Source organism: Enterococcus sp. AZ088 (genome assembly GCF_051714845.1).
GTDB classification, from domain to species: Bacteria; Bacillota; Bacilli; order Lactobacillales; family Enterococcaceae; genus Enterococcus; species Enterococcus faecalis.
The window spans coordinates 2,025,546-2,140,888 of the sequence record NZ_JBIOSQ010000001.1; the positions used below are offsets into that span (position 1 = coordinate 2,025,546).

Consider the following 115,343-nt stretch of genomic DNA (forward strand, 5'->3'; position numbering starts at 1 on the left):
TGTCCTGGCAAGATGTTACCAGAGTCTTTCACGCCATAATGACGTTTGATAGAAGATTCAACCAAATCACCGAATTGACCTACTATAGAAAATAGAACCGTCAATACAAGCATCACCGGCATCGGATAAGGAAATAGCCCTTTATTAGCTGTGAAAACTAAAAACAACGCTGCTACAACGACGGCTGATAAAATACCACCAAGTGCACCTTCTATTGTCTTGTTGGGTGAAACATCTGGCATCAATTTATGACGACCAAATCGGCGTCCAAATAGATATGCACCAATATCCGTTGCCCAGACAATGAATAAAGCAAATAACAAGACTTCAAAACCTGCGGAACGGGCACTAATAAAGTTCTGGAACCCCATCCCTACATATAAACTGACAATAACTGGAAAGCCAGCTTCTTCAATCGTATATGTATTTTTAGAAATTACCGAAGCACCTAACAACAACATTACAGTGACATAAAATAAAATGAAATTTGTTTGCATTTCCGGCAAAAAGTTTAACCATTTAATTGTTGGGATAACTAAAAAAACGGCCCCTAATGCTGATAAAATACCTTCAAAACTTAATAACGTTAATCCTTTCATACGGAATAACTCGTACACGCCGACTACTGCCAAAGCAACAGCGGCAATCTCAATTGCAAAACCACCATACCAGATAATTGGAATAAAGATGATTAATGCGACGATAGCTGTGATGACACGTTGTCTCACTGCGGATCGCTCCCTTCTGTTTCTGTAGTTTCTTTTAGACCTCCAAAACGACGATTACGATTTTGGAAAGAAGCAATCGCGGTTTCTAAAGTGTCTCCTGAAAAATCAGGCCATAATGCTTTTGTAAAAAGCAACTCGCTATAAGCAATTTGCCATAGCAAGAAATTACTAATTCTCTCTTCCCCACTTGTTCGAATCAACAATTCTGGATCGCGAAGTTCCGTGGGTAAAAAGCCAGTCATTAAGTGATCTGCGATCGTTTCTTCTGTAATCTCATCTGCCGTATATGCTTTTTCTGAAACCTCTGTAGCAATCTGTTTCATGGCAGTTAGTAGCTCCGCACGCGCCCCATAATTTAAAGCAAAGTTCAAAACCATGCCCGTATTGTCTTTGGTTTGCTCAATGGCCCGCTTAACAGCATCTTGCGTATGGCTTGGTAGAAACTCTTGGTAGCCCATTACATTGACTTTAACATTTTCCTTAATTAATTCAGGCACGAATGTATCAAAAAAATCAACAGGCAATTGCATTAAGAAATTGACTTCATCTGTTGGTCTCTTCCAATTTTCCGTTGAAAATGCATAAAGTGTTAAAACTTTAACGCCTAAATGACTAGCATGCTTCGTTATTTTTTTGACCGTATCCATGCCTTCTTTATGTCCAGCAATTCTCGGCAGTCTTCGATTCTGTGCCCACCGGCCATTTCCGTCCATAATAATGGCAATGTGCTGCGGAATTTGGCCTTCTTTATCAAAGGCGTACTGGCTTGCTTCTTCTACATATTTATTTTTTTGCGGAAAAAAACGTAACATCTTTTTCCCTCCATTCCAAAAAATCTATCTTAATTATTATAACAATAACTAATGCAAATGCCTATGCATAGTCCCTGAATTTTCCTGATAATTAAGAAATTCCTTGTAACTTTATCATTTATGGTCCTTTTTTAAAAGAAAAAAACTTAGACTTGGCAGGTAAATCAACATGATGTATCTGCCTAGCCCTAAAATTTTAAATAAACAACGGGACAGGAGCAGCTTCTTCGGAAATAAGCTGAACGTCCTTGAGAGACAAAAAGCATCTTTCAGAACTTTCTTCTTATTTCTTGAAGCTTAACACGCCTGTCCCGACCTCAAGTTTTTATTCTATTGTCTTTTTCTTTTTATTCATTGACTGGAACAATGGCACCGTTCCATTTTTTCGTAATCCAATCTTGGACTTCTTTGCTACGTAACACTTTGACTAATTTTTTTACATTTTCGTTGTTTTCGTCTTCTTTACGAACCGCAATAATATTGGCATAAGGTGAACTTTCTTTTTCTAAAGCAATCGCATCTTTTTTCGGATTTAATCCTTGATCCACGGCAAAGTTTGAGTTAATTAAAACCGCAGCCCCTTCTTCATTGTCATAAAGAGTGGTCATGATTGCTGGATCACTTTCATGATTGAATTTCAACTTTTTAGTATTTTTATCAATATCATCGAAAGTAGCAGTTGTCCGGTCTACCCCTTCTTTCAGCGTGATTAAACCAGCATCTTCTAAAATCGTTAAAACACGTGGCCAATCTGAAACGGAAGAGCTAACGTAAATCGTTGAACCATCAGGAATTTCTTGTAACGATTTGTATTTTTTCGAGTAAAGCCCAACTGGTTCTAAATGAATCGCACCTGCATTCACAAAGTCATAATCATTTTCTTTAACCGCTTCATTAAAGAACGGCACATGTTGGAAATAGTTGGCATCGATATCGCCACTTTCCAACGCCTTGTTAGGTAGCACGTAATCTGTATAAGTCGTCACTTCTAATTTTACGCCTTCTTTTTCTAATAAAGGTTTTACATGTTCTAAAATCTCTGCATGTGGAACTGGTGAAGCTCCAACTTTCAAGACCGAGTCATCACTCTTTTTATTGCCGCAAGCCCCTAAAACTAAGACAGCTACTGCTACAGTAATTACTGACCATAATGTACGTTTTTTCATCTTATTCCCTCCATTTATCGTTTATCTATTTTTTTAGCGACTGTATCCCCAATCCATTGAATCGCAAAGACAATAATTAAGATACAAATCGTTGCTACTAAGGTAACTGTATTTTGACCACGTTGGAAGCCATCTTGATACGCCAAACTTCCTAAACCGCCCGCTCCAATAGCAGCTGCCATTGCAGTGTAGCCCACTAAGGAAATGGTTGTAACGGTTAAGCCAGAAACAAGTGCTGGCAGACTTTCTGGTAATAGAACTTTCCAAATTATTTGGAAACGATTGGCCCCCATTGCTTTGGCTGCTTCAATCACGCCTTTATCGACTTCACGAAAAGCAATTTCGACCATGCGAGCATAAAAAGGTGCTGCGGAAATAATCAATGCTGGTAAGGAGCCTTTGACACCAGACATACTCCCTAAAATAATTTTTGTAAAAGGAATTAACAGAACGATTAAGATAATAAACGGAATCGAACGGAAAATATTTACAAAAATGGCCACTAGCCAATACAGTAATCGGCTCAAAATCCCTTTTCTGCCTGACGTTTCAAAAAGTAGTAGTCCTAAAATCAGCCCTAAAATGGCGACCACTATGATTGAAATCCCTGTCATATAGAGTGTTTCAATCGTTTTTTCTTGTAGTTTACTTATATCAATTTGGGAAAAATCAAAGAAACTTGCTAAGCCACGATTATTCATTTCCAATCACCTCTGTTTCTACACGAAGTTTACGTAATCCTTCAATGGCTGCTAGAATATTTTGCTCTTCGCCTAATAATTGAATATAAAGAGAACCCACTGCACCCTGCTTTGTTTGCTGAATGTTCCCTTGAATAATACTGACTTCTACTTGATATTCTTGGACAATATGCGAGATAATTGGCAATTTCGCTTGTTCGCCGTGGAAAAGTAGGCGAACAATTTTTCCATTCGGATATTGTTCCAACATTTCTTCAACAACCAGTTCCGTTTCTTCAATGTTTTTATCCGCTTCTTGTTGGATAAAGCGTTTCGCAATTTCTGTTTGAGGCTTTTTGAAAATATCGATTACTTTACCTTCTTCAACAATTTCACCATATTCCATCACGGCTACGCGATTACAAATTTTACGAATCACGTGCATTTCGTGGGTAATTAATACAACCGTTAAATTTAATTCTTGGTTGATTTTTAGTAGTAATTCTAGCACTTCATCGGTTGTCTGCGGATCCAAAGCACTTGTTGCTTCATCACAAAGCAAAATGTCAGGATTGTTAGCTAAGGCACGGGCAATCCCCACTCGTTGCTTTTGCCCACCAGAGAGTTGACTTGGGTAGGCATTTTCCCGTCCTTCTAAACCAACCAACTTGATTAACTCTTCTGCGCGGCTTTTCCGATTTTGTTTTGGAACGCCAGCAATTTCCAATGGGAGCATGATATTTTCTAGGACCGTCCGTGACCATAATAAATTAAAATGTTGAAAGATCATCCCAATTTTTTTACGGAAGTTTCGTAGTTCTTTATTTGGCAACAATGCAATATCTTGTCCTTGAATTTCTACTTCACCTTCTGTAGGTGTTTCAAGTCCATTCAATAGGCGAACCAACGTACTTTTTCCTGCACCTGAATAGCCAATAATGCCATAAATATCTCCTGATTCAACCGTTAAATCAATATCTTTTAAAGCCGTGACTTTACCCGCTTTACCGGAAAACTCTTTTTTTACATGACGTAATTCAATTAATGCCATTTTGTTCTCCTCTTCTTTCTGTTCTACTTTCTTATTTTGAAGGTTTCGCACTTTTTATGAAACGAATTTGCTTAATAAAAACAAAAAAACTTCCATCCTTTTGCTATTACAGCAAAAAGGACGAAAGTTTGTCATTTCGTGATACCACCTTAATTCGCTATTATTTCTCAATAATAACCTCATACGGTACTTGATTCTTCGCATACCGTTGGCTGTAACGGGCGCCCCGTAGTAAGTTCACTGCTTCGCTCACTTACTCTGCTCAAAGACCATCTTCCATCTTAAATCTGTTACCCATTCTCAGCAAACAGGGCTCTCTTCAAACGTCCTTAACATGTACTCTTCTTTTCAAAGCTTTCTTTTGATTAGATTGAGAAAATTATAGCAATAAACATTGACCTTGTCAACGTAAGACTAAAGATTTTCAAATTCTGTTGGTTCAACATCTGCTAAAACAGCAATCCAGGCATTTTCTTCATCTAATGCACTTGGCTCTTGATCAGCCGCTTCATTAATCGCAACTACCTTACCAGATAATGGACTACTGAATTCACTGACTGCTTTTTCTGCTTCTAATTCAATTAAAGAATCACCTTTAGCTAATGTTTGTCCGACTTTTGGAAATGTTGCAAAAGTAATCTTCCCTAAATCCTCTTGGGCTTCGGCAGTTAAACCAATTTTATAACCTGCTTCTGTTGGTAAAATCCATAATTGATCGATTTGTTTCATTTCACTCATTTTCCAAGCACTCCTTCGTAATCTGCTTCTTTAAAACCATTCGTTAGAAATGTATTGTCTTTTAAGAGAATTGGACGCTTAATCAACATGCCATCCGCAGCTAAACGCTGACTTGCTTCTTCAATAGAAAAACTGTCAACCAGATCTTTTAAGCCTTGTTCTCTATATAAAACCCCGCTTGTGTTAAAAAAACGACGAACAGGCAAGCCGGTCTCTTTCATCCATTTTGCTAATTGTTCACTACTAGGCGGTGTTGCTTTAATATCAATTGCTTGGTATTTAACGCCTTGTTGGTCTAACCACGCTTTCGCTTTTTTACAAGTTGAGCATTTAGGATATTCATAAAGTGTGTACATTTCTACCCCTTCTTTCTTCTTTCTTTAACGGCCACTTCTGGTACGAACCGTTTCTTGTTGGTAACGCATGGACATAATTAAGCCCACCCCAATCATGTTACCTAAAATGGAAGAACCACCTTGACTAATAAACGGTAATGGAATCCCAGTTAATGGTAGTAAACCAATATTTGCTCCAATGTTTTCAAAAACATGGAACAAAATCATCATGATAATTCCTGTGGCAATGTAGGCATAGAATTCATTATTTGTATCAAAACAAACGCGAATCATGCGGTAGATTAAAATAAAATACAACAAAATAATGAAACAGCCACCAATAAAGCCAAAGTTTTCACCAACAACTGTAAAAATCATATCTGACTCACGAACAGGGACATACACATCACTCACGTTAAAGCCTTTTCCGAAAAGGCCCCCAGAACCAATTGCTGTTAATGCTAGCGCTGGTTGGAATGAGCGATCTGGATCTGTATGGAAAGGATTTAGCCATAAATCAATCCGATCAAATTGATAAGCTTTAATGCCAATTTTAGACAATAAGTCTCTTCCTGTTTCTGTTGTTACCAAGTAGATGGTTCCAGCTCCGACTAGAGCAGCTATGATAAAGGCGGGCACAATAATTTTCCAAGTAATGCCAGACATTAAGAAAACTCCCCCAAAAATGGCTAAGAAAACTAACATCGTCCCGAAGTCTTTTTGTAAAAGTACTAAAACAATTACCGGAATCGCCACTAATAGCATTTTAGCGATTAGCCAAAAGTCGCTTTTGAGTGTTCGGTCCACATATTTAACATTATGCATGGTCACTATATAGGCCAACATCAAAATAAACGCAATCTTCATCAATTCCGATGGTTGGAATGTGGTGCCACCAAAGCGAATCCAGTTTTTAGAACCTGTTTGCTCTGCTAGCACGGGATCATAGAATTTCAGTAGTAATCCCATTAATACTAATCCAAGTGCATAAAAAACGGGCGTTAACCGCCAGAGTAATTTTGAGCTAAAATGCATAATAATGACAATACTTAATCCTCCGACTAAATACCACAGTCCTTGTTTCATTAACAAGCTACCAATTTTAGGTTTGCTTGGATCATTGTAAAGCGCTACGTAAAGCGATAGCATACCAATTAGTGATAAAAGAAACACTGGTAATATCACGCCGTAATCAATTCGACTATCTAAATTTGTTTTCTCTTTTCTATTCATTCGTCATCCCTTTTCCTTTGTTCATACGTTTTTTATTATATCTTTCTCACAGAAGAAAAGAAAGGAATTCTACTATATTTGAGAAAAACTTTAGAGAATTGGTCCTTCACTAGCAATTTTTTCTTTTTCTTCAATCCTATTTTGCTTTTATTTAAAATTTTTTACATCAGTGATAATGAGAAAGTTTACTATAAACAGTCAGTAACAAAAAACAGTCGCAACTAAAACACGTTGCGACTGTTTTTATTCGCTTTTTCTTTGTTTCGTTTGTTGTAGCTCTTTATTAATTCGGACAATTTCGTTGCCAAAATTTTGCCAGTCACTGGCTCGCGGGGGCGCTAGCCAAATTAAACATTTTACTGAAAATAACGTTTTTGGTAAATAATCCGAAACTACTAAATCCGTATCTGGTCGAATCGCTGAATGAAAGTGAATGCTGAAAGATTCGAATATTTTGATTTGTTCTTTGATAAACTGAGTATATTTTTCTCCTTGCGTAAAATTCACATAAAGATTGATCGTGCTTTTTTCATTCCTTTGGTCATAAAGACGGGATAACACTAATAGCAAATCAAAAAATAAAGAAAGCTTACTAAACTCAAACGCCGAGCAATCCAACGCAAATAAAAACTGACGACAGCTATTAAAAACAATTGGGTAGCGTTCCTGAAAAAATTCTAAATCCATAATTCGTAAGGTGATATCGATGAACGGCGTAATAAAACGATGTTGATAAATAATCGGAACAATTTCTTGATAAAATTCTTCGTCCGAAATTGTAAACGGCATATAAGAAAAGAATAATGTTTTCGTAGCCGTAATTGCCTCATTGTGAGAACTCAGCAAATGTTCCGAAATAAGTTCACTTTGATAGACCGATAAATTGCCGATAATTCCTTGAATTTCTGCGTTTTTCTCTGCATGAGTCGCCTTCATCACTTCGTTGATCCAACTTTGAATTTCTTGATAAATCGAACTTTCTTCATCAAAAGCGAATGGATTTTCTTCTTGGGATAAAAAATAATTAGCTTTTCTCTGCGTTCGTTCTAACGCCACCAATACATAATGTTTAAATAAATGAAAATTAGTGATATTTTCATAAGAGCCTTTCAATTGAGCCAATAATTGGTTAACTGCGCGAAGATCTGTTTGATTATATAATTCTTCAGAATCTTTGTAAATTCGGTAATAAAGCATAGTAAAATATTGTCTAATCGCCATTTCATTGCCGCTAAGTTGTAAATTTTTGGATAACTTGATACCGTATTGACCTAATTCTTTCCGGATATGGTCAACAATTTTGTACACAACCGTTCGACTCATCCCGTGCTTTTCACCGTATTTTTTGATTGAGGTAAACTGATGAAAGAAAATCGTTTTTAATAGATTAAATTCTAACGAGTCTTTTAAATAATATTCTTCAATAATACTTGAAGAAATACGAAGGCTTTGAGATAACAAAATTTCATTATTTTTTTCACTGATTTCCATCTCATTAATCAGACCAAAGCGTTGCAAATCTGCATTGATTTCTGTTATGTTCCGTTCTAGCAAATAAGGAGAAATAGCTAATTGCTTACATAAACGATCTTTTCGTTCAGAAAATGAATATTGTTGCTCTAACTTTCTAATAATCGCTAATTTTAAATTTTCCCGATCATCTAATAACAAGAATTCCATTTAAACTCTCCTTGTTCCATACAAAAGTGAGCCTGACAGGAAGCTTAAAGTGGTGCCAAATTGAGAGGACCCACTTGCCGCTCCTCCAGTAATTTCCACTGGGGCTATCGTATCTATTTTTTTCAACAACTCATCATTTAACAGCACCTTTTTATTTACTCGTTCCTGTTCAATTTTATTTTTCTTTTTCTCCTGTTTTGTTTGTTGCTCCTTGTCCTGTCTCGAGGCAATAATTGGTCTTTCTGGGCCAATCATTGCTTGACTATAAGGAAGCTCTGCAAGCATATTCCCCTCTGCAGCAAAATTAGTAGGGTTGACATACACCTTCGCAATAGAAAGGTATGACTCGTAACGGAAGGTTACAAAATAAAGGCCTACTTTTTGAGTATTTACATTATTTTCTATAATTACATTTTCTAAATTTAAAGGGCGACCCTCTTTATCTTTTAGAAAAACGACATTGTCTAAGGGTGACCATGCTTGATTAACTCCTAAAAACGTGTCTTTTAATTTAAGTTCCGTTTGATTTTCTTTGACCGTAATGGTTGCTGTTTCAATTTTGCCATCCACTTCATAAGTCACGGTATATTTGCCTGGTGTTGTCGCTTCGTTTGCATAGCTATTCACTGAAGCAATCAACATTCCTGAAGAAAGAAATAAGGCTGTGCCGATACTACCATAATAAATAGTTCGCTGGTTCATCTCGTTTATTATTCCTCCAAACTATTTCATAAAAATAACTATCTTAACAGAAAAACCTGCTAATAGGTGTTCTTAAAATAAAAGTCACTTGTAAAACTTCCTATTTTCCAAGGAAACAGCTACCCTCATTCATGCACTTATTCATCTTTTAAGCGTGGAACAAAAGTTACTTTAAACTTTTGCCCCACGCTCATTTAATTATTTTCGTTTCTTCTTGATGACTATACCACTAATAATCACAATAAGTAACACAACAAGTCCTAGCACACGATATAGACCATTAGTTTGTTCTCCCGTTTTTGGATAACGTCCTTGCTTGTCAGGTTTCACAATATGTGTGACATACTGACTACTTTTTATCGTGGTTTGATTCGTTGAGGAACTAGTCTGGTTGTTCTCATTTTTATCTGGTAGTGGTGTAGGATTACGATCAATCACATGAACAGTTGCTACTGTCGTCAATTGACGAGGTGTCTCGTTTGAAAACATTGAGAAAAGTCGTGACTGCACAGCTGGTTTGGTTTCATTAACTGGCTCAGTGGTATAGGAAATCTGGTACTCTCCTGTTTTCTTTGTATCAACTTTCCCTTTCACTTGAACTTTATCAAAGGATATAGCATGACCGTCACGATCTGTCGCTGAAACGAAATTATCTTCTGGTTTCCACGAATCACCAACATAAATCGTTGTATCTTTAACCTCTAACTTAGATTGGTCGGGTTTGACGGTCACATGGGCTGTTTCTTCTTTACCTTCGTAACTGTATACGATTGGATAAACGCCTGCTTTGCTAGTATCAACTTGACCTGAAACAGTGATTTTTTCGAATGGGACATCTTGACCTGTTTTATCTGTTGCTGAAACAAAGTTCTCTTCTGGTTTCCATGAATCGCCGACATAAATCGTTGTATCCTTGACTTGTAAACGACTATCATCACGGACATGAACGATTGCTTTCGCTTCTTTTGTGCCATTTTTATAGACAATTTCATAATCGCCTATTTTATCAACATTCACTGTTCCCTGAACATCAATTTTTTCAAACGGAACGTCTTGACCTGTTTTATCTGTTGCTGAAACGAAATTATCTTCTGGTTTCCACGAATCACCAACATAAATCGTTGTATCTTTAACCTCTAACTTAGATTGGTCGAGTTTGACGGTCACATTAGCTGTTTCTTCTTTACCTTCGTAACTGTAAACGATTGGATAAACGCCTGCTTTGCTAGTATCAACTTGACCTGAAACAGTGATTTTTTCGAAGGGGACATCTTGGCCTGTTTTATCTGTTGCTGAGATAAAGTTCTCTTCTGGTTCCCATGAATCGCCGACATAAATCGTTGAATCTTTGACTTGTAAGCGACTGTGATCAATTGTTTTAGTTAATGGAATTTTTAGTTGATTGTCTCCTTTGACCAGCTTAATGGCTTTTCCTGTCAAATACTCTTCATCCACGGAATATTCCTGCGGTACATTCGTTACTCGCAAAGTATAATCACCTGTCATGATGGCATCAAAGGAGTATTGACCTTTTTCATCTGTTGTAAATTCGGTTGCTGTATGCGTGACATTATCAATTAGTTCAAAAGAAACCTTCGCAATTGCTTGGTTTTCATCCTCTATGTTATGCGTATAGAATGTGGCAGTTGCTAAATAAACAATGCCTTCCGCATCACCTTCTGAGAATTTCAATGTGATTGGCGCAGTGGTGACTTTTTTCTTGCTAGCAGACATCTGGTTCAATGTTTCAGAGTCGATTGTTGTTTCTGTATAGATTTGGCCAGCGTTTGCAGAGACAGTATTGTATTCAATCGTAATGTTTTCTGTCAATGTATAGTCTTTAAAAATGACTTTCGCACCGTTTGTAGTCTTCTCTAATGAATAAGCATCTTCTGGCACGCCTTTCACGGTAATAGAATTCAAATCGATTTGAGCATTGGTTGTGCCTTTTGGTGTTAATTCAATCGTTGGATTTTTCACACGATGTGTTTTATTATCAATATTTTTTGTTGTTACTGTCGTTTTTGTTACATTTTTTAATGTTGGATTCGCCGCTTGTGTTGCACTCAAAATGTCTAACGCTTCATTTTGAACAGAAACCGTAGCAGACCCTTCATTATTATTCGATTGTGGTTCTTTAGCTGTCCCTGTTATATAAAGAGTTGGCACGTCGATCCAGCCATTGGCATTTTTATACTCAATAATGTAACGTTTGTTGGTTTTTCCAAAATCAAACGTGTAACTATTGGTATTTTCGTCAAAAGTAATCGTTGGGTATCCAGGACTGTCTGGTGACATTGGTTTATCAAAATAATAGCCACGATCCCAGTATTGTGGATAAATTGAATCTACCTGATCGTTTGAAACATCATAAATGTCAAAAAGAACATCGGCGCCAGCTGGAATTTTTGTACGGACGCTTAGTGAGTCAAAAGAATCATTTCGTGCATTGACAAGGAATTGATTTTTACTACTTTGAAGTGTTCGTTCAGAACCAATGTGTCGATTGGTATTTACTTCTGTTTCTATAGGGGAAATGCCATCAGCACTCATTGTCACAGGAATTTTATCAAAAGGAATACTTTTATCTTTTGGTAAACTATCTGGCACGTAATTAAAGCCAATTGGAATTTCAAGTTCATTTGTAATTGGCGTAGTGAACTTAATGATCGAACCATCTGAGGTTGGTGTGACTGTATAATCTTTCCCTAAAACATAATATGAAAAATAAATATCTTTTGTGGCTCTAACAGATAGATATTGCGGATGCTTTATTTTAATCTCTAAATTTTCAATGGGGTTGGCCTTACTACCTGCTACAGCTATTTCGGTATCACTCATATAAGCACCGTTTCGATCATAATTTCCCCATGTCGCTTCCGCATTCGTAGGATTTAACATAGCGATTGGTTCAATATATTGATCGGATACTAATTGAATGGCTTTATTGGGACCAATTACAGGGGTACTTAATGATAGATTAATGTCCTTCTTGTCAAAATCCATTGTTAAATCAGAAATATTTATTCTTAAATAGCTATCTTTTGTGGCCGTTAAGATAAGCTTGCCCCCTTCAGTTTTAATATCAAAATAGTCTTCCAATTTTACATATTCATATAAAGGACCATACGCCATAAATTTAGGATTCTTAATTTCTTGACCGTTTGTACTTTCTAATACGATTTGTTGACCCATTTTTGTTTCTGTTAACGTGCCATAAATTGTTACATAATATTTCCCTTTGCTTCGAAAACTGATATAGGATATACTACGCATTTCACGGTCAGCAATTACTTTACTTGTTTGACTCGTCTTAGCAGTAAAATCGGTTGTTTTATTCGTTCCTGTCGTATTTTTTAACGAAAGAGAACCTAACTTGGTTGTTGGATATTGCTGATCAAATGAATAACTGTAGTCCGAAACACTCTCTAAATAAATTGTCCGATTAATCGATAAGGAATAGGCTTTTTGTTGATTCATGTTTGGAACAGTTACAGCAATCCGCCCGAGTGAATTATCGCTTAATATATAATCTTTGCCAGGTGTTAACAAGGTTTGCGTTTCTGGTAAAATTTGACCATTAATGTCGACATCGTAACTGAAAACTTGAGGTTCCAAGTTATCTTGTTTTCCAAAGACAGCGCCTGGCGTCTCTGTTGTTAATAATTCTAATGTTTGATTGCCAGTTAACGTCCGGTCTAAATTATAAAAAATTTCGCCATCTAACCCTGTCGTTCTGGTTCGTTCGTTATATTGAATTGGTTCCACTTGTTCATATAAATCAAACGAGTAGGTTTTTTTATTTTTTCCTGGAGTTTCAATTTTGATTAATGGTTCCGCCTCTGTTGTTAGATAACTTTTTAGTTCTACTTTAAAGGAAGTATCTGAAACTCGTTGATTAAACGTAATACTTAATGTTTTGGTTGCCGCATCGACTGCCCAAGTTGCGCCAATGCCTGTCACTTCTCCGCTAACAGTTGAATAACCTAAATGTTCTGGTAATTGAACTGTATAAACTGATCCAGGTGCATAACCTGTGTTTCCAACAGCAAATTGGAACGTAGCGGTTACCGGTGTTGTATTTAATTCGCGGTGAACCTCTGTTTGGCTGTATTCTGTTCCACCAATCGGCGCAAGACTCATACTGTCAAGTAGTTCATCTGTAATTGGCGCTTGAACATCTGGTAGGGCTTTTTCATTAAGTGAGGTGTCCTTGTCCTCCGTTGTTTGTTGTTCAGATGGTGTAGCACCACTGGAAGCTGTTGTGCTCGCCTCTGTGGTTTGCGATTCAGTTGTTGCAGTTGGTTGATTCATTTCTGAAGTATTCGTTGTTTCTAAAGGTAAAGATGGTGTTGAGTTCGATAACTCTGCCTCTTTTTTTGCTGTATCAGTGGTCTCTGTTTGTGCTTCTGTCGTTGTTACAGCATAGGCATTTACGGCAAAACCGAAATTTTGTGCGAGAAGTATACTTAACATCACAAAAGAAAAAGTTTTTTTCTTCATACTAATCCCCTTTCAATAAAATTCATATAACCTAATAATAGCTTGTTAAAAATGAAACAATTGATTAATTTTTTTTGAATCTTCGAAAAAAAAAAACAGCTTTTCCTAAAAAAATACTTGGAAAATCAGCCACAATCACTGTTTTTCCAAGTATTTTTTTATGAATATTTGTAAATTATCGTTTCTTTTGACGAAAAACGACCACGAAATAAACTGCAATAAATAATAACACTAAGAGCGAGTTACTATTTTTAATGAAAGTTAAAAATTGACTTGTTTGCGTTGAAATACCTTTGCCGCCAGTCAATTCTAATAAAAATTGTGTCGTGCCACCTTTGCCTACTACAGTGACTAACATAAGCGCCATCAAAATAAATTGATGGCATAAACTCCCTTTTGTTTGTGTTGTATATTTGATAAGGATGCGGCTATCTTTTGGCAAATCTGTCTCTTGATAATATCGCCTAGCTAAAAAGCTGTTCAATGTGCTTTTGAAAAAACTCAAGAGAAACAGGCCTAAAATAGTCCACGAGGTAAGAAGTAATATTCCCAAACTTCCCGCCAGACCAATCATTGGTATGTTGTTTGACCATTGTTTCGTTTTACTAGCTACAATCATTGCAAAAATCATCCCTAAAACATAAGGTAAATAGAGATAGATACCCATATGAGCTCTGCCATAAACCCCTGCAACATAAATGGAACCAAATAAAAATAAATAGTTCCCGACAATCCCGTTAATCAAGGTCGCAAGATTCATTTCTAATGATACTTTATACGCACCGCGTTTGCCATAATGACTAACGAAAAGGACAGCCACCACAAAGAAACAGCAGGCGCCAACAATCGCATAATCAAATTCCACCGCATTCGTTAATAAGCGACCACTTCTTAATAAAAGTAATAACACAAAAAAGATAACAAACAGAATTAATTCTTTTCGTGAAACTTCTGCTGATTCTTCTTCTAGCTCGTTTAATGAAACAGGATAGCTCTTGATTGCTACTAAAGCAACCAGAAAATAGAGCGCGTACACCAATAACGCCAGTCCAATCTCAGTCGCTTTAAAAAATAAAGCGCCAAATAAAACAGCGGTCAATAAGACTGTCGTTAAAAGATTGCTGTGACTAATTTTTTGACCTTCTTCTTTCAAGAAAAAGCGAATTGATTGATTACTTGGTGGCAACAACGCCCCACTAAGTCCTAACAACATTCCTGAAATACTATAAAGCGGGAAAGAATAAGCGCCGGCAATCCCAATTAAGGAGCCTGCCAAGCCTAACAATAGAGAAATCTTTAGTAGACCTAGACTAGTTAAAGACAAATTAATTCCTCGAACCAGAAAAATGCCTGTCATACGCAATGTATAAAATAAGACAAATGGTAAAATTGTTAGAAGGTTGTGTCCATCACTCAATTGAATGTAAAGTAAATAAGGCACAACAATAATCGTATTACTTAGTAAACTTAATGCTGTATTACCAAGACTTTCAATTTTTTTATTCATTTTGACCTCTTCTTTTATCTTTCATTTTCTATTATTTTTAGGGTAGCATTGTTTACTTTTTTTGTCCATAAAATAACAGATGTAGCAATTTCCTAATGTCTATTTTCCACTGTTATGTATAATAGTTAATGACGACAGCTTGGACTTTCTCTGTTCCGTCATTTATATACGTGTGTACTTGATTAGCATCAAAATACATAGCGGCGTCTTTTGGAAGAAGGTATCTCTGACCGCCCACTTCAAGAGCTAATGCTCCTTGAATAACCATGACATATTCTGTCGAACGTTTTGAATGCCCAACAGCTTGATACTTTTTCCCTGGATCTAATTCAAACTGAAAGAGTTCAAAGTTTCTTTCCTGGTTGTCTGAGTAGTAATTAAAGACTCGATAGGAGTGATCTTCAGAATGTTGTGTTACCGTCTCAGTTTTTTTAACCACGGGATTTTCTTTAACATAGTCATCTTCTAATAAATACGTATATGGAACATTGAGTCCATTACTTATTTTCCAAATTGTATTTATGGTAGGATTGGTGGTTCCTTTTTCAATCTGCGAAAGCATCCCTTTACTCACTCCGGTTATCCCAGCTAGTTCATCTAACGTAAGTTTTTTTTCTTGTCTAATTTTTTTTAAATTATTGCCAATAATTGTATTAATCTCCAAAATAGTTGCTCCTTCTGTTTCTTTTTATTATCCAAAAGTTTAATATATTGAACAAAAGTATTCTTTATTGTATTATACAATATATATCTTAGTTGTTCAAAAGGAGTGGTTAATAATGAAAACGCTCATTCGCTCGTTGTGTCTTATTATCGAAGGTCTAGATTTTCATACACACGTGTTTAAATTTTATACAGAAAGAAGGAAAAAAAGAGAATGAACCACCAATTAGATGCACGCACTGGCATTCGTGAAGCCTTGCCAACGGTTTTTGGCTATATTGGTATTGGCATTGCTTTTGGTATCGTAGGACAAGCAGCAGGTTTTTCCCCTCTTATTGTTAGTGCGATGTCGTTTTTTATTTTTGCAGGATCTGCTCAGTTTGTAACAGTTAGTATGTTGACTGGTGGCAGCCCTATTTTATCCATTGTGTTAGCGACTTTCTTAGTAAATGCGCGTATGATTCTTATGGGAATGACCATTGCGCCTTACTTTAAAGCCGAATCTCTCGGTAAAAATCTCTGGTTGGGAACCTTACTGACGGATGAAAGTTTTGCACTAGGAATGAATAAATTAAACCACACCAAAGGACGTTTAAGTTTTGAGTGGTTTAATGCTGCCAATTTGATTTCCTATGCGACTTGGTTTTTTTCGACGATCATCGGTGCCTATCTAGGGCGCTTTATTGCAAACCCTCAAGCATTAGGTCTTGAGTTTGCGGTCGTGGCTATGTTCATTGGTTTACTCTATCTGCAGATAATTAGTGATCGTTCCATGAAAATCGCTTTACAACTCATCATGGTCCTGATTACTTTTGGTTTGATGTCTATTGGTCTAATTTTTATTCCCAGTAATTTAATTGTCTTAGTTGTCACGTTAATCGGGTGTGGAATAGGAGTGATGATAAAACATGCCTTCTTCTGAGTATCTCTTTTTAACAATTTTAGGCTGTACCGTTGCAACCTGGCTTTCAAGAATACTGCCATTTTTACTTTTAAAAAAAATCAGTCTGCCACAGAAATTATTAGAATATCTAAGTTTTGTTCCCATTGTGATTATGTCAGCCTTATGGTTTAGTAGCTTATTTGAACAAAGAATTGGGCATTTACCAAGCCTCAATCTTCCTTATTTATTCGCTTCATTTCCTACCATTTTAGCCGCAATACTTACTAAAAACTTATTGCTTATTGTACTGGTAGGCATTGCTTCATTTGCACTAATCCAAAATTTTATCTAAAAAAACAGACAGGCACTACCAGATGGTAGTGCCTGTCTGTTTTTTTAGATGCCAGCTGCAGGGATCGAACCTGTGACCTACGCGTTACGAGTGCGTTGCTCTACCAACTGAGCTAAGCTGGCCTGAAACAAATCTATTATAGGACTTTCTACTTTATTTGTAAAGTCTGTTTGTTATTTATTTATGCAAAATCTCTTTAAAATAAGCCAAATAGCGACTTTACAAACTTTTTTCTGAAAATGTGGTATAATAGAGATATCAAGAAAGGATGGTTTTTTGTATGTCAAATTTTAATGGTATGGTTACTCCTGTTGTTCCATCGGATGCTGGTAAGGATTTCGCCGTTGACACCCATGTTACTTTTCTTGTTCACGGACAGCCACAAACAGGCGTTGTTACGAAACAATTAAAAAATGCCGCTGTCGTCGAAATTGACGAAACGCAAAAAAACAATCACTTAATGGTGCACAGCAATGGTGTGATTGTTATTAATTACAAACAATTGAAAAAGATTTAATTCTTCAAGCGTGGGAAATTTCCCCCGCTCTTTTTTATGTACAGAATTGGAATACTTTCCAATTCGTCGGAAGCTATAATGCTGTAATAAACGCAAAAAAACCAAAAATAATTCCGGGCACATTAGCAAAAATAATGGACTTATCTCGTGTCTCTCCATCGTCTCCATATAACCCATGAATCGTCCAAAAAATACAATTAATCATTGCCACTAATGGTTGCGTCGGATTGCCTTTTTCCCCATGTAAATTTCCATAAATTTGTGGAATATATGAAACATACATCAAAACTGACATCACACTAGCAATCACAGCGATAGCGTGTAAGACTTTTTTATTCTTTTTCATAGCTACTCCTTTGTTTTTTTATTTTTTATTATACACCTAGAAAAGTTCTTTAAGCAAAAGAAAACCGTTAGTAACCATAATCGGTTATCTAACGGTTTTTTGTTATTATTTTGTTCCGAATAAACGGTCACCAGCATCCCCTAAACCAGGAACGATATAGCCGTCTTCGTTTAAGCGCTCATCTAAAGCTGCTGTATAAATATCTACATCTGGGTGCGCTTCTTGTAAAGCTTTCACACCTTCTGGAACGGCCACTAGACATACAAATTTAATGTTGCTAGCACCACGTTCTTTTAAGGAATCGATGGCCATAATTGCGGAACCACCTGTTGCTAGCATTGGGTCAACAACAAATAATTGACGACTTGCAATGTCTTCAGGTAATTTCACGAAGTATTCATGTGGTTGCAATGTTTCTTCATCACGGTAAAGTCCAACGTGTCCAACTTTCGCTGCTGGAATTAATTCTAAAATCCCATCAACCATGCCAATTCCGGCACGTAAAATAGGAATGATTGCTACTTTTTTCCCTGAAAGTGTTTTTTGTGTTGATTTACCCATCGGTGTTTCGATGACAACATCCTCTAAAGGCATATCCCGTGATACTTCATAAGCCATTAACATAGCAATTTCGTTGACAACTTCGCGGAAAACCTTTGTCCCACAGTTCTTTTCGCGAATCATTGTTAGTTTGTGTTGAATTAGCGGATGATCAATTACTTGAAATTTTCCCATATCTATTCTCCTTCATTATTTTATTCTTTCTTATTGTAAAACAAAAGAGCCTAGGACACAAGTTGAATTCCTTAAATCCTAAGCTCCGACTCTTATTTGTACAGAGAATCGCGCTTCAGCTATCCCTGATGTTAGTTATATAATGGATATTTTTTAGTTAGCGCTGCTACAGCTGCTTTGACTTCATCATGAACTCCTGTATTTTCTGGATCTTTTAAAACTTGAACGATTAATTTAGCAACTTCTACCGCATCTTCTTCTTTAAAACCACGTGAAGTAATCGCAGGCGTTCCAATACGGATACCACTTGTTTTAAATGGACTTAATTGTTCAAACGGAATTGAATTTTTATTGACAGTAATATTTACACTATCTAAAATAGCTTCTGCTTCTTTTCCATTTAAACCAAAACCTGTCACTTCGATCAGTAATAAGTGGTTGTCTGTTGCCCCACTAATTAAACGAGCTTCTGGCGCTTGATTGAAAACTTTCGTCATCGCTTGTGCATTTGCAATCACTTGCTGACTATATTCAGCAAAACTTGGATCCAAAGCTTCTTTAAAAGCTGCGGCTTTTCCGGCAATCACATGTTCCAATGGACCACCTTGAATGCCTGGGAAAATACTACTATTTACTTTTTTCGCCAATTCTTCGCTATTTGTCAAAATTAAACCGCCACGAGGACCACGCAATGTTTTATGGGTCGTACTTGTTACGATATCAGCATACGGAACTGGATTTGGGTGCAACCCTGAAGCTACCAAGCCTGCAATATGCGCCATATCAACCATTAACTTGGCATCTACTTCATCAGCGATTTCACGGAAACGTTTGAAGTCAATCGTTCGTGAATACGCACTTGCGCCAGCAACAATTAATTTTGGACGATGTTCTCTTGCTAAAATTCGCACAACATCGTAATCGATTACTTCTGTTGAAGGATCCACTCCATAACTGACAAAATTATAGGTTTTGCCACTAAAGTTAACGGGCGAACCATGTGTTAAGTGACCACCAGCTGATAAATCCATCCCCAAAATGGTATCACCTGGTTCAACCAATGAAAGGTATGCCGCTGTATTGGCTTGAGAACCTGAATGGGCTTGTACATTCGCAAATTTTGCACCAAATAATTCTTTGGCACGATCGATAGCTAAATTTTCTACGATATCGATAAATTCACAACCACCATAGTACCGTTTGCCAGGGTAACCTTCTGCGTATTTATTCGTTAAAATACTTCCTTGGGCAGCCATAACTGCTTTTGACACGACATTCTCAGATGCGATTAGTTCCAAGTTATTTTCTTGGCGCTCTTCTTCTCTTGCAATTGCATTCCATAAATCTGGGTCATACGTTTTGTAATCCATTCAAACAACACTCCATTTTGTTTTCTTTTGTCTGATTGTATCATACTTCTGTGTCAGCTTCGTTACAAATACCTCTTATTTTTCAAAAAATTTTTGATTAGCTGATTTTTTCAAGCGATTCATGTAAGCAGTGCCTAAACCAGTTTCTGCAAATCCTTGCGCAAAAATCGTGGTAGCTCCTTGCTCATCTAACGCTCTTAACCCTGCAAATAGTTCTTTTGTGGCATTTTCAACCGTTTCTGCACCATAAGAATAAACAAACGCATTTTCTGTATCTAGTTGTGCTGCCTGTTCATCACTTAAAAATAAGCCGATTTTTTCCTGTTGTTCTGTTGCTTGCTGAATCGCCGCTTGCCATTCTGCTGTTTGACCGCTTATAATCCAAACTTCCGCATCAGGAGAATAGTGTTTGTATTTCATCCCTGGCGCTTTGGGTGCTGCATTTTCGCTAATTAAATGTGTATCGATTTTCACTTGGGAAATAATGCTTTCCAACTGCTCTTTGGTAATTGCTCCTGGTCGTAAAATAACTGGCACACCATCTTCCGCCGTTAAATCTAAGACCGTGGACTCCACCCCAATCTGCGTTGGGCCATCATCTAATATGGCAGCAATTTTCCCCTGCAAATCATGATAAACATGCTCTGCAGATGTTGGACTAGGCTTGCCAGAAGTGTTCGCACTTGGTCCAACCAACGGAACATTGGCTTGTTCAATCAAAGCTAAGGTCGCTTGGTTATCTGGCATACGAAAAGCGACTGTCTCTAAACCACCTGTTACTGTTTTAGAAAATGTATCGCTAGGCACATTAAAAATTAAAGTTAATGGTCCCGGCCAAAAGGCAGACACCAATTTTGTAGCGACTTCTGGTAAGGTCGCTACGTATTTTTTGACCATCTCAACGTTGTTCACATGAACAATCAATGGATTATCACTGGGTCGGCCTTTTACTTGGTAAACTTTTTTTACTGCCGCTTCATTTAAGGCATCGGCACCTAAGCCATAAACAGTTTCTGTTGGAAAAGCCACTAGCTCGCCTGCTTGAATGGCTGCTGCTGCTTGGGCTATTTCTTGTTTGGTTAATTTTTTTGTTTCCATTGCAAATCGCTCCTTCTAGAAAAGTGGCGACGAAGAACCTTAGTTACTCGGCTATCGCGAGGCGATCGTTGCCAGATAAATCTTTTTCAATTTTAATTGTTTTTTGTGGATAGGCGGCGCTCAATAATTCTTGGAGGGCCGCGCCTTGTTGAAACCCTATTTCAAAATAAATTTTACCGTCTGCTTTAAGCATCGTTTGACTTTCATGAATTAATTGTTGGTATAAAGCCAAACCGTTATTTTCAGCGAATAAAGCGGTTTTAGGTTCATACGTTCGGACACTTGCATCCATTAAATGCCATTCTTGTTCACTAATATAGGGCGGATTAGAAATAAGCAGATCGATTTTTTCAGAAGCAACTGGCTGTAAGCCATTCCCATGATAAAATTCGATGTCAGCACCTAATGCTTGCGCGTTTTGTTTAGCGACAGTCAACGCTTCCTCTGAAAGATCAATGGCAATAACTCGCCAGTTGGGCCGTGCCAGTTTCAAGCTAATCGCGATGGCACCTGTCCCTGTTCCGACATCCACGACCGTCAAAGGAGTATCTGGATTGGCTTTTAAGCAACGCTCGACTAATTCTTCTGTTTCTGGCCTAGGAATCAAAGTATGTTCATTAACAATAAAGGAATGTCCATAAAATTCAGCTTGTCCTAGTAAATATTGTGCTGGGTAATCTGTCAATAATTGGGCTAAATCCGTTTTTAATTGTTTCTCTTCTTCTTTGGGCATTTCTTCTTGCATATGCAGGAGCCACTGCGTTTTATCCCAACCTTTACGTTCTAAAAAAACATAGCGAATAGCATAGCCTTCTTTGCCTTGCGCCTCTAAAAAAGAAGAAGCCCAGTTAAGGACTTCAAAGTAACGTTTAGCCATTTTGCATCTCTTCTAATTTCGATGTTTGATCATATAAGACTAATGCATCAATGATTTCATCTAATTTGCCAGCAAGAATCTGGTCTAGTTTTTGGATGGTTAAACCAATACGATGATCCGTTACTCGATTTTGTGGGAAGTTATACGTTCTGATTCGTTCTGAACGATCTCCAGTCCCCACCGCCGATTTACGGTTAGCATCATATTCACTTTGTGCTTCTTGTTGAATTTGGTCATACACACGAGCACGCAAAACTTTCATTGCTTTTTCACGGTTTTTTAGCTGTGAACGTTCATCTTGCATTGCGACCACGATTCCTGTTGGTAAATGGGTTAATCGAACAGCCGAAGCGGTTTTATTGACGTGCTGTCCACCAGCGCCACTTGCATGATAAATATCGACACGGATATCTTTATCAGCTAATTCGATTTCGACTTCTTCCGCTTCCGGCATAACTACAACGGTTGCTGTCGATGTATGAATCCGTCCTTGTGATTCTGTTGAAGGAACTCGTTGCACGCGGTGAGCGCCACTTTCGTATTTTAATTTTGAAAAGACGTTATCTCCTGAAATCATCATAATTACTTCTTTATATCCACCGATTCCAGTGACGTTCGCTTCTAAAACTTCCGCTTTCCACCCTTGTGCTTCTGCATATTTTTGGTACATATTAAATAAGTCGCCAGCAAAAAGTGCGGCTTCATCGCCACCGGCTGCACCACGGATTTCCATGATGATATTTTTATCATCATTTGGGTCTTTTGGTAATAATAAAATTTTAATGCGGTCTTCTAACACTTCTTTTTCTTTTTTCAAATCAGAAAGTTCTTCTTTCGCCATTTCGGCCATTTCCGCATCTAAGTTTTCACTTAAAAGTTCTTCGGCATCGCTAATCCCTTCAACAACTTGTTTATATCGGCGATAAACCTCAACCGTCTCACGTGTATTAGCTTCTTCCTTCGATAATTCCATGAAACGTTTTGTATCGCTAATGACTGCTGGGTCACTTAATAATTCGCCCAATTCCTCATAGCGATCTTCAATAGATTGTAATTGATCGTACATAGTGTCTCTCCTTACTGTTCTTCATTCACTGTTTTTGGATGAAAATAATGTTTGCGACAAACAGGATAGTAGGCTTCATTCCCACCAATTTGGACTTGATCCCCTTCATAAACGGGTTTGCCATCAATATAGTGCAAGTTCATAGTTGCTTTTTTATGACAGAACCAGCAAATCGTTTTTAATTCTTCTAATTTGTCTGCATATAAAAGTAAATACTTTGAGCCTTCAAATAATTCATTTCTAAAATCATTCTTTAGCCCAAATGCCATTACTGGAATATCTAATTCGTCAACAATTCGTGCAAATTCAATGACATGATGCTTGTTTAAAAATTGACATTCATCGACTAATACGCAAAAAGGTTTGTAAGACAAATCATTAATCAAGTCAAAGACATTGGTTTCTTCAAAAATTGGAATAGCATCTCTGCGTAATCCGATGCGACTGGATACTTTCCCGACACCATCACGTGTATCTAGTCCACTGGTCATCAAAACAACTGGTTTGTCTTGTTCTTCGTAATTGTGTGCTACTTTTAAGATTTCAATGGTTTTACCACTATTCATTGCGCCATACTTGAAAAATAATTGAGCCATGTTCACTACACCTTTCCGTTAGTTCCTTACGTATTTTACTATATTTTCAGCAAAAAAGCAGTATTTTTAGCTAAAATGGTCGTGCATTTTTCTGAAAAAAACAGAATCTACGCCAAAGTCATTTTAGCAGGGCTATTTATACTCCAACTAATGATCCTGCTAGTATGCAATAAAAAAGCCCGAAATTGTAGTTATTTGACTACAATTTCAGACTTTTTAATGCTAGTTATTTTTGAGCAGAGGCAAATTCTGCTGATTGCGTACCTGCTTGACGACCATAAATGATAATATCGGCGATGGCATTGCCTCCGATACGGTTTTGACCATGTAAGCCACCTGTTAATTCACCAGCAGCATATAGACCTTTAATTGGTGTGCCATCTTCACGTAAAACTTCTGTTTTCGTGTTGATTTTCACGCCACCCATTGTGTGGTGAATCCCTGGTGCAATTTTAATTGCGTAGTAAGGCGCTGTGCTTAGGTCAGCTTCCATGCCAGTTGTCCGGCCAAATTGTTTGTCATCTTTGGCATTAACATCTTGGTTCCAAGTATCAATCGTTGCTTTCAATGTATCGGCAGGCATGCCAATTTTTTCAGCTAATTCTTCAATCGTTTCACCTTTTTCCACGAAACCTTTTTGATCATAGAAATCAATGGCTTTTGCACGGTCGCGAACGCCTTGGTCAAAGACTAAATAAGCTGATTTTTCTGGTAAGGCATTGATTGCTGCAGAAACTTTGTCACGTGTATCTAACTCATTAACAAAACGTTCTCCTTTTTGAGAAGCCAAGATTGCGCCTTCTCCACGAACTGCTTCACCAATTAAGAAAGCATCGCTTTGTTGAACAGTTGGGTGAATTTGAATTTCTTTCATATCCACTAACGCACCGCCAACTTTTTGAATCATTTGGATACCGTCACCTGTTGTTCCTTCTTGGTTCGTTGTAACATAGTTTTTCAATTCTGGTTTGTATTGTGTAATTAATTTTTCGTTGGCACCGAAACCACCTGTTGTGACAACGACTGCTTTTGCTTTAACTGTTTTTTCTTTATCATCTTTCATTTTCACTTTTACGCCATCAATTTGACCGTTTTCTTCAACTAAGTCTGTCACGTCAGCATCAACAAACAATGGAATTTTTTCTTCGCGAACGTTACGTACTAAACCGTCAACTAGATAGCCCCCAATTGCTGATCCGTCAGCAGGTCGGTGTGTGCGTTTTTCGCTCATTCCACCTGTAATCGTTAAATTGCTCAATGTAATTCCTTTTGTATCTAACCAATCAATTGCTTCAGCTGAATGATCAACAAAATAACGTAGTAATTCTTGATCGTTGGTTCCTTTACCGCCTTTTAGTGTTTCTTCAAAGAATTTATCGTTGCTATCTTTAATGCCTTCTTTTTCTTGGAATTTTGTTTGTGAAGCATTCATTCCTGAAGACGATTTAATTGTATTCCCACCTGCAACAGGCATTTTTTCTAAAATAACTGGATTCATGCCAGCTTCTTTGGCTTGTAATGCAGCGGTCATCCCCGCACCACCTGAACCAACAATAACAACATCATAACTGTCTTTTAGTTCGCTTGGATCTGTATAACCATTAGCAGAGGCACCAGATGTTGCTTCTGTTTTTTCAGAAGATGCTTTTGTTTTACCAGCGGCTTTTTCTTGATCGCTTGTACAACCTGTTGCTGCACCTAATAATAACCCTAGGGAAAGAACTCCCATTAACACTTTTTTCATTGTTTTCCCACCTTATAAACTATTGATTTCTACCAACACAATTTCTTATTTTTCATTTGAATAAAAATAACAGTTTGTTACATAAAGTGAACACATTCACATATCAACCGAAATAAAAAAGCTACCACTACTTTTTAAAGTTGTATCGTTAGACAAACTGACCAATTAGCAATAAGTTGTTTGGGGAACAACCTATTTTTCTATTCTTTCATAAAATATCATGTTCTCGCTTGTTTGTGGATGTTTTCCAATTATTTCTAACGAATTTCTTATTTTTATTTGTCATTTCAAGGATTTTCTGGCAGAATTATTCGTTTGAGGCGAAAAGTTTTGGTATACTTAGTTTAATTAGAATTGGGAGGTTATCTAGTGAACCATACACGTTTGCTGTGGCTGGCACAGCGAAAAAGCGATCGATTTATTCGCAAAAATTTTTCATCTATTCAAATCATCGTCGCTTATTACATATTAATGACGGTTATTTCTTATTTATTGTTTTGCCTCCCTATTTTCAGAGAACCTGACTCGCATGTTCCTTTTATTGATTTATTTTTCTTAGCAATCAGTACAGTCAGTGTTACTGGACTCACCACAGTCGATATTAATTCGGTTTTTAATGATCGTGGGATTGTCTTATTGGAGGTTCTTTTCCAAGTTGGTGGCTTAGGGATTATGATGATTTCAACGGTCTTTTTTATTTTATCAAAACGGCGAATCACCTTAAAGCAACGTCAGTTAATTATGACTGACATGAATCAGCCGCGACTGAGCGGAATTGTTCGACTGATCCGCACCACTTTTTTGATTTTAATTTGGTTCCAAGTAATCTTCGGCTCGCTCTTTTCACTTTATTTTTATATAAGTGGTTATTATACGAACTGGCGAGATGCGATATTTTATGGCTTTTATCAAGCTATTTCTGCAGTGACTAATTCAGGCTTTGATATTTCAGGTGATTCAATTATCCCTTTTGCTCATGATTATCTCTTTTTACTGGCAATTATGTTCTTAATTTTTATCGGCGGAATTGGATTTCCCGTTTTACTGGAAATTCATGAGTGGTTACATTTTAAGAAAAAGAACTTTCGCAAGAAGAAACGAGGCTTGCCTTTCCGCTTTTCATTGTTTAGTAAAATTGCTTTGCTAGCGTTTATTGTTCTGTTCATTGGTGGGACTATTTTGATTTACTTATTAGAAAAAGATCACCTATTTTTGACAATGAATGAAAGTGGCCGTTGGGTAAGTTCGATGTTTTATTCGATGACTACACGAAACGCTGGCCTCCAAATTAATGATTTAGGGGACTTCCAAATCACAACATTGATTATTTTTTCTGTGTTAATGTTTATTGGTTGTAGTCCTAGCTCTGTTGGTGGTGGTGTTCGAACAACGACTGTTGCGATTATTGGTTTGTATTTGTTAGCCTTTTTAAAAAGTGAAGATGATATTAGCGTCTTTAGCCGTAAAATAGATGACGATGATGTCAAAAAATCGATTGTCGTCTTCATGTTGTCTTTGATTATGTGCTTTTTCGCTGTCGTCTTTTTGTCAGCCACTGAAAATCTGCCCTTGATTTCAATCATTGTGGAAGTCGCTTCTGCCTTTGGGACAACCGGTCTTTCTTTGGGCATTACAGACGATTTAACAACAGTAGGTAAATTAATGATTGCCTTATTAATGTTTATTGGACGTATTGGTATGCTTTATACCTTAATGATTTTTGTACCAAAAGAAACACGTGACTTAGGCTACGAATACCCTTCAGAAAAAATTATTATTGGATAAAAAACAAAGCCTCTCAAGTAAGAGGCTTTGTTTTTTATTTTTTCATATGTGTGGCTAGTTTGTTATAACTTTCAGAGCGTTCAATTGCATCTTCTTTAGTTTTATCAAGTAAATGTTCGACTACTTCTTGATTCTCTTTAATTGTATGCAACGCAGAGTAACGTGTTTGTTTTTCAAGAAAATCACGCATTTTGTCAAAATCTGTTTTCTTGTAGTCAATGACCATCGGATCTTTGCCTTTCTTAACTAACTCTGGATTATAGCGATAAAGTGGCCAATAGCCAGATTCAACGGCTTCTTTGGCTTGATCTAACGTCCGAACCATTCCACCTTTGACCCCGTGATTAATACATGGGGTATAACCAATGATAATTGATGGGCCTGGGTACCGCTCCGCTTCGTCAATTGCTTTAATCGTTTGCATTGAGTTTGCGCCTAAAGCCACTTGTGCAACATAGACATTCCCATAAGTGATTGCCATCATCCCTAAATCTTTTTTAGAGGTATGTTTCCCACCCGCTGAGAATTTGGCAATGGCTGAAGCTGGTGTAGCTTTAGATGTTTGTCCGCCTGTATTGGCATATACTTCGTTATCCATAACAAAAATATTAACATCTTCCCCACTGGCAAGAACATGATCAATGCCGCTAAACCCGATATCATAGGCCCAACCATCGCCGCCGACAATCCATTGACTCGTTTTCACTAGTAAATCTTTTTGTTCGTAAATTTTTGTTAAAAGTGGATCTTCATCGGCTTCTTCACTTAATGCCGCCGCTAGTTTGGTTGCTCGCTGTTGTGTTCCTTCCCCTTCAGCCATGTGTTCCAACCAATCATTTAACAAGGCTTGAAGTGAATCTGATCCGACGTTTTTAGCAAGACTTTCTTCAACCAGACTAGCTAAATGTTGCCGTTTCGTTCGATTGGCAATATACATACCATAACCATATTCCGCATTATCTTCAAACAGCGAATTACTCCAAGCTGGTCCTTGGCCACATTCGTTCGTTGTATAAGGCGTCACCGGTGACGAACCACCCCAAATTGATGAACAGCCTGTTGCGTTAGCAATCATCATTCGATCACCAAATAGTTGCGTCAACAACTTAATATAAGGTGTTTCGCCACAGCCTTCACAAGCACCTGAAAATTCCATCAATGGCTGGTTAAATTGGGAACCTTTAACAGAAAGTTTTTTGACTGGGTTGGCTTTTTGTTTAAGAGTCATCGCAAAGGCCCAATTCATTGCTTGCTCTTTCTGAGTTTCATAAGGTTTCATTAAAATCGCCTTGTCTTTCACAGGGCAAGCCTGAACACAAAGACCACAACCTGTACAGTCTTCTAAAGAAACTTGGATACGATACATCAATCCATCAGTGCCACGCATTTCGCGCATGGCAAAACCTGCAGGTGCTTCTTTCAGTTCTTCTTCATCCGCTAAAAATGGTCGAATAGCCGCATGTGGACAAACAAAGGCACATTCATTACACATCGTACACTTATCCATTTGCCACTCAGGCACTTCTAACGCAATGCCACGTTTTTCATAAGCCGCAGTGCCCATTGGAATGGCACCGCCCTTCATTCCGTTTTCAATCAAATCTGAAACGGTCAGCTGATCCCCTTCTTGACGATTGATTGGTTCTAAAATATTTGTCACAAAAGCTGGAGCTTCCGACTCTTGATTTTCTGGTTCTAAAACAATGGTTGCCCAATCTTCTGGAACTACGATTTCTTGCAGCGATTCAAAGGTAGCATCAATCGCTTGGTAATTTTTTTCAACAATTTCCATTGATTTTTTTCCATAAGTCTTTTTCACTTCTTCTTTAAGTAACGGTAAATATTGCTCTTTCGTTAAAATATCTGTTACTTCAAAAAAGGCAGTAGACATCACTGTATTGATCCGACGGCCTAAGCCTACTTTGCGAGCTAACTCAACCGCATTGATAAAATAAAATTTGATTTGGTGCTCCCCAATATATTTTTTCAACTTAGCCGGTAATAAACGATGAACCTTTTCTTGATCCCAAATAGTATTCAGTAAAAACGTTCCGCCATCTTTTAAACCTTTTAACAGGTCGTATTTATGCAAATAGGAAGCATTATGACAAGCGATGAAATCTGCTTGTTCAATTAAATACGTGGAAGTAATTGGCTCTTTACCAAAACGCAGATGCGAAACGGTTAAACCGCCTGATTTTTTAGAATCATAACTAAAGTAAGCTTGTGCATAAAGGTCGGTATGATCTCCGATAATTTTAATCGCTTGCTTGTTTGCTCCCACAGTTCCGTCAGAACCAAAGCCCCAAAATTTTGCTTGGAAGGTAGTATCTGGCGTTAAATCTAAAGTAGGTTCTTCTGGCAATGATTGATAGGTTACATCATCAACGATCCCTACCGTAAAGCGTTGTTTTAATTCTTTAAATGGCAATAACAAATGGTCATAGATCGCTTTAATTTGATTAGGCGCTACGTCTTTAGAACCTAACCCATAACGTCCACCAATCACAATTGGACGATTTTCATGTTGATAGAGAGCGCTTTGAACATCTAGCAATAACGGTTCCCCTTCGGCTCCTGATTCTTTTGTTCGATCTAAAACCGCAACCTTTTCTACTGTAGCTGGTAATTTTTCAAGAAGGTTTTCGGTAGGAAATGGACGATATAAATGAATATTGATAAAACCAACTTTGCGTCCTTGTTGATTGAGATAGTCGACTGTTTGTTTGATTACTGGCGAAGCCGACCCCATTGAAATAATGACTTCTGTTGCATCTTCAACCCCGTAATAATCGGTTAAATCATACGTTGTTCCACGAAGATTGTTAATTTTTTTCATGTATTTTTGAACAATTTTTGGCATTTCTTCGTAATTTTTATTGACTGTTTCTCTTTGTTGAAAATGAATGTCAGGATTTTGAGCGGTCCCTGAAACAGTGGGATGATTAGGATTCATGCCTCCCATTCTAAAACGAGTTACAGCTTCCTGATTCACCATTTCTTTCAGGTCATCATAATCAATCACTTCGATTTTTTGTAGTTCATGGCTCGTTCTAAAACCATCAAAAAAGTTTACAAAAGGTAAACTACCTTCTAAGCTAGCTAAATGAGCAACTGCCGACAAATCCATTACTTCTTGGACACTCGATTCTGCTAACATACAAAAACCTGTTTGGCGGGTAGCCATCACATCGCCATGGTCACCAAAAATACTCAACGCACTTGTCGTTACTGCCCGAGCCGCCACGTGGAACACAGAAGGTAGCAATTCTCCTGCGATTTTATACATATTGGGAATCATCAACAGTAAACCTTGTGAAGCAGTATAAGTAGTGGTTAACGCACCTGTTTTTAACGAACCATGAACTACTCCCGCTGCCCCAGCTTCTGATTGCATTTCAATAACTTGAACTTTTTGACCATAAATATTTTTTAAACCACTTTCCGCCCATTCATCTACCAACTCAGCCATTGTTGAACTTGGTGTGATAGGATAAATAGCGGCAACTTCTGTAAACGCATATGAAATATAAGCCGCTGCGGTGTTTCCATCCATTGTTTTTTTCATTTTTTCACCTTTTATCTTTCCTAAACATTGCTTGTGACTGTTGTTTTTTGTGTTTTGACATACTGATCAATTGCATTAGCTGCGATTTTCCCAGCGCCCATCGCTAAAATAACGGTGGCAGCACCTGTGACTATATCGCCCCCAGCAAAAACGCCAGGTATTGAGGTTGCTCCTGTTTTAGGATCAGCTTGAATGTAACCCCATTGGTTTAGTTCTATTTCTGGATATGTTGATAACAAGACGCGATTTGCCCCTTGGCCAATTGCCTCGATTACTGCATCAGCAGGAATGGTAAACGTGCTGTCTGGAACCGGTTCTGGCCGTCGTCTTCCAGACGCATCTGGTTCACCTAAAACCATTTTGACACATTCAACACCGGCTAGATTTCCTTGTTGGTCATCTAAATAAGCAATTGGATTCGTTAACCAATAATAGTTAATTCCTTCTTCAAGGGAATGGTGGTATTCTTCAATTCTTGCTGGTAATTCTTCTAACGAACGACGATACACAATGTTCACATTTTCAGCGCCTAATCGTTTGGCTGAACGAGCGGCATCCATTGCAACATTCCCGCCGCCAATCACAACGACATTTTTAGCACGTTTAATCGGTGTATCATATTCTGGAAACTCATAGCTATGCATTAAATTGATTCGTGTTAAAAATTCACTAGAAGAATAAACCCCATTTAAACTAGTTCCTGGGATTCCCATAAAGTTTGGTGCCCCTGCACCAACCGATAAATAACAGGCATCAAACTCTGACATTATTTCTTCCATCGTAATCGTTTTACCTACTACCACATTGGTTTCTATTGTTACACCTAAGGCTTCAATACTCGCAATTTCCTGTTTAACAATTTTTTTCGGTAATCGAAATTCAGGTATACCATAGGTTAATACACCGCCAGCTTCATGAAGCGCTTCAAAAATAATTACTTCGTAACCGAGCTTTGCCAAATCCCCCGCAACTGTTAACCCAGAAGGACCAGAACCGACCACTGCGATTTTCCCTTTTGTTGGTTCCGCTGTTTTTTTAGGAAACATGTGATTTTCTAATGCCCAATCGGCAACTAAACGTTCTAATTTGCCAATTGCCACTGGTTCAAAGTTTTTGGCTTTCCCTAATTTACAAACTTGTTCACATTGTTTCTCTTGCGGACAAACGCGTCCACAAATAGCAGGTAAATTCGTATATTTACTTAAAATATCGGCTGCTTGTTCCATGTTTCCTTCACGAATAGCTAAAATAAATCCAGGAATATCAATCATCACGGGGCATTTAGCAATACAAGGTGCATTTTTACATTGTAAACAGCGAACCGCTTCTTCTTGCCCTTCTGCTAATGTATAGCCTAAGCAAACCTCTTCAAAATTACTCTTTCTGATAGTAGGTGCTTGTTCCGCAATCGGTGTTTTTATACGACTTTTTCTAGCCATTTTTCTCCACCTGCTCTTTCAAACGATCTGTAAAGCAAACTGCTTCTTCTTCCTGATATTGCTTCATTCGATTAATGAATTCATCCCAATTTACTTCATTGCCTTTAAACTCAGGTCCATCAACACAGGCAAATTTCATGGTGCCATCAACAGTGACCCGACAACCGCCACACATGCCTGTTCCGTCAATCATAATAGGATTCAAGGAAACATAAATTGGTAATTGATGTTTTTCAGCTGTCAAGGTACAAAATTTCATCATGATGCTGGGCCCAATCGCCCAACTGCACGCTACAGATTCACGTGCAATAACTTCTTCCATCGCTTCTGTTACTAAGCCCTTTTTACCTAATGAACCATCATCCGTTGTAATGATTAGTTCATCCGAATAACGACGGCATTCTTCTTGTAACAGAACTAACTCAGCTGTTCGTGCCCCCAAAATCGTAATCACTCGGTTGCCTGCTTCTTTTAAAGCCTTGATAATTGGATAAATAGCCGCGATGCCAACTCCACCACCGACAACCATCACCGTTCCATATTGCTTCACTTCTGTGGGCATACCTAAAGGTCCAGTGATATCTAACAAAGAGTCGGAAGTTTTAAGTTGGGAAAGTGCAGCTGTTGTCTTACCGATTACTTGGAAAATAATTCGAATACTGCCTGCTTGTGGATTTGTCTCCGCAATCGTTAAAGGGATCCGCTCTCCTTTTTCGTCAATTCTTAAAATAACAAACTGTCCAGCCTGGGCATGTGTCGCTATTCTTGGCGCTTCCAGCCAAAAATCAAATGTATTACTAGATAATTGAGTCGACTGAAGAATATTAAACATTGAAATACCTACCTTCATCATTCCTTTTCATTCTGACTCCTACTTTCTTAAATCCTTAGGCAACGCTATCAGATAAAGTTGTGGCGACACTTTTAACAAATGTTTTTAGCATTTCGATGTCTTCTTCTTCTGCATTGTTTTCAATTTCAACTGTTTCAGCTACTTTTTTAGCACCAGCTTTTTCAAAAGCTCCTACAAAATCATGCGCTGATTTACAGAAAAATTCACCATATTCACGATCACCGGAACCAACAACGCCAAATGGCTTACCTGCTAAATCCTTTTCAGTTAATTCATCAAAGAAATCTTCAAATTCAAAAGGCAGTTCCCCATCACCATAAGTATACGTTGCGATAATACAAGCATCTGCATCATCAAAGAAGTCTACATCAACTTCTGAACATTCTTCACGTTCTACTTCAACTCCAGCTTCTTGAAACTGTTCTTCCAAAATCTCGGAAATTTCTTCTGTGTTTCCAGTCATACTTGCATAAACAATTTTTACTAGTGCCATCTTCATTCATTTCCTTTCTGTTGTCCTAAATATTTCAATGCATTCAAATGCAATTGTAACCCCTTACATTAACTACTAAAAAATTTTTTTAACAAATGATTTTATTCACAAACTAATCTAACTAAGTATGTACTCTTCTCCTTTCGAGATAGAGTATTTTTTACTACGTCTTTACTATACCACACTCCAAACCTTTTTAACAATATTTTTAAGGTAAAAAAAATATTATTTAGGTTCTTTTTTATAAAACGTTTTTCCTTCTTCCAATCATAAAAATTGCTTCTAAAACCGCTCCCCCTAATGCACGAGCTTTGTCGGAGATCGTCAAGCAATCGACTTTCTCAACTGGTCGAGGATCTACATCTGCACACTTCAACCCTTGATAACAGGTTACCTTTTCTGAAATCAATCCTCTCAAAGTCCCTGTCAGAGGCGAATAAACTGGAACCTGATCGATAAAAAATAATGCTTCCCCTTTCAACACAAAATCCCCTATGTTTTTAAGATGGGTAACTTGTCCTGAAGCAGGAGCATGGACAACTCGTTCCGCACTTTTTCCGCCAATTTCACCTGGAATACCTGTATTAGGTAAAGCTGTTCCTTCAAAGTATAAACGTCCCAACCTATGTCCACGCATTGTCTCAATCACAACATCGACATCTTGCGGTGCTGAAAAGCCTGGTCCTAAAGCAATCATAATCGGTGCCATTCCTCGATGCGTACCTAAATTTTTCTTAGCCAAAATCGCATCGATAACAATCAGTGGTTTCAATTGTTGAATAGCACTTGCTGTTTGATCGACAAAAACAGGCAGCTTATTTTGCTGCCAACATTTCGCGCAATCCTTTAATGAAGTAATTCGAACAGCAACCAAATCTTCCACTCTTTGTTCTTTCTGGAAAATAGCATCACAAACTGAAACAGTCCGCCGAATGGCCAGAGGACATTCTGTTTCTAATACTAGTATTTTAAAGCCAACGTGCCATAATTTTTGGATAACACCTGTCGCTAGATCGCCCCCTCCGCGAACAATCACTAATTTTTCTTGGATGTTTTGACTGATTTCTCCCATAAAATAAGTCCTTTCTCTAATTCCATATTGCAAGCAATAATTTTGTCTAATTTTTCAAAACAGCTTTTGGGTAATTGAAGACAGACATTCATCGCTTGAACGAACTCTCTTCGCGTATGGGTTTGATTTAAACACAAAATTCGTTGGCCTTGGCTCTCTTTAAACAATCCTTTTGGATGAGCAATGAGTTGAGCTAACAATGTTTCTGTGATTGGTTCTTGTTGTTGCGCATCGGTTAATTCCAAAAAAAGCGGCAACCGATGAATGGTCGTTTCATCTATCTTTTGACCAATCACAGAAATCGGAAGCACACCAATTGTGGTGGTTGTTTCTTTTAATATCACGGGTTCATAAGAAGACCAGCCTTTCAAAGGTCGTTGTTTGGACCCATCCGCTTCTAAAAAAACTTTCGTGAAGTGCTGAAACAATGTTTGAAACGAGGTCATTGCAGGCATCGTTAGTTTTGTTTGGTTGTTGATAGCGGTTCCTGCTAAAGTGATTCCGCAGATATTCGGCGTTATTTTTTCAAAATGGTTTGTATAAAAATAATCATACAATTGACGTTGGGGAAACCCAATTTTTGTAGTTGTACTAACCAGAACAGCTTCCTTTCGATATGTTTTTGCTAGCGCCCACATTAAGCTTGTTTTCCCACCACTACCAACAATCGACACAATCTCCTTTCCTTGTAAATCAAAACACTTTTTTAAGGACTCCACAGTTGGTACCTCCTTTCCCCAAGGTCATTTTTCACAGAAAAAATAGAGGCTACGCGTACTTTTGCTTCTTCTAAAAAACATACACTGTGAGTTATTTCCGCTTCATTAATGAGTAAACCGATCCCACAACCATCCGTCAATGATGGTGGCAAAGTAAAGGCGCGAACAGCCACCTTTCTTGCCAACAGTACTTGTTCCGCCTGAACAGCATAATGTGTATTCGGAAAGGTTAGCAAATACTCCATCTTTTCACCTTCTTTTTTTGTTAAAGCGTAATTACTTTAGCCGCTTGATTCATTGTTTCAACAATTTCGTACATATTAGTAATAGAGCCGATAGCTAAGGTGTCTGTTAAATGATAAAAATCTAAACAGGCCCCACACGTTTGAATCGTGGTTCCCTTCTCCGCTAATTGTTGCAAATCAGCTAAGGTGTTCGCTGCTTGATTCGTTAAAAACGCCCCTCGATTAAAGAATAATAGCTGTGTAGGAACAGTTTCTGCTTCTGATAAAGATTGAAGATAACTTTTCATTAATAGTCGTCCTAGCTGCTCGTCTCCAGTACCTAATTCATCGGAGCCAATCGTAATTACTAAATCTGTTGCTGACTGACTTGTTTGTTGAGTCGCTTCTTCAGGTACCGTAATTTTGACAGAGAAAACCGTGGCTTCTATCTGCTTCGCAGTCAAAGTGGCCTGTTTTTTAGCAGCTAATTTTTTCAAATTTTCAACAGCTACTTCGTTATCGACTAAAACCTCGATAGTGCCTCCAGCTAAACCTAACTCCGCCAAAGCTTTTTTTGTTTCAATCACAGGTATTGGGCAAGGTTTCCCCAATGCATCTACTAATTTCATATTTGGCCCTTCTCTCTATAAAAGTACTACTGCTTGTTGTTCTTTTGGCAGAACCTCGCCAATAATTTTGGCAACAGGGTCCTCTTTTTGAATAGCTGCTAAACAGGCTGCCGCTTCATCAGCAGCGACACTAATTAACAGTCCGCCAGATGTTTGTGGATCAAACAAAAGTTCTTGCATTTCCATAGAAATTTTTGAATAATCGATTGTCGTTCCGATTGTTTGTCGGTTTCTTTGCCCAGCTGCAGTGACTAAACATTCTGCGGCGTAGGCCAACGCTCCTGTAATGGTTGGTAATGCTTCTGTATCAATCAGTAATGTTACCTGATTATCAGCCATTTCTTTCGCATGAATTAATAGACCAAACCCAGTCACGTCAGTACAAGCATGTACTGCGTAGGATCGAGCATTCGCAGCGGCATATTTATTTAAACGTTCCATCGAATCTTGTGCGATTTTTTGTTCCGTCTGCTTCGCCAATTGCCCCCGAACAGCCGCTTGAATAATTCCTACACCTAATGCTTTAGTTAAAATCAAGACATCCCCCACCTGTGGCGTATTATTATGCCACAAATTTTCTGGATGAACTTCTCCAGTTACCGCTAAGCCATACTTAGGTTCATGGTCATAAATCGAATGGCCTCCCGCCAGTAAAGCACCCGCTTCCTTTAATTTTAAACTGCCACCCAAGAGCATTTGTTCCAACCATTCTTTTGACATCTTTTGTGGAAAACAAACAAGATTTAGCGCATAAAGGACTGTACCGCCCATGGCATAGACATCACTTAAAGCATTAGCGACCGCAATTTTTCCAAATGATAACGGATCATTGACCATTGGTGAAAAAAAATCAACCGTTGAAATCAAAGCTTTTTCAGGCGTTATTTGGTAAACCGCGGCGTCGTCGGCATGTTCAAATCCGACGAGTAGCCGCCCATTTGCCGGTGTTTCGGGTAAGTGTTGCAACAATTGGTTCAGTACACGGGATTCAATTTTTGCCCCGCAGCCACCTGATGTACATTGTGATAAAAAATCCATGCTGTCCGCTCCTTCTCAAATTAGTAGTTCTTGTAAAGCGTGAATTGTCCAAGTAATTTCTTCAGGCGTTGTCTGCCAACCAAAGCTAAAACGTAAGGTGCCAGTTGCTAAAGTCCCAGCTGTTTCATGGGCTAATGGTGCACAATGCAAACCTGCGCGCGTCATAATGCCATATTGTTCTGCTAGTTGCTGTGCCACCACTGTTTCTTCCTGATTCCACAGTGTGATAGAAACAACAGGGACAGTTTGTGCCGCGTCCTTGGTTCCTAAAATTGTGACAGGTAACCCTGATAAACCATCTAAAAAATTCTGCATTAAGGTTCGTTCGTGCTTTTGAATCGCTGCTAAACCAATTTTATTCAACTCTTTAACAGAACTATTTAAGCTTAGAATACCTAAACTGTTTAACGTACCAGCTTCAAATTTATCTGGTAAAAAAGAGGGTTGATCAAAGGAATTAGAATGGCTACCAGTGCCGCCCGTTATCAGTGGTTTGACCGCTTCAGCCCCTCGCTCACTAAAAGCTAACCCACCAATACCTGCTAATCCATATAAGCTTTTATGTCCAGTAAAGGCTAACACATCAATGGCCATCTGGGTCATTTTTATTGGTAAAAATCCCGCCGTTTGAGCTGCATCCAAAACGGTTAATAATCCTTTCTGTTTGGCCCATTGAAAACATTCTTCAATGGGTAAAATGGTGCCTAAGACATTGGATGCGTGTGTCATCACCAAGGCTTTTGTATTCGTTCGCCAGGCTCGCTGAATATCTTCTACATCTAACAGACCCGTTTTTTGACAAGCAACATACGTCACTGAAATGCCTCGTTCTTTCTCAAGTAAGTGAAGCGGTCTAGCTACTGCATGATGTTCTAACATGGTCGTAATCACATGATCGCCAGGTTGTAAAATCCCCGCTAATGCAAGATTTAAGGAAGTTGTTGCGTTATTCGTAAACGTAATCTGAGCCGCACTGGGTGCCTGAAAAAAGTCTGCTAACAATTGACGTGTCTCTAAAAGAGGAAGCCCCTCTCTCAGCAAAGGGGCATTTCTTCCGTAATTCATGAACTGATTTTCTGCTAAATAGGCAGTCAAAGCCTCAATGGTTGCTGGAAATTTTTTATAGGAAGTCGCTGCATAATTTAAATAAACCAAATCCTTCATACGATTTTCCTCTCTAACTATTGGTTTCTTGAATTAATTTTCTGTACTCTTCTGGCGTATCGATATCTTTCAAACGGCCAGGAGTCGCTATTCTCAGCATCTGAACTGCTTCTGGAAAGCGTTCATAAATCATGCGTCCGCCTTTTTCACCAGTCAATGTTAATAGTTCTTGTCGAAATTGATTACCGAATAATACTGGACTACTAGGACAGCCATCTTTTTGTAATGGCACTACAATTTTATTTCTCTGACATTTATCTAACACGGGTTGTAGCATTTTAGGTGTTAACAATGGTTGATCACTAGGTAAGTATAAATAGCCAGCTCCCCGAGCTTGTTCGGTTCCTAAACGAATACTGCTACTTTGCCCTTCTTGCCATTGATGATTGAGAATCACCTGAATGTTCTTAGGTAAAGGAAACGCTGGCTGATTCTCAGGCGAAACAACTAAAATCCGTTCTAATACGTCTAATTGATTCACTAAGGTTAACGTGTGCTCTAAAAATGTTTTTCCTTGATATTTTAAGAACAATTTATTTTGGCCCATCCGTTGTGAATTGCCCGATGCTAGAATAATGACACTAACGAGTGACATGAGTTGTCTCCTTTTATCTTTTTTTCTTTTGATAAGGGGTATTTTCTAAAGGCAGACTTGGTCGTAGCTGACCATCCAAGGCAAAATATGCGCCTGCTAAAGCTGGTGCGGTAGGGATCGTTGCTAACTCACCTACGCCTTTAATTCCATAGGCTAAACCTTCGTGAAGATTGTCAGCATGAACCAAAATTGTTTCGATTAGTGGTACTTGAGTGGCGTTCACTAATCCTAGCGTTGCATATTTTGCTTTAACATAGCCTTCTTCTAAGGCAAATTTTTCAGTTAAAGCATACCCCATGCCCATCGCAATCCCACCTTCAATTTGACCTTCAGCAGCTCGTGGATTCACCACTTGCCCCATATCATACGCAGCCACAAATTTAGCTACTTTTCCTTTGTCATCTAGAATAGCTACTTCAGCAGCATAACCATAACCAGCATGACTAACTGGACTTTTTTTATCATTAATTAATGGATCCGTTTTCGCTGAATATTCCCCATAAAATTCTTCGCCTTCCAAATCACTTAAAGCACGTCCCATATCAAGCTCATACCGTAATTGCATTGCCGCTCTTCTAGTTGCTTCTCCTGTGAAGAGTGACTGCCTCGAAGCCGTTGTCGTTCCTGAATTCGGCGTTCTTCTCGTATCAGGTGCTTCCGCAACAATCATTTCTGGTGGTAAATTTAATGTTTCACAGGCAATTTGCGTCGTAACGGTTGCCATCCCTTGACCGATACAAGCAGCACTTGTGCGGACATGTATTTTTCCTTCTTCAACAGAAATAATACAACGCCCTGTATCAGGTAGCCCCACACCCACGCCACTATTTTTAAAGAAACTAGAAATTCCAGCAACTTCCGCTTGTTCATAGACGTCTTTAACTGCTAACAAGGCTTCTTTTAACGCCGCATTTTTCGAGACCAATTGTCCATTCGGTAAAGTATCTCCTGGGGCGACGGCATTTTTAAAGCGTATTTCCCATGGTGATAGTCCGACTTTTTCTGCTAACAAGTTTAAATTACTTTCAATTGCAAAAGCCGTTTGGCAAACACCAAATCCACGAAATGCACCTGCTGGCGGATTATTAGTATATACAGCAAACCCTTCCACATCAATCGTTTGATACTTGTAGGGACCTGCCGCATGTGTACAAGCCCGTTGCAATACTGGTCCTCCTAAAGAAGCATAGGCCCCAGTATCCGCATAAATCACTGCTTTCATTGCAGTTAAATTGCCTTCTTCATCACAGCCGGTCGTAAAGTCCATTTCCATGCCATGGCGTTTAGGATGAACCATCAAACTTTCTTCACGGCTTAGCAGTACTTTTACTGGTTTCTTCAATAACCAAGCGGCTAAGGATGCATGATGCTGAACACTCATGTCTTCTTTTCCACCAAAACCACCACCAACAAGTTTTGATTGAACATGAATTTTTTCCTTGTCCAGTCCTAACATCCGAGCCACTTCCCGTTGTTCATCATAGATACTTTGACCCGCACTAAAGAGCAAAATGCCCTCACCTTCAGGCTGTGCAATCGCACACTCGGGTTCCATAAAGGCATGTTCGTTAATTGGTACGGAATAATGTTCTGTCACTATAAACGCAGAATTTGCTAATACTTCCTCTGCATTGCCACGTACCAAGTGTTCATGAGACAAGATATTGCCCTTTTCATGAATAGCTGGTGCACCTTCTGCTAAAGCAGCTTCACAAGAAGTAAGCGGTATCATTTCTTCGTAATCAACTTCCACTAAATTTTTTATCTCTGGTAAGGTTTCTTTTCTTTTTGAAACAACGAGTGCCACTGCATCCCCAACGTACCGTGTTATTTCTCCTTCTGGAATCATTACATCCCAATCGGAAATAAATTCTAAATGACCAATTTTATTATTTCCTGGAACGTCTTTAGCTGTGAACACAGCCACACAGTCAGGATGCGCCAACGCTTGGGTACTATCGATTGATAGAACTTTTGCACGAGGATAGGCACTCCGCAAAGCAGATGCATGAAGCATTCCTTCTATGTCAATGTCATCTACATAAATCCCTGTGCCTAATGTTTTCTCTACTGCATCGACCCGTTGGAAGTCTTCCCCTAATTTACCATTTGAATGTTCTTTCGGAATGCTCGTTTCTTCACAAAACATTTTAGCAGCTAACTGAATGGCTTCTATTATTTTCACATATCCTGTACAACGACAAATGTTTCCTCGTATAGCTTTTTGAATGTCTTCTTTTGTGGGTTCGGGTTTCTTGTTCAATAATCCTTGTGCCGAAATAACCATCCCAGGGATGCAATACCCGCACTGAACTGCACCCGTTTTTGCAAACGCATAGGCATAGACATCTTTTTGCCGTTGGCTTAAACCTTCGATTGTCGTGACTTCTTTGCCAGCTAATTTTTCTAGAGTAAACAAACATGCTTTGGAAGCCTTTCCATTTACTAACACCGTACATGCACCGCAAGAGCCTTGGTTACAGCCATCTTTTGTTCCAGTTAGGCCCAGATCCTCCCGCAAAAAGTCCATTAATTTTTTGTTTGTTTCACAGGTTTCACTTTGACCATTTACAATAATTGAATACATTTCTTGCACCTCGATTTCTGATATAGTTTAGTGTTCAATCACCTAGATTATACCACAAATCTCCGTTCTAAAAATTATTTTTTAGCAAAAAAAGTTTTTTATTTAACTTAAAGGTCCTCATTATTGATAGCGCTGTTGAATTAATTCTCCCGCGATGCTAATCGCTAACTCTTCTGGTGTTTCGGCTGCAATGTCTAAGCCAATTGGCATGAAAATTCTTTCAATTTCAGTCATTGTATAACCGACCTCTTTTAACCGTCGAACTTGTGAAGCAATTTTGTGTTTGCTCCCCATCACACCAATATATTTGGCTGGTGTTTCCAATAACTGTTTGGCAACGATGAAATCAAAATTGTGTCCTCTGGTAATTACTATACCATAATCGTCCGCCGTTATTTCAATAAACGCAGCTAAATTTTCTAAAGGAATAACCCGTAGTTCCTCAGCTTGTGGAAAAGCTTGTGCCGTTAAAAATTCTGGACGATCGTCCACTACAACGCAATAAAACGATAAATAGTTTAAAATAGGTACCAATGCGCGTGCGACATGTCCACTTCCAAAAATATACACTTTCCCTACTTGGAGGATCGCTTCTGTTAAAAAAGTGATTTCCTCTTTTTGCTCACAATGGATACCTTTAGGTAGCAAACTTAATTCCCCCTCCCAAGAAGTGGAACCAATCAATTCGCCTGTTTCACTATAAAAGGATACTTTTCCTAAATTGTTTTGATCTAGTTCAGTCATTAACCAACCTTGTTGGTTATTTTGAAAATGCGTTTCTATGGACTCACACAACTCTTTTAAAAATGGCGTTTCCCATGAAAGATAATGGAAAAAAATCGTGACATTCCCGCCACAGACCATACCTAAATCAGCAATATTATTCGGGGCTAAAATAAATTGACGTTGCGCATTTTCTTTCTCAAGAAGTAGCTTTTTTGCCACTTGTTCAGCCTGAAATTCAACCGCCCCACCACCAACAGTTCCGGCTATTCTACCTTCGGCGGAAACCAGCATTCTAGCCCCTTGACTTCGTGGTGTAGATCCTGAACTTGTACCAATCGTTAATAACATCGTGTCTTGCTTTTCCAATATTGCCTGTTTCAAACGCTGAAATACTTCTCTCATTTCAGTTCCTCCGATACTACATCCTGTTCTTTAAAGATTTCTTCAAAACATGCCTCTACCTGTTGATACACTTTTTTCTCAAATAAAAGATATTGATCAATCAACTCTTTTCCTTGGTCCGTAACAATTGACCCGCCACCATTACAACCACCAACACTTTTGATAATTAATGGAAAAGATAGCTCTTCTTCAGCTACCCGCACAATCCGCCATGCCTTATTATAAGACATTTTCATCTCTTTTGCCGCTAAGTTTAGTGACCCAGTTTGCTGAATTTTTTGTAAAACTTCGACAACGCCAGGACCAAAAAAGTTCCGATCTGTTTTTAATTTTAAGTTTAGGGAATACGTAAACATCTTCTCCTCCTTTATTCGTTCATTTTTTTATAGATAACGTAAGGGAAAAAGGATACGAAAGCTTACTCACTTTCGTATCAAAAAAAGCAATCTTCACTCAAGTGCTACGCGCTTTTTTGGTTTTAAAATGACATTTAAAAGGACTGCTACCAAAGTGGTTAAGATAACTTCCGAATTACCGAAAATCGTTGTTACCCAAGTTGGAAAACCAGCTAAGCTTCCAGTAGACAATGTGACACCAATTCCAAATGCTAGAGCTGTTCCGACAACCCCAGTATTTCGAGGAGTCATTTCCTGCGAAGCAATCATCCGAATACCTGTCATAGAAATAGAAGCAAAAACTGAAATCGTTGCACCACCAATTACCGCGTAAGGAATCGTAGTTAATAACGCAGCTACTTTCGGAACAAAACCAGCAATTAATAATATAACTGAAGCGAAAACCAGAACATACTTATTAATCACTTTTGTTACCGTAACCAGACCAACATTTTGTCCAAAAGTTGCCACTGGGATTGATCCAAATAAACTGCCAATAAAGTTAGTGAAACCACTCCCCATAATTCCGCCAGATAATTCTTCGTCCGTTGCATCCCGATCCATTGCCCCAACCGTTGTTGCTGTAAATTGACCGATGGCTTGAACAGCATCAACAATAAACATCACCACAAGCGTAAAGATTGGTACCAATTGAAAATCCAGTCCAAAGTGAAACGGGGTAATTACCTGAACGATTTTAGCATTTTGAACTGGCTCAAAACTAACCATCCCTAAAGCTAAAGAAATCAAATAACCAATAACCATTCCGTTTAAAATTGCTGATAACTTCAAAAATCCTTTTGCAAAATAATTGAAGTAAAAGACAATCGCAAAGGTTAATAATGCAACTAACCAATTCCGGGCTGAACCAAAATCAGCACTACCAGCTCCTCCTGCCATATACTTAATCGCAACAGGAAACAGGGATAGGCCAATACTTAAAATAACCGTTCCTGTTACTAAAGGCGGAAACAACACACGGATTTTTTTAATGAACAAACCAACAATAATAACAAGAATACTGCCAACTAATTGGGAACCAAAAATTGCTGCAATCCCAAAATCAGCTCCGATGGCCATCAAAATCGGTACATACGCAAAACTTGCACCCATCATAACTGGTAACCGTGAACCCACTTTTCCAAAAATAGGGAAAAGTTGAATTAACGTGGCAACTGCTGAAAAAATCAATGATGTTTGAATCAAAATAGTTGTATCACTAGGACTTAATTGGCAAACTTTGGCAATCATGATTCCCGGTGTGACAATCCCTACTACTGCTGCGACAACGTGTTGCAATCCCATCGGAATTGCTTCAGAAATTGATAGTTTCGCATCATATTCAAATAATGCTTGCTCTTTTTTTTCATTCATAGGATCGTTTCCTTCTTCTTTTTATTCTAAAAGGATTGTTTCCCTTAATCAGTAAAGAATGCAATCCTTTTTCCCTCAGAAACATCTTAAAAATTATCCTTTGACAGCAACTGCTTCAATTTCAAATAAACCATCTTTTGGCAACTTGGCTACTTCTACACAAGAACGTGCAGGCAAAACTTCTGAAAAGTAATTCCCATAGATTTCGTTAATTTTGCTAAAATCAGACATATGTTGTAAAAACACCGTTGTTTTCACAACATTATCATAGGTCATCTCGACCTCTTTTAAAATCGAACCTAAATTGATAAAAGCTTGTTTTGCTTGTTCTTCCACTGTAGTCTTCATTTCGCCCGATTGAGGATCTAATCCTAGTTGTCCAGAAATGTACAACGTATTTCCCGCTAAGACAGAATGTGAATAAGGTCCTACAGCTGCTGGTGCCTGTGCAGAATTAATCATTTTGTTTGTCATCGTTTTCCTCCATTCTATGATTCTTTATTTTCAATTAAAGTCCCTGTTTTTCCAGATAATCCTTCTTTGGCTTTTTCTAATAACGTAATCAATGTTTTTCGACCTGGCTTAGATTCAGCAAACTTAATCGCTGCTTCAACTTTTGGTAACATTGAACCTGGAGCAAACTGACCTTCTTGCGCATATTGTTTCATTTTTTCTGTTGAAATATTCCCTAAGGCTTCTTGATTTTCTTTACCAAAATTAATACAAACTTTTTCAACTGCTGTTAAAATCACGAGCAGATCAGCATCTACTTGTTCAGCTAGTCGTTCACTACAAAAATCTTTGTCGATGACTGCATTTACCCCTTTCAGTCGGTTCCCTTCTTGAATGACTGGGATGCCACCACCGCCGCCAGCAATGACTGTTTGGCCAGCGTCAACCAATGTTTGAATCGTGAGAAGTTCGACAATATTTTTGGGTTTAGGGGAAGCGACGACTTGGCGGTAACCACGGCCAGCATCTTCCATCACTTGTATATTTTTTTCTTTGACTAATTGTTCTGCTTCTTCTTTTGTCATGAAGCGGCCAATTGGTTTCGTTGGTTTTTTGAACGCCGGATCATTTTCATCCACGACCACTTGAGTGACTATGGTGGTGACGGCTTTACTTATATTTCGCTGACGCAACTCTTCTTGTAGCGCATTCTCTAAATCATAGCCAATGTAACTTTGACTCATGGCTACGCACATGGATAACGGAACAACTGGATATTGTGGATTATTAAAGGAAAATTCTTCCATAGCTAATTGAATCATCCCCACTTGAGGACCATTGCCATGAGATAAAATAACTTCATATCCTGCTTCAATCAAATCTGCAATCGCTTTGGAGGTCTGTTTTACGGCAGTCATCTGCTCCGTCAAATTATTTCCTAAAGCATTGCCACCTAAAGCTACTACGACGCGTTTGCCCATTGCTTCACCTCATTTTCTGTTTTATAAAAAGGACGATGCTTTTTCTTTTTCACAACGAGTTTTCGTATTAACTGTCTGTTGTCGTTGCATGAAGTCAACGCACATGACTAAGCGTTCTTGACTCGAGACAATCACACATTCATGAATAGACTTGGGAAGGTCTTATTTGTTCATGTTGAAGAGGCAACTTCTAATGATTCATTGTGTAAAGAAAAAGCATCTGTCTTCATGCCAAATTCATTATTTTACTTCTCTTGGTGTCGCTTTATCCGCTAAGTCTGTTAAGGTTTTTTGCGGATTTTTTACTTTACTTAAGAAAATCATAGCCGCAATAACATACGGTTTGTAGCTAGCTTCTTTGTAAAGTTCGACCCGATAACGATCGAAAACAGAAGCTTCCACTTCGCCTTCTTCACAACTAACGCCAGTAATATCAGCTGGTAGACAATGCATATACAAAGCTTTGCCGTCTTTTGTTGTTTTCATCAATTCTTCTGTACATTCCCAATCTTTGTGCTTTTTATTTTGAGAAAGTAATTCTTGTTCTAATTGATCAATTCCTGCTTGGTCACCATTGCCATATAATTCAGTTCGCTTTTCCATTGCCGCAAAAGGTGCCCAGCTTTTCGGATAAACAACATCCGCATCTTTGAATGCTTCTGCCATACTATTCGTTTTAGTAAAGTTTCCACCAAATTCTGCTGCATTTTTCTTCGCAACTTCTTCTACTTCTGGCATAATTTCATAACCTTCTGGATGTGCTAAGACGACATCCATTCCTAAACGGGTCATTAGACCAACAATTCCTTGAGGAACAGATAATGGTTTTCCATAAGATGGTGAATACGCCCAAGTCATGGCAACTTTTTTCCCTTTCAGGTTTTCAATGCCACCAAATTCATGAATTAAATGCAACGCATCCGCCATTGCTTGCGTCGGATGGTCAATATCACATTGTAAATTCACTAACGTTGGGCGTTGTTCTAATACCCCATCTTTATATCCTTCTTGGACAGATTCTGATACTTCGTGCATGTAAGCATTGCCTTTACCAATGTACATGTCATCACGAATACCAATGATATCAGCCATAAAAGAAATCATGTTTGCTGTCTCACGAACAGTTTCTCCGTGAGAAATTTGACTTTTTCCTTCGTCTAAATCTTGAACTTCTAAGCCCAAAAGATTACACGCTGAAGCGAAACTAAAACGTGTTCTTGTAGAGTTGTCGCGGAATAAAGAAATCCCCAAGCCACTATCAAAGATTTTAGTTGAAATATTATTTTCTCTTAAATAACGTAATGTATCGGCAACTGTGAAAACAGCTTCTAATTCATCTCTTGTTTTTTCCCAAGTTAGGAAAAAGTCATTTTCGTACATTTTTTCAAATTCTAATTTATCTAATTTCTCAATATATTCTTTAAACGTTTCCATTCCATCTGCTCCTTTTTTCTTGTCTAATAATCCTTTACTTAACCACAATAGACCGTTGGTAATGCCGCATAAACGGCTGCACAACGAACCAAATCATCTTTCCAAGTTTTTTCATTTGGTGCATGTGCTTGTGCTTCCGCCCCTGGCCCGAAACCAATACAAGGAATGCCATTACGTCCCATAATTGAAACGCCATTTGTTGAGAAGGTCCACTTATCTAGCAATGGGCGTTCTTCACGCATTTCCACTGTTTCTACAGAGCCTTTCCGTGTTTCCCCATAGAGATTTTTGTGCGTTTCCATCAAGGCTTTTGTTACATCATGATTTTCTGGAATTACCCATGTTGGGAAATAACATTCAATTTCATAAGTTAAATCAGTATAAGAAGGACGATCATAGTTGTACATTGAAACCGTCACATCATCTCCATATTTTTTAACAGCTGGTAAATTACGAATTTCTTCTAAACAACTTTCCCAAGTTTCTCCAGCTGTCATTCGACGGTCTAGTGAAACGGTACAGCCATCCGCAACAGCACACCGACTTGGTGAAGAATGGAAAATTTGCGAAACAGTCACCGTACCACGACCTAAGAAACGGGCTTCTTGCCACTCTGGATTGTACTTAGGATCTAACATACGAACTAAACCACGAATCGCTGTGCTTTCTGTATCTCCATTGTTGTTTAAGGCACGAACATCTTGTAAGATATCCGCCATTTTGTAAATGGCATTATCTCCACGTTCTGGTGCTGAGCCATGACACGAAACGCCTTTGACATCAACTTTAATTTCCATTCGGCCTCGTTGACCACGATAAATCCCACCATCTGTTGGCTCTGTTGAAACAACAAATTCTGGACGGATACCGTCTTCTTTGATAATGTACTGCCAGCATAAGCCGTCACAGTCTTCTTCTTGGACAGTAACTGTTACTAAAGCAGTGTATTTTTCTGATAATAGACCTAAATCTTTCATGATTTTAGCGCCATAAATAGCCGAAACAATCCCGCCTTCTTGGTCAGACGTACCGCGACCACCGATCTCAGTTTCTGTTTCATAGCCATCGTAAGGATCAAATTTCCAGTTACTCATTTCACCAATTCCGACAGTATCCATGTGCCCATCAAAAGCAATTAATTTTTCACCAGACCCCATATAACCAAGTAAATTTCCTTGAGGATCAATGTCAATTTTATCGAAACCTAATTTTTCCATTTCGGCTTTTGCTCGCGCAATTTTGTTGCCTTCTTCTGCACTTTCTCCTGGAATTTTGACAAGGTCTCTTAAAAATTTGACCATATCTTCTCTGTAACCTTCTGCTGCTGCATTTACTGCATTAAAATCCATTCCTTTTACCTCCATAAAATTTTTTTATAATTGTCTGGATCAGTGTCCCCTTCGGTAGAAAACATTAAAACGTTTGACGTCTCATCCAGTTGCAATGCCTCACGTAATTCTTGATAGTCGGGATCTTGCATCACTGTAGCTACTAAGCCCATTGCTACTGCCCCAGATTCGCCTGATACAACTTGCGGATCCCCTTTTAATGGCGCGCCCAACATACGCATTCCTTTTTCAGAAACCCAATCTGGTGCTGAAACAAAGAAGGATGTATGATTTTTTAGAATATCAAAAGAAATCGTATTAGGTTCTCCACATGCTAGGCCAGCCATAATTGTCTGTAAATCACCATCGACAAAGCGAATTTCTCCGTCTTTTTTAATTGCTGATTGATATAAACAGTCAGCCGCCTGTGCCTCAACTACGACCATAATCGGTGGGTTTTCTGGAAAAGCATTAGCAAAATAACCAATCACCGCCCCAGCTAAACTGCCGACACCAGCTTGAACAAAAACATGACTAGGTCGTTCAGAGCCAAATTTTCTTAATTGTTGAGAGGCTTCTAACGCCATCGTTCCATATCCTTGCATAATCCAAGTTGGAATTTTTTCATATCCGTCCCAAGCGGTGTCTTGAACCATGACACCGTTTTCAGTTTCTTCGGCCATTTTATTAGCCATTCGCACACATTCATCGTAATTAACTTCTTCGATTGTGACGGTTGCGCCTTCTTTTTCAATATTTTCTTTTCTCGTCTGTGTTGAACCCTTTGGCATGAGTACAACTGATTTTTGACCTAATTTATTCGCAGCCCAAGCGACTCCTCGTCCATGGTTGCCATCAGTTGCTGTAAAAAACGTAGCTTGTCCAAAAGCTGATCGTAATTGATCAGAAGTTAATTCATCATATGTTAGTTCCGAAACATCTTTCTTTAATTTTTCGGCAATATAGTTAGCCATGGCAAACGAACCACCTAAGACTTTAAAAGCATTTAAACCAAAGCGATAAGATTCATCTTTAACAAAGAAATCATTTAACCCCAGATACGCGGCCATATGATTCAATTCTGCTAATGGTGTTTCTGAATACTGTGGAAAACTTTTGTGAAAAGCCAAAGCTTTCTCAATTTTTTCTTTAGACATCAGTGGTAAGTACTTATCCTCCGTCTTCGGCATTTCATTTGCTGTCCATTTAATTTTTTCCAAAAATACTTCTCCTCCTTCTATTTTTAAGTTGCTTTACGAAAAACAAATTTTCCTTGATTTGCCAAGATGACTTGCCCAGCTTCAGCAACTTTTTGACCTCTTAAATAAACCATTCGAGCCTGTCCTTGTGTTTCAAATCTTTCATACGGCGTATAATCGACATTTTGTAACTGCGTTCTCGCAGCAATCACGCCGGTTGTTCTAGGATCCCAAACAACTAAATCGGCATCACTGCCTTCTTGCACCACACCTTTTTGTGGATACATCGAGAATTGTTTAGCAATATTTTCAGAAAGCAGAGCAACCATTTTTTCCAAGGTGATTCGGCCCTTCGCCACACCTTCCGTGTAAATTAATTCTGGTCTCGTTTCAACACCTGGCATCCCATTGGGAATTTTACTAAAATCATCTTCGCCAACTGTTTTTTGTCCGTGAAAATTAAAACTGCAGTGATCTGTCGATATTGTATTGATTGCCCCCTCTTTAATCCCTTGCCACAAAGCCTGTTGATCCTCTCGTTTGCGTAGTGGCGGTGAGCAGACATATTTTGCTGCTTCAAAATTAGGCGCATCATACAAGTGATCATCTAGTAAAAGATATTGAGGGCAAGTTTCTACATAGACTGATTGTCCTCTTTGACGAGCCCGTTCCACCGCTTCTAATGATCGTTTTGTGCTTAAATGCACAATGTTAACCGGCAAATCAGCCATTTCCGCTATCATCAAATATCTTGCTACCGCTTCTGCTTCAACAGCCGCCGGTCTTGATAACGGATGATAGTGCGGGGTTAGCTTTCCTTGAGAAACATATGATTGGATTAATTCATCTACTAAATCACCATTTTCACAATGAACGCCTAACATTCCATTAACTTTTTTTATTTCTTTCATCGCTTCAAAAATTTCCGCATCTGTGGTCCGCAAGTTATCATAAGCCATATACATTTTGAAGGAAGTAATACCTGCAGCAATCATTTCCTGAATTTCAGCAGCTATCGTTGGGTTCCATTCGATCATGGACATATGGTAAGTATAATCACATGAACTCTTGCCTTCAGCCAATTGATTCCAAGTAGCTAAACAGTCTTTCAATGAGCCACCTTTATTAGGTGTAGCCATATCAATAACCGTAGTCGTACCTTTGGCCACCGCCGCTTGGCTGCCAGTAGTAAAGTTATCCGCCGTACTTAACGAACCTTTGCCATTATTTAATTCCAGATGCGTGTGCGCATCAATAAAGCCTGGTAATACATAACACCCCGTAACATCCTCAATCTGAGAATTTTCTACTGGTAAATTTGCCCCCATCTCTACAATTTGCTCGCCGTCAATTCGAATATCCAATTGACGACGATTATATGCAGATACGACGGTTCCACCTTTGAGCAGAATAGACATTTATTTATCCCCCAGTCGTAAATTTCCTTTTATGCTTGCATACAATAAGCATATTCTTCAATCATAGTTACCATTAATGCAATTAAATCTTCTGGTACATCTAATCCTTGATCTGTTAATTGAATTGTTGACACCGTTCCCCATAGACGCAGTAAACAAATTTTATCCACAGGATTTTGAACATAGAAACCTGAATTAGTACTGTCATAAAAATCAGCTTCACTGTTAAATAAGGTAAATTTGTCTTTGTAAGGGGCACTTGCATAAGGGCAAAATGTTTCACAGTTACCACATTCGTTACACATCCGATCAACATGGACAATTTGTGGTTTTCCTTCGACATACACAACAATATTTGCTCGGTTTGGACAGACATCCATACAAGATTCACAAATTGTGGAGCATTCTAAGCAACGACTAGCTTGACTACAAGACATCTCGTCTGTCACAAGGATACCCCGTTTGTTTCTAACAAATGCGACATCACTATTTAAATTATCTTTTTCATAGTGATGATTGTGGACAAGACAAATATTATTGGCCGCTTTGGTTGCATCAGCGATTGCTTCAACAATTGTAGCTGGTCCTAAATTAGCATCACCAATGACATAGACGCCTGGTATATTTGTTTCCAATGTTTCTTGATTTGAAACGACTTTCCCATAGTTGTCTGTGTGAATGCCTAATGCTTGGTAAAATTCTGTATCTACTTTTTCACCAACAGCGGCAATCACTGTATCAGCAGGAATATCAATCATTTCTCCTGTACCAATCGGACGACGGCGTCCAGAAGCATCTCGTTCACCTAGGACCATTTTTTCACAAGTTAATTGTTGATTTTCATGTTTAATTGGCGAAAGTAATTCTAAAAAGTCAACGCCATCTTCTAAGGCTAAATAAAGTTCTTCTTCATCTGCTGGCATATTGCGTTTATTCCGACGATAAACCACTGAGACTTTTTTAACACCAGGTAATGTTGTGGCTGCACGAGCACAGTCCATAGCTGTATTTCCGCCACCAACGACGACAATCTGTTCTCCGTAAGGATTAATCGTTGGATTTTCTCGATTTGCTTTTAAAAATTCTAACGAGTTCAATGCTCGACCAGATTCTAAACGAAGGACCCCATGTTTCCATGCACCAATGGCATAAATAACATTCGTATAGCCTTGGTTTTTCAATTCTGCCAATGATGGCGCCTCTTGTCCTGTACAGAATTCAGCTCCCATAAATTCCGCTAACTGAACGTCTTTTTGAACAGATTCCATAGAAATTCGAAATTCTGGTACAATCTGGCTACAAACGCCCCCAATTGTCTCGGATTTTTCAAACACAGTAACAGGCATGCCTTCACGTGCTAATAAATACCCAGCAGAGATCCCTGCAGGACCTCCACCCACAACAGCTGTTTTAGGTGCATTTTCTTTTGGCTGTGGCTTTTCTAGTGTCGTCAATAATTCATCATAGGCATGTTCAGCTGCTTCTAACTTCACTTCCCGAATATGAATAGATTCTTCATAAAATTGACGTGTACATTTAGTCATACAAGGATGTGCACAAATGGTTCCAGTAATAAAAGGCAATGGATTTTTATCGACAATTACTTGCAAGGCCTTTAAATAATTACCTTCACTTACATAACGAAGGTAAGCAGGAATATCCTGATTGATTGGACAACCACCGTCACTTCGACAAGGAGCGATATAACAATCTGTTAGTGGAACTGTTTTTCTTAGTTTGGTACTTTCTGGTAATTTAATTGATTTTTGGTAACGCGCTTGTGTTTTAGCTTTCTCAACAACTTGGGCTAATTTGTCCAAGCTGACATGAACCATCTGAGGATATTCTGCTGCGCCCAATACATTAGCAACTTGATTCATTCGTTGATAGCCACCGGGTTTCAACAGAGTCGTTGCCATAGTGATTGGCCAAATCCCAGCATCAAATATTTCTTTACTATTGAAAATATCTGCACCGCCAGAATAAGAAATTTGTAGTTTCCCATCAAATGCTTCTGATAATTTTTGTGCCAATGAAATACTAAGAGGAAATAGCGAACGTCCTGACATGTACATTTCATCACCAGGTAATTCATTTGCTGCAATCGTTACTGGGAAAGTGTTCGTAATTTTAACTCCGAAGCTTAGATTTTTACTATTGGCTAATAATTGCAGACGTTGTAACATCGGTACTGCTTCTTCAAATTGTAAATCTTCTTTAAAATGGTGATCGTCAAAAACCATATAATCAAACCCTAGCTCATCCATCGTTTGACGCGCATATTCATAACCTAACATGGTTGGATTACATTTAATAAAGGAATGGAGCCCTTTTTCACTTAATAAATAGGCCGCAATTCGTTCAATTTCGTCTGATGGACAACCGTGTAAAGTCGACAGCGTAATAGAATGACAGACTTTAGGACTAATTGCTTCGATATATAAGTCATCTACTTTTTTAAAATAAGATAGATATTTTTTGGCAGCTGCTTGGCATTCCGCCCAAATCGGCGTTCCTTCTGCGTTCTGCATTTCGTTAATATAACGATCAATTTTTGGTGATTGAATCCCTGCCAAATCATAGCCAACACTCATGTTAAAAATGAAACCATTCGGGTCACCTAGCTCAAACTCTTTACTCAGTAACTTCAAAACAAACCATGCTTTGACGTATTCATCATAAGCTTGGGGAACGCGCAATTCTGTGGACCACTCAACGTTGTAACATTCATCCGCTGCTGCGATACATGGTTTACTCACTGGTAAATCTTCTCCATCCAGTATCTGGACTGTCTTAACTTCAAAAAAACGAGAACCTGTTAAATAGGCCGCAATAATATTTTGTGCTAATTGTGTATGAGGACCTGCTGCTGGACCACAAGGGGTTTCCATTTTTTCTCCAAATAACGGAATCGTTTTTGTAGGATCCGCATGATAAAATTTACGAATGCCAAAAATTGTGCCATCTTGTTGATACTCACTAAAAATCCAATTTAATAAAGCCTCAATTGAGATGGGATGCATAATATCACTCATTAACGTCACTCCTTTTATTTATAATGAAAGCTATTGATTTACTCGTTTCCAGAAAGATTGTGCTTGCGTTTGCGCATCATGCCAAACTTTCTCTTCATCAATTCCTTGAACTTCACGATTACGCATCCGAATTTCTCCATTAATCACCGTGTCAGTAACCATCCCACCATTCATGCCGAATAAAATGTGCATGTTATAATTCTCTTTTGTCATTGGTGTCGGGCCATGATAATCAACAATAATGACATCTGCTGCTGCATCAGGTTCTAAAACGCCTAGCTTTGTTTTAAAATAGCGATTAGCCATTTGCGGATTATTATCAAACAGCATTGCGGGAATTTCTGCCCAAGCTGCATTTGGATCAGCTAAATGATGTTTGTGGATAACATTTCCTACCTTATAAGATTCCGTCATATCATTCGTATAACCATCTGTGCCAAGACCCATCAAAATACCATACTCATTAAACATGCGCATCGCAGGTGGGCAACCGACCGCATTCCCCATATTCGACTCTGGATTCGTGACCACCATTGTGTCTGTATCTCTTAGTAATTCCATCTCATGAGGGCCAATATGGATGCAATGGCCTGCCATTGTCTGTTTTCCTAAAATTCCTAAATCAAATAATCGGTTCACAATCGGCTTCCCATATTTTTTCAAAGAATCATGAACATCGGCTAAATCCTCTGCAATATGAATATGATAACCAATCCCATCTGGCGTATTGGCTGCACATAATTCTAAAGAAGCATCTGATAAAGTAAAGGCTGCATGCATACCCATCATCGCTTTTTGCATATCATCCTTTCTTAAGGAACTGGCTTTAATAAAGGCGGCATTTTCTTGAACTGCTTCCCGCATTTTCTGCTCACCATCGCGATCAGAAACTTCATAACAAAGGCAGGTCCGAATCCCTAACTCGTCCGCTGCATTAGATAATTGGGTTAAACTTCCTGTAATTTCTCCGTAACTAGCATGATGATCAAAGACAGTTGTAACACCGTTGCGAATACTATCTAAATAAGCAACCTTACCACTTTGATAAGTATCTTCTAATGTCAAGGCACGATCAATTCGCCACCATTGATCTACCAAAATATCCATGAAATTTTTAGGATGATAATTCGTTAAACTTAACCCACGTGCAAAGGTACTATAAATATGATTGTGCATGTTAATAAAGCCTGGCATAATCACTCCACCTTTAGCATCAATAAATGTCGCTTCTGGATAAGCTTGTTTTAAATCTTCTGTCGTTCCGACTTGTTTCACAACTTGACCATCAATCGCCACACACCCATTTTCAAAAAAATGATTCTGCGCATCCCGAGTGATTAAACGCCCATTTCCAATTAATAACATGTATTCTCCTCCTATTTTTCAACCTATTCCCCACAAGTGGCAAACGCTTACAAATCTATCGCTCAATCATTCACGAATATAGCTTGACTAGCTTGGCTAATCTATATCCCTACAAAAAGCATTTGAAGCGCTTGCATTTTTTACTAACGAACTCATTAACTTGATTAAAGTATATCACCTAACCTTAAAAAAAACAATGCTACCTAAAAAATATTTTTTAGAATTTTAACAGCCGTTATCTTGTATTATTATTTTTATCATGCTATCATTATTTTTCAGAACAGGTAGTACGCGACATTAAAGGATTTAGCCCTGCCTATTCCATTTAAAAATATTATGTTAAATTTGACACAATCTTATAAAAACTGTTTGTGCCAGGCACATTAGAAAGGAGCTTATTTATGTTATCCGACGAAAAACTTACTTTTTTAACACAAATTGCTAAAGGTTTAGCTGGTCAATTTGGGGAAAACTGCGAAGTCGTTATCCACCAAATCAATGAAGACAATATTAACAATTCTATTGTTTCCATTGAAAATGGTCATGTCTCTTCTCGTCATCTGGGCGATGGACCTTCTCAAGTAGTCTTAGAAGCCTTAAAAAAAGACCCTAGTGAGTTGAATGATCATATTAACTATCTAACCCGTACCCATGATGGTCGTATTTTAAAATCTAGTACAATGTATTTTAAAGATGAGAATGGTCAACTCGATGGTATTTTTGCTATTAACTACGACATCACTACATTGATTGCTGCAGAGTCAAACTTAAAATCTTTGATTTCCACTGCAGAACCTGAAGAAGATAAAGACCCTGATTACATTCCTCAGGATGTTAATGAGTTGTTAGACGATTTAATTCATGAATCAGTCAAATTAGTTGGCAAGCCGGTCCCATTAATGACGAAGGACGATAAAATCAAGTGTATTCAATTTTTAAACAATAAAGGCGCCTTCTTAGTCACTAAATCTGGAGACAAAGTTTCTAACTTCTTCAATATTTCTAAATATACGCTATACAGTTATATTGATGCGAAATAAAAATGGAAATCGATGGACGATTTGTTGTTAAGACAAGTCGTCTATTCTCTTTTTTCCTTCACTATTCTACTTTTTCTAAAAGACTTTTTAAATAATAGTAAGAAAAAGTAAAAGGAATTAATTTTTTATTTTAGTTATGGTATGATAGATTGAGTTTAATTTAAAATAACGAAAAATTAAAGATATAGAAATTGGGGGACAACAAATGGGGATTCGAAGTCATTTAGCAATTGCTGCAGGAAAAACTTCGCAATGGGTTTTACAAACATTTTTTAAAGGCGGCAGTAGCTACCCAGGGAAATTAGCCCTAAAAATCGATCCTAAAATTTTAGATACATTGGCAAAAGACTATGAAATTGTCGTAGTCACTGGAACGAACGGTAAAACATTGACAACTGCTTTAACTGTTAACATTTTACGCCAAGAATTTGATGAGGTATTAACAAATCCAACGGGTGCTAACATGGAGCAAGGAATTGTCTCTACTTTTTTAAATGCCAAGGCGAAAAAAGGACAAAAGAAATTTGCGGTTTTAGAAATTGATGAAGCAAGTTTAAGCCGTGTCACTAAATATATTCAACCAAAATTATTTGTTTTTACGAATATTTTCCGCGACCAAATGGATCGCTATGGTGAAATTTATACGACGTATCGCTTAATTATGGAAGGCGCCGCCGCTGCTCCTGAAGCAACTATTTTGTGCAATGGTGATTCGCCAATTTTTAATTCAAAAGAAACTGTAAATCCTCGCAAATACTATGGATTTAATCATTTACCACCGAAAGAGCAATTGGCTCATTACAATACAGATGGGGTTTTATGTCCAAAATGTAATCATATTCTTCATTATAAAATGATTACGTATGCTAATTTAGGTGATTACTATTGCCCAAATTGTGGCTTCAAACGCCCTGAGTTGGATGTGCAGTTAACGGAAATGGTCCGGATGGATAACACATCTGCTGATTTTGTGATTGATGGCGAAGAATACGGCATTGCTGTTGGTGGGATGTATAATGTTTATAATGCGCTAGCGGCCACAGCGGTAGCAGAATATTATCAGGTGGCACCAGATAAAATCCGAGCAGGCTTAGCTTATGATGAAAAAGTTTTTGGGCGTCAAGAAACTATTAAAGTTGGCGATAAAGAATGTACATTAGTTTTAGTAAAAAATCCCGTTGGTTTAAATCAGGTCATTGATATGATGGGCTTAGCCCCTTACTCTTTCTCGCTGGTTTCATTATTAAATGCCAATTATGCAGATGGAATTGATGTCAGTTGGATTTGGGATGGTAATCATGAAGCCTTTGCTGATATGGACATTCCAAAAGTAATTGCTGGCGGTGATCGCCATGAAGATATGGCCTTGCGTTTAAAAGTTGCGGGTATTCCTGAAGAAAAATTACTAGAAATTCCTGATTTAGAACAAGTAATTTCAGAAATTAAAACGTTGCCGACAGATCATGTCTATATTTTGGCAACCTATACTGCTGTTTTGCAATTAAGAAAATCATTAACAGCCCAAGGGTATATTCAAGGGGGAATGAATGGTGTCTAAAGAATTAGTCGTTTGTCATTTATATGGCAACTTATTAAATACTTACGGAGATAACGGAAATTTATTGATGCTTAAATATTTAACCGAAAAAATGGGCGTTACCTTCCGATCAGAAATTATCAGTATCTACGAACCGTTTGATCCCGAAAAATATGATTTAGTCTTTGTTGGTGGCGGTCAAGACTTCGAGCAACTGATCATCTCAGAAGACATTCAGAATAAAAAAGAAGCTTTGACTTCTTATATTGAAAATGACGGCGTCTTGTTAGCTATCTGTGGTGGTTATCAACTTCTAGGACATTACTATGTCGGCGCACAAGGCGAAAAAATTAAAGGAATCGGTGCATTAGATCATTACACTTTGAGCCAAGACAACAATCGTTTCATTGGTGATATCGAAATTTATAATGAAGAATTTGATGAAACGTATTATGGTTTTGAAAATCATAATGGCATGACTTTTTTAGGCGAAGGTGAACGACCTTTAGGAACAGTCAAACAAGGCAAAGGCAATAACGGTCAAGATAATGGCGAAGGCGTTGTCTATAAAAATGTGTTTGGCTCCTACTTCCACGGTCCAATCTTAGCACGCAACAAAAATCTAGGGATTCGGTTAATTCGGACCGCTTTAGAGAAAAAATATGGTGAACCGATCGCTATTCCTGAAACGCTTTATAAATAAAAGAAGAATCTAGTTCCTACATATAGGGCTAGATTCTTTTTCATTTCTCCGACAACTATTTACATCTTTACAAAATATAGTAAGATAAAGAGGTGCATTTAAAATCGAGAATTTCTCGGACTGGTTCGGAAACTTCCCAGAATAAAAAACTAAGTATCTCTCAATACTAACTCAAGTCATAGCTTTTTTAACAAGAGTTATCATTTGCAGTTAACGAAAAAGGAGGATTGGAAAAAATGCAAAAAGTAATTATTGATTGTGATCCTGGAATTGATGACACGCTTGCTCTCTTGTATGCACTTGCTTCACCAGAGCTAGATGTCCAAGCGATTACAGTTGTTTGCGGAAATGTCCCTGTGGAGATTGGCGTGGAAAATGTTTTTAAATGTTTGGAAAAAGTTAATCGCTTAGATATTCCTGTCTACCAAGGGGCTGCTAGCCCTTTAAAACGGCCATTTGTTAGTGCACAAGATACACATGGCATGGATGGTTTAGGTGAAACATATTTCCCCAGAACTAGCAAAATCCAAGCACAAGCGCTTTCCGCTGCTGACTATTTAGCACAAACCTTTCAACAAGCTACCGATTGCTCAATCATTGCCCTTGGTCCTTTAACAAATATTGCTTTGGCTTTAAAAAAAGAACCTCTTCTGGGGCGAAATCTTCAACGTTTTGTCTCAATGGGTGGCACCTTTAAAAGCCACGGCAATTGCTCTCCTGTTGCAGAATTTAATTATTGGTGTGATCCTGATGCAGCAGCTTGGGTTTTTGAGGAATTAGGTGCAAAAATCGAGATGGTCGGCTTAGATGTCACACGAGAAATTGTTTTTACACCAACAATTCTCAATTATTGTCAACGACTCAACCCCAAAATGGGGAATTACCTCGCTGAGATTACTCAATTTTATTTTGATTTTCATTGGAAATATGAACGTATTTTAGGGTGTGTTATCAACGATCCCTTAGCGGTTGCTTATTTTATTGATCCTACGCTCTGCCAAGGCTTTTCCAGTTACGGACAAATTGTTCCTGACGGCATTGCTATGGGGCAATCAATAATCGATCAATATCATTTCCAGCAGCAACCAGCTAATTGTCATGTCTTGACTACGGTTGATAGTCAACAGTTTTTCGTGAAGTTTCTATCCATTCTTTTAAATGTACAAATAGATGAGATCGAAAGAGATTTCAAAAATTTAAGGATGGGATAACCATGAAAAAAATAACACCACGAATCATTACAATTATCGCTTTTAGTGTTGCTTTAAATTACCTTGGCAGTACCATTGCGTTACTCCTTCGTTTACCAATTTATCTTGATAGCGCGGGAACTATTTTTACAGGTGCGTTATTAGGCCCACTCTTTGGCGCACTGACAGGTATTTTAACAAGTCTATTAACTGGATTGACAACGGATATCTTTTCTCTGTATTATTCACCTGTCCAACTCTGCACAGGAATTTTAGCAGGTTTGCTCCTTCATCAGCAGTTAAAAGTAACCAAATTACCATTTAAAACGTTGTGGTTAACGATACCAGGAACAGTGATTTCTTCCTTGATTACAGTTTGTTTATTTGGTGGAATTACTTCTGCTGGCTCCAGCATAATTGTCCAATTTTTATATGGTTTAGGCTTAAATCAGTTAGCAAGCGTCCTGTTGGTTCAATTGATAACAGATTACGGGGATCGTCTGCTATCAGTCATCATCGTCACAGCTGTTATCGCTGCCTTACCTAAACGTTCCTTTATAACAAAATAAACTGTTTTAATGCCAAAAAATGAGGAAATCATCTGTTGATGATCTCCTCATTTTTTTAGCGACTGCCAGGTTCTGAAGCTATAATCGTTAAATCACCTTCAAAACGCCAGCTCGGAATATCTGTTGGAAAGATAAAGCTATCGCCTTTTTTCAAATCAAAAGTAGCCACATCTGCTTTTGCAGCATCTTCTGTAATCAATCGACCCACACCTTCAATAACTGTTGCTAATGTATAAGGTGCTTGTTTTTTGACTTTTAGAATCCCACTGACACGCCACTCATAGACATTAAAGAAATCTGTTTTTACATAAGTAACAATGCTTGATTGTCCTTGATTTTCTTGTTGAATAGAGAGGTCAGGATCCTTCGCCGGAACGGTTGTCACATCAATGGATTGTTGAATATGCAATTCCCGGGTCTTTCCTTGATCATCTGTTCGATCATAATCATAAACCCGATACGTAGTATCACTGCTTTGTTGCGTTTCTAAAATTAAAATACCCGAGCCGATGGCATGAATAGTGCCGCTTGGTACATAATAAAAATCGCCTTTTTTCACTGGTACTTTTCTTAAAAGATCGTCCCAACGACCTTCTTCAATCATTTCTGCAAGTTCTTCTTTTGTTTTCGCGTGATGTCCATAAATGATTTCAGCGCCAGGTTCTGCATCAATAATGTACCAACATTCAGTTTTGCCTAGCTCGCCTTCATGTTTTTGACCATATGCATCATCAGGATGAACTTGCACGGATAAATCATCTTCAGCATCTAAAATTTTCGTTAATAATGGAAAGACAGCGCCACCTGCATGGCCGAATAGCTCTTGATGGTCTGCCCACAATTCATCTAATTTTTTTCCTTTAAATTCGCCATTTAAAACAGTACTAACGCCATGTGGATGTGCACTGATTGCCCAATCTTCACCAATTTTATCGCTCGGTAAATCGAAACCAAATAGCGTGTGTAGACGATTGCCGCCCCAAATTTTTTCTTGAAAAACAGGTTGTAAAAATAATGGTTCTTGCATTGACTGTGACCTCCCAAATTGAATTCGCTCTCATTATATCACTAAAAACTAGTCATTTCATCTGAAACTGATGATTTCTCTTTTAAATAGGTTGCCAACAACTGATCTCTTTCTTCGATATAAGTATTCCGGTGGTCCTCTGGATGGACTCGATTAGATAAAAAGATAAACGCTGATTGTTGTCGCACATCAATTAGCAAAAAAGTGCCTGTATAGCCTGTATGGAATAATAATGGCCGTTGCGTAGCTACATCATATTTAAAATCCCAGCCTAGAGAACGTGGTTTATCTGCAGCTGGCACTTGGTTAACTAGTAACAAATCAATTGTCTCTTTTTTCAAGAATTGGTGATTGTGATAACTGCCTCGATTTAAATACATTCGAACAAATTTTGTTAAATCATAGACATTGCTAAACAAGCCAGCATTCCCTGCATGTTCCCGTAAAACAAATGCCTTAGGATCATGGGTTGTACCTCGAATCAACCCTCTTTGTTCATGTAATTCTGTTGGCACACAGTTTAAAGGATTCTTTGGTAGAAACGTACTTTCGTTCATCCCTAAAGGAAGCAATACTCGCTCAGATAAAATTTCTATCATTGATTGCTGGAACATTTCTTCTAACATAAAGCCTAATAAAATAGTCCCTGCATCTGTATAAACAACTTTTTTACCTATCGCTTTGCCTGCGTGAAATGAATGATTGTAGGCGTCTTTTAATTCTTGGGCATTCAGCTGATCACGATTAGGAATATAGCCTTGTAAATCTGCCGTATGTGTCAACAAATGCCGGATTGTAATATTAGAATCTTGAAAAGAGGGATAATAAGTTTGTAATGATTGATCTAGAATAATTTTTCCTTCTTCCACTAATTGCAAAATAACGGTGGTGGTGCCGACTACTTTGGTTAAAGAAGCCACATCAAACAGCATGGCCGAGGTTAATTGTTCTTTAGTGGGTTTTATTTGTGCGAGTCCCCAACAATTGCTCTCCTCTTTTTCACCTTCAATGAAACAAAAACTAGCCCCCGAAAAAACACCTTTTTTCATCAATTTTTGAATTTTCCACTTTGTTTTTTCGTACATTTTTTCACCTTCTATTTTTAATATTAAAGGAAAAGTCTAGAATAAGTTCCGAACAAAAGTAGCGTTAAACTTTTATTCCGACTTTATTCCAGACTTGCTAAAACAAGCTTATTTTGTCTGTCTAAGCGTTTATTTTAAGACAAACCACCATTCCAAGCCAATTGGATCAAACACAGTTACAATCGCTTTTTTCTGGTCAATAAAGAACTCTTGATTTTTTGCCGTTAATTGTTGCTCCATTGCTAAAATATGTTCTTGATCAGAGAGCTTAATGGTAAAGAAATCTAAACCTAAGTGTGGATCAGGTAATTGATCCACTTCACTTGTTTCAGGTTTTTGGAATCCAATAGTTGCTTTGCCATCTTCTAAAACAAATTGATCTTTTTCATTGCGTTTTAAACCCAGAACTTCCTCATAGTATGCTTTTATTTCTTTTTGATTGTTTGTTTTTAATTGCACATGCGCTAAATATGACCCAGCGGCTAACCCTTGATGTGGCTCTAAGTCCTCACTGATAAGATCTTTAAGCACAATTGGTTGCTTTTCAGAAGTCGAATTTGCTGTTGCTTCATCGTGAAAAATCTCAAATTGATTGCCTTCAAGATCAGTAATGAACATGCTTTGTCGTGTGCCAATTTGGAAACTTTCATCAATTGGGTAGTCTTGCTCAAGCACTCGTTGAGCAATTTGTAAAAATTCTTTTTCCGTAGGAACTTTAATTGAAAAATAAGCCATTTGCTTTTCTTCATTATGAAAATCTTCAGCTTTTCTAGTTTCTTCTAAAATTAATAATTGCGTTCCTGCTTCACGTGTACCCCAGATAGACAGGTTATTTTCTTCTGACTTTAAAACAAAACCCATTACTTTTTTATAAAAGTCGACCATTTCGCCAACTTTTTTCGCACGAATGGCAATTGTTTTTAATGTCGCAGCTTTTTCTAATTGAAATTCAGTCATTTTTTCTGTTACCTCCATTTTCTTCTCTCCCATTTTATACATCTCTTGCTATTTCATCAAGTAATATCCTGTTTTTCTCAAAAGAAAATAGAAATTTTTCAATTTCGCTAACTTTTTGTCAAAAAAATAAGGCTTCAGGAACCAGTCTTTACGACTATGGCTCCTGAAGCCTCATCATGAATTACTATTTTTTTGCTTCGCCTTTTAGGCTACTTCTTCTGAAAACTGACTGTTATATAAGTCAGCATAAAAACCGTTTTTCGCCATTAATTCATCGTGGGTTCCTGTTTCCACAATTGATCCTTCTGCCATAACGATAATCGTATCGGCATCACGGATAGTCGACAAGCGATGAGCGACTACAAAGCTGGTCCGGTTTTCCAATAAACGATTCATTGCTGCTTGAATCAGTATTTCTGTTCGAGTGTCCACACTTGATGTGGCTTCATCCAAAATTAAAACGTCTGGATTTGCTAAGAATGCTCGAGCAATTGTAATTAATTGTCGTTGACCTTGAGAAATATTGCTGGCTTCTTCATTTAAAATCGTTTGATAGCCTTCTGGTAATTTTCTGACAAAATCATCCACATGGGCTGCTTTCGCCGCACGGATCACTTCTTCTTCGCTCGCTTGGTCATTACCATAATGAATATTGTCATAGATACTTCCAGTGAACAACCAAGTATCTTGAAGAACCATTGAAAAGTGTGCTCGCAACTCTTCGCGAGATAAATCGCGCGTATCTACGCCATCATATTTGATGCTGCCGCTACTAATATCATAGAAGCGTTCCAATAAGTTAATTAGGGTTGTTTTCCCAGCACCTGTTGGGCCCACGATTGCGACCATTTCCCCAGGTTTAACATTTAAATTGAAATCTTTCATTAATAATTTCTCTGGTGAATAGCCAAAAGCAACATGTTCAAAAGAAACACGATAAGGACTATCTGTTTCCACTGGTATGCCAGAAGGTTCATCCACCATTTCTTCTTCATCTAATACTTCAAAGACACGTTCTGCCGAAGCCACCGTAGCTTGGATTGTATTCATTAAATTAGCGATTTGAGTAATCGGTTGTGAAAATTGATTGGTATATTGAAGAAATGCTTGGACATCCCCTAAATCCATCATACCATTCGCTACTTTTACGCCACCAAGGACTGCAACAAACACGTAGCCTAGATTTTTGATAAAGTTCATTAAAGGCATAATGATCGCTGAAATAAATTGTGCTTTGCGACCAGCATGATATAATTTTTCATTTTCTTTTTCAAATACTTCTTGATCACTTTCTTCGTGGTTGAAACTTTTTACTACTACGTGACCACCGTAGGTTTCTTCGACTTGGTTATTCAATAATCCTAAGCTTTTTTGTTGAGCCGCAAAATGTTTTTGCGAGCGAGGCGCCACAACCATCACAACAATTAAACTTAATGGCACTGTTGCTAAGGCAATTAGTGTTAACTGCCAGCTAATGGTCAGCATCATCCAAAGTACACCCACAAATGTCACGATACTGGTAATTAATTGGGTTAAGTTTTGTTGTAAAGTACTCGCAATATTATCCATGTCGTTAATTGCCCGTGACATAATGTCCCCATTACTATGAGTATCATAATAGGAAATTGGAACTTTGTTCATTTTCGCTTCTAATTCTTGACGTAATTCATAAACTGTTCGCTGTGAAACACGTGTCATAATTACTTGCTGCAAGAAATTAAAGACAGCAGAAATAAGGTACATGGCAATAACAATTAATAAAATTTGACCGATTTTGTCAAAATCAATTGGAAAAGAAGTTATTTTTAAGCCTTGTTTCATTTCAGCAGCGCCTTTCATGACGCCTTTAAAAATTTCAGTTGTTGCCTGTCCTAATACTTTTGGTGTTTGAATTTGGAAAACGACGGCTGCGATTGCTAATACTAAGACAGCAATAATTGACAGCATTCGTTTAGACATGTATCGAAATAAACGTTTCACTGTTTTCCAGAAATTTTTTGGTTTTGGCCCTTTTGCGCCAATGTTGCGTCCTGGTCCACCGCCCATTGGTCCGCCTTTTGGTCGACTACTCATGCAAGGTCCTCCTCTCTCAATTGAGAATGTACAATTTCTTGATACGTTTGGTTATTCGCTAATAACTCTTCATGCGTTCCTTTACCAACTAATTTCCCTTCGTCTAACACTAAAATTGTCGATGCTTCCATAACCGTACTTACACGTTGGGCCACTAAAACGACAATTGCATCCGTCATCTGCTCTTTTAAGGCTTTTCTTAAATTAGCATCTGTTTTGAAATCCAATGCAGAAAAGGAATCATCAAAAACATAGACATCTGCTGGTTTTACTAAAGCACGAGCAATAGCCAACCGCTGGCGTTGTCCGCCAGAAAAATTACCGCCGCCTTGTTCGACATGACTATCCAAACCTTCTGCCAATTCTGAAACAAACGCCTTCGCCTGCGCAATTTCTAAAGCTTGCCAAATTTCTTCATCGGTCGCATTTGGGGCGCCGTATTGCATATTTTCACGAATCGTTCCTGTAAATAAAACAGCCTTTTGCGGTACAAAGCCAATCATTTCTCGTAAATTATGCTGTGACGTTTCTTTAATGTTTTTACCATTTAGCAAAATTTTGCCAGATTCAACATCATAAAAACGTGGTAAAAGATTAACCAGCGTTGTTTTCCCAGAACCTGTCCCACCAATAATTGCGACCGTCTCCCCAGATTTTGCTGAAAAATCTATATCTTCCAGTGCTAAGTTTTCAGCATGCTGGTAACGATAATTAACATGTTCAAACGCCAATGTTGCTTTGTCGCCTTTTAGAGAGAGTAGTTCTGGATTGGGTACATCTTTGATTTCTGAATCAGTATTTAGCACCTCATTAATCCGATCAGCAGAAGCTTGCGCCCGCGGTACCATGACAAAAATCATGGATAGCATCATGAAACTCATCAGAATTTGCATGGCATAAGTCATAAAGGCGATTAAGTTCCCTACTTCTAGTTGCATTTCCGCAATATAATGACCGCCAAACCAGGTGATTGCAATATTGGTACCACTCATAATGAGTGTCATTAAAGGAATCATCAAAGCGACAATCGTATTCACTTTAATCGCCGTTTGTGTATAATCCTTATTGGCTTCATCAAAACGTTGTTCTTCATAGTTTGCTTTGCCAAAGGCCCGAATCACACGAACCCCTGTCAGTCCTTCACGAAAAACTAAATTTAAACGGTCTGTTTTCTTTTGCATGCTTTTAAATAACGGAACCGCTAAAAACATGATACCACCCACTAAAACAGCCATAATTGGTAAAACATATAGAAAAATTTTCGTTAATTGTGGGTCCTTGTTATACGCCATAAAACTTGCACCAATTAACGTTAAAGGTGCGTTAATCATTAAACGTAAAAACATTTGCATAACCATTTGAATCTGATTGACATCATTGGTTGTTCGTGTAATTAGCGAAGCTGTCCCAAATTTGTCAAATTCATTATTAGAAAAATTTTCAACTTTTCGATAAATATCAGTCCGTAATTTTTTACCTAAACTTTGTGATTCTTTGGTGGCAAAAAAGGTATTTCCAATAGAAGCGACAATGCTAATCAAAGAAAAGCCTAACATGACAACTCCTGTACTCCAAATATAGTTAATATCTCCTTTAGCGACACCGTCATTAATGATATTAGATGTTAAAGTGGGCAGATATAAATCTGCAATAATTTGTACAATCATAAATAAAACTGCTGCAAAGACCGACCATAACGACATTCGTTTGACTAGTTTAATCAACTAACTTCTCCTCCTTTTTGTTACTTATAAGCGCCATTTTTCAACCAATTTAATTTCATTTTTAATTGTTTGACTGCTTCAGTTGAATCATAGGCGGGATTTTCTCTTTGTTGACGATACCCATCAACAATTGTTGAGAAAACGGCATGCATCGCCGTCTGCATAAACCATGTGAATTCTTTTGGCGTTTCAATGGTTAATTTCGAACGATCAATTATTTGATAAAGATGTTCTGCATAGGCAGCATGGCCTTTTCTTCCTCTATGCTTATGACAGTGCTGTTTCCTATTTTTTTCCTCTTCCCCAGTCGCTAAATTATCCGTCACCCGACGTGAAGCACGATAGTCCATGTTGACAAATAAATTCCGATAGAAAGAAGCATTCTCCCCAGTTAGCACTTCGACAATCATTTTGGAGAAATAGACATCCATGGCTTCGATTAAATCACCATTTTCTGCAATAATTTGTTTCTCTAAATCTCGTTCACTATTTTTTCTTAATGTCGCAAAGTAATAAAAATACAAATCTTCTTTGTTCTCAAAATATTGATAAAAGCTACCGCGAGGAATTTCCGCTAATTTAACAATATTTGCAATTGACGCTTCTTGTAAAGAATGGCGTGAAAATTCAATTTGCGCAGCATCTAATAAGCGTTGTTGCTTTTCTTCTGGCAAATGAAAAAACGTATTCGTAGGCATATTTGTGTTCCTCCCTTTTATGACACATTGTCATATGACACCATGTCATTATAGCACTCTCTATTCAGAATGCAAGTTTTTTACAAAAAAAATCAAGCACCTAGCAAGACAAAATTGATGTTAGATTCTGTCTCACCAGTTGCTTGATTAATAATAGTGTTTGATGCATTCTTGTAACAAGCCAGCGACCTCTTTTATAGGTCCATTGGCATCTATTCGTTGATAATTAGGATATTGTTCCAATTGGTTTTTGATAAGAATTTCTTGATCATAAAGGTTTAAACGTTCTTCAATAATTTTAGGATCAGATTCCCGTTGCTTTAAACGTTGATAAATATTTTCTTTTGAAACGTCAAAAAAAACTGGAATGACGGACTCGCCGAAACGCTCAAAGACCGCTTGAAAGCCCGGAAAAGTTAACGCATTATAGGCTGGATGCTCTTTCGTTGTTTCAACGATGGCAGCTACACCGACACCGTAATAGTTTCCATGGTAAAAATCATACTCCACTAACTGATTGGTTTCAATCAAGGTTTGAAAACTTGCTTTTGTTTCAAAATAGTAATCCACACCATCCACTTCATCCAACCGTTTTTTCCTCGTAGTATGCGAGATAATTTTATAGTTTTTCGGAAAAACCTTACTTGTAATTGCGGTCTTGCCAGAACCACTAGGACCCATAATAACAAAAAATGGATGTTGTAATTGCTTAATCATTAGAAACGCTCCTCTCAGTTGTTTCTATTATAACGTATTGTGCACTATTTTGAAAAATTGACAAAAAAGAGCTTGGGCCAAAAATCACTTTGGATTTTTGGCCCAAGCTTAAAAATTAATAAACGGCGGGAACAGAAGCAACAACCTGCTACGCTTATCTTGTTTTGTTTAATTACAATAACTAGTCTAAGTTTTGTCCATTAGTTTCGATAACTTGTTTGTACCAATTAAACGATTTTTTTTCATAACGGTTTTTAGTACCATTTCCTTCATCGTCTAAATCAACGTAAATAAACCCATACCGTTTACTCATTTCACCTGTGGAAGCACTGACTAAATCGATACAGCCCCACGGCGTATAGCCCATTAAATCGACGCCGTCTGCAACTGCTTCTGCCATTGCTTCAATATGACGACGTAAATAATCAATCCGATAGTCGTCTGCCACATAGAAATTTTCGTCTACTTTATCAATTGCACCTAAGCCGTTTTCCACAATAAATAAAGGTTTTTGATAACGATTATATAATTCATTTAGGGCAATTCGTAAGCCTTCGGGATCAATTTGCCAACCCCATTCACTTGCTTCTAAGAAGGGATTTTTAACGCCGCCTAAAAGATTCCCATTTGCTGTATCGTTGGTAGTGCCAGTAACATCGACAGCAGTCGACATATAATAACTAAAGCCAATGTAATCCACTGGGTATTCTTTTAATAATTCTAAATCTCCTTCTTCAATAATTAAGTCTTTCACAGCATATTTTTGATACATGCGTTCTGCGTATGCTGGATATTCACCACGAACTTGAACATCTGTACAATAATAATTAAACTCTTGGTTTTCAATCATTGTAGCAACTTGATTGACTGGATTCGAATCAATGCCATACGTTGTTGCATAAATAATCATACATCCAATTTTTAATTCTGGATTTAATTCATGGCCAATTTTTACAGCTTTACTACTTGCAACAAATTGATTATGCCAGGCTTGGAAAATGTTTTGATAATCATTGGCTCCATTGCTTTTCACCAATCCTTGACTAAGTGCTGGGAAATGAAAAGCTGAATTAATTTCATTGAATGTCATCCAATAGTTAACTTTTTGGTGGTAACGTGTTAAAACAGTTTCCGCAAAACGTTCATAAAAGTCAACTAATTGACGATTTTTCCACCCGCCGTATTCTTTCGCTAAATGCAGTGGCATTTCATAATGAGAAATCGTAATTACTGGTTCAATGTTATAGCTTAAACATTCATCGATAACCGCATCATAAAATTTCAAGCCGGCTTCATTCGGTTGTGTTTCATCTCCTTGTGGAAAAATACGCGACCACGCAATTGAAAAGCGATAACATTTGAAGCCCATTTTAGCAAACAACGCAATGTCCTCTTTAAAGCGATCATAGTGATCAATTCCTGTATGATTAGGGTAGCGATATTTCGTTTCGTCAATCGTCCAATCAAACGCTTCATCTCCTAAAATAGCGAAACGTTGTTTTCCTCCAGGCATCGCATCTGCCACAGATAACCCTTTACCATCGGCTAAGTAAGCCCCTTCTAATTGATTGGCTGCGGTCGCACCGCCCCATAAAAATCCTTTTGGAAATTTTGTCGTTGTTGTCATACTTGTTCCTCCTCCAATTGTCTTTTATTTAATAATGGCTAAAAAGTCTTCACCATGTAACACGTCTGTTTGGTTCATATCCAAAACATCTAAATAATCATTCGTATTCGTTACCACAATCGGTGTAACTACTGGATAACCAGCTTCTTTAATGGCAGCAATATCAAAAGTAACCAGCAAATCTCCTTTTTTAACAGAATCACCTTGTTTCACTGATAATTCAAATCCTTTACCATCTAATTCGACTGTATCCATGCCAATATGCATTAATAATTCAACGCCCTCTGTTGTCGTCAAGCCAACAGCATGTCCTGTCGGAAATAATGTGGTGATTTCACCATCTGCGGGTGCATACAGTTTGCCTTCAGTCGGCTCAATTGCAACACCTTTTCCTAAAGCACCTGACGCAAAAACAGGATCTTGTACTTTTTCTAGCGGTAAAATTTCACCTTGAAGTGGACTTGCTAAAATAATTTTGTCTTCTTGATTCGTTTTTACAGGTGCCACCATCTTATCAGTTTCTGTTTTTTCAGTTGCTGTTTCTGGATTAGGTTGATCTTCAAAACGTAAGAAAAACGTTAAGACAAACGCAATGATAAAGGCAATTCCGGCACCAATTGCACCAGTAATCATCGGTGCAGTATCTTTTGTCTCTGCAGGAATAAAGCCAGGTAAGCTCAACATACTAACCAAGCCAAACGTAAAGTTTTTCACGTGATTCATAGCCACAAATGCACCACCGATACCGCCACCAATACAAGCTGCAATAAATGGTTTTTTCAATGGTAAAGTCACGCCATATACAGTTGGTTCAGTAATTCCAAAAATAGTCGTAATACTTGAAGACAAAGCCAAACCTTTTAGTTTCACATTTTTTGTTAGGAAAAAGACAGCTAAAGCAGCCCCGCCTTGTGCAATAACGGCTGGTAATAACATTGGTACCATCGTATCGCCACCTTGTGTTAAGTTTAACATCATAATTGGTACAAAGCCCCAATGCATACCAAACATTACCAAGACTTGCCACAACGAACCCATTAATAACCCTGCGATAATTGGACTAAAAGCGTAAATTGCGTTGTATCCTTGTCCCAACCAATCGCCGATGACCGTCCCGATAGGACCAATAGCTAAGAAGGTAACAGGTGCCATAATAAGGAAAACAGCTAACGGAACGCAGATAATTTGTAGAAAACTCGGAATTACTTTTTTGAAGAAACGTTCCACATAACTTTGTGCAAAAACAGCCAAAATAATTGGTAAAACCGAAGAAGTATAGCCACTTGGTCCAATAATCACTGGAAGACCAGCAAAGCTAATTGTTTTGCCTGCTAAAGCAGTAATGCTGGGATGAACTAAGGCCATCGCCAAAGCAACCGCTAAAAAGGGATTAGTATTGAATTTTTTAGCAGCCGTAAACGCTAACATAATTGGTAAGAAAGTAAATAAGCCATCTGCAATCGAAAAGAGAACAAGATATACGCCTGAAGTGTCAGCTAACCAGCCCATAGTTACAGCTAATGTTAAGAAGCCTTTTAGAACCCCAGCGCCGGCCATTGCACCTAAAAACGGTGTAAAAATAGAAGAAATAATATCAATTAAACGGTTAAAAATATTTCCGCCACTTTCTTTTTCTCTATTATCAGAATCATTACCTAGTCCACTGTTGGCCATCAAATCCTTATAGACATCACTAACGTGACTGCCAATAACCACTTGATATTGTCCTGCACTTTGAACTACCTGAATAACATCTGGGTCAGCATTCAATGCAGCTGTATCTGCTTTATTTTCATCTTTTAATTTAAAACGTAAGCGCGTAGCACAGTGAACAACACTATTAACGTTGCCTTCGCCCCCAACAGCTTTTAACACACGTGCTGCAATTTCTTGATTTTTACTCATCTCTAGATCCTCATTTCCATTAATTTTTAATATCAAAAAAACCTACATTGAAAAAGAGCCAGATCCTTCTCTTCACAGCTGCGCAGTCTGCGAAAATCATTATCGGTTTTTCAATCTAGGTTTTGCCTGCATTATCAGTAACAATCCGCGATTATTGGTTGTTATGCTTTTTTATCATTGACCACTCTTTGGATATGAATGGTTAAATAAATCATTTCCGCTTGATCAATTGGTCGATCATAGCTTTTTAATAAATACTCATTAATACGTTGGACCGCTTGAAACGCCTTAGGATACTTTCCTTGGACCAATGCAAAAAGAAATTCGTCCTCCTCATCATGCGCTTCTTGTTTTAAATAACGTTGCGCAAAATATTGAAGATGTGTAACAATTCGTTGATAGTTCAATGAATCTTCATCAAACACCTGTCCAAAGTAGCGACTAATAATCGTTAAAATATCACGAACCATCTTGGTTGCTTCCATGGTAACTTCCATATTGCCATTTCCTTGTTCAGCATTCACAATATGAAAAGCAATGAAGCCCGCTTCATTTTCTGAAAATTGAACCCCTAGCTTTTCAGCAATAATCGCTAATGCTTGCTTTGCGATTTCAAATTCTTTAGGATAAAATTTGCGTGTTTCGAATACAAGAGGATTCGGAATATCAATTCCTTCTTTGGCTCGAAGTAACGCATAGTGAATATGATCCGTTAAAGTTAAATAAATATTTGATGAAAGCTCAATCGCTAGCGTTGTTTCTGCTAAATCAACGATTTGTTTGACGACTTCTACTTCTTTGGTGGGGACGTCTTCAAACAGCTGCTGGAATTGTCCTGCCATAGCGGAGTCCTTTAACACGAATTCCTTTTCAACATAATCTGGATTGATCGTGTCTCCAATCTTCTTTTGAAAGGCTAAGCCGCGTCCCATATAAACAATTTCTTCGCCTTGCTCATTTCTTGAAAGCACGACATTATTATTTAAAACTTTTTCAATCCTCATGATGAATGCAACCTCACTTTTTTATAAAAAAAGCCCAGAATCCCTCCACTGATTGTGTTAATGGAAGACTCTGGTTTTGCCTGCAAAGCAGTAACAATCCTTATTTACAAAGTAATAATAGCATGCTTTTTTTTAATATGCAAGCCTTTCCAAAAAAATATTTTTATTTATTTTTTACTCTGTTGATCCATTTTAAAAAAAAGTTTACTAAAAGTAAAAAAAAGACTTGCTTTCTCTTACTTTTTATTAGTAAAATAGAGATGTTGAATTTTTAAACTATTTATTTTAAGGAGATTACACAATGTCAAAATTATTAGTTGTTAAAGCACATCCATTAACAAAAGAAGAATCACGCTCAGTTCGTGCGTTAGAAACATTTTTAGCTTCATACCGTGAAACAAATCCATCAGACGAAATCGAAATTTTAGATGTTTATGCACCAGAAACAAACATGCCGGAAATCGATGAAGAATTATTATCTGCTTGGGGTGCACTTCGCGCTGGCGCAGCATTTGAAACATTAAGCGAAAACCAACAACAAAAAGTGGCTCGTTTTAATGAATTAACTGATCAATTTTTATCTGCAGACAAAGTAGTAATTGCTAATCCAATGTGGAACTTAAACGTACCGACACGCTTAAAAGCTTGGGTAGATACAATCAACGTTGCTGGAAAAACATTCCAATATACTGCAGAAGGACCAAAACCTCTAACAAGTGGTAAAAAAGCCTTACACATCCAATCAAATGGCGGCTTCTACGAAGGAAAAGATTTTGCTTCTCAATACATTAAAGCGATTCTAAACTTTATTGGCGTTGATCAAGTTGACGGATTATTCATCGAAGGAATCGATCATTTCCCTGATCGCGCGGAAGAACTTTTAAATACTGCCATGACCAAAGCAACTGAATACGGTAAAACATTCTAAATTTTCCGAGTGATTTACAGCAAAAAGAGACAAGCAGTTCGTTCACTGCTTGTCTCTTTTGTTACGTAGATTCTTGTTGATCTGGCTTATCTTCATCATACAAACCGGAAACAATTTGGTACCACTCAAAAATGTGTGTAATTATCACCTTAGCTGCGGCATAAACAGGAATTCCTAAAATCACCCCGACAATCCCAAATAGTTTACCAGACGTTAATAAAACAACCAAAATGGTGACTGGATGAATGGATAACTGACTGCCTAGGACAAGTGGTGAAATAAACCGACCTTCGACCGTTTGCTCAATGGCAAAAACAATCAAGACTTTAATTAACAAAGCTGGCCCACTGACAATTCCTAAAAAGACTGCTGGAATCATGGCTAAAAATGACCCTAAATAAGGGATTAAATTTAAAAAGCCTGCTGCAATACCTAAAGTGACTGCATAATCTAAGCCAATGACAGAAAAACCAATCATAAACATAATTGCCACTGCGAAAGCGACAGTTAATTGTCCTCTAATATAAGAAGAGACTTGATCATTGACTTCTGCAAGAACTTTTAAGGTTGGTTTACGCATCTTCACTGGTAAAAACTTCATTAAATATGGCGCTAAGTTTTTGCCATCTTTCAGTAAATAAAATAGAATAAAGGGCATCGTAATGATGGCGACAAAGATCGTAGCCACCGCCCCAAAGAAATTACCAATTCCTTGTACTGTGAACGTTGAGACGTTTTTAATAATAGTACCTAACGAACTGACAACTTTATCGCCTGCCGCTTCAAGTTGTTCTCTAAATTGTGCGAAAAGTGGATCACTTAATATTTCCTGCGATTTTTGATCAATTGTATCAATATATTGAGGAAAATGATTCACAAAGCTGACAGATTGCTCACGAATTTTAGGAACGATTACAATACCACCCCAAATGAGTAGTGCCACAATTAAAATAAATAGGCCGATAATACTCCAGACACGTGAGATTTGTTTTTTCTCTAAATAATCGACAATCGGATTTAATAAATAATATAAAATCCCCGCCATAATTACTGGTAAGCCGACAACGCCAAAAAACTGCCAGACGGGCTTAAATAAATAAGAAACTTTCGTAAAAGTTAGAATAATTAACAGTACCAATAAGACAATCAGTAAGGCTGTTACTACTTGATTATTTAAAAACCAACGCCAAAACCAAGACAGGCGTTTATCAGTCGTTTGTTTTTTATCCATTGATTCACGCTCCATTTACTAAATAATCAATTGTTGTTCCAATAGTTATCTTTGGTAACTGATGGGGCGTTAAATAAACACCATTTCGGATAACATCATCCTCATCGGTTGGTGCATCAGCAAAGATTAAAGTGCTGTGAGCGATACTTTGCAAGTTACTATTGGCAAAAGAACCCACTTTTGTAATTGTATAGTTTGTATCGCCAATTTTCAGATGATCTCCTTCTGCCAAGGTAACTTGGTCTTTTTCTGGGAATGATTGAATAACTGCATGTTGCTTCAAGGTATCGGTAGCAGTTTCACCAAAAAGAATAATCATTTTTTCTGAATCATCGATTGCATGTTTGCCTATTTCTGTTACGGTTGCTTGCATCTTCCATCCCACTCCTTCATTATCTTACTTCTATTATTATAGCATAGAATAAAATAGATATTCAGGAAAAAGAAAAGGCGATGAACAATCGTCAATTGACTTTTGTTCACCGCCTTAAAATAAGTTTTTATTTAAAGAAGTTCATAATATGAGTCCAAATTTTTTCATCAAAGACATCCATCGGATTCCCATTTCCAATCAAACCATAACCAATCATTGTTCCCACAACAAATAAGATAATGACTAACGAAATGACCACTAGAATTTTCAATAATGTTACTAAAATATAACGAAATGAACTCATACGTTTGACTCCTTTAGATTACTGTCGTTGCTTGTTTTTCTTCAATTTTTTCATCATTGACGCGTTCAACGTTCGCGCCTAATTTTTGAAGTTTTTTATGGAACTCATAATAGCCACGATCTAAATATTTCAAATTAGAGACACGTGTAATGCCATTTGCACGTAACCCTACTAAAATCAATGCGGCAGCTGCCCGTAAATCAGTGGCTTCCACTGCTGCTCCTTGTAACTCGTTGCCACCATTAATAACGGCGATGTTGCCATCAATTTTTAAGTCAGCGTTCATTCGACGCATTTCCTCTAAGTGTTGGTAACGATTTTCAAAGACTGTTTCTGTCACGATGCTTGTTCCTTCAGCAAACATTTGGATCGCTGTCATTTGCGCTTGCATGTCTGTTGGGAAACCAGGATGCGGCATTGTCTTAACATCTGTTGGTTTTAGATGTTTTGGTCCAATTACACGGATGCCGTTTTCTTCTTCTTCAATGATTGCACCCATTTCAGTTAATTTAGAAATTAGCGGACGATTATGTTCAGAAATTGCTTCTTCAATTAAAACATTGCCCTCAGTCATTGCTGCAGCTACCATGAACGTACCTGCTTCAATTCGATCTTGAACGATTGAATGCTCTACGGCATGTAATTTATCGACGCCTTCGATACGCATCGTTTCTGTCCCAGCACCGATAACATTGGCACCCATTTTGTTTAAAATGTTTGCTAAGTCAACGATTTCAGGTTCACGAGCAACGTTTTCAATGATGGTTGTTCCTTTCGCACGAACAGCAGCCATCATAATATTTTGCGTAGCGCCGACACTTGGGAAGTCTAAGTAAATAGTGTTACCGATTAGTTCATCCGCAATTGCTTCAATGTAACCATTTTTTTGGATGATTTTTGCACCTAATGCTTGGAAGCCTTTTAAGTGTAAGTCAATTGGTCGTTTGCCAATGGCACAGCCACCTGGCATTGCCACTTTGGCATGACCATTACGAGCCAATAAAGGTCCCATTACAACGATAGAAGCACGCATTTTACTAACGTACTCATAGTTTGCTTCGATCCCTAAAGGTTGTGTTGCGTCTATTGTTACTTCATTCGCGTCTTCATCAAAATCAATGGCTACATTCAAATGCTTAATTACTTGATTCATTGTAAATACATCAGATAAAATTGGTACATTTTTTAAAGTAGTAACGCCTTCTTCAGCTAAAAGAGTAGCTGCTAAAATTGGTAAAACAGCGTTTTTGGCGCCTTCAATTTTTACAGTTCCTTCTAATTTTGTATTACCACCATGAACAATAATTTGTTCCATTTTGTTCCCCCCAAAAAAATGAGAATAGGTATTCCTATTCAAAATCTTTACTATTATACCATTATTCAACTAAAAATTGTACCTTTTTTTATTTTTCAATTTTTAAGGAAAATACACAATGAAAAGATTTCGACAAAGCGCAATCAATTCTAAAGCAAACGAGCTAACTGTGTATCCGATAGCGATGGCGAAAAATACCATCAACATTCTAATTTGCGGTGTAAATTGGGTTTTGAAAAATTGCTCAATACGCAATGATTGCAACGCCCAAAAACTTATGTAAATGAACATAAGATGACTAACGATTCGAACAATAGCATCTACTCCATAGTATTGCATAAGGAGCCTCCTTTTTTCTAACGTAGGAACATTTTATCACAAAATAATAAAAACCGATAATTAATCCACTTGAAATGCCAAAATTTGACACTATTTATTAAAAAATACGAAGAAATAGAGTTTAAGGCACCTGACTCAATAGCAAGCGCCTTAAACTCTACAAAAGTGACTGAATCCTTCAGCCTTTTTTACCCATGTTTCGATACGTTGATCCGGTTGATTGCACGATGCAAAGCAACAGTCGCACGACGTAGTTGATCGCGGTCGTCTTTTGCTTTGGCTTCTTCAATTAAACGTTCTGCTCGTTGTTTTGCTCGTTCAGCACGAGGTACATCGATATCTCGTTCACGTTCGGCACTATCGGCAATAATAGAAACGACATTATCACGGACTTCCATGATACCACCATTTACAGCTACCCAGTCAACATGTGTATCTGAATCGGTCCGTTTGATGCGGACTTCATCAATCGCTAGCGGAACGATGATTGGCGCATGTTTTGGTAAAATACCAATTTCACCATCTGTTGTTTTCGCCACAACGATTTTTGCATGGTGGTCATAAACTAGACCATTCGGCGTTACTACATTCACAGTAAGACTATCCATTGTGTTTGCCGCCTTTCTAGTAGTTTAATTGTTTCGCTTTTTCGATGGCATCTTCAATTTTACCGACACTACGGAAGGCTTCTTCTGGCAGATTGTCATGTTTACCTTCAAGAATTTCTTTAAAGCCACGAACTGTTTCCGCAACTGGTACATAAGAACCAGGTTGACCTGTAAATTGTTCAGCAACGTTAAAGTTTTGAGATAAGAAGAATTGAACACGGCGTGCGCGACCAACAAGTACTTTTTCGTCATCTGATAATTCGTCCATCCCTAAAATAGCGATGATATCTTGTAATTCACGGTAACGTTGTAAAATATGTTGCACTTCGGTAGCCACTTCGTAGTGTTCTTCTCCAACAATTTCAGGAGCCAAGGCACTAGAAGATGAAGCTAACGGATCTACCGCTGGATAAATCCCTTGTTCGGTTAATTTACGTTCCAAGTTAGTTGTTGCATCCAAATGGGCAAACGCTGTTGCTGGCGCTGGATCGGTATAGTCATCGGCTGGAACATAGATTGCTTGAATAGAGGTAATTGATCCTTTTTTCGTTGAAGTAATCCGTTCTTGTAATTGTCCCATTTCAGTCGCTAAGGTTGGTTGGTAACCTACGGCTGACGGCATCCGACCTAAAAGGGCAGAAACTTCTGAACCGGCTTGTGTGAAACGGAAAATGTTATCAATAAATAATAGCACGTCTTGTCCTTCCACATCACGGAAATATTCAGCAATCGTTAACCCAGTTAAGGCCACACGCATCCGTGCACCTGGTGGTTCGTTCATTTGACCAAAAACCATGGCTGTTTTTTCAATAACGCCTGAATCTTTCATTTCATAGTACAGGTCGTTCCCTTCACGTGTCCGTTCACCAACACCAGTAAAGACGGAAATCCCTCCATGTTCTTGGGCAATATTATGAATTAATTCTTGAATTAAGACGGTTTTACCAACACCGGCACCACCGAAAAGTCCGACTTTACCACCTTTTAGATAAGGTGCTAATAAGTCAATAACTTTAATCCCTGTTTCTAAAATTTCATTACTGGTACTTAATTCATCAAATGCTGGCGCTTTTTTATGAATCCCACTACGTTCAGCATCTGCAGGGAATGGCGCTTCTAAGTCAATTGTGTCTCCTAAAACGTTAAACACACGACCCAATGTATCTTTACCAACAGGAACTGAAATTGATTTTCCTGTATCGATAACTTCCATTCCACGTTGTAAACCATCTGTCGATTCCATGGCGATAGAACGAATCACTCCATCACCTAGTTCTAAAGCGACTTCAAGTACTACTTTTTGTTTTGCTTCGCCATTTTTATAAACGACTAAAGCGTTGTTAATATCGGGTAAGGATTGATCTAATGAAAATTCCACGTCAACAACGGGACCGATTACTTGAACAATCTTTCCTGAACTCATAATTTCTTTCCTCCAGTCTTCATAAAGTCACACGCTTTGAACGTTTTTATAAACGTTCAAACGTAAGACTAGATTATTCTAGTGCAGCTGCACCAGCAACAATTTCTGTAATTTCTTGGGTAATCGCCCCTTGACGAGCACGGTTATAAGAAATTGTTAAATCGCTAATAATATTTTGCGCATTGTCAGTGGCTGTTTTCATGGCGGTCATCCCAGCAGCATGTTCTGCTGTTTTCGCATCAATGATCGCCCCATAAATTAAGCTTTCTGCATATTGTGGTAATAATTGATCCAAGATTGCTTCAGGTGAAGGCTCTAAAAGATATTCTTGTTCGTAAGAGGTCGCCTCTGATGGATCTAAATCAGTAATTGGCAACATTTTTTCCACACGAAACTGACTCGTTAGTGAGTTAACGTGGTGATTATAACAAACATACAATTCATCAAACACTTCGTTTTGGTACATAGTCGTTGCCGTTGTCACAATCTTACGGACTTCTTCAAACGTTGGTTGATCCGTTAAGCCTCTTAGCTCATAGGAAACATCGATTCCGCGTGCTTTAAAGAAATCCGCCCCTGTACCACCAATGGCGATTAAGGCATATTCTTTATTAGAATCATGGTCTTCTTGAATCATACTCATGGTTTGTTTTAAGATTGAGCTATTGTAGCCACCAACTAACCCTTTGTCAGAAGTGATAACGATATAGCCTGTTTTTTTGACAGGTCGTTGTGCTAACATCACATGATAGTTCCCTTCACTAAGAGAAGATTGTTCTGTTTCACGTAATTCACTTAACTGAGCAGCTACTAAATGCGTAACGACACTACGAATTTTTGAAGAATATTCTTGAAAGCTTTTAGAGGCGCCTTCTGACTTGGTCAATTTGGCTGCAGAAACCATTTGCATCGCTTTGGTAATTTGGCTTGTCTTTTTTGTTGATGCAATGCGTTGTTTGATTTCGTTTAATGAAGCACCCAATGTCGCTCACCTCTCTTATGCGTTATCGATTTTTTCTAAAGCTTCTTTGGCTGAATCTCCGCTGTTGTTTGCCGCTGCAAACATTTCAGAAAACTCTGTAATCGCTGCATCTAATGCATCAGTATCTGGTAAGTCTTTCGTTGTACGAATAGTTTCCAATAAGTCTGCATGTTTGCCATCAAAATAATCGAATAAATCTTGTTCAAAGTGTAAAATTTTATCTACGCTCACGCTATCTAAAAAGCCGTGTGTTAACGCATATAAAATTAAGACTTGTTTTTCTACAGGCAGTGGCGCATGTAGTTTTTGTTTTAAAATTTCTACCGTACGACGACCACGGTTTAATTTAGCTTGTGTTGCCGCATCTAAATCAGAGCCAAATTGTGTAAAGGCTTCTAACTCACGGTAACTAGCTAAGTCTAAACGAAGCGTTCCGGCAACTTTTTTCATTGCTTTGATTTGCGCTGATCCTCCGACACGAGAAACAGATAACCCAGCATCAACGGCTGGACGAGTGCCTGCATAGAACAAGTCGCTTTCTAAGAAAATTTGTCCATCAGTGATTGAAATAACGTTTGTTGGAATATAAGCAGAAATATCGCCTGCTTGTGTTTCAACGAATGGTAAGGCTGTCATTGAACCGCCACCTAATTCATCACTTAATTTAGCTGCACGTTCTAATAAACGTGAGTGTAAATAGAAGACATCCCCTGGATAAGCTTCACGACCTGGTGGACGGCGTAATAGTAGAGAAAGTTCACGATAAGCCACGGCTTGTTTTGATAAGTCATCAAAAATAATTAAGACATGTTTGCCGTTATACATGAATTCTTCACCCATTGCAGTTCCTGCATACGGTGCAATGTAAAGTAATGGTGCTGGTTGTGAAGCCCCTGCAGTCACAACGATTGTATAATCTAAGGCACCAAATTTACGAAGTGTTTCTACTTGGTTACGAACAGTAGATTCTTTTTGACCAATCGCTACATAAATACAAATTACATCTTGTCCTTTTTGGTTAATAATTGTATCAATTGCAATCGATGTTTTCCCTGTTTTACGGTCTCCAATAACTAATTCCCGTTGTCCACGACCAATTGGTACTAGGGCATCAATGGCTTTTAAACCAGTTTGCATTGGTTCAGCAACAGATTGACGTTGCATAACACCGGGAGCTGTTGCTTCCACAGGACGTGTTTTGTCTGTTTTAATTTCGCCTAAACCATCTAATGGTTGACCTAATGGATTAACAACACGGCCAATCAAAGCTTCCCCAACGGGTACTTCCATGATTTTGCCTGTGCGTTGTACTTTATCTCCTTCACGAATGGTTTCAAAATCGCCAAGGATAATAATCCCTACATCATTTGTTTCTAAGTTTTGTGCCATTCCGTATGAACCGTTTGAAAACTCAACAAGTTCTCCACTCATGGCATTTTCTAAACCGTGGGCGCGGGCAATTCCGTCACCGACGTAAGTGACTGTTCCAACTTCTTCAACAGCAAGCTGTTGTTGATAGTTTTCGATTTGTTCTTTAATCAAGGCACTGATTTCTTCTGCTTTGATAGCCATTCAATTCACCTCTTTGTAGTCCTAAAGATTATTTTAATAACTTCTGCTGCATATGTTCTAATTGTTTGCGGATGCTGCCATCGATTACTTGATGGTTTGCTTCAATAACCACTCCGCCGACAATTGACGGGTCAATTAAATTGACTAAATGCGCTTGTTCATACCCTAATAATTGGGCAGCTTTTTCTTCCATTGCTTGATGTTGTTCTTTTGATAAAGGAATGGCTGTTGTCACTGAACCCAAAATTAGTCCTTGGTGCTCATCATAACGTCGTTCATATTCATCAATCATCAAGAGCAGATCGTACATGCGACGATATTCGTAAACCACTCGCAAAAAGTTTTGCATCATTTCACTAAAACCTGTTACTAGTTTTTCCATGATGCTGTCTTTTTCATAAGGTTCTAAGCGATCATCACTTAAAATATCGCCGATACCAGGTACTTGGTGATAGACTTCGCGAAGCGTCAATAATTCTTGATAAATTGCTTCAGCTTGGTTCTTTTCAACTGCCAACTCAAACAAAGCCTTGCCGTAGCGTTTACCAACTGTATATTTATCTAGTTTCATTTGCTTTACCTAAACTTTCAATATAAGAATCAATCAATGCTTCATGTGCATCTGGTGTTAATTCTTTATTTAAAATTTTGGCTGCAATTTGAAGAGAAAGATCTGCCACTTCATTTTTTACTGAAGACAATGCTTCTTCACGTTCTTGAGAAATATCTGTCCGAGCTTTTTCGCGTAGGCGAGTAACTTCCGCAGTTGTTTCTTTTAATGTTTTTTGGCGAGTCTGTTCTCCACTTTCTTTCGCGTTTTTAATAATTTCAGCTGCTTCTGATCTGGAAGAAAGTAATTGTTGTTGACGTTCTTTTTCCATTTTCGCTGCTGCTACGCGAGATTGTTCTGCAGAGTCTAAATCGTTGGCAATTTTTTCTTCACGTTGTGTCAAAATATCTACGATTGCTCCCCATGCATATTTCTTTAATAAGAGCATCAAGATTAAAAATGCACCACTGACAACAATCATCGTGCCTAGTGTGGTACTAGGAGCCGTTTCACCGACTACCAATGTAGTAAGTAGCATGAAGTCTCAACTTCCTTTCCTGCAAAAATCGATTTAGCTTCTTCAACTGCTTTATCACCAGCTATTGAAAAGGCTAAAGATAGAAGAAAGCAGTGACGGTCCCGATAATAATCAGCGTCCTGCCTCCATTTTATTGCTTATCTGAATAAAAGTAATAAAGAAACAACGACACCTAAAATTGGCACAGCTTCGATTAAAGCGACCCCGATAAACATTGTTGTTCTTAATTGACCAGACATTTCTGGTTGACGAGTCATTGACTCGATTGTTTTTGAAATAACTTGTCCGTTACCGATAGCGGCTCCGATAGCTGAACCGAAAATTGCAATTGCTGCTGCGATAAAATTTAATCCTTCCATTGTGTAAAATCCTCCTAAAAGATAATTTTTGTCCTTCGTATTTCTTGATTATTCTTCTGTTTCAATTTTGTGTGACATATAAACCATTGAAAGTGTCACAAAGATAAACGCTTGGATACATCCAATAAAGATTGAGAATGCTACCCAAATCATTTCTAGCGGAATTGCTAGTGGGATAACCCATAATCCAACGCTTGCTACGGTTCCAGCAATCAAGCCCAATAGAACTTCGCCGGCAAAAATGTTTCCGTACAAACGCAAGCCTAATGTTAATAGATTCGTGAATTCTTCCATTAATTTTACCGGTAGTAAGAAACCAACGGGTCTTAAATAACTATTAACTAGATAGCCTTTAAAACCAAAGCGTTTCATACCAAAGAAGTGTGTTAAGACAATCATCATCATCGCTAACGTTAAGGTTACGATTGGATCGGCGGTTGGACTTTTCCAAACGCTGAGATCGTCGCCCACAACGATTTTTGTAACGAGACCCAAGATGTTTGAAACAAGTACAAACATGAACAGGGTAAACGCCATTAAATGAAAATTGCTCACTTCTTTACGAGGTAAATTGTCTGTAATGATTCCACGAATAAAATCCACTAACCATTCGATGACCGTTTGTTTGCCTTTAGGTCGTAGCTTCATATTTCTCGTACAAGCATAGACAAAGGCGAAAACAATGATACACGTCAACAGCACCATCAAAACAATGGTTCCATCAAACCAAATTGGTCCGATATTGAAGAGTAATTTCTTCTCTTCCAAATCAATTCACCTCTTTTCCAACAATCTTTCAGAAGTTTCATCCTACTCCTGAGTGATAATCCCTGGCAAAGCTATCGTACCACCACTTGTTGATAATTTACAAATAGTTTACTTTTAAAATTTCATGTGTTGAAAATTGGTTGGAAAACCTTTTCCATAAACCAATCTAATGCAGGGTGGTACTGCTTTCCGAAGCGATTAAAAAATGAATCATTTACATTCATTTACTCAACACTTACCAGATTTTACACCTAATCCGAAGAAAGGCAAGCAAATATGCGAAAAAGAATAAATTTACATTTTTAACGTCGGTTATTTTTTAATGTTCGGCTGATTTGTCGGTCAACTTCCTTACGTTTCAAGTCTTCACGCTTGTCGTACTGCTTTTTCCCTTTAGCTAAACCAATCAAAACTTTGGCATAGCCGTCTTTAATATAGACCTTCAAAGGTACTAATGTGATACCTGTATTTTTGGTTTCGCCGATTAACTTATTAATTTGTTTTTTGTGTAATAATAATTTTCTGGTACGTAATGGGTCATGATTAAAAATATTGCCCTGTTCATATGGACTAATATGAACATTATACAAAAAGGCTTCTCCGTTTCGAATTCGTGCAAAACCATCTTTTAAATTGATACGACCATTTCGAATAGATTTGATTTCTGTTCCTTGTAAAACAAGCCCAGCTTCAACCGTATCGATAATTGAATAATCATGTCTAGCTTTGCGGTTTTGTGCGATTAATTTTCCTTCCCCTTTTGGCATAAGCGACCTCCTCTACTTCTTCTTTTTCCCTTTTTTATTTTTTTGTTTCATTGCTTCTTTATAAAAAGGTTGTTTTTTGCCTTTGCCTTTTTTCTTATTTTTCTTTTTCTTACCATCAAATGATTCATCTTTTTTATTTCTTCGTTGATTATTTGACCGAGTTGAAGAATTGGCTTTACCTTTTTTACGTCCTTTTGGTCCTTCGACTGGTGCGACTTCCTCAGCTGAAATCAATTCAAAATCAACTTCTCTTGTTTCTGGATCAGCTTTTTCAACACGGATTTGAACTTTCTGACCAATTTTCAAAGTCATTCCCGTCCGTTCACCAACTAACGCCATATGATTTTCAATAAAGTGGAAATAATCTTGTTTTAAGTTATTCACGTGAATTAAGCCTTCTATTGTATTAGGCAGTTCCACAAAGATACCAAATTTTGTGACAGAGCTGATGATCCCGTCATACGTTTCTCCCACTTTATCTACCATAAATTCGGCTTTCTTCATAGCGTCCACTTCACGCTCTGCATCAACTGCGCGACGTTCCATACTTGAACTATGATTGGCAATTTCTGGTAATGCTTCGTTCCATTTTTCTTGATTTTTTTCAGATTGATCTTGGCTATAGCTGCGAATCAAACGATGCACAATTAAATCTGGATAACGACGTATTGGTGAAGTAAAATGCGTATAATATTCAGCGGCCAACCCATAGTGTCCGTAGTTGTCTTCTGAGTATTTCGCTTGTTGCATACTTCTTAGCAACATCGTATTAATAACCACTTCTTCCGGCTTATTTTCAACTTGCTCTAAAACTTTTTGTAAATCTTTCGGTGAAATGTTTTCTTTTGTTCCTTTAACAAGAATGCCAAGTACTGCAGCAAAATCAAAGAAACGTTGCATTTTTTCTTCTTTTGGTTGTTCATGAATCCGATAAATGAATGGCAGTTTTAAGTCATGATAATGACGCGCCACAGTTTCATTGGCTGCCAACATAAAGGATTCAATTAATCGCTCACCCACGCCACGCGTGCGTAAAAGAATATCTTGGGGATGACCATTTTCATCAACTAGGACTTTGGCTTCACGATCTTCAAAAGAAATCGCACCACGGCGCATACGCATCTCTTCTAATATATGGTGCAGCTCGCCCATCTCTTTAAACATGGGAACTAGTTCTTTGTAGCGTTCTAACGTTTCAGGTTTTTGCTCTTCTAAAATTTCATTGACTGCTGTATAGGTCATTCGCTCCGTTGTTTGGATTACACTTTGGAAAATTTCATGTGAAATAACTTCTCCTTCTGGTGTAATTTCCATCTCACAACTCATGGTTAAACGTGGAACATGTGGGTTTAGCGAACAAATCCCATTTGATAATCGCTGCGGAATCATTGGCACAACTCGGTCTGTCAAATAGACACTTGTGCCACGTTCATACGCTTCCATATCCAATTGACTTCCTTCAGTTACATAATAAGAAACATCTGCAATATGCACCCCTAAAAAGAAATTGCCATTTGCTAACTTTTGTACCGTTACTGCATCATCTAAATCTTTCGCATCTTCTCCATCAATCGTCACAATCAACTGATCACGTAAATCCCGACGACCGACTAAATCGCTTTCTGCAATAGTTTCTGGTACTTGGTCCGCTTCAGCCAAAACTTCATCAGGAAATGCTGTGGGAATTCCATGAGCCACCACGATTGATAAAATATCCATTCCTGGATCATTTTTATGACCAATCACTTGTTTGACTAGTCCTTCCATACTTGTTGGATATTCTTGATCTGGATAATAGGTAATTTCAGCAATGACAATGCTACCATCTACTGGCTTAATCCCTTCAGGTGCAATTGATACAGTATACTGATTCAATTTCTTATCTTTGGGAATCATGTAGCCATACAGTCCCATTTCTGCCATTTCTTCTTCACTATATGCCACAAATTCTCCGACAACTTGGCTCACTGCTCGCTCTTTAATTTCTTTGACTTTACCTTCTGCGCCGCGATCTGAAAAAGGATCCGCATGTTGGATCACGTCGATTAAAACCGTGTCCCCATCCATTGCAAAGTTCGTTGCCTCTTTAGGAATGTAAACATCTGGTTCTTCAGGATCGATGGTTACAAAACCAAAGCCTCGTTCATTTGCACGAAACGTTCCTTCTATTAATAAGTCTTTTATTGGTAACAGGACTTTGCCTTTTTTGTTGAAACTAACTGACTTTTCTCGTTCCATTTGTGCAATGGTTTGCACTAAAATTTTAAAATCTGAACTTTTTTCTAAATTCAAGCCTTGTGCAATTTCTTCCATTGAAAAGCTTTTCTTTTTTTGGCTTTCCATGAAATGTAAAATTTGCTCTTTAATTGTTTGTTTTGTCATTATTTCTCCTCATTCCAAGGTAGTGTTGCTAAAAATTGCACCACATCTTGCTCTAATTGTTTGTGTTCTCCACTCACCGTAATGACATGTCCGCTGTTTGGGTACCATTGTAAGGTCACACGTGCTTGTGTTAGCGCTTGGGCCGTTTGATAGACGCCCATTGGCTCAATCATTTCATCTTTGCCAGCTTGCGCTAAGAAAAGAGGTGCGTGGATTTTGTTTAGTTTGTCAGCCGTCTGACTAGCAATCGTTTCAATCGCTCCTAATTGTTGTTTGACTCGTTGCTCAATCGATTGCAACCGGCTTTGTTGTTCCTCTGCAGGAACTTCTGCGATTTTCATCACGTTTTCTGCGTATAATACAAAATTTTCTGGGACTTTATTTGCGACAGGGTAGATCGGTGAACAGAAAAATCCACCACCAATTAATCCTGTTAATTGTTCCGTTAATGCATGCATACTGAAAATCCCGCCCATTGATAAACCAAAAATGGCAATTTCTTGGTAACCTCTTTCTCTCAAAAAAGCGACTGCTTCTTGTGTATCTTGCCACCATTGTTCCGTTGTTTGATCTAAAATATCTTCAGGAACTAGCGTGCCATGTCCTGAAAAATTAGGCGAATAGACAGTATAATTTTCTTTTTCTAAACGTCTGCTTAACATCCGTACATCATTACTGCTGCCAGAATAAGCGTGTAATAAAAGGACCGCCCGTTTTCCTTTTTCTGAAAATAACGGCTTCGGTAAATTGATTTTTTTTGCCACTTCGCTCACCTCAGCTTCATTCTATCATATTCTCAAAAGAAAACCTTCCGAAATGATAAGTTTCAAAGACTTTTTCAGAAAGAAAAAGAACAGAAAAATAAGTGTCCGCACTCATCTCTCTGTTCTAAACTTGTCATTTTAAAAGATTACGTACTTATTTTGAAGATAAGAACGCCAAAACAAATAATAAAATCATCCAAATTGCGCCAAGAACTGCTGTTGAGCGTTGCATAACAGCTTCAAAACCGCGCGCTTTTTGCTTCCCAAATAATTTATCTGCACCGCCAGTGAAGGCACTTGCTGCACTGTTTTGTTTGCTTGGTTGCATCATAACAGTAATGACGATTAAAACAGATAAAATGATGACCAACGTTAAGATTAGATTATACATGCGTTAATTCTCCTTTTTATACAAATATGCGAAATTCATCTACTTTAATGTAGCATATTTTATCTGTAAACACCAGTGAAATTTAATGTCTTTCCTTATTTGTCTCTAATAGCAATAGCCGCAAGTAGGAATCAGATTTCTACTTGCGGCTATTGCTAGCTTCTTTTTTATTTTCTCAATACGTCTCCATATTCAGGTTTAGTATCAAATTCTTTTTTGGCAAATGGACATAGCGGAATAATTTTTTTATGCTCTTTTCTCGCTTTTTCAACACCTGCTAAAACAAGTTTTTCAGCTAATTTTTGTCCACGATAAGTTGGATCAACAAACGTATGATCAATAATCATCATGCTTTCGCCAGCATCTGACCAAGTCATTTCACCAATTTCTTGGTTTTCATCGTTATATAGAGCAAAACGATTGTTTTCTTCTTTAATTTGCATATTCGTTCCCTGCTTTCCGAATATATTTTAGAGCACCACTTGGACATGAATCTACTACAATCATGTCATTTTCAACACTTCCGTTATCTGGAATAATCCATGGTTTCCGACCAACTTCAAAGACTTCTGGATTTCCACGAACACAATTACCAATATGTTCACAAATATCTTTATTATAAAAGATATCAATTCCTTCCCCCGTATATTTACGGTAGCCTTCTTTTAATAGTTGTTCTTCCGTGACTGGTTGCCCATCTATTTGGTTTCCTTTCATTGCACAATCTCTCCCCTGTAACTTATTAATATTAAAAACGTACCTTTATTTTACCACTAAGCTGGACATTCAGGCAATTAATTGTTCCACCTTACTTGCCAATTCGACGAGCACGCAAAGCAGATAAGATTGACACAGTGTCCACGACTTCTTGTAGCATAGCCCCGATTAGCGCCGGAATGATCCCGGTACTAGCAATTAGCATTAGTAAAACGCAGATAAAAATTCCGATTAATACAGATTGTTTGGCAATTTTCATAGTATCTTGGGCAATTTCGACCGCTTGGCTGACTTTACTTAAGTCATCTTTTAAAATAACAACATCAGCAGTTTCACTAGCCGCAGTAGCTCCATGAGCGCCCATAGCAATACCTACGTCTGCAGCAGCAAGCGAAGGTGCATCATTTACACCATCCCCTACCATGATGACTGGATGATTTTCTTTAGGCAATTCTTTTAAAATGGTTAACTTATCTTGTGGTAAACATTCCCCATGTACTTCGGTAATTCCTACTTCTGCAGCAATCGTTTCTGCGACGGATTCTTGATCCCCCGTCAGCATTAAAATTCGTTGAAGATGTAATTGGTGTAATTTTTCCATAGTCTCTTTTGCTTCTGGTCGTACTGTGTCTGTAAAAGTAATTCGGCCTAAATATGTGCCATTACGTGAAATATGAATAGTCGTTTTATCAATTTTTTCAGTTGCTTGAGACTCTTGTGTCACAAAATTCTTTTTACCTACCCGTATCTCAGCACCATCCACAAATGCCTTCACGCCAGCACCAGAAACTTCCGCTAGATCTGTAATATTTTTTAATGGGACATCTTGCTTTCTGGCATAAGCAACAATTGATCTAGCTAAAATATGACTTGATTCTTGTTCCACGCTTGCTGCCAATCCCACTAATTCAGCAGCAGTTATTTCAGCATTGATTGGTTGGACTTGATCAACAGAAAGTTGTCCTTGCGTAATCGTGCCTGTTTTATCAAACGCAATCGTTTTTGCAGAAGCTAATTTTTCGACCATCGTTCCCGATTTAATAACGACCCCATGACGACTTGAACGACCCATCCCTGCCACTAAAGCAATTGGGGCAGATAGAATTAAAGGACACGGCGAAGCAACCACTAAGACTTCCGCAAAGCGTGTCGGACTTTTCGAAACAAACCAAGCAACACCTGCAATTAGGTAGGCAACTAGTGTAAAAGGTACCGCATAGCGGTCTGCTAAACGTACAAAATGAGCTGGACGTGCCGCAGATTCTTTCACTAAGTTCACAATCGTTTGATATTGACTGTCGGCTACAGTTTTTTCAGCAACCATTTTCAAAGAGCCATCACCATTCACGGAACCCGACATTAATTCATCACCAGGATTTTTTTCAATTGGTTTTGATTCTCCTGTTAATGAAGATTCATCGACTGTTGATGTCCCGGTTTTTACCAAGCCATCAACTGGAACTAGTTCCCCTGGTTTTACTACTAATTCATCGCCAACATTGATTTCCTCAACAGAAACATCTTCTAAATTTTCGCCATTCAAGCGATGAGCTTTTTGTGGCGAGTTATCCAATAATGACTTCAGCTCTTGGTTAGCTTTTCCAGCGGCATAGTCTTCTAATGAATCACCACCAGTCAACATAATTAAAATCATCAAACTGGCCCAGTATTCTCCCACAGCTAAGGTTGCGACGATAGCGGTAATCGCTAAAATATCGACACCATATTTTCCTTCACGTAAGGTTTGAATCATTTCCCAGAACATCATTAACGCCATTACAGAACCTGTTATTAAAATAATGCCATACGCCCAATTCGGCTGATGTAAAATAAATTCAAATAATAATGCCAAAACTCCTGTTATAATTGTAATCCCCAATTTTGTTACATGCTTCATCTCTTTTTCTCTCCTATCATTCACTTTACATTATTGAGCGTACCTTTTCTGTTTTGAAAAAGAAAGTGAAAACGCCTAAATGAAAACGACTTTCATTATCATAGGATAGTTGCTGTAGCAACGTTTACTTTCTGAAAAGTAGTTATGTAAAAAAAAACACAGACCATCGTTCATTCGCCGATGGTCTGTGTTTTTATTTCCAAAAATCATCAAAAATTGTAATGGGTAAATGCCGTTTGTGTTGTCCTTTTTTATACCAGTTTTCAATTGTTTGTTGATCTGTTTCCGAGACTTTTTTGCCTTCCAAATAGTCATCAATGGCATCATACGTGACACCTAAGGCAACTTCATCTGCAACTAACGGTTTGTCATCTTCTAGATCAGCTGTTGGTATTTTTAGATACAAGGCTTCTGGTGCCCCAAGTTCTTTCAGCAAAGCTTTTCCTTGGCGCTTATTTAAACGAAATAACGGTAAAATATCCGCTCCGCCATCGCCATATTTGGTGAAGAAAGCTGTCACATTTTCGGCTGCGTGGTCTGTGCCAATTACTGCGCCAGCATTTTCGCCAGCTACTGCATATTGTGTAATCATACGTTGACGTGCTTTCATGTTCCCTTTATTAAAATCGCTAATTTGAACGCCAGCGTTTTCTAGCGAACCAACCATTGCATCCACTGCTGGTTTAATATCCACTCGTAAAGAAACATCTGGCTGGATAAAGGCTAGCGCGGCTTGTGCATCAGCTTCATCTGCTTGCTCACCGTAGGGAAGGCGAATCGCAATAAATTGATACGACATATCTCCTGTTTCTTCGCGCATTTCAGTCATCGCTAATTGTGCTAAGCGCCCAGCTAATGTTGAATCTTGTCCGCCACTAATTCCCAAGACAAAGGTTTTTAAAAAAGGATGTTTAGTTAAATAAGCTTTCAGAAAATCAATACTTTTACGAACTTCTTCTTTTGGATCAATTGTCGGTAAAACACCTAACTCTTGAATGATTTTTTCTTGAAGTGTTGTCATTTCTAGGCCTCCTTATTCACCGTTTCCGTTAAATGTTTAACGTCTTTACGCACTTTTTCCAATAAATTCATTTTGTGATTCCAACAATCTGTTGAAAGGTCCACTGGATATTTCTGCGGATTCAAGTCCCGCTTGTATTCTTCCCAAAGTGAATCTAAATTTTCTTTTGCATACTGTTTAATTTCATCTAAAGTTGGTAATTCGTACACACGTTTTCCTTCAACGAAAATATCTTGGAGTACTGGCCGTGCTTCAAAATCACGGACATACTTATTAATAAAGGTATGAACGGGATGGAACATATAAATTTCTTCTTCTTGGCGAGGATCTTCATTCCAAAGTGTCACATAGTCTCCTTCTGACTTTTTATCAGATTTACGTGTAATGCGCCAGACTTGTTTTTTCCCTGGTGTTGTCACTTTTTCAGCATTGCTAGATAGTTTAATGGTATCTTTCATTTGACCATCTTCACCTTCAATTGAAACTAATTTAAACACCGCTCCTAAAGCCGGTTGATCATAGGCGGTAATCAGCTTGGTGCCCACGCCCCATACATCAATTTTTGATTTTTGCATTTTTAGATTCAAAATCGTATTTTCATCTAAATCGTTCGATGCATAAATTTTTGCTTCAGTAAAGCCAGCTTCGTCCAGTTGTTCACGAACTCGTTTAGAAATATAAGCCATATCGCCACTATCAATCCGCACACCTAGGAAATTAATTTTATCCCCCATTTCTCGAGCTACTCGAATTGCGCTTGGCACTCCCGCTTTCAAAGTATCATACGTATCAACAAGGAAAACACAATCCCGATGTGTTTTGGCATACGCCATGAATGCTTCATAATCATTTCCATACGACTGAACCAATGAATGGGCGTGAGTCCCACTAACCGGAATACCAAAAATTTTACCAGCACGAACATTACTTGTCGCGTCCGCCCCACCAATATAGGCAGCTCTTGTGCCCCAAATGGCAGCATCTAATTCTTGTGCCCGGCGTGTTCCAAATTCCAATAAAGGATCATCGCCTATCACGGATTTAATTCGAGCCGCTTTTGTCGCAATTAATGTTTGGAAATTCACCATATTTAGCAAGGCAGTTTCTACCAATTGACATTGTGCCAAAGGACCTTCAATTTGAATTAACGGTTCGTTATTAAAAACCAAATCCCCTTCTAAAGCAGAGCGTACAGTACATTTAAATTCAAAATTTGCTAAATACGTCAAGAAATCTTCTGGATATTCTTCAACTTCTCGGAGATATGCAATATCAGATTCTGTAAACGTTAAATTTTCGAGATAATTGACTAAACGTTCTAAACCTGCAAAAATTGCGTAGCCATGATTAAAGGGCATCTCTCTAAAGTAACATTCAAAAACAGCATGTAAATCTGCTCTCCCTAATTCCCAGTACGTTTGCATCATATTGATTTGATACATATCTGTATGCAATGTCAAACTATCATCTGCATATGTATAGTCCATCGTTTTCTACCTCTATTCTTTGTATTAAAAACTTGTTTATATTATAACAAAAAAATTTTTTTTAGCCTAAAATCTGCTTAGACCTCTTTTTCTTTAAAAATGAAAAATTTACTGAAGAAATAATTTAAAATCACTACTACAACTTGTGTAATCATTTTCGCCCAAAACGATGAAAAATGAATGCCATCAATTAGGAGAATCATTAAACCCATATCAGCCACAAAAGATAAAATTCGGTACCAATAAAATAAGCCCATTTCTTTAAAAAAACCAGCTATGCTTTCATGCTTACTTGCGAATACCCAATATTTATTTGTGAAAAAGGCAAATAGAACAGATAAAAACCAACTAATTGTGTTACTTATCTTGTAATCCAACCCTAACACATTTTGACAAACAAAAAACACAACTAAGTTGACGACAGTCGTTGCACCACCAAAAAATAAATAAGCCAATACTTCTCGGTATTTACGAAATAATTCTTTCAATTTTCACGCATCCTTTCAACTAATCATTTTATCAAACTTCGGCAAGAAAACCTATCTATTTTGTGTAAAGACACAATTCTCTTGCTAATTTTACTATTTATTAAGGTATTTATGAAAAACATAGTAAGAGAAGAGGAGAAGTTCATCCATGGATGAACTTCTCCTCTTCTCTTCGTCTAATAATATATGACTCCATCAACCAATAAGTTAAATCAGCATTAGTCCTTTAGCTTAGGAAGTGCTATCGTTTGTCCTTCGGTTAATACAGAATACGTTAAGTCATTTGTCTGCTTGAGGGCGGTTAAGGAATAGCCCGTTTTTTTTGCAATTTTTGCGAGTGTCTCTCCTCTTTTTACTTCATAATACTCAGTAGACTCTGTTTTTGAGTCATTCGCTTTACCATTTGATTGCTCTGCTGTTTTCAAAGCATTAGTCACCGATTTACTGATTATTAGTGATTGAAGTAACGCTTGTTCTTTCGGTTCTAGAGAAGTCGCCGCTGTATGCTGAGGAATCGTGATCTTTTGGCCAATATAAAACATTTCTTGAGTCTTTGAATTTTGCTTTAAAATGGCTGTTGCTGACACACCAAACGTCTGGCTAATGGTGGCGAGAGAATCTCCTTTGCTTACTTCATAGATGACTGCTTCTTTTTTTAGCTGTTCTTTGACTACTTCCTTATCAAACGAAGGTTTCTTTTCTTCTGCCAAATTAGTCACTACTGGTTTCTTCTTTTCTTGATCGTATTCAGTTAATTGATAGGTTTCAATCAACGCGTTTAATTTTTTATCGTAATATGTATCCGTTGCATAACGACCTGTTAAAAATTTTGTTGCCTGCTGATAATTCGTCGTGTTTGCTTTCAAAACGCCGTGATAAAACGTTGGATTACCAGCCAGCCCATTGATGATTAATTTACTATAGTCTGTTAATGACTCTTTATAGGATGGATACTGACGAAAATCGGCATGAATGGTGGTCATCTTCCCTTTACCATCATCTTCTTGTGTGGGAAAGCTGACACTTTGACCTTGATAAGCGCCTTTAATGCCAAACAAATTATAATTTGGCGGCGCCGCTAACGCACTATTGCCCGAGCCACTCTCTAAAATAGCTTGAGCTATCATGACAGAAGCGTATAGATCATGTCGCTGACCAATAACTCGTGCTTCTTCACCGATTTTTCTAATAAACTCAGAAGTAGAAGCATTCTCTTGGACAACAAAATTTGCCTCGGCTTGTTGTTGAATTCCTGCTTGCTTTTCCTTTTCTTGACTATTGTCTACCTCTGAATGTACCAACGGCTCTTTGGTCTTTTCAGTTAATGTAGAATTTTGTGGTTCCTGATTATGAGGTGACTTCTCAGTGAGCGCTTTATGCTCTTCAGATACTGGTTGCTCATTTTGTAACGATTCGGTTGGTTTAGTACTAGCAATTGTCTTTTCTTGTGGCGGTAAACTATTTTCAGATTCTGAAGGTTTCACATTATTTTCTGGATGGTCACTGCTGTCATTTTGTGTTGAGCTTTCTTGTTGTTCAAACGAACTTATTATTGTTTCGTTCAGCGTTGAAGAAGTAAGAGTTCCTTGGTCTTGATTGACTTGGTCCGCTCTTTTTTCTTCCAGTACTAGCTGTCGGTTTTCGTGACTCGTTTCGGTCTCCTCTTGAGCGATTAATGGTTCCGAATTGTAGTAACTGGCGCCAGCATAAGTCCCTAAGACTCCAAGACATACCAACTTCAAATATCTTGCCTTTCTTTTTTTCATCGCATTTCTCCTTCATTTACCTCTTTATTTCTGCTAATAATTGCTCTATCTGTTGGTACATTCCTGTTGATTCATTCTTGATGGTTAGCATTTGTTCACAATAAGCTTGGTACTCTCTTGCCACTTGCTTCATGCGCGTTAAAGTTGCTAAACGTTGTTCCATTTCTTCATGAACCGTTGCAACTTGTTGGTTAGCTTGAGCAATTGTTTCTTTTGCTTGACGTTTGGCTTCTAATAAGACTTCACCAATTTCTTTTTGAGAAAGCGTAACGGCTGTGTCTAAGTTCTCTTCGCTAGTCTGTCTCGGTTGCATCTTTTCTTCAGACAATTGTTTCTGTAAAGAAGTGATAGTTGCTTCTTTTTCACTTAACGTTTCTTTAACATGTTTAAGTTGAACATCTTTTTCGACTACTTGTTTTTGTAATGCTTCCACTTCATTGGTTTGCATTAATAATTGCTCCGTTAGCTTTTTAATGGATTGCTGATGTAGTTGATTTTCTTCTTCTAGTTTTTCAACAAAAGAAAATGACTCTTCTGACAGTTCAGTCGGCACTTCTTGCTGGACCTGTTTTACTTTTGCGGCTTGCTCTTTTGCATAAACGACATCGTCATCAAAGATTGCTTCTTCTGTTACCGTTGGTTGTGCTTTCATCGATTGTTCATTTTCAAAATCCGGCATCTTCTCATACTCCTCATCTTCATTGTTTTTAGTCAAAAATTGCCACATCTTTTTCTCCTCCTTCATACCTTTTACACCGTTAACATATAGCCTTTTGAACGAATTGTTTTGATATATTGTGGTTTGTTCACATCTTGTTCAATTTTTTTGCGCAAATGGAAAATCACATTAGCGACACGATATTTTCGTTCATTCGCAGTATCTTTCCAGACATTTTTGTAGAGTTCTTCATATGTAATTGTTTGTCCTGCGTGTTTGTATAAATACTCTATTGTGAAAAATTCCAATTTTGTTAAAAGAATTTCTTCTCCGCTTCCCAAGCAAACACTCAAATTTGGCGCAATTAAATACAATCTCTCAGAAAGATTCTTAGTAACTGTTTGTTCCTCGTTTGCAATAGCTAATTTAGGATAAAAACGTCTTTTTACACGTTGCAATAAATTACTCATGCTTAACATGCATTCTTGACGATCATAAGAATGATCAAAAACGCCATCTGCGCCTAATTGTAAATAAATAATTCGATTGACTTTACTAATTGCTTCTGTCCGAGAAAATAACCAAATTGGCAAGTCTGACTGCTTGCGAATTGTCATTAATAACTCACAACAAGTATTTACTTGCTGGTGATCAGTAACTTCAATCACTAATCCATCAATATGGTGCAAATGAAGAAGTATATTTGTTCCTTGGATGATCTGACATTCTACTTGATTACTAACAAACCAATTTTGACAGTATTCTTTTGTTTCAATTGTCAAAGGAACGACACCAATTGTATATTTTTCCATTTTTCCACCTCAATCTTCCTAATATTCCCCTTCAAAATATAATAATTTTTATTTATATTCTATTAATAAATAAAAATTACCAACTACTAGTTTTCAAAAAATGATTGTTATTACTAAATTTTATCGAATAAAAACAAGGCTGTCTAGCTAAAACGAAGCCTTTAAATTATCATCTTTTTTGTTAAATGAGTAAATATTTGAGAAAACACTACAAGCAAAGATATTATTTAGATTATTTATTCTTTATGTAAAAAAAAGCTTACGATTTTTCAATCGTAAGCTTTTAGAATACTTTTTTATTTTTACATCATACCGCCCATGCCCATTGATGGATCCATCATAGGAGCTGGTGCAGCTGGTTCTGGTTTGTCTGCAACAACTGCTTCGGTTGTTAATAATAAAGCTGACACAGAAGCTGCATTTTGTAATGCAGAACGAGTTACTTTTGTTGGGTCAACAATACCGGCTTCAACCATGTTTACCCATTCACCGTTAGCTGCATTGAATCCGATACCTAAGTCAACATTTTTTAGTTTGTCAACAATCACTGATCCTTCATAACCAGCATTTTCAGCGATTTGACGGATTGGTTCTTCTAATGCACGAACGACAATCTTGATCCCTGTTGCCACATCGCCTTCAGCTTCCAACGCAGCGACTTTACCAATTACATTGACAAGTGCGGTACCACCACCAGAAACCATGCCTTCTTCTACAGCGGCACGTGTTGCGTTTAATGCATCTTCAATTCGTAATTTTAATTCTTTTAATTCTGTTTCAGTTGCAGCACCGACTTTAACGACAGCAACCCCGCCAGCTAATTTAGCTAAACGTTCTTGTAATTTTTCACGATCAAAATCAGACGTTGTTTCGCCGATTTGGTTTTTAATTAAATGAACACGGGCATCAATGGCTTCTTTTGAACCAGCACCTTCAACAATTGTTGTGTTATCTTTGTCGACAACTACTTTGCTAGCATTTCCTAAGTTTTCAATAGTTGTGTCTTTTAACTCTAACCCTAAGTCGTCAGTGATTACTGTACCACCTGTTAAAATAGCAATATCTTCAAGCATCGCTTTGCGGCGGTCACCAAATCCTGGCGCTTTTACTGCGACAACATTAAATGTACCACGGATTTTGTTCAATACTAATGTTGGTAGAGCTTCTCCATCAACATCATCCGCAATGATCAATAGTGGACGGCTTTGTTGTAGAATTTGTTCTAATAAAGGTAAGATATCTTGAATATTTGAGATTTTTTTGTCGGTAATTAAGATATATGGATTTTCTAAAACAGCTTCCATTTTATCGTTGTCAGTAACCATGTATTGAGATAAATAACCGCGGTCGAATTGCATTCCTTCAACCACATCTAATTCTGTTTCAATCCCTTTTGATTCTTCAATGGTAATTACGCCGTCGTTACCAACTTTTTCCATTGCATCAGCAATTAATTGGCCGACTTTTTCAGAACCTGATGAAACAGCAGCGACTTGTGCAATCGCTTCTTTTGAATCAACTACAGATGAAATATTGTGTAATTCTTCTACTGCTGTTTTTGTTGCTAATTCAATCCCACGACGAATACCTAATGGGTTAGCTCCAGCAGTTACGTTTTTTAAGCCTTCACGAACAATGGCTTGTGTCAAAACAGTCGCTGTTGTTGTTCCGTCACCAGCAATATCATTCGTTTTAGAAGCAACTTCTGAAACTAATTTTGCGCCCATGTTTTCAAAATGATCTTCTAATTCAATTTCCTTAGCAATTGTTACTCCATCGTTAGTAATCAATGGTGAACCAAATGATTTTTCTAAAACAACGTTACGACCTTTAGGGCCTAATGTCACTTTCACTGTATCTGCTAATACATCTACTCCGCGTAGCATTGCTGCACGTGCATCTTCTGCAAATTTAATCTCTTTTGCCATGATTTCTTCACCTCATAATTTTTTTCTTCTATTATATTATTCTGTAAAAGTTGTTTATTATTCAACAGTGGCAATAATGTCTTTGGCTGATACAATTAAGTATTCTACGCCTTCGTATTTCACTTCTGTTCCTGAATATTTTTCAAACATTACTGTGTCACCAATTTTTACTTCCATCGGAACTTTTGTGCCATTTTCAAGCACACGACCTTCACCTACTGCGATAACTTCACCTGTTTGTGGTTTTTCTTTTGCAACGGATGCAAGAACAATTCCTCCAACAGTTTTTTCTTCTTCTTTCGCGACTCTAATTACGACGCGATCGCCTAATGGTTTTAACACAATAAATCCCTCCAAATAAAAAGTTTTCGCTTATTTTAGCACTCGATACATAAGAGTGCTAACTCACACTATTTATAATACTCATTTCACTCTAAAAATGCAAGTCTTTTCTCTCTTTTTCTTGTCAATTATAAGATACGCATTTTTTATTGCGTATTCTTTTTTCATGGAATGTTTTTCCAATCCTTTAATTCATGGTAAAATAAATTGACTACGATTGGAGGCGAATAAAATGAAACAACGTTTACTTACAGCACTAATAGCAACCTTCGTTTATTTTGTGATAGCGAATTTAGGAAATCTTGTTTTCAGTGTCACAGAAGGAATTGTTTCGACACTTTGGGAATCTCTTTTCTTTTTCTTATTCGTTTTTCTTTTATTAGGATATCGCAATAATCGTAAAAAATAATTATAGAAAGGATTAACCATGCCCTTAAGAAAATCAAGTTTATTTATTTTAGTCACATACATTATCGCTTTTTTCGGGCCGTTACTTTTTTCGGGTATTTCCCCCAATGCAGCGATTAATGTGACAACTGCTCTCTACATTATTGGCGCCCTTGTAATGATTGGCATCTTTTTAAAAACAACAGAACCTTCTCCTTTAGAGGAAACAGCAACCTTGAAATCACCTATTTTTATTTTTTTACTAGGTGTTAGTGGGATTTTCATTGCCATGCTGATTCAAGGGGTTACTTTTGCCATTGAAGTAGCCATCACAGGAGAACAAGCTACTTCTCAAAATACGCAAGCTATTGTAGCGGTGATTTTGGCAAATCCTTTATTTATTTTGGCAACTACTATCGGTGGTCCGATTATGGAAGAATTCGTCTTTCGTTATGCATTTATCCATTTAATCCAGCCTTTTACAAATTTCTGGATTGCGGCTACTGTTAGTTCGGCGATTTTTTCACTCGCACATGCCGATGGTCACTTTTTTGTTTATTTCTTTATGGGATTTTTCTTTGCTCTTTTGTACAAGCAAACTGGAAAAATTTGGACCTCAATTATTGCCCATTGCGGCATGAATTCCTTGGTAATACTGATTCAATTAACCTTAGCACAGACAACGATCAACTAAAAAAGAGCATTATTTAAAGTTAGATTTTTTGGGACTAACTTTAGATAATGTTCCAAATTAATAACTCTCATTCAACAAATAATGTTGTATAATCAAAAAGGAGAACTTAACAATGAAATTTTTTAGTAAAATAAATTTTAAAATAATACTCCTATTAGGCTTTATAATACTTTTAATTGGAACGATTTTATCAGTAAATTTTATACCAGTTAGCACTAGTAATATGACGTATGAAGAAAAGAAGATTCTATTGAATGAGTTTGCGATTAATCTAAAATTAGGAAGACAGTTACAATTTATTTCTCTTCTTTTTTTCATAGTTGGAATTTATTTAAAAATAAAAAGAAAGTAATTGAAAGCAAAAAATAAAAGATTCAGAGGAAAAAATCCTTTGAATCTTTTATTTTTCTCTCATTCATTATCTCGAGATTTCTTTCACAATCTCTATTTTGAAAGGTCTTATATATCCAGCCCGCTGCATTGCATACGCATAATTATTTCCAAAACCTACTCCAAAATTGCCATCATAACCGTTTTGTTCCCACTTGAAATCAAAAATATCTGTAACCTTTGTTTGTGTCCAATAATTTCCATTGGCTTGTTTTCTATAAGAAACTGTATAGCTCACGCCCCTTAACGCTGTAAGCAAATGACCAGAATTAAAAGTATAACTTCCAGTAAACGAACCTGAAGTTCTTCCACCTCTGAAAGCTTCGGCTTTCAATCGCGAATAATAAGCAGTCACTAATTCTTCACCATCTACTATATTTGCCCACGTATCATTTCTATTGTAATAAGTAGGAGGCCGCCAACTAGGATTCCATGTAACATTATACAAAGAAGCAATAGCGTGATTCATGTAATTTGCAGTTTGCCAATGTCCTCTACGTTGCACTAACAATATACCAGCTTTGTATGCACTAAGTGCCGTAGCATACGCGGGATTAGCAGGTGTTATTGTTCTTGTAGTAATTCTATTTTCAGGCAAAACCTGAAGTTCATTGTTTTGGACTTCTGAAGATACTTCTTTCATGTAGTTATCCAAAAGAGCACTTTGCTCTTCATCATACTTGGAAAGTTCAATTAAAGACTCATTTAAAGATTTATTAAAACTTTCCTCTGATTCTAACTCATTAAATATTCTAATAACACCATCTAAGTAATCTTTATTCGATTCTTCTCTTGCGATAGCAGCACTAATCAAATCTTGATTTTCTGTTGATATGGCGTAATTATTCTCAGCAGCAGAAACTGGCACAACATCACACATTAAAACAACAACCCCTAAAAAACGCTTACAATTATTTTCCTCAAAAAATCACTCCTTATTCTTATATATATCTAACATAACATATTTATAAAAAAAAAGACAATACATATTAAGTTTATCATTTATAAAAAAACAACAAGAACTACTTTCGTTATTTTTTTTTAATAATTTGAAAAATTAAAAATAACTTTTTTATTCATTAACACAAGTTAATCAACCTTTTATCATAGTAAAAACGAAAAGAAAGATGAATTTTACGTAAATAACAGAAAAAGCCAATCTTATTCATAAATAAGATTAGCTTTATTATTTTATTCCTTTTTTGTAAAAACAATAATATTATTTCACTCATTCAAATACGACCTTAAATCTCTTTTTTAGTCTTCTTCTTCCAATAATTCGTTGTCATGATGTAAGAAATAAATCAATGTTTGTAATTCGTTGGTTAAGTCAACATTTTGAATTAATACTTCAGGTGGCGCTACTAAACGCGCAGCCGTAAAGTTTAGAATTCCTTTAACCCCTGCTTCGGCAAGTTTGTTTACAACTTCTTGCGCTTTGCGAGCTGGGATAGTTAAAATAGCTACTTCGATTTGTTGAACACGAATTTGTTCCATCATATCTTCCATTGGATAAACCGGAATACCGTCAACAATGCGTCCCACAATATCTTCATTCACATCAAATGCGCAACTTACACGAATACTGTTGCTTTGATGGAATTTGTACTTTAATAAAGCACTTCCTAAATTACCAACCCCGATTAATGCGACATTGGTTAACTCATCTTCATTCAATGTTTTTGCAAAAAAGTTCATTAAGTTTTCAACATCATAGCCGTACCCACGTTTACCTAATTCACCAAAATATGAAAAGTCACGACGAATAGTCGCACTGTCTACTTGTACCGCTTCACTTAATTCAGTTGATGAGACTTTATTTTTTCCTGTATCATGTAACATTCTTAAGTAGCGATAATATAAAGGAAGGCGTCGCGCCGTTGCTTTTGGAATAACTTGATCTTTCACAATTGGACCTCCAATACTTTCACTTAAATCTTATCCATTAACATAATAGCAGTTTTTCACAATAAAAAGCAATTCTATGGCTCAAAAATAGCATTTTTCTTCAAAAGTTTGTGATAAAAGGTATAAACCTTCACAAAGCATTTTTTGATACGTGCTATTTTAGCAGATTTTATGCTACACTAAGGGCAATGAATTTAGAAATGAGGACTACTGATGATTTTATTACAAGCAAATCAAGTTGCCCGGCATTTTGGCTCGGAAACATTGTTTGAAAACATACATTTAGAAATTGCAACAAAAAGTCGGATTGCCTTAGTTGGTCGTAACGGTGCTGGAAAATCGACTTTTTTAAAAATCATTGCAGGCATTGATGCTCCCGATAGCGGAACCATTGCCAAAAATAAAACTGCTACGTTAGGTTATTTAGCTCAAAATACCGGCTTAGAATCAGATAAAACCGTTTGGGAAGAAATGACAAAAGCCTTTGCTGACATCCTAGAAATGGAACAGCGTATGCGAGAATTAGAAACCAAAATTAGTGAAATGGAGCCAACCACTTCCGTTTATGAAGGAATTTTAAAAGAGTACGATCAATTGCAACATACGTTTTCTGAAAAAAATGGCTACGGCTATGAAAATGAAATTCGCTCAGTCCTTCACGGCTTTGGCTTTGATGAATCCTTTTACACGAAAGATATTCAAACCTTATCTGGTGGTCAAAAAACCCGGCTTGCATTAGCAAGAATGCTTTTACAAAAACCAGACATTTTAATTCTGGACGAGCCTACAAACCACTTAGATATCGAGACGCTTTCTTGGCTGGAATCTTATTTGCCAAGCTATGCCGGCGCCCTATTGATTGTTTCCCACGATCGTTATTTTTTAGATAAGGTAGTTAATGAAGTTTATGAACTGAGTCGCAAAAAAATGACTCACTACAAAGGAAACTATTCCAAATACTTAGAGTTAAAAGCAGAACAATTAGCCAGTGAATGGAAAGCGTATGAAAAGCAACAAGAAGAAATCAATAAGTTAGAAGATTTTGTTGCCAAAAATCTGGTTCGTGCATCTACAACGAAACGTGCACAAAGTCGCCGAAAAGTATTAGAAAAAATGGACCGTTTAGACCGACCTCAAGGAGATGAAAAATCGGCGCATTTTCTTTTCGATAGTGAAAAAGTCTCGGGAAATGTTGTTTTACAAGTCGAAGATGCCGCCATTGGTTACGACCAAGAACATATTTTATCCGAACCTATTCACTTGGATATTCGTCGCAAAGAAGCCATTGCCTTAGTCGGACCGAACGGAATTGGTAAATCCACTCTCTTGAAATCAATTATTGACCGCATTCCTTTCATTAAAGGAAGTAAAACTTTTGGCACCAATGTTTCTGTAGGTTACTATGACCAAGAGCAAGCCAATTTACATGGCAATAAAACGGTCTTAGCGGAATTATGGGATGAACACCCAACCACACCTGAAAAAGAGATTCGAAGTATTTTAGGCGGCTTTCTCTTCAGTGGAGACGATGTTGAAAAAACGATTCCTTTATTAAGCGGTGGCGAAAAAGCCCGTGTGGCATTAGCAAAATTAGCGATGGATCGTGACAATTTCTTGATTCTCGATGAGCCAACCAACCACTTGGATATCGATAATAAAGAAGTTTTAGAAAATGCGCTGATTGATTATGAAGGAACCATCCTCTTCGTTTCCCATGACCGTTACTTTATCAATCGAATTGCAACAAAAGTTGTTGAGCTTTCCGAAAAGGGCAGCAAACTTTATTTAGGCGACTATGATTATTATTTGGAAAAGAAACAAGAGGAAGAAGAAATCGCTGCCCTCTTAGCTAATGAAGAAGCGGCGAAAAAACCCGAACCAGTTACAGCCAAAAATACCTTTTATCAAAACAAGGAGCAACAAAAATTACTCCGTACTTTGCAAAGAAAAATAACACAAGTCGAAGAAAATCTTGCTCAGTTAGATACGACAATTGCACAATTAGAAGCACAAATGAGTCAACCAGACATTCTAGAAAATCATGTTGAATTGCTGGCTTTAAACCAACAATTAGATGATGCTCGTCAGCAACAAGATGAACTACTTGAGCAATGGGAAAATTTCAGTTTAGAATTAGAAGAAATGGAAAATAACAATTAACGGAGGGATTCACTATGGCTTCCAAAAAAATCAGTTTAACGAAGCCCAAATATCAACAAATCGCCGTTGATGTTGCGGAAAAAATTGCAGAAGGCAAATTACATGTTGGAGATAAAATCCATGCCCGTTCCACCCTAGCTAACCAATACCAAGTGTCGCCAGAAACAGCTCGCAAAGCCATTATCGTTTTAGTCGATTTAGAAATCGTTAAAGCCAAACACGGCAGCGGCTTCTATGTGGCATCGAAAGAAAAAGCGCAGGACTTTGTGACACAATATCAAGACGTTCAAACGATTGCTGAAATTAAAGAAGAATTGCTAGATAGCGTAGCGAAACAAAAAGAAGAACTTACTCATTTTTCTAGCATTCTAGATACTCTTGTTGAACAAACAAAGCGTTTTGATTCTTTCAATCCAATGAATCCTTATTCATTAGTTTTAACAGAAGAAGCTGCTTATCTTGAGGCGACGATTAGCGAAATGAATTTTTGGCAAAACACTTCGGCAACGATTATCGCCATCAAACACAAAGAAGAGCTTCTGGTCTCACCTGGTCCATATGCAAAGATTTCGTTGAACGACACACTTTATTTTGTTGGACATGACGAATCAACCTTACAACGAGTGCAGAATTTCTTTTATCCTTAAACAAAAAAGTGACTACTTATCTTGCGGTAAATAGTCACTTTTTTTATTTATTATTTCTATTTTTCATAAAAAACCACTATAAAACCTAGTTAAAATACTGTTTTTCTTCATTTTCAGAAAGATTTTCATCTAATTTGACAAAGTGACAACTTTATAGTAGTCTGATGTAGTCACTTTTTTATTGAGGAGGAACAATGATTTGCCAAAAGTAAAAGTAAATCACCTTACCAAAATCTTTGGTAAGAAAACCAAACCGGCACTTGAAATGATTCGTGCCAACAAAAGCAAAACAGAAATTTTAGAAAAAACGGGTGCCACAGTCGGTGTTTATGATGTAAATTTCGAAGTTGAAGAAGGCGAAATTTTCGTTATTATGGGGTTATCAGGAAGTGGGAAATCAACATTAATTCGTTTATTAAATCGTTTGATTGAACCAACTTCAGGAAATATTTATATTGATGGACAAGATATTTCTTCTTTAGATAAAGAAGGATTACGTGAAGTACGTCGAAATAAAATGAGCATGGTTTTCCAAAACTTTGGTCTTTTCCCCCATCGAACTATCTTAGAAAATACGGAATATGGTTTAGAAATTCGTGGTGTTCCTAAAGAAGAACGCCAAGCAAAAGCTGAAAAAGCCTTAGAAAATTCTAGCTTAATTGCTTTTAAAGACCAATTACCAAGTCAATTATCTGGTGGGATGCAACAACGTGTCGGCCTTGCTCGTGCCTTGGCTAACGATCCAGAAATTTTATTAATGGACGAAGCGTTCTCTGCTCTTGATCCGTTAATTCGTCGTGAAATGCAAGACGAACTATTAGATTTACAAGAAAATGTCAAAAAAACCATTATCTTTATCACACATGATTTGAATGAAGCTTTACGAATCGGCGACCGGATCGCCTTGATGAAAGATGGTCAAATTATGCAAATTGGGACTGGAGAAGAAATTTTAACCAACCCAGCCAACGAATATGTGCGAACCTTCGTGGAAGATGTGGATCGTTCAAAAGTCTTAACTGCCCAGAATATTATGGTACCTGCTTTAACTACTAACATTGAAATTGATGGCCCAACTGTTGCTTTAAAACGGATGCGTCAAGAAGAAGTGAGTATGTTACTTGCCGTGGATAAAAAACGCCAACTAAAAGGCGTTGTACGCGCAGAAAAAGCTTTAGAAGCGCGTAAAAATGGGACTTCTCTTGTAGAATGTGTGGATCCAGAAATTCAAACAATCGACAAAGATATGTTAGTGAATGATATTTTCCCACTGATTTATGATGCACAAACGCCTCTTGCTGTGACTGATAACGGCAAACTATTAGGCGTGGTCATCCGTGGTAGCGTACTTGAAGCACTTGCAGAAACAGAGGTGAACGAACATGAATAAGTATCAATTACCTGTCGCGTCTTGGGTTGAAAGTTTTACTGATTGGTTAACTTCAACATTTGCTGGATTATTCAGCTTTTTACAAACAATTGGTCAAAGTGTAATGGACAACATTACTGCCTTACTAACAGCCGTACCACCACTTGTGCTGATTGTGCTATTAACGATTGCTGCTTTCTTTATTTCTAATAAAAAAATTGGCTTAAGTTTATTCACATTTATCGGCTTAATGTTTATCTATAACCAAAACTTATGGAACGATTTAATGAGTACCGTTACGTTAGTTTTACTTTCTAGTGTTATTTCCATTATCATTGGTGTGCCACTAGGGATTTTAATGGCGAAAAGCGAAAAAGCCAAGAGTATTATTACACCGATTTTGGACTTCATGCAAACAATGCCTGGTTTCGTTTACTTGATTCCAGCCGTTGCATTCTTCGGAATTGGTATGGTTCCTGGGGTCTTCGCCTCTGTTATCTTCGCTTTACCACCAACCGTGCGCTTTACGAATTTAGGAATTCGACAAGTACCAAATGAACTTGTTGAAGCAGCTGATTCTTACGGTAGTACTGGCTGGCAAAAATTATTCAAATTAGAATTACCTTTAGCCAAAAACACGATTATGGCTGGTGTTAACCAAACAACCATGCTAGCCCTATCAATGGTAGTTATTGCTTCAATGATTGGTGCGCCTGGACTAGGACGTGGCGTCCTTTCTGCTTTACAACGTGCGCAAGTCGGGAACGGTTTCGTAAATGGTGTGGCTTTAGTTATTTTAGCGATTATCATTGACCGTTTTACTCAACATTTAAATAATAAAAAAGCAGCCCCTAAAGCAGCTGGTGCCACCTCTAAAAAGAAAAAATATGGGATTATTGTAGCGGTTGTTGTAATTGTCGCTGGCTTAGTTGGTGCTTCAATTTTTACAACAACAAATGATAAGCAAATTTCCCTTTCTTATGTGGAATGGGATACCGAAGTAGCCTCCACACATGTTGTTGCCGAAGTCTTAAAAGATATGGGGTATGATGTTAAAACGACTCCTTTAGATAACGCAATTATGTGGGAATCTGTAGCTAAAGGTGAAACAGATGCCATGGTTGGTGCGTGGCTGCCAGGAACTCACGCAGAGCAATATAAACAATATAAAGATAAATTAGACGACCTTGGTGAAAACCTTAAAGGTGCGAAGCTAGGAATTGTCGTCCCTTCTTATATGGATGTTGATTCTATCGAAGATTTATCTGATCAAGCTGGGAAAAAGATTACTGGAATTGAACCTGGGGCTGGTGTTGTTGCAGCAGCAGAGAAAACTAAAGAAGCTTATCCTAATTTGAAAGATTGGTCTGTTGAAAATTCTTCATCAGGTGCCATGACTGTCGCCTTAGGACAAGCAATTAAAAACAACGAAGACATCGTTATTACTGGCTGGTCTCCTCACTGGATGTTTGCAAAATATGATTTAAAATATTTAGCTGATCCAAAAGGCACTATGGGCGGCGAAGAAGCGATTCACACAATGGCTCGCCAAGGCCTAAAAGAAGATCAACCAGAAGCTTACAAAGTGTTAGATAATTTCCATTGGACAACTAAGGATATGGAATCTGTCATGTTAGAAATTAACGAAGGCAAAGACCCACAAGAAGCTGCACGTGATTGGGTTGATTCACATAAAGACCAAGTAGCAGAATGGAAAAAATAATTCTTAACAAATGACTTCCCCATCTATTAAAAGAGGGCGTTGAACAAATTGTTCAACGCCCTCTTTTTTCGCAAAAAAAAACCACTCAGTTGGGTAGACTGAGTGGAAAGGAGTTATTTTTACTTGAGGAGTAAAAATGAAAAGTGTTTATGTTGGGTGTTTTGTTGGTATGCTTATATATTAACGAGAACCTGTGAATAATTTGTGACGAAAACCTTGGAAATTTGCTACGAATTACTTAAAAAAGTTTAAATGTGTCTCACCCTAGTTAATCGATACAGTGATTATTTCTTTTTAGCATTTTGGATGGCTTTAAATAATGTTGAAAATTGTCCTTTGAAAGACATCACATCATCAAAGATATCAACACCATCGTTTAACATTTTGACGGTCACCCAGCCAAGCGCTTCCGTAATTGCTACCGCAACTGAAGCATTGACCATGCCACCAGTCACAGTTCCGACAACAGGAATCACTTTTAGAATATTCCCGACTGCGCTCTTACCTAAACTAACCACTACTAATTCTTTGGTTAAACTTTTCCCTAAGCTTTCAGACCAAGACTGACCAAAAATTTTATGCAGCCGTGACATCATAGTTAATTGAACAGGTACCAGTAAAAAAGCATCCGAAAATGGAATTGGCGAAAACCCAATAATTGCTGCTGACAATGCAGCAAAATGAATCGTTTGATGACTTTTCTTTTTCACGTCAGGTGAAACACCAGCCAAAAATTCATCAAATACTTTGTCGAGTTGTGTTTGACTGTTCGTCACTAATTGTTCTGCTTTACCTTTAGAAGTTGCGAAAGCATTCATTATGGCCGTAGACGTTTTTTGTGGAAATTTTTTCAAGACATCTTGAAAAAAAGAACGAAATTCTGGGTCTTCGATTTCTTCATTCAATTGCTTAGTTTCTTGTTCTGCTAATTCTTGTTTTTCAATCTCTTCAAAAAGTTCTTGTTTCTTTTTGTTTTTATGTTTTTTTCTTCTCATCTCATTAACTCCCTTATCTATCAATATGTAGAAACAAAGTATAGCATAGCCCCTGATTGATTCTCTTTTAGATGATTTGAAAAGCCAGAACTTATCTGTTTTTTAAACAAATAGAAATGTTCCAGCTTTTCTCAAAAAATCAGCTATTTTGTTTGTTCTTCACCGCAATACACCGTCAAGTGTTTAGGCAAAATTTTCAGCGTAATTGGCAAAGCAGCTCCTTCATCACCATCCACATTAGTGGTTAATTCTTCTTGGTTTTCTAAGGAGATTGTTCCTTCTTTAAAGGTTAGGTAAGCTAAATTATCAGTGGACTGGTCGACGCCTTTTAACAAATCTGGGACTGCTTTTACTGCATCCCACAATGATTGATCTTTTAAATAAACTAAATGAAGTTTGCCATCATCCACTTGGGCCTCTGGTAATAATGTTTCAAACCCACCGATTGAATTCGTTAAGCCAACTAAAACGGTACTACTTTCAATGGTTTGTTCTTTTTGATCCAATCTTAAATGAAAAGGATACGTTTGAGCATTCGCTAAATGTTTGGCACCTGAAATAAAATAAGCGAGTTTTCCTAACTTCGTTTTTTGTTCAACGTCCACGTCGTTAATTGACTCTGGAATCGTCCCAATCGCAACGACATTCATAAAGTAGTCGTCATTGATTTTCCCCACATCTAAAGCACTGGTTTTTTCTAAATCTAATTGTTGAATCGCTTCTTCAGGGTCCATCGGTAAATTCAAGACTCGCGCTAAATCGTTCACCGTTCCTAAAGGAAAAAAGCCAAATTTTGGGCGATAAGCTTGCTCTGCCAACCCGCTAATTCCTTCATTAACGGTTCCATCTCCCCCCATTACGAAAACACTGTCGAAGTGACTTTCCGCAGCTTCACGGGCAAATTGTTCTGCATCGCCGCCTTTTTCTGTTTGTTTCACTACAACTTCATCAAATAACTGCTTTAATTTTTCTTCTGCTAACGTTTCAAATTCTTTGGCTTTTTCACCACCAGAACTGGGGTTAACAATTAAAACTGCTTTTTTCACTGGCACCACTCCTCATTGATAACTAAATCGTTTGATTCCTTACAATTATTATAAAAGATATTTTTGATTCTGGCGAAAAATATGCTGACACTTGCTTAACAAACAAGCATTCCTACTCCTCACTACTTTTCAAAACGTTCTTTAAAGCAATAGGCAAAATAATAGAACAATTTCCAAAAATCTTGCCAAACTTTTGGATCCATCCCCGTCAATTCATGAATTCGTTTCAAGCGGTAATTCAATGTATTTCGATGGATATGTAATACTTGTGAGGTTTCATTGATGTTTAAGTTATGATTGGCGAAAAAAATAACGGTTTCATAGTATTCATCATAAATCGTCTGGATGGTTTCAAAAAAATCCAATTCAATATGAAAAGGAAAATTAAAAATTCCTTGAATGAAAAAATCTTCTGCTTGGTAAAACTTAGCCTTTTCTAATTGGAGAAACGATAGAAGTAAATACGTGTTTTGTGCCTCTTGGACCATTTGTTGAATCGTGGCTTTTTCCGAACTTATCACAAGGTATTCTGTTACTGGCTTTGTTATCTGAGGTGGTTCAGAAGTAATCACCAGATAACAATTTTCCCATTCAAATATTTCATGGCCAGGATAATAACTGGATAATAAGCGCTTGTTCTTGGTCAGTACACAATGATTCTGGTCATCTAATTGAAGGTTATATAGTTCCAACGCTTCAAGTTTTAAGGCTTCTGAGTAAGCAGAATCAACATGCATTAAGTGCTGGATAAACTGATTTTTTTGTTTCTTCTTTTTTTCGCGTTCTTGTTGTGTATTTAATTCTTCTGTCAGTAAAAGAACAATCGAGCGCACAAGCTTGGTAAATTTGCGCACCTCGTCTGGTTCTCCTGAAATGCCTACGACACCTAGAATGTGATCATTCAAAATAATCGGTTCATTGGTGCCTTTTTTCTCTAAAGAAGTATCTTTATAAATTTCAATATTTTTTCGTTCATTGATGGCTCTTTCTGCGCCACGATGGCGCTCCCCAATTCGAGCAGAATCTCCACTCGCAATAATTTTTCCTCGTTCATCCATAATATTGATGTTATAAGGAATATCCGCCATTAACTTTTCAACAATTTTATTTGCTTGGATTTTGTCTAATTTTAACATTGCTATCGCCAACTTTCTAAAAAGCGAGTAGCGTTTGGGACATAAGCCGCAATGACTTATGTCCCAAACGCTTAATTCTTCAGATCAACGACTGAACATTTTTATTTCAGCTTTCATTACTGATGATACCATGGTTAGTTCTTAGTCACAAGGCACCAGCTGTAATGTACGAGCAATATTTTCAACGGTTCTTTCTAAGTTAACTGGTCCATTTTTCAATGCTGCTTCCAATGGTTCGGCTTTGGCCAAAATTCCAAAAATAGCCGTCATCCCTTCTTCATAGAGGACATCCACATCTTTGCCGATATAGCCAGCACAAGCGAAAACCGGTTTTTGATACTTCTTGGCCAAACGTGAGACGCCATAAGGGGCTTTGCCGAATTTTGTTTGAAAATCCATACCGCCTTCACCAGTAAAGACATAATCAGCAGCTTTTATTTTTTCTTCTAATTGATTCACTTCTACGACAATATCAATCCCTGGGCGTAACTGAGCTTTTGTAAATGCTAGTAACCCTGCACCCAAACCACCAGCAGCTCCTGCACCTGGCATCATCTCAACATCAATGCCGACCTCTTTTTTGATGACCGCTGCATAATGGGCTAAGTTTTTATCTAATTGAGCCACCATTTCTTCTGTCGCACCTTTTTGCGGACCAAAGACATGAGACGCCCCTGTTGGCCCTGTTAGTGGGTTATTCACATCACTTGCTACTAGAACTTCGGTAGCAAAAATACGTTGATCAAACTGTGTTAAATCGATCTGCGCCAGTTTATCTAATGCACCACCGCCACGCGTCAATTCTTGCCCTTCCTTGTCTAACAAACGCGCACCAAGTGCCTGAATCATACCTGCACCCCCATCATTTGTCACGCTACCACCAATGCCGATAATGATTTTTTTTGCCCCATGATTGAGCGCATGTTGAATCATTTCTCCTGTACCATAAGTAGAAGTGATCAAGGGATTACGTTCTGCTGCTTTGACCAATTCAATTCCGTTGGCTTTCGCCATTTCAATGACCACCGTTTCTTGGTCACCTAATAAGCCGTAATAGGTTTCAACGATTTGATCAGGAAGCGGTCCTGCCACACGCACTGGTACTCTTGTGCCTCCTGTTGCATCCACTAAGGAATCCACCGTTCCTTCCCCGCCGTCTGCCATCGGGACGTGTTGAATGTCTGCATCTTTAAATACAGCTAAAATCCCTTTTTCCATTGCCAGACAGGCTTCTTTTGCACTCATACTTTCTTTAAATGAGTCTGGAGCCAAAACAAATTTTTTCGTCATCTTTTCGCGCCTACTTTCCAACTAGTTTAAAATAAAGCCATATAAAATGGTTGCAACAATCGTCATTACCCCACCGACACACATTTCATAAGGAATCACTCGAATTCTTTCTTTAATCGTCATATTCATACTTTGTGCCGTAATATGGAAATAATTGCCTTGAGGAACACTATCAATCACAGTTGCCCCAGTATGCACCATGACTGCTGCTGAAAGTGAAGATGTGCCCATATCTAAAATCGCTGGTCCAAAAGAACCTGTCGCTAAAATAACCGCTGTGGATGTTGAACCAACTGCTAAGCCCATTAAAATACCAGAAATCGGTGCCAAGAAGGTTCCAGAAATTCCCATAACAGAAATTAAGTGGACAATTTGTGTTGATAAATCAGAAACAGAAATTAATCCAGCAATTGCACCTGCACCAATTAAAATTAAAACGGTATCGGTTACTCTCTTCAAGCCAGAAGACGCATAAAAGGCCAGTTGTTTTGTTTGCCCAATCGCAATTGTCCCAACAACTGAGGCGAACGGCAAAATATACAGAGCATCAATATTCAAACTTTTGATGAAAGAAATATTTAAAACGGCGCCAATCGGATTAAGTAATAATAAGACAATCGCTAACACTGGCGCGATCAACGCCTTTTTCAAAGGTAATAATTCTTTTGTTTGTTCCTCTACAAGATCCGTTTCTTTGACCATTGATCCTTTACTTCTCATGATATTTGCAAGAACAACAGCTGTAATTAAGCCAAATACGGCTGGAATAAAACCAGCAATCATAACGTCACTTAAAGGTAAATTAAAGCCGTTCGCCGCTGCAATAGTATTTGGATTAGGCGAAATAATATTGCCCGCTTTGCCGCCACCTGATAAGGCAATCAATAATGATAACTTACTGATACCCGTACTTTTCCCAACAGATAGAGCAATCGGGGCAACAATCAACACTGCAACAGGAATGAATACACCCACTGCTGTAATTACCATTGTGGATAATGCCAAAGATAAAATAGCTTTTTTCTCGCCAAGCTTTTGTACAATGGCGTTGGCAATTGATTCTGCCGCACCAGATTCCATCATCACACCCGCCAACATGCCGGCTGCTAAAACACGGATTGCGGTTCCCATAATACTTTGTGTTCCGTTTAATAGAACAGCGACTGTATCTGACAGGGAAGCGCCTCCAATAAGACAACCAACAATTGCACCAAAAAACAAGGAATACACAGGATTAAATTTTTTCAAAATTAATACTATCGCTACAACTAATCCTAAAATTGCAGCAACCCAAGATATTGTAATATCTGGCATTCAAAATCAGCTCCTTAAATTGTTTACGCTTTCATTCTATCAAAGTCCTTTCTTTTTAAAA

At 37.8% G+C, this 115,343-nt stretch carries 106 protein-coding genes, 1 tRNA gene, 1 riboswitch and 1 other annotated feature (1 of these 109 only partly in view); of the genes, 17 read left to right on the forward strand and 90 right to left on the reverse strand.

What is annotated here, in order from left to right; all coding sequences use genetic code 11:
- From IGL17_RS09755 to IGL17_RS09815, 13 genes are all read right to left on the reverse strand, one after another.
- Window positions 1-728, reverse strand: partial view of a phosphatidate cytidylyltransferase gene (locus IGL17_RS09755; RefSeq protein WP_002397120.1) — the 5' portion only. Its footprint begins 73 nt before the window's first position; the window shows 728 of its 801 coding nt (coding positions 1-728); its start codon is at window positions 726-728; its stop codon lies off the left edge, out of view.
- On the reverse strand, window positions 725-1,540 hold the full coding sequence (locus IGL17_RS09760) for an isoprenyl transferase (RefSeq protein ID WP_016618391.1): 816 nt from the start codon (window positions 1,538-1,540) through the stop codon (window positions 725-727). Before IGL17_RS09760 ends, IGL17_RS09755 begins: the two co-directional genes overlap by 4 nt.
- A 347-nt stretch (window positions 1,541-1,887) precedes the next feature.
- Window positions 1,888-2,706, reverse strand: coding sequence for a MetQ/NlpA family ABC transporter substrate-binding protein (locus tag IGL17_RS09765; RefSeq protein WP_002359679.1), 819 nt, complete (start codon window positions 2,704-2,706; stop codon window positions 1,888-1,890).
- Window positions 2,707-2,720: 14 nt separating this feature from the next.
- Window positions 2,721-3,407, reverse strand: a complete 687-nt coding sequence (locus IGL17_RS09770) for a methionine ABC transporter permease (RefSeq protein WP_002362617.1) — start codon at window positions 3,405-3,407, stop codon at window positions 2,721-2,723.
- Entirely contained in the window at window positions 3,400-4,437 is a 1,038-nt protein-coding gene (locus IGL17_RS09775) for a methionine ABC transporter ATP-binding protein (RefSeq protein ID WP_002364465.1), read from the reverse strand. Before IGL17_RS09775 ends, IGL17_RS09770 begins: the two co-directional genes overlap by 8 nt.
- 113 nt (window positions 4,438-4,550) lie before the next feature.
- Window positions 4,551-4,798: a binding site (T-box leader), on the reverse strand.
- A 53-nt stretch (window positions 4,799-4,851) separates the two neighbouring features.
- Window positions 4,852-5,166 (reverse strand): glycine cleavage system protein H, encoded by a 315-nt coding sequence (locus IGL17_RS09780; RefSeq protein ID WP_011109554.1) that lies wholly within the window; start codon window positions 5,164-5,166, stop codon window positions 4,852-4,854.
- Window positions 5,167-5,171: 5 nt separating this feature from the next.
- On the reverse strand, window positions 5,172-5,531 hold the full coding sequence (locus IGL17_RS09785; RefSeq protein WP_002359675.1) for an arsenate reductase family protein: 360 nt from the start codon (window positions 5,529-5,531) through the stop codon (window positions 5,172-5,174).
- Window positions 5,532-5,555: 24 nt separating this feature from the next.
- The gene (locus IGL17_RS09790; RefSeq protein WP_002367107.1) at window positions 5,556-6,743 is read right to left on the reverse strand and encodes an FtsW/RodA/SpoVE family cell cycle protein; all 1,188 of its coding nucleotides are present in this window, start codon (window positions 6,741-6,743) and stop codon (window positions 5,556-5,558) included.
- A gap of 243 nt (window positions 6,744-6,986) precedes the next feature.
- Window positions 6,987-8,423, reverse strand: a complete 1,437-nt coding sequence (locus tag IGL17_RS09795) for a helix-turn-helix domain-containing protein (RefSeq protein WP_002356635.1) — start codon at window positions 8,421-8,423, stop codon at window positions 6,987-6,989.
- Window positions 8,424-9,125 carry a bacterial Ig-like domain-containing protein gene (locus tag IGL17_RS09800; RefSeq protein ID WP_002356634.1) on the reverse strand — a complete coding sequence of 234 codons (702 nt, stop codon included), beginning with the start codon at window positions 9,123-9,125 and terminating at the stop codon, window positions 8,424-8,426.
- A gap of 198 nt (window positions 9,126-9,323) precedes the next feature.
- Complete coding sequence (locus IGL17_RS09805; RefSeq protein ID WP_104674521.1) at window positions 9,324-13,628, reverse strand: bacterial Ig-like domain-containing protein; 4,305 nt, start codon at window positions 13,626-13,628, stop codon at window positions 9,324-9,326.
- 175 nt (window positions 13,629-13,803) lie between these two features.
- The gene (locus tag IGL17_RS09810; RefSeq protein WP_016618394.1) at window positions 13,804-15,135 is read right to left on the reverse strand and encodes a hypothetical protein; all 1,332 of its coding nucleotides are present in this window, start codon (window positions 15,133-15,135) and stop codon (window positions 13,804-13,806) included.
- A gap of 112 nt (window positions 15,136-15,247) precedes the next feature.
- Window positions 15,248-15,799, reverse strand: a complete 552-nt coding sequence (locus tag IGL17_RS09815; RefSeq protein ID WP_002362234.1) for a helix-turn-helix domain-containing protein — start codon at window positions 15,797-15,799, stop codon at window positions 15,248-15,250.
- Between the two features lie 213 nt (window positions 15,800-16,012).
- Between IGL17_RS09815 and IGL17_RS09820 the strand changes: the two genes are divergently transcribed.
- Both IGL17_RS09820 and IGL17_RS09825 read left to right on the forward strand, forming a co-directional pair.
- Window positions 16,013-16,720: an AzlC family ABC transporter permease gene (locus IGL17_RS09820; protein ID WP_002379698.1), complete on the forward strand. Its 708-nt coding sequence runs from the start codon at window positions 16,013-16,015 to the stop codon at window positions 16,718-16,720.
- A complete protein-coding gene (locus tag IGL17_RS09825; RefSeq protein ID WP_002362235.1) occupies window positions 16,707-17,033 on the forward strand; it encodes an AzlD domain-containing protein in 327 nt (108 codons plus the stop codon). Before IGL17_RS09820 ends, IGL17_RS09825 begins: the two co-directional genes overlap by 14 nt.
- Window positions 17,034-17,082: 49 nt before the next feature.
- Here IGL17_RS09825 and IGL17_RS09830 read toward each other — a convergent pair.
- Window positions 17,083-17,155 (reverse strand) — tRNA-Thr (locus IGL17_RS09830).
- Window positions 17,156-17,313: 158 nt separating this feature from the next.
- On the opposite strand from IGL17_RS09830, the gene IGL17_RS09835 reads away from it, so the two are divergent.
- A complete protein-coding gene (locus IGL17_RS09835; protein ID WP_002381528.1) occupies window positions 17,314-17,550 on the forward strand; it encodes a hypothetical protein in 237 nt (78 codons plus the stop codon).
- 73 nt (window positions 17,551-17,623) lie between these two features.
- Here IGL17_RS09835 and IGL17_RS09840 read toward each other — a convergent pair whose 3' ends face one another.
- The 8 genes from IGL17_RS09840 to IGL17_RS09875 all read right to left on the reverse strand — a co-directional run bounded on the left by IGL17_RS09840 (window position 17,624) and on the right by IGL17_RS09875 (window position 25,382).
- A complete protein-coding gene (locus IGL17_RS09840; protein ID WP_002356625.1) occupies window positions 17,624-17,896 on the reverse strand; it encodes a membrane protein in 273 nt (90 codons plus the stop codon).
- Window positions 17,897-18,001: 105 nt separating this feature from the next.
- On the reverse strand, window positions 18,002-18,631 hold the full coding sequence (gene upp, locus IGL17_RS09845; protein ID WP_002356624.1) for a uracil phosphoribosyltransferase: 630 nt from the start codon (window positions 18,629-18,631) through the stop codon (window positions 18,002-18,004).
- Window positions 18,632-18,762: 131 nt separating this feature from the next.
- Window positions 18,763-20,001, reverse strand: a complete 1,239-nt coding sequence (glyA, locus tag IGL17_RS09850) for a serine hydroxymethyltransferase (protein ID WP_016618395.1) — start codon at window positions 19,999-20,001, stop codon at window positions 18,763-18,765.
- 75 nt (window positions 20,002-20,076) lie between these two features.
- Window positions 20,077-21,099 (reverse strand): L-threonylcarbamoyladenylate synthase, encoded by a 1,023-nt coding sequence (locus IGL17_RS09855; protein ID WP_002368930.1) that lies wholly within the window; start codon window positions 21,097-21,099, stop codon window positions 20,077-20,079.
- Window positions 21,100-21,142: 43 nt separating this feature from the next.
- Entirely contained in the window at window positions 21,143-21,976 is an 834-nt protein-coding gene (gene prmC / locus IGL17_RS09860) for a peptide chain release factor N(5)-glutamine methyltransferase (protein ID WP_016618396.1), read from the reverse strand.
- Window positions 21,969-23,042 (reverse strand): peptide chain release factor 1, encoded by a 1,074-nt coding sequence (gene prfA / locus IGL17_RS09865; protein WP_002356619.1) that lies wholly within the window; start codon window positions 23,040-23,042, stop codon window positions 21,969-21,971. Before prfA ends, prmC begins: the two co-directional genes overlap by 8 nt.
- 11 nt (window positions 23,043-23,053) lie before the next feature.
- Window positions 23,054-23,638: a thymidine kinase gene (locus IGL17_RS09870; protein ID WP_002356618.1), complete on the reverse strand. Its 585-nt coding sequence runs from the start codon at window positions 23,636-23,638 to the stop codon at window positions 23,054-23,056.
- A gap of 226 nt (window positions 23,639-23,864) precedes the next feature.
- Entirely contained in the window at window positions 23,865-25,382 is a 1,518-nt protein-coding gene (locus IGL17_RS09875; protein ID WP_002356617.1) for a flavocytochrome c, read from the reverse strand.
- Window positions 25,383-25,751: 369 nt separating this feature from the next.
- On the opposite strand from IGL17_RS09875, the gene IGL17_RS09880 reads away from it, so the two are divergent.
- Window positions 25,752-27,167 carry a Ktr system potassium uptake protein D gene (locus IGL17_RS09880; protein ID WP_002385738.1) on the forward strand — a complete coding sequence of 472 codons (1,416 nt, stop codon included), beginning with the start codon at window positions 25,752-25,754 and terminating at the stop codon, window positions 27,165-27,167.
- A 34-nt stretch (window positions 27,168-27,201) separates the two neighbouring features.
- Here IGL17_RS09880 and nifJ read toward each other — a convergent pair whose 3' ends face one another.
- The 23 genes from nifJ to ssnA all read right to left on the reverse strand — a co-directional run bounded on the left by nifJ (window position 27,202) and on the right by ssnA (window position 55,657).
- Entirely contained in the window at window positions 27,202-30,735 is a 3,534-nt protein-coding gene (gene nifJ, locus IGL17_RS09885) for a pyruvate:ferredoxin (flavodoxin) oxidoreductase (RefSeq protein WP_016618397.1), read from the reverse strand.
- A 20-nt stretch (window positions 30,736-30,755) separates the two neighbouring features.
- Window positions 30,756-32,174, reverse strand: coding sequence for an NADPH-dependent glutamate synthase (gene gltA / locus IGL17_RS09890; RefSeq protein ID WP_016618398.1), 1,419 nt, complete (start codon window positions 32,172-32,174; stop codon window positions 30,756-30,758).
- The gene (locus tag IGL17_RS09895) at window positions 32,167-33,024 is read right to left on the reverse strand and encodes a sulfide/dihydroorotate dehydrogenase-like FAD/NAD-binding protein (protein WP_002365019.1); all 858 of its coding nucleotides are present in this window, start codon (window positions 33,022-33,024) and stop codon (window positions 32,167-32,169) included. The genes gltA and IGL17_RS09895 overlap by 8 nt, the downstream gene beginning before the upstream one ends.
- A gap of 37 nt (window positions 33,025-33,061) precedes the next feature.
- Window positions 33,062-33,526, reverse strand: a complete 465-nt coding sequence (locus tag IGL17_RS09900; RefSeq protein ID WP_002382673.1) for a flavodoxin — start codon at window positions 33,524-33,526, stop codon at window positions 33,062-33,064.
- Window positions 33,527-33,761: 235 nt separating this feature from the next.
- Window positions 33,762-34,592: a selenium-dependent molybdenum cofactor biosynthesis protein YqeB gene (gene yqeB / locus IGL17_RS09905; protein WP_002419489.1), complete on the reverse strand. Its 831-nt coding sequence runs from the start codon at window positions 34,590-34,592 to the stop codon at window positions 33,762-33,764.
- Entirely contained in the window at window positions 34,556-35,311 is a 756-nt protein-coding gene (gene yqeC / locus IGL17_RS09910; protein WP_010707249.1) for a selenium cofactor biosynthesis protein YqeC, read from the reverse strand. Before yqeC ends, yqeB begins: the two co-directional genes overlap by 37 nt.
- Window positions 35,299-35,556 (reverse strand): DUF3343 domain-containing protein, encoded by a 258-nt coding sequence (locus IGL17_RS09915; RefSeq protein ID WP_010713179.1) that lies wholly within the window; start codon window positions 35,554-35,556, stop codon window positions 35,299-35,301. Before IGL17_RS09915 ends, yqeC begins: the two co-directional genes overlap by 13 nt.
- A gap of 20 nt (window positions 35,557-35,576) precedes the next feature.
- Window positions 35,577-36,164 (reverse strand): sulfurtransferase-like selenium metabolism protein YedF, encoded by a 588-nt coding sequence (gene yedF, locus IGL17_RS09920; RefSeq protein WP_016618399.1) that lies wholly within the window; start codon window positions 36,162-36,164, stop codon window positions 35,577-35,579.
- Between the two features lie 15 nt (window positions 36,165-36,179).
- On the reverse strand, window positions 36,180-37,202 hold the full coding sequence (selD, locus tag IGL17_RS09925; RefSeq protein ID WP_016618400.1) for a selenide, water dikinase SelD: 1,023 nt from the start codon (window positions 37,200-37,202) through the stop codon (window positions 36,180-36,182).
- 15 nt (window positions 37,203-37,217) lie between these two features.
- The gene (gene sclA, locus IGL17_RS09930; RefSeq protein ID WP_016616768.1) at window positions 37,218-38,366 is read right to left on the reverse strand and encodes a selenocysteine lyase SclA; all 1,149 of its coding nucleotides are present in this window, start codon (window positions 38,364-38,366) and stop codon (window positions 37,218-37,220) included.
- A 13-nt stretch (window positions 38,367-38,379) separates the two neighbouring features.
- Entirely contained in the window at window positions 38,380-38,961 is a 582-nt protein-coding gene (mocA, locus tag IGL17_RS09935; protein WP_010707246.1) for a molybdenum cofactor cytidylyltransferase, read from the reverse strand.
- Window positions 38,962-38,974: 13 nt separating this feature from the next.
- Window positions 38,975-41,548, reverse strand: a complete 2,574-nt coding sequence (gene xdh, locus IGL17_RS09940) for a selenium-dependent xanthine dehydrogenase (RefSeq protein ID WP_016618401.1) — start codon at window positions 41,546-41,548, stop codon at window positions 38,975-38,977.
- Window positions 41,549-41,668: 120 nt separating this feature from the next.
- The gene (locus IGL17_RS09945) at window positions 41,669-42,676 is read right to left on the reverse strand and encodes an XdhC family protein (RefSeq protein ID WP_002381512.1); all 1,008 of its coding nucleotides are present in this window, start codon (window positions 42,674-42,676) and stop codon (window positions 41,669-41,671) included.
- Window positions 42,673-43,032 (reverse strand): winged helix-turn-helix domain-containing protein, encoded by a 360-nt coding sequence (locus tag IGL17_RS09950; protein WP_002356595.1) that lies wholly within the window; start codon window positions 43,030-43,032, stop codon window positions 42,673-42,675. Before IGL17_RS09950 ends, IGL17_RS09945 begins: the two co-directional genes overlap by 4 nt.
- 93 nt (window positions 43,033-43,125) lie before the next feature.
- Window positions 43,126-44,445 (reverse strand): nucleobase:cation symporter-2 family protein, encoded by a 1,320-nt coding sequence (locus IGL17_RS09955; RefSeq protein ID WP_002356594.1) that lies wholly within the window; start codon window positions 44,443-44,445, stop codon window positions 43,126-43,128.
- Window positions 44,446-44,538: 93 nt separating this feature from the next.
- On the reverse strand, window positions 44,539-44,919 hold the full coding sequence (locus IGL17_RS09960) for a RidA family protein (RefSeq protein ID WP_002362244.1): 381 nt from the start codon (window positions 44,917-44,919) through the stop codon (window positions 44,539-44,541).
- A gap of 14 nt (window positions 44,920-44,933) precedes the next feature.
- Entirely contained in the window at window positions 44,934-45,878 is a 945-nt protein-coding gene (arcC, locus tag IGL17_RS09965; RefSeq protein ID WP_002359647.1) for a carbamate kinase, read from the reverse strand.
- Window positions 45,879-46,118: 240 nt separating this feature from the next.
- On the reverse strand, window positions 46,119-47,312 hold the full coding sequence (gene ygeW, locus IGL17_RS09970; protein ID WP_002359643.1) for a knotted carbamoyltransferase YgeW: 1,194 nt from the start codon (window positions 47,310-47,312) through the stop codon (window positions 46,119-46,121).
- 38 nt (window positions 47,313-47,350) lie between these two features.
- On the reverse strand, window positions 47,351-48,676 hold the full coding sequence (locus IGL17_RS09975) for a YgeY family selenium metabolism-linked hydrolase (RefSeq protein WP_002362247.1): 1,326 nt from the start codon (window positions 48,674-48,676) through the stop codon (window positions 47,351-47,353).
- A complete protein-coding gene (gene dpaL, locus IGL17_RS09980; protein WP_002356589.1) occupies window positions 48,667-49,860 on the reverse strand; it encodes a diaminopropionate ammonia-lyase in 1,194 nt (397 codons plus the stop codon). The genes IGL17_RS09975 and dpaL overlap by 10 nt, the downstream gene beginning before the upstream one ends.
- 23 nt (window positions 49,861-49,883) lie before the next feature.
- Window positions 49,884-51,257, reverse strand: a complete 1,374-nt coding sequence (gene hydA / locus IGL17_RS09985; RefSeq protein WP_016618402.1) for a dihydropyrimidinase — start codon at window positions 51,255-51,257, stop codon at window positions 49,884-49,886.
- A gap of 29 nt (window positions 51,258-51,286) precedes the next feature.
- A complete protein-coding gene (gene ygfK / locus IGL17_RS09990) occupies window positions 51,287-54,292 on the reverse strand; it encodes a putative selenate reductase subunit YgfK (protein WP_016618403.1) in 3,006 nt (1,001 codons plus the stop codon).
- A 30-nt stretch (window positions 54,293-54,322) separates the two neighbouring features.
- Window positions 54,323-55,657 (reverse strand): putative aminohydrolase SsnA, encoded by a 1,335-nt coding sequence (gene ssnA, locus IGL17_RS09995; protein ID WP_002381504.1) that lies wholly within the window; start codon window positions 55,655-55,657, stop codon window positions 54,323-54,325.
- A 401-nt stretch (window positions 55,658-56,058) separates the two neighbouring features.
- Between ssnA and IGL17_RS10000 the strand changes: the two genes are divergently transcribed.
- The 5 genes from IGL17_RS10000 (at window position 56,059) to IGL17_RS10020 (ending at window position 60,696) form a co-directional block, all read left to right on the forward strand.
- Window positions 56,059-56,697 (forward strand): helix-turn-helix transcriptional regulator, encoded by a 639-nt coding sequence (locus IGL17_RS10000; RefSeq protein WP_002381503.1) that lies wholly within the window; start codon window positions 56,059-56,061, stop codon window positions 56,695-56,697.
- A 205-nt stretch (window positions 56,698-56,902) separates the two neighbouring features.
- Window positions 56,903-58,255 (forward strand): Mur ligase family protein, encoded by a 1,353-nt coding sequence (locus IGL17_RS10005; protein ID WP_002362254.1) that lies wholly within the window; start codon window positions 56,903-56,905, stop codon window positions 58,253-58,255.
- Window positions 58,245-58,937, forward strand: coding sequence for a type 1 glutamine amidotransferase (locus IGL17_RS10010; protein ID WP_002356583.1), 693 nt, complete (start codon window positions 58,245-58,247; stop codon window positions 58,935-58,937). The genes IGL17_RS10005 and IGL17_RS10010 overlap by 11 nt, the downstream gene beginning before the upstream one ends.
- A 114-nt stretch (window positions 58,938-59,051) precedes the next feature.
- A riboswitch (PreQ1 riboswitch) is annotated at window positions 59,052-59,096 on the forward strand.
- Window positions 59,097-59,173: 77 nt separating this feature from the next.
- A complete protein-coding gene (locus IGL17_RS10015; protein WP_016618405.1) occupies window positions 59,174-60,148 on the forward strand; it encodes a nucleoside hydrolase in 975 nt (324 codons plus the stop codon).
- Between the two features lie 2 nt (window positions 60,149-60,150).
- Entirely contained in the window at window positions 60,151-60,696 is a 546-nt protein-coding gene (locus IGL17_RS10020; protein ID WP_002359620.1) for an ECF transporter S component, read from the forward strand.
- Between the two features lie 55 nt (window positions 60,697-60,751).
- Here the strand turns inward: IGL17_RS10020 and manA are convergent, their stop codons facing one another.
- From manA to licT, 10 genes are all read right to left on the reverse strand, one after another.
- Entirely contained in the window at window positions 60,752-61,723 is a 972-nt protein-coding gene (gene manA, locus IGL17_RS10025) for a mannose-6-phosphate isomerase, class I (RefSeq protein ID WP_002356580.1), read from the reverse strand.
- Window positions 61,724-61,764: 41 nt separating this feature from the next.
- Complete coding sequence (locus tag IGL17_RS10030; protein WP_016618406.1) at window positions 61,765-62,808, reverse strand: serine hydrolase domain-containing protein; 1,044 nt, start codon at window positions 62,806-62,808, stop codon at window positions 61,765-61,767.
- Window positions 62,809-62,937: 129 nt separating this feature from the next.
- The gene (locus IGL17_RS10035) at window positions 62,938-63,807 is read right to left on the reverse strand and encodes a VOC family protein (RefSeq protein WP_002359617.1); all 870 of its coding nucleotides are present in this window, start codon (window positions 63,805-63,807) and stop codon (window positions 62,938-62,940) included.
- Window positions 63,808-63,969: 162 nt separating this feature from the next.
- Window positions 63,970-65,838 (reverse strand): ABC transporter ATP-binding protein, encoded by a 1,869-nt coding sequence (locus tag IGL17_RS10040; RefSeq protein ID WP_002362577.1) that lies wholly within the window; start codon window positions 65,836-65,838, stop codon window positions 63,970-63,972.
- Window positions 65,835-67,562, reverse strand: a complete 1,728-nt coding sequence (locus IGL17_RS10045) for an ABC transporter ATP-binding protein (RefSeq protein ID WP_002374237.1) — start codon at window positions 67,560-67,562, stop codon at window positions 65,835-65,837. Before IGL17_RS10045 ends, IGL17_RS10040 begins: the two co-directional genes overlap by 4 nt.
- Before the next feature lie 20 nt (window positions 67,563-67,582).
- Window positions 67,583-68,260 carry a TetR/AcrR family transcriptional regulator gene (locus IGL17_RS10050; RefSeq protein ID WP_010821042.1) on the reverse strand — a complete coding sequence of 226 codons (678 nt, stop codon included), beginning with the start codon at window positions 68,258-68,260 and terminating at the stop codon, window positions 67,583-67,585.
- Between the two features lie 147 nt (window positions 68,261-68,407).
- Entirely contained in the window at window positions 68,408-68,977 is a 570-nt protein-coding gene (locus tag IGL17_RS10055; RefSeq protein ID WP_016618408.1) for a guanylate kinase, read from the reverse strand.
- A gap of 181 nt (window positions 68,978-69,158) precedes the next feature.
- Window positions 69,159-70,604, reverse strand: coding sequence for a glycoside hydrolase family 1 protein (locus IGL17_RS10060; protein WP_016618409.1), 1,446 nt, complete (start codon window positions 70,602-70,604; stop codon window positions 69,159-69,161).
- Between the two features lie 24 nt (window positions 70,605-70,628).
- Window positions 70,629-72,509: a beta-glucoside-specific PTS transporter subunit IIABC gene (locus tag IGL17_RS10065; RefSeq protein ID WP_010823896.1), complete on the reverse strand. Its 1,881-nt coding sequence runs from the start codon at window positions 72,507-72,509 to the stop codon at window positions 70,629-70,631.
- A gap of 161 nt (window positions 72,510-72,670) precedes the next feature.
- Entirely contained in the window at window positions 72,671-73,513 is an 843-nt protein-coding gene (gene licT / locus IGL17_RS10070) for a BglG family transcription antiterminator LicT (protein ID WP_002359608.1), read from the reverse strand.
- Between the two features lie 301 nt (window positions 73,514-73,814).
- Here licT and IGL17_RS10075 point away from each other — a divergent pair, with 301 nt between their 5' ends.
- On the forward strand, window positions 73,815-74,441 hold the full coding sequence (locus IGL17_RS10075) for an FMN-dependent NADH-azoreductase (protein ID WP_002367152.1): 627 nt from the start codon (window positions 73,815-73,817) through the stop codon (window positions 74,439-74,441).
- A gap of 61 nt (window positions 74,442-74,502) precedes the next feature.
- Here the strand turns inward: IGL17_RS10075 and IGL17_RS10080 are convergent, their stop codons facing one another.
- The 28 genes from IGL17_RS10080 to groES form a co-directional block, all read right to left on the reverse strand.
- On the reverse strand, window positions 74,503-75,672 hold the full coding sequence (locus IGL17_RS10080) for an AI-2E family transporter (RefSeq protein WP_002381494.1): 1,170 nt from the start codon (window positions 75,670-75,672) through the stop codon (window positions 74,503-74,505).
- Window positions 75,673-75,676: 4 nt separating this feature from the next.
- Complete coding sequence (locus IGL17_RS10085) at window positions 75,677-76,045, reverse strand: PTS glucitol/sorbitol transporter subunit IIA (RefSeq protein ID WP_002356567.1); 369 nt, start codon at window positions 76,043-76,045, stop codon at window positions 75,677-75,679.
- A 127-nt stretch (window positions 76,046-76,172) separates the two neighbouring features.
- Window positions 76,173-76,349 (reverse strand): DNA-directed RNA polymerase subunit beta, encoded by a 177-nt coding sequence (locus tag IGL17_RS10090; protein ID WP_002356564.1) that lies wholly within the window; start codon window positions 76,347-76,349, stop codon window positions 76,173-76,175.
- A gap of 13 nt (window positions 76,350-76,362) precedes the next feature.
- On the reverse strand, window positions 76,363-77,664 hold the full coding sequence (murA, locus tag IGL17_RS10095; protein WP_002356562.1) for a UDP-N-acetylglucosamine 1-carboxyvinyltransferase: 1,302 nt from the start codon (window positions 77,662-77,664) through the stop codon (window positions 76,363-76,365).
- 102 nt (window positions 77,665-77,766) lie between these two features.
- Window positions 77,767-78,003: a DUF1146 family protein gene (locus tag IGL17_RS10100; protein WP_002356560.1), complete on the reverse strand. Its 237-nt coding sequence runs from the start codon at window positions 78,001-78,003 to the stop codon at window positions 77,767-77,769.
- 188 nt (window positions 78,004-78,191) lie between these two features.
- Entirely contained in the window at window positions 78,192-78,611 is a 420-nt protein-coding gene (locus IGL17_RS10105) for a F0F1 ATP synthase subunit epsilon (RefSeq protein ID WP_002356559.1), read from the reverse strand.
- 16 nt (window positions 78,612-78,627) lie between these two features.
- A complete protein-coding gene (gene atpD, locus IGL17_RS10110; RefSeq protein WP_002356558.1) occupies window positions 78,628-80,034 on the reverse strand; it encodes a F0F1 ATP synthase subunit beta in 1,407 nt (468 codons plus the stop codon).
- 73 nt (window positions 80,035-80,107) lie between these two features.
- Window positions 80,108-81,016, reverse strand: coding sequence for a F0F1 ATP synthase subunit gamma (locus IGL17_RS10115; RefSeq protein WP_002359606.1), 909 nt, complete (start codon window positions 81,014-81,016; stop codon window positions 80,108-80,110).
- 15 nt (window positions 81,017-81,031) lie between these two features.
- Window positions 81,032-82,588, reverse strand: coding sequence for a F0F1 ATP synthase subunit alpha (gene atpA / locus IGL17_RS10120; RefSeq protein WP_002356555.1), 1,557 nt, complete (start codon window positions 82,586-82,588; stop codon window positions 81,032-81,034).
- 28 nt (window positions 82,589-82,616) lie between these two features.
- Window positions 82,617-83,159, reverse strand: a complete 543-nt coding sequence (atpH, locus tag IGL17_RS10125) for an ATP synthase F1 subunit delta (protein WP_002356554.1) — start codon at window positions 83,157-83,159, stop codon at window positions 82,617-82,619.
- The gene (atpF, locus tag IGL17_RS10130) at window positions 83,146-83,676 is read right to left on the reverse strand and encodes a F0F1 ATP synthase subunit B (RefSeq protein ID WP_002365031.1); all 531 of its coding nucleotides are present in this window, start codon (window positions 83,674-83,676) and stop codon (window positions 83,146-83,148) included. The genes atpH and atpF overlap by 14 nt, the downstream gene beginning before the upstream one ends.
- A gap of 137 nt (window positions 83,677-83,813) precedes the next feature.
- The gene (atpE, locus tag IGL17_RS10135) at window positions 83,814-84,035 is read right to left on the reverse strand and encodes an ATP synthase F0 subunit C (protein WP_002356552.1); all 222 of its coding nucleotides are present in this window, start codon (window positions 84,033-84,035) and stop codon (window positions 83,814-83,816) included.
- Between the two features lie 48 nt (window positions 84,036-84,083).
- Window positions 84,084-84,803 carry a F0F1 ATP synthase subunit A gene (gene atpB, locus IGL17_RS10140; RefSeq protein WP_002356551.1) on the reverse strand — a complete coding sequence of 240 codons (720 nt, stop codon included), beginning with the start codon at window positions 84,801-84,803 and terminating at the stop codon, window positions 84,084-84,086.
- 302 nt (window positions 84,804-85,105) lie between these two features.
- Window positions 85,106-85,570, reverse strand: coding sequence for an SsrA-binding protein SmpB (gene smpB, locus IGL17_RS10145; RefSeq protein ID WP_002356550.1), 465 nt, complete (start codon window positions 85,568-85,570; stop codon window positions 85,106-85,108).
- 12 nt (window positions 85,571-85,582) lie between these two features.
- Window positions 85,583-87,952 carry a ribonuclease R gene (gene rnr, locus IGL17_RS10150; protein ID WP_016618414.1) on the reverse strand — a complete coding sequence of 790 codons (2,370 nt, stop codon included), beginning with the start codon at window positions 87,950-87,952 and terminating at the stop codon, window positions 85,583-85,585.
- The gene (locus IGL17_RS10155; protein WP_002389815.1) at window positions 87,952-88,725 is read right to left on the reverse strand and encodes an alpha/beta hydrolase; all 774 of its coding nucleotides are present in this window, start codon (window positions 88,723-88,725) and stop codon (window positions 87,952-87,954) included. Before IGL17_RS10155 ends, rnr begins: the two co-directional genes overlap by 1 nt.
- Window positions 88,726-88,870: 145 nt before the next feature.
- Complete coding sequence (secG, locus tag IGL17_RS10160) at window positions 88,871-89,107, reverse strand: preprotein translocase subunit SecG (protein ID WP_002356546.1); 237 nt, start codon at window positions 89,105-89,107, stop codon at window positions 88,871-88,873.
- Between the two features lie 167 nt (window positions 89,108-89,274).
- Window positions 89,275-89,550 carry a GNAT family N-acetyltransferase gene (locus IGL17_RS10165; protein ID WP_002356545.1) on the reverse strand — a complete coding sequence of 92 codons (276 nt, stop codon included), beginning with the start codon at window positions 89,548-89,550 and terminating at the stop codon, window positions 89,275-89,277.
- Complete coding sequence (locus IGL17_RS10170) at window positions 89,540-89,824, reverse strand: (4Fe-4S)-binding protein (protein WP_002356543.1); 285 nt, start codon at window positions 89,822-89,824, stop codon at window positions 89,540-89,542. The genes IGL17_RS10165 and IGL17_RS10170 overlap by 11 nt, the downstream gene beginning before the upstream one ends.
- Before the next feature lie 91 nt (window positions 89,825-89,915).
- On the reverse strand, window positions 89,916-91,745 hold the full coding sequence (locus IGL17_RS10175) for a heavy metal translocating P-type ATPase (RefSeq protein ID WP_002367160.1): 1,830 nt from the start codon (window positions 91,743-91,745) through the stop codon (window positions 89,916-89,918).
- A gap of 169 nt (window positions 91,746-91,914) precedes the next feature.
- On the reverse strand, window positions 91,915-92,742 hold the full coding sequence (nadE, locus tag IGL17_RS10180; protein ID WP_002356540.1) for an ammonia-dependent NAD(+) synthetase: 828 nt from the start codon (window positions 92,740-92,742) through the stop codon (window positions 91,915-91,917).
- Between the two features lie 2 nt (window positions 92,743-92,744).
- Window positions 92,745-94,229: a nicotinate phosphoribosyltransferase gene (locus tag IGL17_RS10185; RefSeq protein ID WP_002356538.1), complete on the reverse strand. Its 1,485-nt coding sequence runs from the start codon at window positions 94,227-94,229 to the stop codon at window positions 92,745-92,747.
- A gap of 77 nt (window positions 94,230-94,306) precedes the next feature.
- A complete protein-coding gene (locus tag IGL17_RS10190) occupies window positions 94,307-94,717 on the reverse strand; it encodes a GtrA family protein (RefSeq protein ID WP_002356537.1) in 411 nt (136 codons plus the stop codon).
- A 218-nt stretch (window positions 94,718-94,935) separates the two neighbouring features.
- The gene (locus tag IGL17_RS10195) at window positions 94,936-96,483 is read right to left on the reverse strand and encodes a glucosaminidase domain-containing protein (protein ID WP_202255369.1); all 1,548 of its coding nucleotides are present in this window, start codon (window positions 96,481-96,483) and stop codon (window positions 94,936-94,938) included.
- A 16-nt stretch (window positions 96,484-96,499) separates the two neighbouring features.
- Window positions 96,500-97,210 (reverse strand): hypothetical protein, encoded by a 711-nt coding sequence (locus IGL17_RS10200; protein ID WP_025193371.1) that lies wholly within the window; start codon window positions 97,208-97,210, stop codon window positions 96,500-96,502.
- A 23-nt stretch (window positions 97,211-97,233) separates the two neighbouring features.
- Window positions 97,234-97,953 carry a response regulator transcription factor gene (locus IGL17_RS10205; RefSeq protein WP_002384140.1) on the reverse strand — a complete coding sequence of 240 codons (720 nt, stop codon included), beginning with the start codon at window positions 97,951-97,953 and terminating at the stop codon, window positions 97,234-97,236.
- A 302-nt stretch (window positions 97,954-98,255) separates the two neighbouring features.
- On the reverse strand, window positions 98,256-99,881 hold the full coding sequence (gene groL, locus IGL17_RS10210) for a chaperonin GroEL (protein ID WP_002362559.1): 1,626 nt from the start codon (window positions 99,879-99,881) through the stop codon (window positions 98,256-98,258).
- A gap of 57 nt (window positions 99,882-99,938) precedes the next feature.
- Window positions 99,939-100,223, reverse strand: coding sequence for a co-chaperone GroES (gene groES / locus IGL17_RS10215; protein ID WP_002356531.1), 285 nt, complete (start codon window positions 100,221-100,223; stop codon window positions 99,939-99,941).
- A 232-nt stretch (window positions 100,224-100,455) separates the two neighbouring features.
- Between groES and IGL17_RS10220 the strand changes: the two genes are divergently transcribed.
- From IGL17_RS10220 to IGL17_RS10230, 3 genes are all read left to right on the forward strand, one after another.
- Window positions 100,456-100,632 (forward strand): hypothetical protein, encoded by a 177-nt coding sequence (locus IGL17_RS10220; protein ID WP_002356530.1) that lies wholly within the window; start codon window positions 100,456-100,458, stop codon window positions 100,630-100,632.
- An 18-nt stretch (window positions 100,633-100,650) separates the two neighbouring features.
- Window positions 100,651-101,304 (forward strand): CPBP family intramembrane glutamic endopeptidase, encoded by a 654-nt coding sequence (locus IGL17_RS10225; protein ID WP_025193372.1) that lies wholly within the window; start codon window positions 100,651-100,653, stop codon window positions 101,302-101,304.
- 112 nt (window positions 101,305-101,416) lie between these two features.
- Window positions 101,417-101,656 carry a hypothetical protein gene (locus tag IGL17_RS10230; RefSeq protein ID WP_002404859.1) on the forward strand — a complete coding sequence of 80 codons (240 nt, stop codon included), beginning with the start codon at window positions 101,417-101,419 and terminating at the stop codon, window positions 101,654-101,656.
- A gap of 66 nt (window positions 101,657-101,722) precedes the next feature.
- Here the strand turns inward: IGL17_RS10230 and IGL17_RS10235 are convergent, their stop codons facing one another.
- Together IGL17_RS10235 and IGL17_RS10240 are read right to left on the reverse strand one after the other, a co-directional pair.
- Window positions 101,723-102,574 carry a hypothetical protein gene (locus tag IGL17_RS10235; RefSeq protein WP_016618419.1) on the reverse strand — a complete coding sequence of 284 codons (852 nt, stop codon included), beginning with the start codon at window positions 102,572-102,574 and terminating at the stop codon, window positions 101,723-101,725.
- Between the two features lie 377 nt (window positions 102,575-102,951).
- Window positions 102,952-103,602, reverse strand: a complete 651-nt coding sequence (locus IGL17_RS10240) for a redox-sensing transcriptional repressor Rex (RefSeq protein ID WP_002359595.1) — start codon at window positions 103,600-103,602, stop codon at window positions 102,952-102,954.
- Between the two features lie 213 nt (window positions 103,603-103,815).
- Between IGL17_RS10240 and IGL17_RS10245 the strand changes: the two genes are divergently transcribed.
- From IGL17_RS10245 to IGL17_RS10260, 4 genes are all read left to right on the forward strand, one after another.
- Window positions 103,816-105,762, forward strand: coding sequence for an ABC-F family ATP-binding cassette domain-containing protein (locus IGL17_RS10245; RefSeq protein WP_002365037.1), 1,947 nt, complete (start codon window positions 103,816-103,818; stop codon window positions 105,760-105,762).
- A gap of 14 nt (window positions 105,763-105,776) precedes the next feature.
- A complete protein-coding gene (locus tag IGL17_RS10250; RefSeq protein WP_002356525.1) occupies window positions 105,777-106,409 on the forward strand; it encodes a GntR family transcriptional regulator in 633 nt (210 codons plus the stop codon).
- A 199-nt stretch (window positions 106,410-106,608) separates the two neighbouring features.
- The gene (locus IGL17_RS10255; protein ID WP_002388977.1) at window positions 106,609-107,799 is read left to right on the forward strand and encodes a quaternary amine ABC transporter ATP-binding protein; all 1,191 of its coding nucleotides are present in this window, start codon (window positions 106,609-106,611) and stop codon (window positions 107,797-107,799) included.
- Window positions 107,792-109,501, forward strand: coding sequence for an ABC transporter permease/substrate binding protein (locus IGL17_RS10260; RefSeq protein WP_016618421.1), 1,710 nt, complete (start codon window positions 107,792-107,794; stop codon window positions 109,499-109,501). The genes IGL17_RS10255 and IGL17_RS10260 overlap by 8 nt, the downstream gene beginning before the upstream one ends.
- A gap of 284 nt (window positions 109,502-109,785) precedes the next feature.
- On the opposite strand, the gene IGL17_RS10265 is transcribed toward IGL17_RS10260, so the two are convergent.
- The 5 genes from IGL17_RS10265 to IGL17_RS10285 form a co-directional block, all read right to left on the reverse strand.
- Window positions 109,786-110,520: a YcjF family protein gene (locus IGL17_RS10265; RefSeq protein WP_002384134.1), complete on the reverse strand. Its 735-nt coding sequence runs from the start codon at window positions 110,518-110,520 to the stop codon at window positions 109,786-109,788.
- Window positions 110,521-110,639: 119 nt separating this feature from the next.
- A complete protein-coding gene (locus IGL17_RS10270; RefSeq protein ID WP_033624273.1) occupies window positions 110,640-111,542 on the reverse strand; it encodes a diacylglycerol/lipid kinase family protein in 903 nt (300 codons plus the stop codon).
- 122 nt (window positions 111,543-111,664) lie between these two features.
- Window positions 111,665-112,678, reverse strand: a complete 1,014-nt coding sequence (locus IGL17_RS10275) for a CdaR family transcriptional regulator (protein WP_010707226.1) — start codon at window positions 112,676-112,678, stop codon at window positions 111,665-111,667.
- Window positions 112,679-112,819: 141 nt separating this feature from the next.
- A complete protein-coding gene (locus tag IGL17_RS10280) occupies window positions 112,820-113,968 on the reverse strand; it encodes a glycerate kinase (protein WP_010828948.1) in 1,149 nt (382 codons plus the stop codon).
- 21 nt (window positions 113,969-113,989) lie between these two features.
- Window positions 113,990-115,282 (reverse strand): GntP family permease, encoded by a 1,293-nt coding sequence (locus tag IGL17_RS10285; RefSeq protein WP_002370504.1) that lies wholly within the window; start codon window positions 115,280-115,282, stop codon window positions 113,990-113,992.
- Between the last annotated feature and the right edge of the window lie 61 nt (window positions 115,283-115,343).

Coding starts and splice junctions, on each gene's coding strand:
- IGL17_RS09760 (WP_016618391.1), bottom strand. CDS start 1,540: ATGTTACGTTTTTTTCCGCAAAAAAATAAATATGTAGAAGAAGCAAGC.
- IGL17_RS09765 (WP_002359679.1), bottom strand. CDS start 2,706: ATGAAAAAACGTACATTATGGTCAGTAATTACTGTAGCAGTAGCTGTC.
- IGL17_RS09770 (WP_002362617.1), bottom strand. CDS start 3,407: ATGAATAATCGTGGCTTAGCAAGTTTCTTTGATTTTTCCCAAATTGAT.
- IGL17_RS09775 (WP_002364465.1), bottom strand. CDS start 4,437: ATGGCATTAATTGAATTACGTCATGTAAAAAAAGAGTTTTCCGGTAAA.
- IGL17_RS09780 (WP_011109554.1), bottom strand. CDS start 5,166: ATGAAACAAATCGATCAATTATGGATTTTACCAACAGAAGCAGGTTAT.
- IGL17_RS09785 (WP_002359675.1), bottom strand. CDS start 5,531: ATGTACACACTTTATGAATATCCTAAATGCTCAACTTGTAAAAAAGCG.
- IGL17_RS09790 (WP_002367107.1), bottom strand. CDS start 6,743: ATGAATAGAAAAGAGAAAACAAATTTAGATAGTCGAATTGATTACGGC.
- IGL17_RS09795 (WP_002356635.1), bottom strand. CDS start 8,423: ATGGAATTCTTGTTATTAGATGATCGGGAAAATTTAAAATTAGCGATT.
- IGL17_RS09800 (WP_002356634.1), bottom strand. CDS start 9,125: ATGAACCAGCGAACTATTTATTATGGTAGTATCGGCACAGCCTTATTT.
- IGL17_RS09805 (WP_104674521.1), bottom strand. CDS start 13,628: ATGAAGAAAAAAACTTTTTCTTTTGTGATGTTAAGTATACTTCTCGCA.
- IGL17_RS09810 (WP_016618394.1), bottom strand. CDS start 15,135: ATGAATAAAAAAATTGAAAGTCTTGGTAATACAGCATTAAGTTTACTA.
- IGL17_RS09820 (WP_002379698.1), top strand. CDS start 16,013: ATGAACCACCAATTAGATGCACGCACTGGCATTCGTGAAGCCTTGCCA.
- IGL17_RS09825 (WP_002362235.1), top strand. CDS start 16,707: ATGCCTTCTTCTGAGTATCTCTTTTTAACAATTTTAGGCTGTACCGTT.
- IGL17_RS09835 (WP_002381528.1), top strand. CDS start 17,314: ATGTCAAATTTTAATGGTATGGTTACTCCTGTTGTTCCATCGGATGCT.
- IGL17_RS09840 (WP_002356625.1), bottom strand. CDS start 17,896: ATGAAAAAGAATAAAAAAGTCTTACACGCTATCGCTGTGATTGCTAGT.
- upp (WP_002356624.1), bottom strand. CDS start 18,631: ATGGGAAAATTTCAAGTAATTGATCATCCGCTAATTCAACACAAACTA.
- glyA (WP_016618395.1), bottom strand. CDS start 20,001: ATGGATTACAAAACGTATGACCCAGATTTATGGAATGCAATTGCAAGA.
- IGL17_RS09855 (WP_002368930.1), bottom strand. CDS start 21,099: ATGGAAACAAAAAAATTAACCAAACAAGAAATAGCCCAAGCAGCAGCA.
- prmC (WP_016618396.1), bottom strand. CDS start 21,976: ATGGCTAAACGTTACTTTGAAGTCCTTAACTGGGCTTCTTCTTTTTTA.
- prfA (WP_002356619.1), bottom strand. CDS start 23,042: ATGTACGATCAATTACAATCTATTGAAGATCGCTATGAGGAATTGGGC.
- IGL17_RS09870 (WP_002356618.1), bottom strand. CDS start 23,638: ATGGCTCAATTATTTTTCAAGTATGGCGCAATGAATAGTGGTAAAACC.
- IGL17_RS09875 (WP_002356617.1), bottom strand. CDS start 25,382: ATGAAAAAAGTGTTAATGGGAGTTCTTTCCCTAGGGTTATTATTAGGT.
- nifJ (WP_016618397.1), bottom strand. CDS start 30,735: ATGAAAAAAACAATGGATGGAAACACCGCAGCGGCTTATATTTCATAT.
- gltA (WP_016618398.1), bottom strand. CDS start 32,174: ATGGCTAGAAAAAGTCGTATAAAAACACCGATTGCGGAACAAGCACCT.
- IGL17_RS09895 (WP_002365019.1), bottom strand. CDS start 33,024: ATGAAGGTAGGTATTTCAATGTTTAATATTCTTCAGTCGACTCAATTA.
- IGL17_RS09900 (WP_002382673.1), bottom strand. CDS start 33,526: ATGAAGATGGCACTAGTAAAAATTGTTTATGCAAGTATGACTGGAAAC.
- yqeB (WP_002419489.1), bottom strand. CDS start 34,592: ATGGGAGAAATCAGTCAAAACATCCAAGAAAAATTAGTGATTGTTCGC.
- IGL17_RS09915 (WP_010713179.1), bottom strand. CDS start 35,556: ATGGAGTATTTGCTAACCTTTCCGAATACACATTATGCTGTTCAGGCG.
- yedF (WP_016618399.1), bottom strand. CDS start 36,164: ATGAAATTAGTAGATGCATTGGGGAAACCTTGCCCAATACCTGTGATT.
- selD (WP_016618400.1), bottom strand. CDS start 37,202: ATGGATTTTTTATCACAATGTACATCAGGTGGCTGCGGGGCAAAAATT.
- sclA (WP_016616768.1), bottom strand. CDS start 38,366: ATGAAGGATTTGGTTTATTTAAATTATGCAGCGACTTCCTATAAAAAA.
- mocA (WP_010707246.1), bottom strand. CDS start 38,961: ATGTCACTCGTTAGTGTCATTATTCTAGCATCGGGCAATTCACAACGG.
- xdh (WP_016618401.1), bottom strand. CDS start 41,548: ATGTATTCAATTATTGTAAATGGTCAAAGTGAAACCTGTGAAACAAAC.
- IGL17_RS09945 (WP_002381512.1), bottom strand. CDS start 42,676: ATGAGAGAAGTATTTCAGCGTTTGAAACAGGCAATATTGGAAAAGCAA.
- IGL17_RS09950 (WP_002356595.1), bottom strand. CDS start 43,032: ATGTTTACGTATTCCCTAAACTTAAAATTAAAAACAGATCGGAACTTT.
- IGL17_RS09955 (WP_002356594.1), bottom strand. CDS start 44,445: ATGAATGAAAAAAAAGAGCAAGCATTATTTGAATATGATGCGAAACTA.
- IGL17_RS09960 (WP_002362244.1), bottom strand. CDS start 44,919: ATGACAAACAAAATGATTAATTCTGCACAGGCACCAGCAGCTGTAGGA.
- arcC (WP_002359647.1), bottom strand. CDS start 45,878: ATGGGCAAACGCGTCGTAGTAGCTTTAGGTGGCAATGCTTTAGGAAAT.
- ygeW (WP_002359643.1), bottom strand. CDS start 47,312: ATGGAAACGTTTAAAGAATATATTGAGAAATTAGATAAATTAGAATTT.
- IGL17_RS09975 (WP_002362247.1), bottom strand. CDS start 48,676: ATGGAGGTAAAAGGAATGGATTTTAATGCAGTAAATGCAGCAGCAGAA.
- hydA (WP_016618402.1), bottom strand. CDS start 51,257: ATGTCTATTCTGCTCAAAGGTGGAACCGTCGTATCTGCATATAATCGT.
- ygfK (WP_016618403.1), bottom strand. CDS start 54,292: ATGAGTGATATTATGCATCCCATCTCAATTGAGGCTTTATTAAATTGG.
- ssnA (WP_002381504.1), bottom strand. CDS start 55,657: ATGTTATTAATTGGAAATGGGCGTTTAATCACTCGGGATGCGCAGAAT.
- IGL17_RS10000 (WP_002381503.1), top strand. CDS start 56,059: ATGTTATCCGACGAAAAACTTACTTTTTTAACACAAATTGCTAAAGGT.
- IGL17_RS10005 (WP_002362254.1), top strand. CDS start 56,903: ATGGGGATTCGAAGTCATTTAGCAATTGCTGCAGGAAAAACTTCGCAA.
- IGL17_RS10010 (WP_002356583.1), top strand. CDS start 58,245: ATGGTGTCTAAAGAATTAGTCGTTTGTCATTTATATGGCAACTTATTA.
- IGL17_RS10015 (WP_016618405.1), top strand. CDS start 59,174: ATGCAAAAAGTAATTATTGATTGTGATCCTGGAATTGATGACACGCTT.
- IGL17_RS10020 (WP_002359620.1), top strand. CDS start 60,151: ATGAAAAAAATAACACCACGAATCATTACAATTATCGCTTTTAGTGTT.
- manA (WP_002356580.1), bottom strand. CDS start 61,723: ATGCAAGAACCATTATTTTTACAACCTGTTTTTCAAGAAAAAATTTGG.
- IGL17_RS10030 (WP_016618406.1), bottom strand. CDS start 62,808: ATGTACGAAAAAACAAAGTGGAAAATTCAAAAATTGATGAAAAAAGGT.
- IGL17_RS10035 (WP_002359617.1), bottom strand. CDS start 63,807: ATGTATAAAATGGGAGAGAAGAAAATGGAGGTAACAGAAAAAATGACT.
- IGL17_RS10040 (WP_002362577.1), bottom strand. CDS start 65,838: ATGAGTAGTCGACCAAAAGGCGGACCAATGGGCGGTGGACCAGGACGC.
- IGL17_RS10050 (WP_010821042.1), bottom strand. CDS start 68,260: ATGCCTACGAATACGTTTTTTCATTTGCCAGAAGAAAAGCAACAACGC.
- IGL17_RS10055 (WP_016618408.1), bottom strand. CDS start 68,977: ATGATTAAGCAATTACAACATCCATTTTTTGTTATTATGGGTCCTAGT.
- IGL17_RS10060 (WP_016618409.1), bottom strand. CDS start 70,604: ATGACAACAACGACAAAATTTCCAAAAGGATTTTTATGGGGCGGTGCG.
- IGL17_RS10065 (WP_010823896.1), bottom strand. CDS start 72,509: ATGAGTAAAAATCAAGAAATTGCAGCACGTGTGTTAAAAGCTGTTGGG.
- licT (WP_002359608.1), bottom strand. CDS start 73,513: ATGAGGATTGAAAAAGTTTTAAATAATAATGTCGTGCTTTCAAGAAAT.
- IGL17_RS10075 (WP_002367152.1), top strand. CDS start 73,815: ATGTCAAAATTATTAGTTGTTAAAGCACATCCATTAACAAAAGAAGAA.
- IGL17_RS10080 (WP_002381494.1), bottom strand. CDS start 75,672: ATGGATAAAAAACAAACGACTGATAAACGCCTGTCTTGGTTTTGGCGT.
- IGL17_RS10085 (WP_002356567.1), bottom strand. CDS start 76,045: ATGCAAGCAACCGTAACAGAAATAGGCAAACATGCAATCGATGATTCA.
- IGL17_RS10090 (WP_002356564.1), bottom strand. CDS start 76,349: ATGAGTTCATTTCGTTATATTTTAGTAACATTATTGAAAATTCTAGTG.
- murA (WP_002356562.1), bottom strand. CDS start 77,664: ATGGAACAAATTATTGTTCATGGTGGTAATACAAAATTAGAAGGAACT.
- IGL17_RS10100 (WP_002356560.1), bottom strand. CDS start 78,003: ATGCAATACTATGGAGTAGATGCTATTGTTCGAATCGTTAGTCATCTT.
- IGL17_RS10105 (WP_002356559.1), bottom strand. CDS start 78,611: ATGGATAGTCTTACTGTGAATGTAGTAACGCCGAATGGTCTAGTTTAT.
- atpD (WP_002356558.1), bottom strand. CDS start 80,034: ATGAGTTCAGGAAAGATTGTTCAAGTAATCGGTCCCGTTGTTGACGTG.
- atpA (WP_002356555.1), bottom strand. CDS start 82,588: ATGGCTATCAAAGCAGAAGAAATCAGTGCCTTGATTAAAGAACAAATC.
- atpH (WP_002356554.1), bottom strand. CDS start 83,159: ATGAAACTAGATAAATATACAGTTGGTAAACGCTACGGCAAGGCTTTG.
- atpF (WP_002365031.1), bottom strand. CDS start 83,676: ATGCTACTTACTACATTGGTAGTCGGTGAAACGGCTCCTAGTACCACA.
- atpE (WP_002356552.1), bottom strand. CDS start 84,035: ATGGAAGGATTAAATTTTATCGCAGCAGCAATTGCAATTTTCGGTTCA.
- smpB (WP_002356550.1), bottom strand. CDS start 85,570: ATGCCAAAAGGGGAAGGAAAATTAATCGCACAAAACCGCAAAGCTAGA.
- rnr (WP_016618414.1), bottom strand. CDS start 87,952: ATGACAAAACAAACAATTAAAGAGCAAATTTTACATTTCATGGAAAGC.
- secG (WP_002356546.1), bottom strand. CDS start 89,107: ATGTATAATCTAATCTTAACGTTGGTCATCATTTTATCTGTTTTAATC.
- IGL17_RS10165 (WP_002356545.1), bottom strand. CDS start 89,550: ATGCAAATTAAAGAAGAAAACAATCGTTTTGCTCTATATAACGATGAA.
- IGL17_RS10170 (WP_002356543.1), bottom strand. CDS start 89,824: ATGAAAGGAAACCAAATAGATGGGCAACCAGTCACGGAAGAACAACTA.
- nadE (WP_002356540.1), bottom strand. CDS start 92,742: ATGACAACACTTCAAGAAAAAATCATTCAAGAGTTAGGTGTTTTACCG.
- IGL17_RS10185 (WP_002356538.1), bottom strand. CDS start 94,229: ATGGACTATACATATGCAGATGATAGTTTGACATTGCATACAGATATG.
- IGL17_RS10195 (WP_202255369.1), bottom strand. CDS start 96,483: ATGAAAAAAAGAAAGGCAAGATATTTGAAGTTGGTATGTCTTGGAGTC.
- IGL17_RS10200 (WP_025193371.1), bottom strand. CDS start 97,210: ATGTGGCAATTTTTGACTAAAAACAATGAAGATGAGGAGTATGAGAAG.
- IGL17_RS10205 (WP_002384140.1), bottom strand. CDS start 97,953: ATGGAAAAATATACAATTGGTGTCGTTCCTTTGACAATTGAAACAAAA.
- groL (WP_002362559.1), bottom strand. CDS start 99,881: ATGGCAAAAGAGATTAAATTTGCAGAAGATGCACGTGCAGCAATGCTA.
- IGL17_RS10220 (WP_002356530.1), top strand. CDS start 100,456: ATGAAACAACGTTTACTTACAGCACTAATAGCAACCTTCGTTTATTTT.
- IGL17_RS10225 (WP_025193372.1), top strand. CDS start 100,651: ATGCCCTTAAGAAAATCAAGTTTATTTATTTTAGTCACATACATTATC.
- IGL17_RS10230 (WP_002404859.1), top strand. CDS start 101,417: ATGAAATTTTTTAGTAAAATAAATTTTAAAATAATACTCCTATTAGGC.
- IGL17_RS10235 (WP_016618419.1), bottom strand. CDS start 102,574: ATGTGTGATGTTGTGCCAGTTTCTGCTGCTGAGAATAATTACGCCATA.
- IGL17_RS10245 (WP_002365037.1), top strand. CDS start 103,816: ATGATTTTATTACAAGCAAATCAAGTTGCCCGGCATTTTGGCTCGGAA.
- IGL17_RS10250 (WP_002356525.1), top strand. CDS start 105,777: ATGGCTTCCAAAAAAATCAGTTTAACGAAGCCCAAATATCAACAAATC.
- IGL17_RS10260 (WP_016618421.1), top strand. CDS start 107,792: ATGAATAAGTATCAATTACCTGTCGCGTCTTGGGTTGAAAGTTTTACT.
- IGL17_RS10275 (WP_010707226.1), bottom strand. CDS start 112,678: ATGTTAAAATTAGACAAAATCCAAGCAAATAAAATTGTTGAAAAGTTA.
- IGL17_RS10280 (WP_010828948.1), bottom strand. CDS start 113,968: ATGACGAAAAAATTTGTTTTGGCTCCAGACTCATTTAAAGAAAGTATG.
- IGL17_RS10285 (WP_002370504.1), bottom strand. CDS start 115,282: ATGCCAGATATTACAATATCTTGGGTTGCTGCAATTTTAGGATTAGTT.